At 46.1% G+C, this 115,343-nt stretch carries 89 protein-coding genes (1 of these 89 cut by a window edge); 51 read left to right on the forward strand and 38 right to left on the reverse strand.

Annotated features, from left to right (window positions below):
• Positions 1-132: 132 nt before the first annotated feature.
• From K339_RS0123870 to K339_RS0123880, 3 genes are all read right to left on the reverse strand, one after another.
• Positions 133-1,485, reverse strand: coding sequence for a neutral/alkaline non-lysosomal ceramidase N-terminal domain-containing protein (locus K339_RS0123870; RefSeq protein ID WP_028525857.1), 1,353 nt, complete (start codon positions 1,483-1,485; stop codon positions 133-135).
• The gene (locus K339_RS0123875; protein WP_028525858.1) at positions 1,482-2,876 is read right to left on the reverse strand and encodes a DegT/DnrJ/EryC1/StrS family aminotransferase; all 1,395 of its coding nucleotides are present in this window, start codon (positions 2,874-2,876) and stop codon (positions 1,482-1,484) included. Before K339_RS0123875 ends, K339_RS0123870 begins: the two co-directional genes overlap by 4 nt.
• Positions 2,877-3,047: 171 nt before the next feature.
• Positions 3,048-4,067: a Gfo/Idh/MocA family protein gene (locus K339_RS0123880; RefSeq protein ID WP_028525859.1), complete on the reverse strand. Its 1,020-nt coding sequence runs from the start codon at positions 4,065-4,067 to the stop codon at positions 3,048-3,050.
• A 155-nt stretch (positions 4,068-4,222) separates the two neighbouring features.
• Here K339_RS0123880 and K339_RS0123885 point away from each other — a divergent pair, with 155 nt between their 5' ends.
• The 23 genes from K339_RS0123885 (at position 4,223) to K339_RS36200 (ending at position 35,014) form a co-directional block, all read left to right on the forward strand.
• On the forward strand, positions 4,223-4,861 hold the full coding sequence (locus K339_RS0123885) for a GntR family transcriptional regulator (protein WP_028525860.1): 639 nt from the start codon (positions 4,223-4,225) through the stop codon (positions 4,859-4,861).
• A gap of 316 nt (positions 4,862-5,177) precedes the next feature.
• Positions 5,178-8,342, forward strand: a complete 3,165-nt coding sequence (locus K339_RS0123895) for a SusC/RagA family TonB-linked outer membrane protein (protein ID WP_028525861.1) — start codon at positions 5,178-5,180, stop codon at positions 8,340-8,342.
• 31 nt (positions 8,343-8,373) lie between these two features.
• Positions 8,374-10,161: a RagB/SusD family nutrient uptake outer membrane protein gene (locus K339_RS0123900; protein ID WP_028525862.1), complete on the forward strand. Its 1,788-nt coding sequence runs from the start codon at positions 8,374-8,376 to the stop codon at positions 10,159-10,161.
• A gap of 6 nt (positions 10,162-10,167) precedes the next feature.
• On the forward strand, positions 10,168-10,971 hold the full coding sequence (locus K339_RS0123905) for a creatininase family protein (protein WP_028525863.1): 804 nt from the start codon (positions 10,168-10,170) through the stop codon (positions 10,969-10,971).
• Between the two features lie 318 nt (positions 10,972-11,289).
• Positions 11,290-11,673: a RidA family protein gene (locus tag K339_RS0123910; RefSeq protein ID WP_028525864.1), complete on the forward strand. Its 384-nt coding sequence runs from the start codon at positions 11,290-11,292 to the stop codon at positions 11,671-11,673.
• 16 nt (positions 11,674-11,689) lie between these two features.
• Complete coding sequence (locus tag K339_RS0123915; protein WP_229598805.1) at positions 11,690-12,646, forward strand: 3-hydroxyacyl-CoA dehydrogenase family protein; 957 nt, start codon at positions 11,690-11,692, stop codon at positions 12,644-12,646.
• Positions 12,646-13,773: a mandelate racemase/muconate lactonizing enzyme family protein gene (locus K339_RS0123920; RefSeq protein ID WP_028525866.1), complete on the forward strand. Its 1,128-nt coding sequence runs from the start codon at positions 12,646-12,648 to the stop codon at positions 13,771-13,773. The genes K339_RS0123915 and K339_RS0123920 overlap by 1 nt, the downstream gene beginning before the upstream one ends.
• A gap of 55 nt (positions 13,774-13,828) precedes the next feature.
• Complete coding sequence (locus K339_RS0123925) at positions 13,829-14,740, forward strand: DMT family transporter (protein ID WP_229598806.1); 912 nt, start codon at positions 13,829-13,831, stop codon at positions 14,738-14,740.
• 11 nt (positions 14,741-14,751) lie between these two features.
• A complete protein-coding gene (locus tag K339_RS0123930) occupies positions 14,752-15,702 on the forward strand; it encodes a dihydrodipicolinate synthase family protein (RefSeq protein ID WP_028525868.1) in 951 nt (316 codons plus the stop codon).
• Positions 15,703-15,925: 223 nt separating this feature from the next.
• The gene (locus K339_RS0123935; protein ID WP_028525869.1) at positions 15,926-16,669 is read left to right on the forward strand and encodes an SDR family NAD(P)-dependent oxidoreductase; all 744 of its coding nucleotides are present in this window, start codon (positions 15,926-15,928) and stop codon (positions 16,667-16,669) included.
• Between the two features lie 581 nt (positions 16,670-17,250).
• The gene (locus K339_RS0123940; protein WP_028525870.1) at positions 17,251-19,308 is read left to right on the forward strand and encodes a beta-N-acetylhexosaminidase; all 2,058 of its coding nucleotides are present in this window, start codon (positions 17,251-17,253) and stop codon (positions 19,306-19,308) included.
• A 48-nt stretch (positions 19,309-19,356) separates the two neighbouring features.
• Positions 19,357-20,430, forward strand: a complete 1,074-nt coding sequence (locus K339_RS0123945; protein WP_028525871.1) for a hypothetical protein — start codon at positions 19,357-19,359, stop codon at positions 20,428-20,430.
• Between the two features lie 71 nt (positions 20,431-20,501).
• Positions 20,502-21,923, forward strand: coding sequence for a Gfo/Idh/MocA family protein (locus K339_RS0123950; protein WP_028525872.1), 1,422 nt, complete (start codon positions 20,502-20,504; stop codon positions 21,921-21,923).
• Positions 21,924-22,209: 286 nt separating this feature from the next.
• Positions 22,210-22,704: a molybdopterin-dependent oxidoreductase gene (locus tag K339_RS0123955; RefSeq protein WP_028525873.1), complete on the forward strand. Its 495-nt coding sequence runs from the start codon at positions 22,210-22,212 to the stop codon at positions 22,702-22,704.
• A 45-nt stretch (positions 22,705-22,749) separates the two neighbouring features.
• The gene (locus tag K339_RS0123960) at positions 22,750-23,841 is read left to right on the forward strand and encodes a cytochrome-c peroxidase (RefSeq protein WP_028525874.1); all 1,092 of its coding nucleotides are present in this window, start codon (positions 22,750-22,752) and stop codon (positions 23,839-23,841) included.
• Between the two features lie 31 nt (positions 23,842-23,872).
• Entirely contained in the window at positions 23,873-24,634 is a 762-nt protein-coding gene (gene modA / locus K339_RS0123965) for a molybdate ABC transporter substrate-binding protein (protein ID WP_028525875.1), read from the forward strand.
• On the forward strand, positions 24,634-25,299 hold the full coding sequence (gene modB, locus K339_RS0123970) for a molybdate ABC transporter permease subunit (protein WP_028525876.1): 666 nt from the start codon (positions 24,634-24,636) through the stop codon (positions 25,297-25,299). The genes modA and modB overlap by 1 nt, the downstream gene beginning before the upstream one ends.
• On the forward strand, positions 25,296-26,111 hold the full coding sequence (locus K339_RS0123975; RefSeq protein WP_028525877.1) for a sulfate/molybdate ABC transporter ATP-binding protein: 816 nt from the start codon (positions 25,296-25,298) through the stop codon (positions 26,109-26,111). The genes modB and K339_RS0123975 overlap by 4 nt, the downstream gene beginning before the upstream one ends.
• A gap of 83 nt (positions 26,112-26,194) precedes the next feature.
• Complete coding sequence (locus K339_RS0123980) at positions 26,195-26,929, forward strand: Bax inhibitor-1/YccA family protein (RefSeq protein ID WP_028525878.1); 735 nt, start codon at positions 26,195-26,197, stop codon at positions 26,927-26,929.
• A gap of 656 nt (positions 26,930-27,585) precedes the next feature.
• Positions 27,586-30,690, forward strand: a complete 3,105-nt coding sequence (locus tag K339_RS0123985; RefSeq protein WP_028525879.1) for a SusC/RagA family TonB-linked outer membrane protein — start codon at positions 27,586-27,588, stop codon at positions 30,688-30,690.
• Positions 30,691-30,738: 48 nt separating this feature from the next.
• Positions 30,739-32,199 carry a SusD/RagB family nutrient-binding outer membrane lipoprotein gene (locus K339_RS0123990; protein WP_028525880.1) on the forward strand — a complete coding sequence of 487 codons (1,461 nt, stop codon included), beginning with the start codon at positions 30,739-30,741 and terminating at the stop codon, positions 32,197-32,199.
• A gap of 191 nt (positions 32,200-32,390) precedes the next feature.
• Positions 32,391-33,650 (forward strand): dipeptidase, encoded by a 1,260-nt coding sequence (locus K339_RS0123995; RefSeq protein WP_028525881.1) that lies wholly within the window; start codon positions 32,391-32,393, stop codon positions 33,648-33,650.
• Between the two features lie 302 nt (positions 33,651-33,952).
• Positions 33,953-35,014, forward strand: a complete 1,062-nt coding sequence (locus K339_RS36200; protein WP_051398212.1) for a mechanosensitive ion channel domain-containing protein — start codon at positions 33,953-33,955, stop codon at positions 35,012-35,014.
• A 163-nt stretch (positions 35,015-35,177) separates the two neighbouring features.
• Here K339_RS36200 and K339_RS37275 read toward each other — a convergent pair whose 3' ends face one another.
• Together K339_RS37275 and K339_RS34635 are read right to left on the reverse strand one after the other, a co-directional pair.
• Positions 35,178-35,327: a hypothetical protein gene (locus K339_RS37275; RefSeq protein ID WP_157607723.1), complete on the reverse strand. Its 150-nt coding sequence runs from the start codon at positions 35,325-35,327 to the stop codon at positions 35,178-35,180.
• 2 nt (positions 35,328-35,329) lie between these two features.
• A complete protein-coding gene (locus tag K339_RS34635; protein ID WP_051398213.1) occupies positions 35,330-35,773 on the reverse strand; it encodes a DUF6934 family protein in 444 nt (147 codons plus the stop codon).
• Positions 35,774-35,943: 170 nt separating this feature from the next.
• Here K339_RS34635 and K339_RS0124015 point away from each other — a divergent pair, with 170 nt between their 5' ends.
• A complete protein-coding gene (locus tag K339_RS0124015; RefSeq protein ID WP_028525882.1) occupies positions 35,944-36,660 on the forward strand; it encodes a head GIN domain-containing protein in 717 nt (238 codons plus the stop codon).
• Between the two features lie 144 nt (positions 36,661-36,804).
• Entirely contained in the window at positions 36,805-40,320 is a 3,516-nt protein-coding gene (ileS, locus tag K339_RS0124020; RefSeq protein ID WP_028525883.1) for an isoleucine--tRNA ligase, read from the forward strand.
• Between the two features lie 40 nt (positions 40,321-40,360).
• On the opposite strand, the gene K339_RS0124025 is transcribed toward ileS, so the two are convergent.
• Positions 40,361-40,885, reverse strand: coding sequence for an NADPH-dependent FMN reductase (locus K339_RS0124025; RefSeq protein ID WP_028525884.1), 525 nt, complete (start codon positions 40,883-40,885; stop codon positions 40,361-40,363).
• A 100-nt stretch (positions 40,886-40,985) separates the two neighbouring features.
• Between K339_RS0124025 and K339_RS0124030 the strand changes: the two genes are divergently transcribed.
• The 3 genes from K339_RS0124030 (at position 40,986) to K339_RS0124040 (ending at position 44,074) form a co-directional block, all read left to right on the forward strand.
• The gene (locus tag K339_RS0124030) at positions 40,986-41,642 is read left to right on the forward strand and encodes a bifunctional 4-hydroxy-2-oxoglutarate aldolase/2-dehydro-3-deoxy-phosphogluconate aldolase (protein WP_028525885.1); all 657 of its coding nucleotides are present in this window, start codon (positions 40,986-40,988) and stop codon (positions 41,640-41,642) included.
• A 197-nt stretch (positions 41,643-41,839) separates the two neighbouring features.
• Positions 41,840-42,385, forward strand: coding sequence for an RNA polymerase sigma factor (locus K339_RS0124035; RefSeq protein ID WP_028525886.1), 546 nt, complete (start codon positions 41,840-41,842; stop codon positions 42,383-42,385).
• A 45-nt stretch (positions 42,386-42,430) separates the two neighbouring features.
• Entirely contained in the window at positions 42,431-44,074 is a 1,644-nt protein-coding gene (locus tag K339_RS0124040; protein ID WP_169731896.1) for an anti-sigma factor, read from the forward strand.
• A 66-nt stretch (positions 44,075-44,140) separates the two neighbouring features.
• Here K339_RS0124040 and K339_RS0124045 read toward each other — a convergent pair whose 3' ends face one another.
• The 3 genes from K339_RS0124045 to atpD form a co-directional block, all read right to left on the reverse strand.
• Positions 44,141-45,670: a 4Fe-4S binding protein gene (locus tag K339_RS0124045; RefSeq protein WP_028525888.1), complete on the reverse strand. Its 1,530-nt coding sequence runs from the start codon at positions 45,668-45,670 to the stop codon at positions 44,141-44,143.
• Between the two features lie 157 nt (positions 45,671-45,827).
• Positions 45,828-46,067: an ATP synthase F1 subunit epsilon gene (atpC, locus tag K339_RS0124050; protein WP_028525889.1), complete on the reverse strand. Its 240-nt coding sequence runs from the start codon at positions 46,065-46,067 to the stop codon at positions 45,828-45,830.
• A gap of 78 nt (positions 46,068-46,145) precedes the next feature.
• Positions 46,146-47,666 (reverse strand): F0F1 ATP synthase subunit beta, encoded by a 1,521-nt coding sequence (gene atpD / locus K339_RS0124055; protein WP_028525890.1) that lies wholly within the window; start codon positions 47,664-47,666, stop codon positions 46,146-46,148.
• A 360-nt stretch (positions 47,667-48,026) separates the two neighbouring features.
• On the opposite strand from atpD, the gene K339_RS0124060 reads away from it, so the two are divergent.
• On the forward strand, positions 48,027-49,100 hold the full coding sequence (locus K339_RS0124060) for an endonuclease/exonuclease/phosphatase family protein (RefSeq protein WP_028525891.1): 1,074 nt from the start codon (positions 48,027-48,029) through the stop codon (positions 49,098-49,100).
• A 4-nt stretch (positions 49,101-49,104) separates the two neighbouring features.
• Here K339_RS0124060 and K339_RS0124065 read toward each other — a convergent pair whose 3' ends face one another.
• Positions 49,105-50,298 carry an ATP-binding protein gene (locus K339_RS0124065; RefSeq protein ID WP_028525892.1) on the reverse strand — a complete coding sequence of 398 codons (1,194 nt, stop codon included), beginning with the start codon at positions 50,296-50,298 and terminating at the stop codon, positions 49,105-49,107.
• 337 nt (positions 50,299-50,635) lie between these two features.
• On the opposite strand from K339_RS0124065, the gene hemA reads away from it, so the two are divergent.
• Positions 50,636-51,907 (forward strand): glutamyl-tRNA reductase, encoded by a 1,272-nt coding sequence (hemA, locus tag K339_RS0124070; protein WP_028525893.1) that lies wholly within the window; start codon positions 50,636-50,638, stop codon positions 51,905-51,907.
• Between the two features lie 172 nt (positions 51,908-52,079).
• Here the strand turns inward: hemA and K339_RS0124075 are convergent, their stop codons facing one another.
• Entirely contained in the window at positions 52,080-53,204 is a 1,125-nt protein-coding gene (locus K339_RS0124075; RefSeq protein WP_037301789.1) for a DmpA family aminopeptidase, read from the reverse strand.
• A gap of 239 nt (positions 53,205-53,443) precedes the next feature.
• On the opposite strand from K339_RS0124075, the gene K339_RS0124080 reads away from it, so the two are divergent.
• Positions 53,444-55,030, forward strand: coding sequence for a hypothetical protein (locus K339_RS0124080; protein WP_028525895.1), 1,587 nt, complete (start codon positions 53,444-53,446; stop codon positions 55,028-55,030).
• 75 nt (positions 55,031-55,105) lie between these two features.
• Here K339_RS0124080 and K339_RS0124085 read toward each other — a convergent pair whose 3' ends face one another.
• Both K339_RS0124085 and mdh read right to left on the reverse strand, forming a co-directional pair.
• Positions 55,106-57,124: a plastocyanin/azurin family copper-binding protein gene (locus K339_RS0124085; RefSeq protein ID WP_028525896.1), complete on the reverse strand. Its 2,019-nt coding sequence runs from the start codon at positions 57,122-57,124 to the stop codon at positions 55,106-55,108.
• Positions 57,125-57,237: 113 nt separating this feature from the next.
• Entirely contained in the window at positions 57,238-58,167 is a 930-nt protein-coding gene (gene mdh, locus K339_RS0124090) for a malate dehydrogenase (protein ID WP_028525897.1), read from the reverse strand.
• Between the two features lie 280 nt (positions 58,168-58,447).
• Between mdh and K339_RS0124095 the strand changes: the two genes are divergently transcribed.
• From K339_RS0124095 to K339_RS0124105, 3 genes are all read left to right on the forward strand, one after another.
• Positions 58,448-59,077 carry a Cj0371 family chemotaxis-regulating polar lipoprotein gene (locus K339_RS0124095; RefSeq protein WP_028525898.1) on the forward strand — a complete coding sequence of 210 codons (630 nt, stop codon included), beginning with the start codon at positions 58,448-58,450 and terminating at the stop codon, positions 59,075-59,077.
• 18 nt (positions 59,078-59,095) lie between these two features.
• Positions 59,096-60,268, forward strand: coding sequence for a glutathionylspermidine synthase family protein (locus K339_RS0124100; protein WP_028525899.1), 1,173 nt, complete (start codon positions 59,096-59,098; stop codon positions 60,266-60,268).
• Positions 60,269-60,356: 88 nt separating this feature from the next.
• A complete protein-coding gene (locus K339_RS0124105; protein ID WP_028525900.1) occupies positions 60,357-60,788 on the forward strand; it encodes a hypothetical protein in 432 nt (143 codons plus the stop codon).
• Between the two features lie 103 nt (positions 60,789-60,891).
• On the opposite strand, the gene K339_RS0124110 is transcribed toward K339_RS0124105, so the two are convergent.
• On the reverse strand, positions 60,892-61,434 hold the full coding sequence (locus tag K339_RS0124110) for a hypothetical protein (RefSeq protein WP_028525901.1): 543 nt from the start codon (positions 61,432-61,434) through the stop codon (positions 60,892-60,894).
• Positions 61,431-62,414 carry a YheT family hydrolase gene (locus tag K339_RS0124115; RefSeq protein ID WP_028525902.1) on the reverse strand — a complete coding sequence of 328 codons (984 nt, stop codon included), beginning with the start codon at positions 62,412-62,414 and terminating at the stop codon, positions 61,431-61,433. The genes K339_RS0124110 and K339_RS0124115 overlap by 4 nt, the downstream gene beginning before the upstream one ends.
• Positions 62,415-62,751: 337 nt before the next feature.
• Between K339_RS0124115 and K339_RS0124120 the strand changes: the two genes are divergently transcribed.
• Positions 62,752-63,909, forward strand: a complete 1,158-nt coding sequence (locus K339_RS0124120) for a cysteine desulfurase family protein (protein WP_028525903.1) — start codon at positions 62,752-62,754, stop codon at positions 63,907-63,909.
• Between the two features lie 2 nt (positions 63,910-63,911).
• Here K339_RS0124120 and K339_RS0124125 read toward each other — a convergent pair whose 3' ends face one another.
• From K339_RS0124125 to lysS, 5 genes are all read right to left on the reverse strand, one after another.
• Positions 63,912-64,943 carry a ferredoxin--NADP reductase gene (locus K339_RS0124125; RefSeq protein WP_028525904.1) on the reverse strand — a complete coding sequence of 344 codons (1,032 nt, stop codon included), beginning with the start codon at positions 64,941-64,943 and terminating at the stop codon, positions 63,912-63,914.
• A 41-nt stretch (positions 64,944-64,984) separates the two neighbouring features.
• Entirely contained in the window at positions 64,985-66,067 is a 1,083-nt protein-coding gene (locus K339_RS0124130; protein WP_028525905.1) for a TlpA disulfide reductase family protein, read from the reverse strand.
• An 89-nt stretch (positions 66,068-66,156) separates the two neighbouring features.
• Positions 66,157-66,726 carry an HNH endonuclease family protein gene (locus tag K339_RS0124135; protein ID WP_028525906.1) on the reverse strand — a complete coding sequence of 190 codons (570 nt, stop codon included), beginning with the start codon at positions 66,724-66,726 and terminating at the stop codon, positions 66,157-66,159.
• Positions 66,723-68,399, reverse strand: coding sequence for an AAA family ATPase (locus K339_RS36205; protein WP_028525907.1), 1,677 nt, complete (start codon positions 68,397-68,399; stop codon positions 66,723-66,725). The genes K339_RS0124135 and K339_RS36205 overlap by 4 nt, the downstream gene beginning before the upstream one ends.
• An 82-nt stretch (positions 68,400-68,481) precedes the next feature.
• Positions 68,482-70,191 carry a lysine--tRNA ligase gene (gene lysS, locus K339_RS0124145; RefSeq protein WP_028525908.1) on the reverse strand — a complete coding sequence of 570 codons (1,710 nt, stop codon included), beginning with the start codon at positions 70,189-70,191 and terminating at the stop codon, positions 68,482-68,484.
• A 121-nt stretch (positions 70,192-70,312) separates the two neighbouring features.
• Here lysS and K339_RS0124150 point away from each other — a divergent pair, with 121 nt between their 5' ends.
• Together K339_RS0124150 and K339_RS0124155 are read left to right on the forward strand one after the other, a co-directional pair.
• Entirely contained in the window at positions 70,313-71,647 is a 1,335-nt protein-coding gene (locus K339_RS0124150; RefSeq protein WP_028525909.1) for an AAA family ATPase, read from the forward strand.
• Positions 71,634-72,224, forward strand: coding sequence for a hypothetical protein (locus K339_RS0124155; RefSeq protein WP_028525910.1), 591 nt, complete (start codon positions 71,634-71,636; stop codon positions 72,222-72,224). The genes K339_RS0124150 and K339_RS0124155 overlap by 14 nt, the downstream gene beginning before the upstream one ends.
• On the opposite strand, the gene K339_RS0124160 is transcribed toward K339_RS0124155, so the two are convergent.
• Together K339_RS0124160 and K339_RS34645 are read right to left on the reverse strand one after the other, a co-directional pair.
• Positions 72,208-73,305 carry a glycosyltransferase family protein gene (locus K339_RS0124160; RefSeq protein ID WP_037301791.1) on the reverse strand — a complete coding sequence of 366 codons (1,098 nt, stop codon included), beginning with the start codon at positions 73,303-73,305 and terminating at the stop codon, positions 72,208-72,210. The genes K339_RS0124155 and K339_RS0124160 overlap by 17 nt on opposite strands.
• The gene (locus K339_RS34645) at positions 73,302-74,114 is read right to left on the reverse strand and encodes a UDP-2,3-diacylglucosamine diphosphatase (protein ID WP_037301792.1); all 813 of its coding nucleotides are present in this window, start codon (positions 74,112-74,114) and stop codon (positions 73,302-73,304) included. The genes K339_RS0124160 and K339_RS34645 overlap by 4 nt, the downstream gene beginning before the upstream one ends.
• A 250-nt stretch (positions 74,115-74,364) precedes the next feature.
• Here K339_RS34645 and K339_RS0124170 point away from each other — a divergent pair, with 250 nt between their 5' ends.
• The 9 genes from K339_RS0124170 to K339_RS0124210 all read left to right on the forward strand — a co-directional run bounded on the left by K339_RS0124170 (position 74,365) and on the right by K339_RS0124210 (position 85,260).
• Positions 74,365-74,703 (forward strand): PadR family transcriptional regulator, encoded by a 339-nt coding sequence (locus K339_RS0124170; RefSeq protein WP_028525912.1) that lies wholly within the window; start codon positions 74,365-74,367, stop codon positions 74,701-74,703.
• On the forward strand, positions 74,703-75,404 hold the full coding sequence (locus K339_RS0124175) for a hypothetical protein (protein ID WP_028525913.1): 702 nt from the start codon (positions 74,703-74,705) through the stop codon (positions 75,402-75,404). The genes K339_RS0124170 and K339_RS0124175 overlap by 1 nt, the downstream gene beginning before the upstream one ends.
• Entirely contained in the window at positions 75,401-76,063 is a 663-nt protein-coding gene (locus K339_RS0124180; protein ID WP_028525914.1) for a hypothetical protein, read from the forward strand. Before K339_RS0124175 ends, K339_RS0124180 begins: the two co-directional genes overlap by 4 nt.
• Before the next feature lie 280 nt (positions 76,064-76,343).
• Positions 76,344-77,195, forward strand: coding sequence for an SPFH domain-containing protein (locus K339_RS0124185; protein ID WP_028525915.1), 852 nt, complete (start codon positions 76,344-76,346; stop codon positions 77,193-77,195).
• Between the two features lie 87 nt (positions 77,196-77,282).
• Positions 77,283-77,465, forward strand: a complete 183-nt coding sequence (locus K339_RS0124190; protein ID WP_028525916.1) for a type II toxin-antitoxin system antitoxin — start codon at positions 77,283-77,285, stop codon at positions 77,463-77,465.
• Positions 77,466-77,471: 6 nt separating this feature from the next.
• The gene (gene hemW / locus K339_RS0124195; RefSeq protein WP_028525917.1) at positions 77,472-78,620 is read left to right on the forward strand and encodes a radical SAM family heme chaperone HemW; all 1,149 of its coding nucleotides are present in this window, start codon (positions 77,472-77,474) and stop codon (positions 78,618-78,620) included.
• A 74-nt stretch (positions 78,621-78,694) separates the two neighbouring features.
• Positions 78,695-79,447, forward strand: a complete 753-nt coding sequence (gene mtgA, locus K339_RS0124200) for a monofunctional biosynthetic peptidoglycan transglycosylase (RefSeq protein ID WP_084332302.1) — start codon at positions 78,695-78,697, stop codon at positions 79,445-79,447.
• Positions 79,448-79,696: 249 nt separating this feature from the next.
• Positions 79,697-84,289, forward strand: coding sequence for an Ig-like domain-containing protein (locus tag K339_RS36210; protein WP_051398215.1), 4,593 nt, complete (start codon positions 79,697-79,699; stop codon positions 84,287-84,289).
• 77 nt (positions 84,290-84,366) lie between these two features.
• A complete protein-coding gene (locus K339_RS0124210) occupies positions 84,367-85,260 on the forward strand; it encodes a hypothetical protein (RefSeq protein WP_157607725.1) in 894 nt (297 codons plus the stop codon).
• Here K339_RS0124210 and meaB read toward each other — a convergent pair.
• The 9 genes from meaB to K339_RS0124255 form a co-directional block, all read right to left on the reverse strand.
• Entirely contained in the window at positions 85,257-86,246 is a 990-nt protein-coding gene (gene meaB / locus K339_RS0124215) for a methylmalonyl Co-A mutase-associated GTPase MeaB (protein ID WP_028525920.1), read from the reverse strand. The genes K339_RS0124210 and meaB overlap by 4 nt on opposite strands.
• A 15-nt stretch (positions 86,247-86,261) precedes the next feature.
• A complete protein-coding gene (locus tag K339_RS0124220) occupies positions 86,262-86,939 on the reverse strand; it encodes a 2-C-methyl-D-erythritol 4-phosphate cytidylyltransferase (protein WP_028525921.1) in 678 nt (225 codons plus the stop codon).
• Between the two features lie 4 nt (positions 86,940-86,943).
• The gene (queA, locus tag K339_RS0124225; protein ID WP_028525922.1) at positions 86,944-87,987 is read right to left on the reverse strand and encodes a tRNA preQ1(34) S-adenosylmethionine ribosyltransferase-isomerase QueA; all 1,044 of its coding nucleotides are present in this window, start codon (positions 87,985-87,987) and stop codon (positions 86,944-86,946) included.
• A gap of 136 nt (positions 87,988-88,123) precedes the next feature.
• Entirely contained in the window at positions 88,124-88,684 is a 561-nt protein-coding gene (locus tag K339_RS0124230) for a hypothetical protein (RefSeq protein WP_028525923.1), read from the reverse strand.
• Positions 88,685-88,711: 27 nt separating this feature from the next.
• On the reverse strand, positions 88,712-89,926 hold the full coding sequence (locus K339_RS0124235) for a GTP-binding protein (RefSeq protein WP_037301793.1): 1,215 nt from the start codon (positions 89,924-89,926) through the stop codon (positions 88,712-88,714).
• A gap of 96 nt (positions 89,927-90,022) precedes the next feature.
• Positions 90,023-92,398, reverse strand: coding sequence for a TonB-dependent receptor (locus K339_RS0124240; protein ID WP_229598807.1), 2,376 nt, complete (start codon positions 92,396-92,398; stop codon positions 90,023-90,025).
• 106 nt (positions 92,399-92,504) lie between these two features.
• On the reverse strand, positions 92,505-93,509 hold the full coding sequence (locus K339_RS0124245) for a toxin-antitoxin system YwqK family antitoxin (RefSeq protein ID WP_229598808.1): 1,005 nt from the start codon (positions 93,507-93,509) through the stop codon (positions 92,505-92,507).
• Between the two features lie 117 nt (positions 93,510-93,626).
• Positions 93,627-95,177 (reverse strand): DUF1501 domain-containing protein, encoded by a 1,551-nt coding sequence (locus K339_RS0124250; RefSeq protein WP_028525927.1) that lies wholly within the window; start codon positions 95,175-95,177, stop codon positions 93,627-93,629.
• A gap of 24 nt (positions 95,178-95,201) precedes the next feature.
• The gene (locus K339_RS0124255) at positions 95,202-96,578 is read right to left on the reverse strand and encodes a DUF1800 domain-containing protein (RefSeq protein ID WP_028525928.1); all 1,377 of its coding nucleotides are present in this window, start codon (positions 96,576-96,578) and stop codon (positions 95,202-95,204) included.
• A 138-nt stretch (positions 96,579-96,716) separates the two neighbouring features.
• Between K339_RS0124255 and K339_RS0124260 the strand changes: the two genes are divergently transcribed.
• The 4 genes from K339_RS0124260 to K339_RS0124275 all read left to right on the forward strand — a co-directional run bounded on the left by K339_RS0124260 (position 96,717) and on the right by K339_RS0124275 (position 101,780).
• The gene (locus tag K339_RS0124260; protein ID WP_028525929.1) at positions 96,717-97,466 is read left to right on the forward strand and encodes a copper homeostasis protein CutC; all 750 of its coding nucleotides are present in this window, start codon (positions 96,717-96,719) and stop codon (positions 97,464-97,466) included.
• Between the two features lie 99 nt (positions 97,467-97,565).
• On the forward strand, positions 97,566-99,506 hold the full coding sequence (nagB, locus tag K339_RS0124265) for a glucosamine-6-phosphate deaminase (RefSeq protein WP_374754678.1): 1,941 nt from the start codon (positions 97,566-97,568) through the stop codon (positions 99,504-99,506).
• Between the two features lie 108 nt (positions 99,507-99,614).
• Entirely contained in the window at positions 99,615-99,944 is a 330-nt protein-coding gene (locus K339_RS0124270; RefSeq protein ID WP_028525931.1) for a DMT family protein, read from the forward strand.
• A gap of 69 nt (positions 99,945-100,013) precedes the next feature.
• Positions 100,014-101,780, forward strand: a complete 1,767-nt coding sequence (locus tag K339_RS0124275) for a T9SS type B sorting domain-containing protein (RefSeq protein WP_028525932.1) — start codon at positions 100,014-100,016, stop codon at positions 101,778-101,780.
• Positions 101,781-102,033: 253 nt separating this feature from the next.
• Here K339_RS0124275 and K339_RS0124280 read toward each other — a convergent pair whose 3' ends face one another.
• The 7 genes from K339_RS0124280 to K339_RS34660 form a co-directional block, all read right to left on the reverse strand.
• Positions 102,034-102,369, reverse strand: coding sequence for a type II toxin-antitoxin system RelE/ParE family toxin (locus K339_RS0124280; protein WP_028525933.1), 336 nt, complete (start codon positions 102,367-102,369; stop codon positions 102,034-102,036).
• Positions 102,359-102,574, reverse strand: coding sequence for a hypothetical protein (locus K339_RS0124285; protein ID WP_028525934.1), 216 nt, complete (start codon positions 102,572-102,574; stop codon positions 102,359-102,361). The genes K339_RS0124280 and K339_RS0124285 overlap by 11 nt, the downstream gene beginning before the upstream one ends.
• Positions 102,575-103,052: 478 nt before the next feature.
• Entirely contained in the window at positions 103,053-103,874 is an 822-nt protein-coding gene (locus K339_RS0124300) for an alpha/beta hydrolase (RefSeq protein WP_028525935.1), read from the reverse strand.
• Positions 103,875-103,952: 78 nt separating this feature from the next.
• On the reverse strand, positions 103,953-104,414 hold the full coding sequence (locus K339_RS0124305) for a thioredoxin family protein (protein ID WP_028525936.1): 462 nt from the start codon (positions 104,412-104,414) through the stop codon (positions 103,953-103,955).
• 81 nt (positions 104,415-104,495) lie between these two features.
• Positions 104,496-106,235, reverse strand: coding sequence for a 3-keto-alpha-glucoside-1,2-lyase-like domain-containing protein (locus tag K339_RS34655; protein ID WP_051398216.1), 1,740 nt, complete (start codon positions 106,233-106,235; stop codon positions 104,496-104,498).
• A gap of 82 nt (positions 106,236-106,317) precedes the next feature.
• Positions 106,318-111,183, reverse strand: coding sequence for a beta strand repeat-containing protein (locus tag K339_RS0124315; protein ID WP_028525937.1), 4,866 nt, complete (start codon positions 111,181-111,183; stop codon positions 106,318-106,320).
• Between the two features lie 82 nt (positions 111,184-111,265).
• The gene (locus K339_RS34660; RefSeq protein ID WP_229598809.1) at positions 111,266-114,271 is read right to left on the reverse strand and encodes a serine hydrolase domain-containing protein; all 3,006 of its coding nucleotides are present in this window, start codon (positions 114,269-114,271) and stop codon (positions 111,266-111,268) included.
• Between the two features lie 311 nt (positions 114,272-114,582).
• On the opposite strand from K339_RS34660, the gene K339_RS34665 reads away from it, so the two are divergent.
• On the forward strand, positions 114,583-115,343 hold the start of the coding sequence (locus K339_RS34665) for a TonB-dependent receptor (RefSeq protein ID WP_037301847.1). 2,038 nt of this gene lie beyond the right edge of the window; only the first 761 of its 2,799 coding nucleotides appear in the window; it begins with the start codon at positions 114,583-114,585; its stop codon lies off the right edge, out of view.

Here is a 115,343-nt window from a genome sequence, read left to right on the forward strand (position 1 = left end):
TTTCGCCCCGAAATAATTTCGGGGCGAGCGTGTGAGCGTGTGCGAGGGTACTCATACCCTCGCTTGGCGGTTGCTTACAACCGTGTTTCATTGTTTAAAGTCGGAGACTTTAAGCCCTATTTCGCCCCGAAATCATTTCGGGGCGAGCGTGACGAGCTTAATTTGCTTCGCTAGTTTGTCAATTTCAGCATAAATCAGGCTAGGAACTGACGCGTCCCAAATACTCGGTAATCCATAGACCATTTGCGATGATTGGCCTTCGTAGCCGCCTTCTTTTAGAATCGTGGCGGAAGGAATATACCCCATCACGTCGTTGGAATAAGCCGCCACAAAAATGTCTGTTCCGTAGCGCTTTTTGCACTCGATGGCGTATTCAATGACCAATTCCCCGCCAAAACTGAACAAAGCCTGTTCGCCTAGCTTCCATAGTTGAATGGGGTAGGGGTAAGACGACACAAACGGCTTGCCTTGTTTCATTTCACTGAGTAGGCGAGTGGCCCAGCGCTGCATGTAGGGTGCTTCGGTTTGTTGGATTTTCAACAATTGTGCTTCCGTTGGTGGTGCTGAAAGTGGTAACGTAACCTCCGAATAGGCCGATTGAAACTGCGCCGAAAGCGGTTTCATGGGTTCTTCCAACACCCGTTCCACGGCGGCGGCCAATTCTTTTCCGTATTGCTTGGCCAACGAAACCGTGCGGCGGGGCAAAGGGTTTTGGTCGCCTGCAGCACCTTGAAAAAACAAAGCAGTGGCTTCGGGGTGCGCTTTTTCTAACTCAATTTGGGCAAAACCAGGGTAATCACCCGAAAGAGCGTAAAGGTCAAGCACGGTAGGGTGGCAAGCGTAGCCGAAAACGATGGCTTTGAGCTTTCCCTTGGGCGTCACGGCTTTGATGACAGGAACGGCGTAGTCGTTGGGGCCTTTTAATTCAGTTTGTTCGAGCAAAGCCCCTTCTTTGTTGTTGCGTCGGTTGACCTGAAAGCGGGTTACGCCGTTTTGAGAAAACAGCTCAACGGGTTCCAAGTTTTTTAACGCATTGCCGATTAGCTCCACCACTTGCCCCTCCAACCAACGCGAATACTGGTCGATTTTTGCTTCTTCGGCGGTATTGAGGGGATAAATGTCGTGCAGGGCGTCGTACAATACAGGGCCAGAATGCGTGTGCGAACTGTTCAAGAGAACATTCGCTTTACTCAACCCAAAACGTGCTTGTAGCTGGCTTCGGATACGGTCAGACATAGCCTTGGGAAATCCCAACATATCGGTAGTGACCAGCACTGAGCGTTGGCCATTTTCGTCCTCCAGTGCCACGGCTTTGGCCCACAAATCGTGCAGTTTTCCTTCCGAAGCGTGGGTGCGAGAGGCATAGCCTGCTTGCCAAATCGCTTCTTTGGGCGTAATGACAACTTTCGAAACGCCTGCTTTCCAGCCTTTTGCAAAGGTGGTTGAAATGATGAATAAACCCACCAGCCAAAGATGCTTTCTCATTTCATTGTCAGGAGTTTATCGGCGTGGGTAAAGATTTTTTCGATGGCATTAGCAATGTCGTCCATGTCAGCGCGTGTACCGAGGAGCATATTTTGGGTAAACCAAACGGCTTCTTCGTTACAGAGGCGGTCGTTGTTGGGACAATGGTTCCGCTCCACGTAGCTTTTAAAATCCAGCATAGCTTTGGGGTACATTTTCTGGAAATTCTTTGATTGGAAAGCATCATCGAGGTAAGGCATGTTGTTGAGGGTCGCGTAACCTTTCGAACATGGGATTCCCTCGGCCGTCAGCGCTTTTAAGAACGTGTCGCGTGAAAGTCCTTTGAACGCTGATTTTTGGTAACGGAATGGAAATAAATGGAAGGCTGCTTTGGTGACATTGTCGTACAGTTTGTACGGAATAACACCTGGAATTTGTTCGATTTTGGCTTTTAGGTAAGCTGCATTTTCGTTGCGGAGGTTGGTTTCACCTTCCAAGCGTTTCAACTGAGCCAATCCAATGGCGGCTTGGTATTCAGTAATACGTTGTTTGTTGCCCTGCATAATGGTACCCGCGCCAATCACTCCCGAGGCCATGCCGTAAGGGTTGCCGTAGTTGTGGTACGAAAAGCAACGATCCATAAACAAGTCGTTGTTGCTCACAATCGTTCCTGCTTCGCCGATGGCTAAGTTTTTGGAATTTTGGAAGCTAAAACAGCCCGCATCACCAAACGTTCCTACTTTTTGATGGTTGATTTCGGCCAAATGCGCCTGACAAGCATCTTCAATCACGGCCAATTTGTGTTTTTTGGCAATGGCCAGAATCTGCGGCATATTGGCAGGCAAACCTAAAATATGAACAGGGATAATGGCTTTGGTTCGGGGGGTGATTTTAGCCTCAATTTTGGCAGGGTCAATCTGAAACGTCTCGGGGTCAACATCGACAAACACGGGCATGGCACCGTTGGCAATGACGGGCGCGACTGTTCCGATAAATGTATAAGGCGGAACAAGTACTTCATCGCCCCCCCGAATGTTGAGCTGCGCCAACGCCGTGATGAGGGCATTGGTGCCGTTGACCACCGCCAACGAACGCTTCGCTCCGACGGCTTGTGCCCATTTTGCCTCAAAGTCGGTGACGACATTGGCCCGTGACCAAACGCCGCTGCGCAATACTTCGAGGAGTTGTTTTTCATCCGTTTCGGGTTTCCAAATCGGCCACGTGGGCCATTGTTGCGTCCGTACGGGTTTGCCTCCCAACAACGCTGGAGGCTCTGCCAACGAAAACGTGGCCGATTTTGCGTTAGCTTCTGCGGGTGAGGTCGTTAGCAGTGTGGGAGCCAAGGCAGCGCCGAGTCCCGTTAGTGAGTTCCGTTTGAGAAACTCGCGTCTTGAAAAAGGTTGGGAAGGCATATAAATTTTTTAGTCAATATGAGTGGATTGATGCCAAATAAACTGGGTTTTGAGAAACCCGATAGGCTGGTTTTGAGAAACCACCTACACGATGGGGGTTTGTCATGCCGACGCTAGGAGGCATCTGTCATTGTGGAAGTAGATCCCTCCTTCGTCGGTATGACAAACTAATTAGCTTTTTTTCGCCTTTTTTAACACACTTTCGAGCGTTACGGGGACGCCGCCTTGGCGTTTGCTTTCGTCGGCGGCTTCCATAAAGGCAAAAATTTCAATGGTTTCTTCGGGGGTAACGGGCACTTGACCCGTTTCAAAATACGAGACAATGTCCTTTAATAGAGGCTCGTAGCCGCCATAAGGACCGAGTACAATGTTCCCGTTTTGGGTGTAAACCGTGCCGCCGTAGTCGTGTTTACCCGTGCGTGTTCCGCGGAAGGTGCCCACGCGGCCGTCGGCCCAGGTGCCTACCACAATGTCGGTTCCTTCGTTGTTGATTCTAATCACTTGTTTGCAGCCCGTACCCATGACGGTATAGAGCGTTTCGACGCCGTGAATACCGTACCAAAACAAGTCGGGGTGCGTTTTTTCCAACACCGCAGGGCTGAAGGTATCAGCGCCTACGACTTTGGTTTTATCCACTTTTTCTACGCCTTTTATGTGTCGCAACGACGAGGCGGAGAAAAGCGGCATTTGGTATTTTTTGGCAGTTTCAAAGATGGTGAGGACGTCGGAAAGCGAGGCGGCAATGGGTTTGTCGATAAAAACCCGCTTGCCTGCTTTAAGAACGGGAATCAGTTGTTCGAGGTGGCGGCGGCCGTCGTTGGTTTCGAGCAATACTACATCGACTTTTGCTAACAATGCTTCAATCGAATCGACGATTTCGACATTCAATTTTTTTACTTCTTCGGTATAACTAGGAATGCGTTTGGTGCTACTTTCAATGTCTTTGCTGCCGTGTGGATAGGCCGCGACTATTTTGTAGCCTTGGTAGTCGGCACTGGCATCGGGCGCATTCAGAACTTTGGTAAAGGCGGTACTGTGTGAGGTATCAAGGCCAATGATGCCCACTCGCTTGCCCGCGGCTACCGTTGAGGGCGCAGAGGCAAAAGAAGAAGGGGCAAGGGCCGACAACGATAAACTTCCGACAGTAGCGCTTTTAACAAAATTTCTTCTAGTAAATGTGGTTTTTTCCATGATGAAAACAGATGATTGGGTATAGACAATATATTATCTATATTTAGGAAGACATATTTGTACTACTATTACGGTGTCATTGGATAAATATTTTTTAACTTTACAAAGATACTTAAAATTTGTTTACATTTTTGCATAAAATTTGACTACAAAAAATGAAAGTAGATTCCCTCGCAAATAAAGTATATAATGAGCTTCGCAAAAAGATTCTGTCGAACCAACTGGTGTCGGGTACTAGGCTAAAGGAAGATATCTGGGCCAAGCGTTTGGATGTGAACCGCATGGCGGTGCGTGAGGCATTGACGCGGCTATTGGGGGAACAGTTGATTGAAACGGGCGAAAAAGGGGGGTACTTTGTGAAGTCGATGAGTGTGGAAGATGTACGTCAGATTCGTGAATTGCGCGAAATATTGGAATTGGGGGCGATTCGGTTGGCTATTCAAAAGATTGATGAAGAGGGGATTCGCAAGTTGGAAGAAATTTGTAACGATTTTTCCTCAATGGTGGAGCGTGGATATTTTGGCGGAGCTTGCGAGGCGGATGTTAAATTTCACGAAACACTCATTGATTTTGCCCAAAATGATAAGTTGAAAGACATTTACGAAATCAGTAACATTCCGCTTTTTCACCAAAAGTTGGGAAAATCTCAAACCCACATGGACGACTACGAGCTTACTGACCAAGAGCATCGGCAGTTGTTGAAAGCATTGAAAGAGAAAGATGTAAAGTTGGCGGAAGAAACTTTGTCGAAGCACTTGTTGCGCGGGGAAGTAGAGGCGTTGGAGCTGGATTGAGCCTTCATATATAGTATATAACAGTATTCTAACCACCCCAAGGGTAAGCTACGCTCGTAGTCAACCCTTGGGGTTTTGATTTTGAGGGGGATAGGGGAGAAAGGGTTTCGTAAAAAAAAATTAACATAACTTTTTTTTGTTTACAAAAATAAGTTTTCTTTGTAAACAAATTCAACAAAGATATGTAGGCAAAAGTCGCGTAATGCCTAACTAGATTTGGAGAATTGAGAATGTTACCAATAACCCTTATTAAAACACCATTAAATGCAAAGCCCTATTTACTATTAACTCTTTTCTTTAAAAAAACATCACACACATGAATGACTTCTTCCTACTCCGAAAAAAAGGGGTAAGTATGCTATTGCTTTGCCTACTTATGTCCGTTGCGGTGTACGCCCAAACCCAAATCTCGGGTAAAGTGGTGGGGGCTGATGATTCTCAGCCCATTGCAGGCGCTTCGGTGCTTATTAAAGGAAATACGACAAATGGTGCCATCACGGGCGCCGACGGTACATTTAGATTGACGGTTGGCTCGAATGCGGTGTTGGTAATTTCGTACATTGGATACCAAGCGCAAGAGGTGAATGTGGGTTCACAAACGACTTTTAACATTTCCCTAGTTCCTTCCACCACTACCCTCGGCGAGGTTGTGGTAACGGGTTACTCGGCTGAGCGCAAAAAAGACATTACAGGCTCGGTGTCGGTGGTGGATGTAAAGGCGTTGAAATCGATTCCGTCGGGTTCGGCGGTGCAAGCCCTTCAAGGTCAGGCGGCTGGGGTCAATGTTATTAGCTCAGGCGCGCCAGGAAGTCCTAGCAATATCTTCGTGCGGGGGATTACTTCCTTTGGAAATACGCAGCCGTTGGTACTCGTTGACGGAGTTCAGGCAGAACTCAACGACGTAAGTTCGGACGACGTAGAGTCGATTCAAGTCTTGAAAGATGCGGGTGCGGCGGCCATTTATGGTGTACGTGGTTCAAACGGGGTAATTGTAGTAACAACGAAAAAAGGAAAATCTGGACAACCTGTTATTTCGTACGATGCCTACTACGGAAGCCAACAACCGTTGAAAGGCAATGTGTTTAACTTACTCAATTCAACTGATTTTGCGCGTTTGACGAAAGTAGCTTATCCGACTACGGGTTTATTTCAAAACGGTCTTCCTGACTTTACGTATAGAGGCCCAGGTGCAACGGGCGTCGGTAAGGCAGGCGATGCGGCAGTGGATCCTTCCAAGTATAATTTTGATGCCAACAACCCAGGTCGCAACTACTTGATTCAGTCCGTAAACAAAGAAGGTACCGACTGGTTCCATGAGTTGTTTAAGCCCGCCGCGATGACCAGCCACAACCTAACGGCCAGCGGCGGTACTGATAAGTCGAATTATATGGTATCCCTAGGGTATTTCAACCAACAAGGAACGATGCTGAAGAGCTATTTGGAGCGTTATTCGGCCCGTATCAATACCCAATTTAAGATTAAAAATAACATTCGGGTGGGTGAAAACGTCTATATGTTCTACAAACGTAACCCAGGATTTGACAACTTGAGTACGGGTAACCCCATCGCTTGGACGTACCGTGCCATGCCAACTATCCCCGTGTATGACATCAGAGGCAACTACGGGGGAACGTTCGCAGGCCCTGAATTGGGAAGTTCGTCGAACCCTGTGGCGGTACAAATGAACACTGTCAACAACAAAACCAACGCTTGGAATGTGATCGGGAACGTGTATGCTGAAGTTGATTTCTTGAAGCACTTTACGGCGCGCACCAGCTTCGGGGGAAGTATTGATAATCAGTATGCTACGAACTTTAACTTTACCCCTTACAACAACTCCGAAGGAAACACGAACCCTAACTCGTTTTCGGAAATTGCGCTCTACAACAGCAACACCATGTGGACGAATACGTTGACCTACACGAATTCATTTGGCAAAAATAATTTGAAAGTAATTGTGGGTTCGGAAGCGATTCGTAACTATGGGCGTTACCTCATTGGTTCGGCAAGTCGCTTATTTTCTACCAATTTTGATTATTTGAGCTTGTCAAACGGAACCATCAACATCACCAACGGTAGCAGTGCTTATAACAATACCTTGTTCTCGATTTTTAGCCGTGTTGATTATTCGTTTGATGACAAATATTTGGTAGGCGTAACGGTTCGCCGCGACGGTTCATCGCGTTTTGGTGCCAATCGCCGTTACGGTATTTTCCCTTCGGTATCGCTCGGCTGGCGCTTGACGGGTGAGGAGTTCTTGAAAGATGTTGCTTGGCTAAACGAATTGAAATTGAGAGCAAGCTACGGGGTGCTTGGTTCGCAAAACAACGTAAGTCCGCAGAATGCTTACACGCTTTTCGGGGGGACGTTTGCTAATGCTTACTATGATATTGGCGGAAACGGTGCGTTGGCACAAGGTTTTGCCCAAACAAGTATCGGAAACCCGAACACAGGATGGGAGGAAAACATCGTGACCAACATCGGTTTGGACGGTACTATCTTGAACAACAAATTGGACGTTTCGGTCGAATACTATAAAAAGTCAATCAATGGCTTATTGTTTAGCCAGCCGCTTCCTGCTACGGCTGGGGGAGCTACGGCGCCAACGGTGAACATTGGCGACATCCAAAACAAAGGGGTGGATTTGGCCTTGACCTACCGCAAAACGATTAGCCCAAGTTTGAAATTCAGCATTGGTGCCAACATTACTACCTACCAAAACAAAGTAGTAAACACCCCAAGCCCAGGGTATTTTGATGGTGCCAACACCCAAAACCTCGGAAACGTTGTTCGTAACCAAATCGGTCAGCCTGTAAGCTCATTTTTTGGATACAAAGTGATTGGATTGTTTAAAAACGACGCCGAAGTGACCTCGTCACCGACCCAAACAGGGGCAGCGCCAGGTCGCTTTAAGTACGAAGACGTTAACGCTGATGGCAAAATCGACGCCAGCGACCGCACCTTCCTTGGAAGCCCTAACCCTGATTTTACGTACGGCCTTAACTTAGGCGTGACTTACCGCAATTTTGATTTCTCAACCGTTTTGTACGGCTCGCAAGGCAACGAAATCTACAACACTGTGCGGTCATTTACGCACTTCTTTAGTACGTACGTTGGGGCAAAAAGCAACGATTTATTGAACGCTTGGACGCCAGAAAACCCCAACAGTAGCATTCCAAAAATCGAGTCAACGGGTTCATTCAGTTCATCGGGGGTTTCAAACTCGTTTTACGTAGAAAATGGGTCGTTCCTCAAAATGCGTTCGTTGATGGTAGGTTATACTGTGCAACCGTCGTTCCTCAAAAAATATGGTATGAGCAAACTTCGCTTGTACGCCCAGGCTGCGAACTTGTTTACGTTCACCAAATACACGGGTCTTGACCCAGAGTTGAGCGGAAACAGTTCGTCGTTTGGAATTGACTATGCCAACTATCCCAATAACCAGAAGAATTTTATTTTTGGTCTAAACCTTTCATTCTAAGTGCGTAGCACTGTTCAAAACATCGACTTACATGAAACGATTTAAAACACTACTATATGCGACTGGGTTGGGGTTGATTTTGACCACCAACTCCTGCAAGGAAGAATACCTCGAAATCGGGGCGTTGGGTTCTACCAGCGAAGCTACCCTTGCCAACAAGGCAGGTTTGAATGGTCTCTTGACGGGGGCGTATTCCTTGCTCGACGGCTGGGGTGTACCTAACACCACCTATTATTTTGTGGGGGTGAGCAACTGGATTTTTGGCGGGGTAACCTCTGATGATGCCCACACAGGAACGCAGGCGTCGGCGTTGCCACCGATGGAAGCGGTTGAAAGCTACAACTATGACCCGACGCTGGCACCGTTCAACAACAAATGGATGGTGTTGTATGCAGGAGTGCAGCGCGCAAATGACGTGTTGCGGGTGTTAGCCAAAACCAACGACCCTGCCCTTTCGGCAGAAGAAGCCAAGCAAATCAAAGCCGAAGCAACGTTTTTGCGGGCGGTGTATCACTTGGAAGCAGCCAAAATGTGGGAAAATATTCCGTATTTGGACGAAAGCATTAGCTACGCCAACGACAATTATAAAGTCGCTAATACGACTTCAGCTTGGCCTAAAATTGAGGCAGATTTTAAGTTCGCAGCCGACAACCTTTCTGGTACAAAAACCGAAGTAGGCCGTGTCAACAGCTGGGCAGCGAAGGCATTTTTGGCAAAAACGTATATGTTCCAAGACAAATACGCAGAAGCTAAAACGGTATTGGAAGACGTAATTGCTAACGGGGTAACTTCATCAGGAGCAAAGTATGCGTTGGTCAACTACGCTGATAACTTTAACCCTTCTAAGAAAAACGGCCCTGAATCGGTGTTTGCCGTGCAAATGTCGATTGCAGAATCGTTCCAAAACGGGAACTACGGCGATGCTCTTAACTTCCCAATGGGTGGCCCTGCTACTTGCTGCGGAGCGTATCAGCCTTCGTTTACTTTGGTCAATTCGTTTAAAACGGATGCTACCACGGGCTTGCCTTTGATTGATACCTTCAATAATTCAGATGTTACAAACGACCAAGGAATCGAAAGTAGCACACCGTTTACGCCTTATGCAGGAACGCTCGATGCGCGTTTGGACTGGACAGTAGGCCGTCGCGGTATTCCATACTTGGATTGGGGACTACACCCAGGTAAAGCGTGGATTCGCGTTCAGTCGGTTGCGGGTCCTTACAGTCCGATTAAGAGCATCTATTACCAAGCAGCGGCGGCAACTACCTCATCATCATCGCGTTGGACTTCTAACAATTACACCATGATTCGTTTTGCGGATGTATTGTTGTGGGCAGCAGAAGCGGAAGTAGAAGTGGGAAGTTTGGCAAAAGCGCAAGAGTATGTCAACCGTGTGCGTTCACGGGCGGCCAATCCTGCTGGATGGGTGAAAAAGTATGTGGACAACACCGCACCACTAAAAGGAGTTACCAACGAACCAGCAGCCAATTATAAAGTAGGTTTATATACGACGGAATTTACGGCCAAAGGCAAAGAGTTTGCGCGGGAAGCAGTACGTTTTGAGCGTAAAATTGAGTTTGGAATGGAAGGTCATCGTTACTTCGACCTTCGCCGTTGGGACAATGGAACGGGCTACATGGCCAATGTTCTCAATGCCTACGTGCAGCACGAAACAACCATTCCAGGTTATGACTTTACCTACATGAAAGGGGCGACTTTTAAGAAAGGGAAAACCGAGTTGTACCCTATCCCGCAGGCACAAATCGACCTAAGTGTGGTCAATGGTCAACCAGTGTTGAAGCAAAATCCTAATTATTAATTCGTTATGCTTTTTTACGCTTCTACTTACCCCGACCTCAACGAGGCAGCCAAAGACAAGGTGGTGGTGTTACCTTTGGGCGCCATCGAACAACACGGCCCACATTTGTCGGTTTCGACCGATACCGACATTGTCACGTACGTTGCTCAGCAGATAGAAAAAGCATTACCTGAGTCGGTGTTGCTTTGCCCCACGCTGCCTTTTGGGTCGAGCCACCATCACTTATCCTTGGGGGGAACGATGAGTATTTCGCCCGAGCTTTATACCCAAGTGGTGATGGATTTGGTGGGGTCGTTGGTAGAAAGTGGTTTTAAAAAGATTATTTTGCTCAATGGCCACGGGGGAAACATCACCCCCGTGCGCCAAGCATTGGCGGTGTTGAGCAAGCGTTTTGACATAAGCCACCAGCCTACTATCGCGTTGGCAACGTATTGGGAGGTGGGTGGAAAAGCCTTTGCGGGCGAACCACCGATGGAAAGCCCCGCCCTGAGCCACGCGTGTGAGTACGAAACAAGCATGATGCTGCACCTATTTGCCGACAAAGTATGGATGGAGCGCGTCGAACGGGCACAACGCCCCGAAAGCAATGGCTACATTCCGTGGGAAGATGATGAGCCATATCGCGGGGTGACGGTCTTCAAACAAACAGCTTTTATTTCGAGCAATGGCAGCAGCGGCGAGCCTCAATTGGGGACGGCAGAAAAAGGAAAGTATTTAGTAGAACAGGCTATCAAAGGATTAATTACATTTATAGAATCATTCAAAAACTGGCCGTTGTCGGAGCGTCTTTTTAACCACAAAGAACCCTAAGAATTGTACAAAGAAACACAAAGTGAATGCCCTTTGACAGGTTAAACGCATTTAAAAAAAGTAGCCTCAGCGAGGCTAAATCTTAGTAGAAAAAGGTAAGCAAACACGTCCCACACCTCCCAAGGCTCCGTCGGGGCGACTGACTCTTGGTGAAAGATGTCACCCCGATGGGGCTTGGGGGAATACCTGGGTCATTCTTTCTACTAAGATGTAGCTCCTCTGGAGCAATAAAAAGCTATTTAATGCGGTCAACCTGGTTCTTTGCGAACATTTTGGTAAAATAAAAAAGATTTGAAAGTTTTGAAAATCAACATAGTTATGTCAAAAAAAATAGAAATAAAACATCCCGATAAAGCTGCCAATACGGGCGCTTATTCGGCAGGAGTAATGGTAGGCGAATGGTTGTTTATCAGCGGACAAGGCCCACTCGACTTGACCACGGGAGAAGTGATTCACGGAACCATCGAAGAAGAAACGTTGCTGACGCTTTCGCACATTCAAAAGGTGGTAGAAGCCGCAGGAGGAACCGTCGATGACATCGTCAAATGTACGACGCACTTAGAAGATATCAACGACTTCGACCGCTACGATGCGGCGTATGCGTCGTTTTTTCAGGGAATCAAACCCGCCAGAACCACGGTGCAGTCGGTGTTGTCGGACGGAATTAAAATTGAGATTGACGCGATAGCAATTATCAAGTGATAAGATGAGTGAAGAAATGATTAAAAAACGCATTGGTACGGTTGGGCTAGGACTTATGGGAAGCAGCATTGCCACCTGCATTTTGGCGGCGGGGCATGAGGTGACATCGTTGGTCAAAGACCTAAGCATAGTGGATGAAGCACGGCAGCGTATCCTCTCTTTTTTGGAACAACTCCACCAAGAAGGCATTCTGAATGAGCGCCCCGAAGAAGTAGTAAAACGCCATACCATCACCGACGATGTGACTAAAATGGCGGGACACGAAGTGGTGATTGAATCCATCATCGAAAATGTTGACGAAAAGAAAAGCGTCTATAAAAAGCTAGAAACGGTGCTTTCGCCTACGGCCATCATTGGTAGCAACACATCGGCGATTCCCGTCACGGTACTTCAAAGTGGACTCCAATACCCCGAACGAGTGTTGGGAATTCACTGGGCCGAGCCTGCCCACATCACGCGTTTCATGGAGGTGATTTGTGGTAAAGATTCGCAACTGGAATATGCCTACAAAATGGTCGAGTTGGCCGAAAGCTGGGGCAAAGAGCCTTCGTTGTTGAAAAAAGACATTCGTGGGTTTATCACCAACCGCATCATGTACGCCATGCTGCGCGAGGCTTTTTATTTGGTCGAAAACGGCTACGCTACCATGGAAGACGTGGACCGTTCGTTACGAAACGATTTGGGGTACTGGATTACGTTTGCAGGCCCATTCAGATTTATGGACCTGACGGGCATTCCAGCGTACCTGACCGTTATGAAAGACTTGTTTCCAGAACTCAGCAACGCTACCGAAGCACCTGCTTTTATGGAAGACCTCGTGTCGGCAGGTGCCAAGGGCGTTAGCAATGCCCAAGGATTTTACCCCTACACGCCCGAAAGTGCCGAGCGGTGGGAAGAAAAATTTATTGAATTTAGCTATGACGTCCGAAAATTAGCCAAAAAGTATTCATCCAGTTCGATTGAAAATCCCTAATGACGACTATCCACACCATTAAAGCCACGGAGGTGATTGTGCCTGCCAAGCCCGGAAGCCTAAATTCGGAGGAGGTAATAGACAAAGATGCCGCCTTTGCCCAGAAATTTTTAACGGGTGAGCGCTGGACGGAGTTTGCCAATCAACCCAAGTGGGTCATTGAAATTACGCTTCAAAATGGCCTGACAGGCATCGGTGAAACCTATCGAAGTGCCTCCAAAGAGCTGTTGTCTGAGGCTATGAAAACACTGGTTGGGCAAGATGTACTCCAATTAAACTGGCGTCGATTGCCCATAACTGACCAACGAATTTACGAAGCTTTTGAGACGGCGGTGCTGGATGTGGTGGGCAAAATTCTGAACGTATCCGTCGCTCAATTGCTTGGTGGAGCCTACCGCGACCGCGTCGATTGTTTTGGCTGGACGGGCCGCCGCACGCCCGAAGATGCCGCGCAAAAAGCCTACGAAGCCATGCAAAAAGGACACAAAGCATTCAAATTTAAGTGTTCCGACGAAGACCCTGTTCGCCTGTGGACGGCCGAAATCAAGAAAAAATGCGGTGATGGTATTAAAATATTGCTCGATCCCAACCAGCGTTGGACGGATGTAGCGACCACGCTTAGGCTCATGGAAGGCGTCGAAAAAGACATCATGCTGGGGTTGGAAGATCCCATTCTTCATGCCGATGTCGCAGGGTTTAAGTACCTCCGCGAAACGTTGGGTATTCCAATGTACCGCCATATTTCGTTGCCTTACACCCAAGACATCCGTGACATGGTTGCGTTTGTACGTGCCGATGCCGTGGATGGGTATAATTTTAACGGTTCGGCTTATAACTGCGTACTGTTGGCCGAAGTCGCTCATTTAGAGGGGAAAGCCTGTTGGAGAGGTTCGGAAGTGGACTTAGGAATTTCGGAAACCATGGGGCTGCACATTGCCGCCGCGAGCATCAACTGCACCATTCCGTCGGATATTTTTGGGGAGTTAGTGCGCGAAGACGACTTGATTGTTACTCCTATTCAATTTGAAAACGGAGCCGCCCTCGTCCCGCAAGGCGCAGGACTGGGCATTGAGCTAGACAGAGTGGCATTGGAAAAATATAGAGTGAGTGAATTCAACTGTAACTAACAGATAATAGAAAATTCCCCATTGGGGGCAGGGGGCTACTATGAAAAAATCGGCAATGTCTTGGACCATACTGTTTGCTTGTAACTTTATGTGGGCCTTTCATTTTACGAGCATCAAGCTGACGCAAGACCAAGTCGGGCCGTATTTTACGGTATGGGCACCGATGCTACTGGCTACGATTTTGCTGGGGCCGTTTGTGGTACGCGATTTTAAGAAAGGAGGTAAAAAACTCTCCGATATCTTGATTTTCGTGCAGTTGGCGGCGTTGGGAGCATTTCCCTCACAAGTACTAATGACGTGGGGAACGCAGTATTCGTTGGCCAGTAATGCGGCCATTTTGGTGCTTACCTTGCCCGTCATTACGGCCGTATTTGCCTTTCTCATGCTCAAAGAACGCATGAACGCAGCACGCTGGGTCAGCTTTGCGATTGCAATTATTGGCGTAGCCCTTTGCTCAACCGACGACATCAAGCGTATTGATTTAAGCTCTAAATACGCGTTAGGAAATGTGCTTATTTTCTTGGCTATTTTGGGCAATGCGTACTATAACGTAGGCTGCAAGAAAATCGCGGAGAAATACACCGAAATCGAAATGGTGTTTTATACCTACCTCGTGATGTGTATTTTACTAACGCCGCTGGTACTTTATTACGAACCCGAAATGTTTGGCAAAATCCCTGAGTTTACCACCAATACGTGGATTGGTATGATTTCGCTGACGGTGTTTCATAACTTTCTTTCGATGGTATTGTTTTTTAAGGCCCTCAAGCATTTGGACGCGACCCAAGTGGCTTTATCCAACTACCTCATTACGTTTATGGGACTTCCGATTGCTGCTTTTTGGCTGGGGGAAAAGCTTAATTCACAGGCCATTATTGGCGGCCTTTTAGTGCTAGTTTCTACCCTTATCCTTTCTATTGTAGATAGCAGAGTGCAACAAAAAAAAATGATTAATAATAATCCATAATCAGTACAGATATGTCAGAGCTAACAAACGAGCTATTCGGCGTTGTCCCGATTGTTCCCACACCTTTTACCGAAAACGAAGAAATCGACGAAAACGCTCTTCGCAATTTGATTGATTTCGCCATTGCAGGAGGCATTAAAGCGGTTTGTTTACCCGCTTATGCTAGTGAATTTTATAAACTGACAGACGAAGAAAAACTTCAGGTCGTGCGTGTGGCCGTTGAGCACGCGGCGGGGCGCATCAAGATTGTGGCGCAGTCAAACCATCCTTCACTCAAAGTAGCGATTCGTTTGGCCCAAGCCAACGTAGCAGCGGGTGCGGATGTGGTATCGTTGGCCGTCCCTCGTATTTTCAGCTTGCCCGAGAGTTCGTTGAAACAATATTTGTCGGAGTTCCTTCAGTCAATCCCCACTACTCCTGTTCTCATCCAAGATTTCAATCCAGGCGGTTCATCCATCAGCGTAGAGTTTATCAAAGAATTGATGGATGAAAATCCGAATTTCAAATACCTCAAATTGGAAGAACCGCTTTGCGCGCCTAAGTTTGAGAGTATCATCAAAGCGACCAAAGGCAAGGTTGGTTTGTTTGAAGGATGGGGTGGTTTGTACATGCTCGAATTGGTGCCGATTGGTATTCAGGGCGTCATGCCAGGGTTGGCGGTAGCCGATATTCTCCAGCGTGTGTTTGATTTGCGCCGTAACGGTGAAGATGGCAAAGCGTTTGACTTGTTTGAAAAAGTAATGCCGCAGATTTTCTTCTCGTTGCAAAACATGGAATTGTTCCATTACGCCGAGAAAGAATTGCTCATTGCGCGGGGTGTATTGAGCAACAGCATTGCCCGTAAAGCCGCTTACATTCCAGACGCGTCGAGTGTAAGTTATATCAAAGAACTAAATCAGCGTGTCATTGACGTTCTCAACGACGAAACCTACGCCATTCGCCCAGTAGCGGAAGTAGTGTAGAGGGGAATGTCGAATTTCGAGTGCAGAATTTCGAATGGGTGTCATTGCCCACCGCCTCGGAGAGGCGCAACCTTTGTAGGCGCAACGTTTGTAGGATAAAATAATGTATCAAAACCGCCTCGGAGAGGCGCAACCTTTGTAGGCGCAACGTTTGTAGGATAAAATAATGTACCAAAACCGCCTCGGAGAGGCGCAATCTTTGTAGGCGTAACATTTGTAGAAAATGAGTGAATTTAAGGAACAAATAGCTATCATAACGGGAGCCGCATCAGGCATAGGCTTGGCAATCGCCAAGAAACTCCTTGCCGAAGGAGCCCACGTGGCATTGCTTGATTTTAACGAAAAAGGGCTTCAACAAGAATTTGAAGTCTATGGTGAGCAGGTCATGCGCATCGGACTTGATATTACCAACGAAACGCAAGTACAAGAGGCCGTGGCAGAAGTAGTGGCACGCTTCTCGAAAGTAGATATTTTGGTCAACTGCGTGGGTATCACAGGGGTAACCAACTTAAAAAGTCACGAAGTAAGCACCGAAAACTTGCAAAAGGTGTTTGACGTCAACTTTATGAGTTGCTTTTATACTTCGAAGGCAGTGATTCCGTCGATGTTGGCCCAAAAATACGGTCGCATCTTGCACATCGCGTCCATTGCTGGGAAAGAGGGAAATGCGGGAATGCTCGCCTATTCGGCCTCAAAAGCTGCGGTGATTGGTTTGACCAAAGTGCAGGGAAAAGAATACGCCGAGGACGGAATTACGGTCAACGCCCTAGCACCTGCCGTGATTCGTACGCCTTTGGTGGATGCCATGCCCGAAGTTCAGGTCAAGTACATGACGGACAAGATTCCGATGAAACGTTGTGGTACGTTGGAAGAAGCGGCGGACTTGGCCACCTATATTATTTCATCAAAAAACAGTTTCACTACGGGCTTTACCTTCGACTTATCGGGAGGCAGAGCGACGTATTAGAGCTTTGCCTGTGAAGGAGGTTCCTCAAAACCTAGTTTGCGAGCGGCTTACATTAACGGGGTTTTGAGAAACCCTCGTTTCGGATAGGAGTATCCGAAAGCACGCAAGTGTGGAGGAGGTTTCTCAAAACCTCCGACTAAGGTTCCTTAGAACCTAGTTTGCGAGCGACTTTTATTGACGGGGTTTTGAGAAACCCTGTTTTCGGATAGGAGTATCCGAAAGCACGCAAGTGTAGTGTGAAGGAGGTTTCTCAAAACCTCCGACCAAGGTTCCTCAGAACCTAGTTTGCGCGCGGTCTTTATTGACGGGGTTTTGAGAAACCCTTGTTTCGGATAGGAGTATCCGAAAGCACGCGAGAGTGAAGGAGGTTTCTCAAAACCTCCGACCAAGGTTCCTCAGAACCTAGTTTGCGAGCGGTTTTTATTGACGGGGTTTTGAGAAACCCTTGTTTCGGATAAAAGTATCCGAAAGCACGCAAGTGTAGTGTGAAGGAGGTTTCTCAAAACCTCCGACCAAGGTTCCTCAGAACCTAGTTTACGGGTACTTTGCCAAAGTTGAATTAAAGATTAAAACAAAGGAAAATGAAATCCCTTATTCTGATAATAAGCAGTTGCTTTTGGGCGTTTGCGGGGATTTTTGCCCAATCGCGTCCCACACTATATCCCGAACCTGCCTCGATTCAGTACGGACAGGGGGAGATTGCGTTGAGTAATATATCGCTTTACGTACCTGCGACGGCCCCAAAAGACATTGTTTTTGCCTTAAATGAATTAAAACAAACCCTGAGTGAGCGGAGTGGGAAGCCGTTGAAAATGGCTTCCTCACTCGCTTCGTCAAAGATTCGTTATACCGTAAAAACAGCAGGTCGTACTTTGCCCGAAACCGATGAGGCAACCAAAGGCAGTACTCGTGAACAATACACGTTGGCCGTCACTGCCAGTGGCATTACGATTGACGCCGAAACCTCAACGGGGCTGTATTATGCGGTGCAAACCCTCCGTCAGTTGGTTCGAGGAGACAAACTACCGTTTGTTACTATCTCCGACCGACCCACCATGGCCTTTCGGGGCGTTATGATGGATTTTGCCCACGGAGGCTTGCTCACGGTGGAAGAAATCAAACGTCAAATCGATTTTTTGGCACGTTGGAAAACCAACCAGTATTACTTTTACAACGAAGTAAGCATTGAATTAGAAGGCTATTCCACCCTCAATTACAAAGCCAATTACACCCAAGAGGAGGTGAAAAGCATCATCGCCTATGCCCAAGAGCGGCACATGGACGTGATTCCATTCGTCAATTTTTACGGGCATTTGCACGAACTCATTCGAAATGAAAAGTATGCGTCGCTGGCGATTGGGCGTTACGGACACGAGATGGATCCCCGCAACGCAGGCGTGAAAGAGTTGCTCAAAAACTGGATCAAACAGTACACCGCGTTGTTCAAAAGTCCGTTTATTCACGTTGGTTTTGATGAAACGTGGGAAACCAAACGCCTCAACAGTACGGAGGAGAAAAGCCTTAATCCCGAAGCGTTGTACATCCAACAACTGACCTTCGTGAGTGAAGAACTCAAAAAATACGGAAAAACGCTCTTGGCTTGGACCGACATGAGCTCGTTTTATCCCGACATTATCAAGAAATTCCCTGCCGATGTCATCCCCGTTATTTGGCAATATTCGCCCGATTCGGCTGCTACCTACCATTACCTAAACCCCGTTTTGGACGAAAAAAGGCCTTTTTTCATTCAGCCTGCGGTATCGGGTTGGGGGCACATTTATCCCGAAGCGGGCTATACATACGACAACATCGACTTGTGTTTGCGGGCAGGATTACGTCACCAAACGTTAGGTTTTATCACCTCTGTCTGGACCGACTCGGTGGAGCCGTTTGTGCGGTCGTCGTGGATGTTTATGGCTTATGGGTGCATTTCGGCTTGGCAAGGTAAATCGCCCAATCAAAAGGAGTTTTCCCGAAAATATGCGTCGCTTGTCTATCCCAACATTGCCCAAGAAATGGGAGACGCGTTTGAGAATATTGCCACGTCGGTTGAATACCTGAAAAAATGTTTGGGAAAAAACACCCAAAGTATGCCACGGGGAACGCTGGTTGAAGCGTGGTCGAATCCCTTTTCGGCCTATTATTTGGCGAACACCGAGGCGCACATGGCCGATTTTAGGGAAGTTCGTAAGTACAGCGAAGAAGCGCAAGCCAATTTGATAGCAGCTCTCAAAAAAGCGTCAAAAACCGAACGCGAATTTGCCAATTCATTGCTCGTATCGGCTCGATTAATCAATTACTCAGCCATGCGGTTTATGTGGGCGCGTACGGTGGTCGATCGCTGGGATTATGCCATGGTGATGAAGAAAAAGGAAGATTACGTTATTTATGATTTGACGTACCCTTGCCATAGTTTGCTGGTGGATGCCATGGACGAAACGGGCGAACTCAAACGAGAATACGAAACGGCGTGGCTGTCGGAATGTATGCCGTATCGTCTTAATAGCATTTTAGGGCGTTTTGACGTGGAGTATAGCTTGTGGCGAAAATTGCACTTGAAAGTAGTTGATTTCCAGATTCAACGCCAAAAAGATGCACCTGTAAAGTCGTTTATAGAGGTCTTTAATCCTGATTTCTAAGTAATTGAATAGGTGCCGTTTGGCATTATCCATTTATAGGTTAGAACCATGAAAAACATAGAATTTATCAGTCCCATAGAAGGCGATATGCTTCACGGCTGGGACGGACAGGTAGTAGAAGGAGCGCTCCAAACGACGGTAAAAGTAAAAGCGCCGTTGCAGCATTTTATTGTTATCAATGGCGTGGAAGCCCAAGAACGTGAAGGTGTTTTTGAAGCGTTGGTGACGTTTCGCGACTACCAAAATACGGTAGAAGTAAAAAATATGACCACGGGAGAAAGTGCCCAAATCAAGGTCTTTTGGCTGCCCAATTTTGCAGGGAATTACCGTTTGTCGATTGACGATAATGTCTGGTTTTTGCGCGATATTCATCAAAACGATGCGAACTATACGTCGATTTTTGATAATCCGTATTTGGGCTTTCTAAAACAAGTACACGACGAATACGGCACAAAAATCCACCTCAATCTTTTTTACGAAACCGACGGTTTTAACTTGTCGCAGCTAACCGACCGCTTCAAACCTGAGTGGACAGCCAACGCCGATTGGTTGCGGTTGAGTTTTCACGCGCGAGGGGAGTTTCCCGACATGCCGTACCGCACCGCAGGCTACCAACAAGTAGCCGACGATTGCGAAACGGTCAAAAATGAAATTCGACGCTTTGCGGGTGAGGCTGTGATGGGGCCTGTTACCACGCTACACTGGGGCGAAGCCACGGTCGAAGGCTCGCGCGCGCTCCGTGATGCGGGGTATATAGGTCAGTTGGGGTATTTCAACGTGGACGACGATTTGCCTCCCGTTTCGTATTATCTTGCGGTAGAGCAACGTCGTCAACTGAAAAAACGCTTTGTGTGGCACGACACGCAAGAAGGCATCACGTTTATTCGGAGTAGCATTGTGATTGATAAAAAAGAGTTGCCCGATATTGTTCCGCACTTGGATAATTACGCAAACCTTCCGTCAGGACAGCCACCGTACGTCGATTTTTTGGTACACGAACAATACTTCTATCCCTTTTACGAAGCTTATCAACCCGATTTTCGTGACCGCGTTGTGGCCTGTGTGCGCTGGGCAACCGAAAAAGGCTACCAACCCGCTTTCCTCGGGGATTGTATATTTTAAATAAGCGAGCGGCGAAAGATGAGTAGAAATGAATGGTAAAAAAAGCCTCGGAGAGGCTAAACATTTGTAGCATGGAAAACAATCGTAGAAATTTCTTAAAAACGGCAAGTGCGACTGGACTTGGACTTTTTGCTTCCAACCCCTTTGCCGCCTACGCCAATAGCCCCGAAGAATGGGCGCAAGTACGCGAGCAAGCTGACCGCAAGCGCGTGCAGAAATTCAACATGAGTGGCTACGCCGCCCCTAAGTTGGACGTAGTTCGGGTTGGGTTTATCGGCTTAGGAAATCGCGGGATGGGGGCTGTAGAGCGATTAAACAAAATCGAAGGTGTCGAAATCAAAGCTTTGTGCGATTTACGTTCTGAGAAAACTGCCGCCGCCAAAAAACTGGTCGAAGCTTCGGGACACCGCCCCCAAACCTACGATAGCAACCCCGAAATCTGGAAAAAATTGGCCGAACGTACCGATTTAGACCTCATCTACATTCTCACACCCTGGGCATTTCATACGCCCATGGCGGTATTCTCGATGGAGCATGGCAAACACGTATGCGTAGAAGTGCCCGCCGCCAAAACCATTGAAGAAGCTTGGCAGCTGGTCGATACCTCGGAGCGCACGCGCAAGCATTGCATGATGGTCGAAAACTGCTGTTATGACTTTTCTGAGCTATTAACGCTTAATTTGGCCCGCAATGGTTTTTTTGGGGAGATTATCCACGGCGAAGCAGCCTATATCCACAATTTGCAAACGCACGTTTTTTCCAAAACCCATTTTTACCAATTGTGGGAGCTTCAAGAAATGTTTCAGCGGAAAGGTAATTTGTACCCTACGCACGGACTGGGGCCTATTTGCCAAGTAATGGACATCAATCGGGGGGATAAAATGGACTACCTGACTTCGATGTCGAGCAACGATTTTGTGTTGGGGAATTTGGCCAAAGAACTCGCCGCTAAAGATGATTTTTACAAGCCTTACGTGGGGAAATCCTACAATGGCAACATGAGTACCACCACGATTAAGACCCAAAAAGGGCGAACCATTATGGTACAGTATGATGTGTCATCGCCAAGACCGTATTCACGGATTCAACTGGTGAGTGGTACCAAAGCGGTGGGCTTAAAATACCCCGAACCTGCGCGTTATTCGACGGGTCACGAGTGGATGTCGGCGGAAGAATACAAGGTATTGGAAGAAAAATACCTGCCGCCGATTGTGAAGAAAATGGGCGAAGTTGCCAAAAACGTTGGCGGGCACGGTGGGATGGACTTTTTGATGGATTGGCGGACAATTGATTGCCTCCGCAACGGTCTCCCGCTCGACCAAGATGTCTATGATGCGGCTCTTTGGAGTAGCATCGCGCCACTCAGTGGCTGGTCGGTAGCCAACCGTTCCAATTCGATTGATGTTCCTGATTTTACGGGTGGGTCGTGGAAAGCGAATGCCCCCGTTGATATATCTATGACAAAAGGCGGCACAACAAAAGCTAAAGTGTAAACTTCGATAGCTTTGTTTTAAGGAATTCAAAGTAGCCTCGGTAGAGGCATAACCTTTGTAGTCGGTAGAGGCGTAACCTTTGTCGTATTGTAGGAATTTTTGCACGAGGTTTTGAGAAACCTCTTGTGTCGGTTTTGAGAAACCGACATCACATCACTAACATGACTGTGGCATCACTTTCGGCATTACATTTAGCCTTGGAGAGTTTCTACAACTTTCCAAGGCTTTTCTATTAGGTAATTTGCCGAAAGCGTTATATTTTTGAAAAAATAGCGCTTTCGGCAAAATGATACACGCTTTCCTAAAATTGCTTTTGAGCGGAATACTGGTTTCGGTCATCGGCATCCAAGGGCTCTTTGCCCAAACCCTTTCCGTCACGGGCGAAGTAAAAACGCCTTTGTCGCTCACATCATCTGATTTTCAGTCGCTTGAACGCATCGAAGTGACGGCCAAAGACCGCGATGGCAAAGAGCACCGCTATGCTGGTGTACCGCTTACGGCGATTCTTCGCAAAGCGGGAGTGACGCTTGGGGGAGAGTTACGCGGTGAAAATCTCTCAAAATATATTATTGCCAAAGCAGGTGATGGCTACGAAGTACTGTTTTCGTTGGCCGAGGTGGATGCCGAGTTTAGTGGCCGCACTATTTTGGTGGCCGACTCGGTGGATGGTGCTCCGCTGCCCCAGGGAGTAGGTCCTTTTCGGCTAGTGATACCCGACGAAAAACGCCCCGCTCGTTGGATTCGCGAGTTAAAATCTATTGAAATTCGATTTGCAAAATAAGGCTGCTGGTTTGCGCTACAATCGCAAACTAACAAAGAAAACAAAATGCGAAACATCCCTCTTTTAGTGGCGTTGGCAGTTTTTCTTTCTTCTTTTTGGGTAGAAACCAAAGAGAAGAAAGCAGAATTACATCCCTATAAGCTGGAGTATCCTTCGTCTTTTGGTAGCCGTTTTGTTATTCCTGCCGATAACCCGACGACCGAAGAAGGAGTAGCGCTGGGTCGAATGTTGTTTTATGAGCCGTTGCTTTCGAGTACCAACACGGTTTCGTGTGCCAGTTGCCATGAACAAACAAAGGCATTTTCGGACGGGCGACCACTGAGCATAGGGGTTTCAGGAAAACCTACCCGACGAAATTCGATGTCGTTAGCTAACTTGTTGTGGGTCAAAAATTTGTTTTGGGATGGGCGAGTCAGCGGGTTGGAAAATCAAGCGATTTTTCCCATGACGCACCCCGACGAAATGGGGCAGTCGCTGGAGGTGTCGGCAAAAGAGTTGGCCAAAACAACTCGGTATCCTTCGCTCTTCCGACAGGTATTTGGAACATCATCTATCACGGGAGAACAGATAACCAAAGCGTTGGCTCAATTTGAACGTACGTTGATTTCGGCCGATTCACCCTACGACCGTTCGTTGAAGGGAAACTACACGCTCACGGCTTCCGAACGGCGAGGAATGGAACTGTTTATGCGAGGAGCTGCGCCCGAACGCGGAGTGCGGGGAGGAAACTGTGCCCATTGCCACGGCGGAGCTAAGTTGATGCAAGAAGTATTTCACAACAACGGCCTGGACAGTATTGCGGTAGCTGACCGAGGCAAGCAAGAAATTTCGGGCGATGAACTGGACAATGGCCGTTTTCGAGTGGCAACTTTGCGGAATATCGCACTGACAGCACCCTACATGCACGACGGGCGTTTCAATACGTTGGAGCAAGTGCTTGACCATTACAATGAGCACTTTCATTTTAGCCCCAACCTTAGTCACGAACTGCGCACGTCGCACAACGAACCGACAAAACAACGATTGGGGCTAACTTCTTCCGAAAAAAAGGATATTATTGCTTTTTTGCATACCCTCACCGATTCGATATTTATTACCAATCCCGCGTTTTCAAACCCGTTTGAGACGAAAAAATGATTATTCGATAGCGTTTATACTTAGCCAGTTAATGAAGAAACTACTTTTGTTTTTGTGGCTGATTAGCCCGCAGTTATACGCCCAAACTGTGCGCGTAGCCGTGGCAGCCAATGCGCAGTTTGTGATGGAAGAACTAGAAGCGGTGTTTGAGAAACAAACAGGCATTCAGCTAGAAACCATCATCAATTCGTCGGGAAAAATTACCACTCAAATCCAGCAAGGAGCGCCGTTTGACCTGTTTTTGTCGGCCGATATGCACTACCCCGATGTGCTTTTTAAAGAAGGGCTAACCACCGCCGCTCCCAAGGTTTATGCCTACGGAGCTTTGGTCGTTTGGGCAATTGGAGCAACAAAGCCTACGAAAGACTTGTCGTTTTTGACCCAACCTTCCATCAAAAAAATAGCCCTTGCCAACCCCAAGCTTGCGCCTTACGGAGTTGCGGCCCAGGAGGCACTCAAACATTATCGCCTTTTTGACAAAACCCAAGAAAAGTGGGTAATGGGGGAAAGCATCTCTCAAGTAAATCAATACATTCTTTCGCAGGCAGTGGAAGTGGGTTTTACGGCCAAGTCGGTGGTGTTAGACCCGTCGCTCAAAAATCAAGGTACTTGGGTGGAGGTTGATCCCAAAACCTACAGTCCCATTGCGCAGGGAGTGGTGTTGCTTAAAAAGAAAACCGCAGAACCTAGTGTGGCTGCCCGTCGTTTTTATGATTTTTTGTTTAGTAAGCGCGCACACGCTATTTTTCGGAAGTTTGGGTACCGAGTAGCGGACGCAACACCACAAAAATGATGAACATGGATTGGGAGCCGATTTGGCTTACGTTTCGTTTGGCAGGTACTACCACTATCTTGTTGTTGGTGGTGGGTGTGCCGTTAGCGGCGTGGTTGGCCGCCACTAAAATCAAAATAAAACCACTGATAGAAGCGATTATTAGTATGCCGTTGGTGCTCCCGCCTTCGGTGTTGGGTTTTTATTTTTTACTTACTTTTAGTCCAGCTAGTGCGTTGGGGCAATTTTTAGAAAAAAACCTTGGTCTCCGTCTTATCTTTTCGTTCGAAGGCTTGGTAGTGGCTTCGATGGTATATAGTTTGCCTTTTATGGTACATCCGATTCAAGCGGGATTAGAAAACTTGCCCGCATCGTGGAAAGAAGCCTCTTATACCTTGGGAAAATCGCGGTCTATTACTTTAATGAAGGTACTATTGCCCAACATCAAACCTGCGCTGTTGACGGGAATTGTGTTGTCGTTTGCGCATACGATTGGTGAATTTGGGCTCGTATTGATGATTGGAGGGAATTTGCCTGGGCAAACCAAAGTAGCATCAATCGCGATTTATGACGAAGTAGAAACCCTCAATTACGCCGCCGCCCACGGCTACGCCGCATTATTATTGGTGTTATCATTGGTGATTTTAGTACTTGTCTATCGGTTCAATAAACGCTTAACCGTATGATTGAACTCGACCTTACCCTACCCCGTATTTTTGCCGATGGCTCTGGGGAATTGCAGCTCAGACTTTCGTTAGAAAGCAATAGCCTAACGGCCTTTTATGGGGCGTCTGGCGCTGGCAAAACGACCTTATTACGCTTGCTGGCAGGACTAGAAACTCCCGTCTCGGGGCGTATTGTTGTGGATGGCGAAACGTGGCTTGATACGTCGCAGCGCATTAACTTACCAGTTCAGAAGCGTTCGATTGGTTTTGTTTTTCAAGACGCCGCGTTGTTTCCGAACATGACAGTGCGCGAAAATTTGGCGTACGCAGCCTCCTCTCCGAAAGATGCTTTTATTGATGAGCTTTTAGAATTGATTAAATTAGAGTCGCTTGGTGCGCGCAAGCCCGATGGATTGTCGGGAGGGCAGCGGCAGCGAGTAGCGTTGGCGCGGGCTTTGGTACGACGACCCAAGGTGTTGTTGCTGGACGAACCGTTTGCTTCCTTGGATGCGACTACTGCCCAAAGCCTGCGGGAAGTGTTAGGTCATCTGCATCAACAATTCCAAACGACGACGTTGCTAGTCACTCACAATCAAGAAGATATTCGTCAGTTGGCTGACCGAAAGGTTGAAATCGAGCGGGGGCGAGTCAAAGCGGACGAGGCGAAAGGGCCAGAATCAGCACCGATATCGGGCATCATTACAAAATTAGACCGCGAGAAGGGCTACCTCGAAACCGATACGATGCAGATTCGTCTGGGAGCAGCTGCCGCTTGGCCTAACGACTTAAAAGTGGGTGATGAAGTGTCCCTTCTTTGGGAAAAGCGAATCTAAATCCAAGAGAAAAATCTTTGATTTTACCCAAAAACCGCATAAATTGTCTTCAATAAACGTTTTTTACAAAAAATCATTCAGCTATGGCGAATCCAACCTTATCCGAAAAATCATTTATCAAAGCCGCCCAAGAAGGTATTGGGCAAGGTGTTATGACTGTGCAAGGAACAGTCAACAAAATCATTTTATTAGGCGCATTGGTCATTGGTTCTGCCGCAGGCAGTTGGTTTTTGTTTGCCTCTAATCCTGCACTTATCATGCCTTTGGCGATCGGCGGAGCAATCGCGGGTTTTGTGATTGCCCTCATTTTGGCTTTTAAACAACACCTCGCCCCCACGCTTGCACCCATTTATGCCGTGGTTGAAGGAGTTTTTGTGGGAGCTATCACGTTGGTATTTGAAAGTATGTACCCAGGCATCGGGCTGTCGGCGGTGTTGCTCACTTTTGGTATTTTGGCAGGGATGGTCGGTTTGTACAAGGCGGGCGTCATTCGGGCAACTCCCACGTTCAAACGGACGGTGATGGCCGCTACGGCGGGTGTGGCTATTTTTTATTTGGTGGCCATGGTATTACGCATGTTTAGCATCGAAATGCCACTCATTTATGACACAGGCTGGTTTGGAATCGGCTTCTCGTTGTTTGTAGTGGGGTTAGCCGCTTTCAATTTAGTACTCGACCTCGACAGAATCGAACAAGGTGCTGCTTATGGCGCGCCCAAATACATGGAATGGTACTGCGCATTTGGGATGATTGTTACTATCGTGTGGTTGTACATAGAAGTGCTTCGCTTGTTATCCAAGCTCTCAAGTCGCGACTAGGCGTTCAATTTTTACAAACATAAAAAAGACACAGGAGGCAACTTCTGTGTCTTTTTTTGTTCATGTTGAACGCATTAAAATATAGAGTGTCTATTGATTGCTCCAGAGGAGCTACATCTTAGTAGAAAAATGAATCAAATCCCCCCAAATCCCCATCGGAGCAGCCGCCGCTCGGTAAAAGATGTCACCGAGCGACGGCCGCCCCGATGGGGATTTGGGATGGCCTTTACCCCCTTTTTCTACTAAGATTTAGCCTCGCTGAGGCTACTTTTTTTATGCGTTTAACCTGTTTTTTGTTTGAAACTTAGTAAGTGGAGAATAGTGAAATAGTTATATTTCTTGAGTAGTTTTCTTGCTTTCTTTTTTTCGCTAATTGACTCCTGTTTTGTTTATTACTAATAGATATAATTTAACCAATAATTAGTTTGAAAATTTTACTTTATTTAAAATAATCATTGGAAAATATTCTTATTTGCCATAAACTTGTGCATGCTTATTGCCAAGCAACAAAAGATTTTTCGCTCTTTGTAATTACGTATTTTAATTCTGAATGGCCGCAACTATGTAAGAATTAAGCCTCTCTTGTTCGTTATAAGAATGTGAGAGAATTATTGGAAAATTACCATTATTACCCAATAACTTAATATAGTTTGCCCATGAGAAAGTTTTTATCTACGCTCTGCTTAGTAGGTGCGATGCTAACATGCTTGGTCAGTCACGCACAAGACCGCGCTTTAAAAGGAAAGGTCCTTGACAAAGACGGTGCTCCACTCCCTGGAACCAGTATTGTCATCAAAGGTACTGACCGAGGTACTTCGGCCAGTTCTACGGGGGAGTTTAGTCTCTCCGCTCCTCCTAGTGCCACTACGCTAGTGGTTTCGTTCATCGGTTATAAGCCCCAAGAGCTGGCCATTGGCTCGCAAACTTCGTTCAACATTACGATGGTTGAAGATGCCTCCATTTTGAACGAAGTCGTTGTCACTGCCTTGGGTATTGCCCGCGAAAAGAAAGCCTTGGGCTATTCGGTGCAAGAGGTAAGCGGAAAACAAATGACACAAGCCCGTACCACCAACTTCGTCAATGCCTTGGCTGGAAAAGTAGCTGGGGTACAAATTACGGGTTCAAACGGTGCGCCAGGGGCTTCGTCACGGATTTTGATTCGTGGTACTAGCTCCATTGGTAGCAACAACCAGCCGCTTTTTGTGGTGGATGGTGTGCCCATCGACAACGGTAACTACGGTTCAGGAACGGGCGTTGACTACGGAAACGGCGCGGCGTCGATTAACCCCGATGATATTGAAAACGTAAGCGTACTGAAAGGGCCAAGCGCGGCGGCTTTGTACGGTTCTCGCGGAGCCAACGGCGTGATTTTGATTACTACTAAAAGTGGAAAAGGTGCCAAAGGTATTGGCGTTTCGGTCAACTCAAATACGGCATTTGATACCCCTTTCCGCCTTCCTGAGTGGCAAAATGAGTACGGTCAAGGTGCGAAAGGTTTGTTTTCGTTCGTGGACGGTACAGGAAAAGGCGTCAACGATGGCGTGGATGAAAGCTGGGGGCCTAAATTGGATGGACGTTTGCTTCCACAGTTTGATTCGCCGCTCGATGCCAATGGGGTTCGTACGGCTACTCCGTTTGTTGCACATCCTGACAACGTGACCAACTTTTTTGAAACAGGTAAAACCTACACCAATAACATTGCCATCACGGGAGCCAACGATAAAGGAGATTTCCGCCTTTCGTTTACCAACTTGAGCCAAACAGGGATTTTGCCAAACACCGATTACAAACGCCGTACGGTATCTTTGAACGCGGGTTGGAATTTGACCAAAAAATTGAGCATTCGTGCGACGGGTAACTACGTAGTGGACGGTAGCGACAACCGCACCAACTGGGGACTTTACTTCATCTGGTTTGGTCGCCAAGTAGATATGGAGAAGCTGAAAAATTACCAATCACCCAACAGCATTTACCAGTACAACTGGAACTACAACTACTGGACTAACCCGTACTACGTGTTGAATTTGAGTACGAAATTTAACCAACGTGACCGTGTGTATGGAAACTTGGCAGCTACCTACAAGTTTAACGATTGGTTGACCTTGACGGGCCGTTCAGGAACGGATGTGTACATTGATCGTCGCAAAACCAAAAATGCAGCTCGTATCGACAACCTCAACGGCGCCAAACAGTACGATAGCTACAACGAAGAACAAATTTTTATTCGGGAATCGAACTCGGATGTATTGTTGAGCGCAACGCATAAGTTTGGTGATTTTGACGTATCAGCCAACGTGGGAGCCAACCACCGTAGCAATTATTACCAACGTAATTACATGGGAGCGACCGAATTAGCCATTCCACGCGTGTGGAACTTGGGTAACTCACGCCAAGCCAAAGTGGCCGAAAACTCTTTCTCTGAAAAAGCAGTAAATAGTGTTTATGCCGCGGCTAACTTCGGATTCCGCAATTATCTTTTCTTGGATTTGACAGCACGAAACGACTGGTCGAGTACATTGCCTGCCAACAACCGCTCATATTTCTACCCATCGGCGGCATTGAGTGCCATTGTAACCGACATTTTGGGCTTAAACTCACCCGTATTGTCATTTGCTAAAGTACGCGCAGGGATTGCTCGCGTAGGTAACGATACCGATGCTTACCGATTGATTCAAGCTTACAAGTACGAAAACCCGTGGGGGAGCACGCCTACGTTGTCAGAAAACAACGCGATGTTGAACGCTTCGCTCAAACCAGAATTGACAAACTCGTACGAAATTGGGGCAGAATTTAAGTTTTGGCGCAACCGCGTAGGTTTGGATGTAACGTACTATAACAAGCAGTCGTCGAACCAAATCTTAGATGTTAATATCTCTCAAACAACGGGCTTTAACTCTAAATTGTTGAACGCTGGAAAAATCGAAAATAAAGGAATTGAAGTACAACTCAGTGCTACGCCTGTGAAAGTGGGTGATTTTCAGTGGGATGTGGCAGTTAACTGGGCGCGTAACCAAAACAAAGTAATCGAATTGGCAGATGGCTTAACAACCTATACTTTAGGTACTGTTCGCGGGATGACGATTGAAGCGCGTGTAGGACAGCCTTACGGTACGTTCTTTGGACAAGGTTTTGCCCGTGACCCAAGTGGAAACATCATTTACGACAAAAGTGGTTATCCAACGCTCAACCCTACCCGCCGTATCTTAGGAAGTTTCACGCCAAAATGGTTGGGAGGTTTGCAGAATACGTTCACGTACAAGAGCGTGTCATTGAGTACGTTGATTGACGTAAAATACGGCGGTGATATCTTCTCGCAAAGTGTCAACATCGGACGTTATACAGGGGTGTTAGCAGAAACCGTTTTAGGACGTGAAACGGGTATCGTCGGAGAAGGTGTAGTAAATACAGGAACGGCTACAGAGCCTGTGTATGTACCAAACACAACCAAGATTTCGTCGGAAGAATGGCACCACAAATACTACGCGTTGACCAACAACGAAGGAACTATTTTTGATGGCAGCTACGTAAAACTTCGCGAAGTGAGATTGAGCTACGTACTTAGCAATCAGTTGATTAAAAAATTGCCTGTTCGTGATATTACAGTATCGGTTGTAGGCCGTAACCTCTGGTTGATTCACAGTAACGTGCCACACATTGATCCTGAAACGAGTTTCTACAACGATGGCAACTTACAAGGAATTGAAAATGGTCAAATCCCAACGACGCGTTCGGTAGGTTTCAACATCAGTTTTAGCTTGTAAAGGTCTGACTATCGTCTGACCTATCACATAATTTTTTCTATTACGACAATGAAAAGACTTTTTTCTTCTTTCCGATACAAAGCCGCGTTGGCGGCGGTGATGCTGAGTGTTTCGGCTTGCACCGACAAATTTGACGAAATGAATACCAATCCCAATGCCCCAGCCACAGCAACGGCTGACCTGTTTTTGCCGCACGGCATCCAGAGTGCTGTTGATACCTATTGGGGTGGTTCGTTGGGAATGGATATTGGCAATTTAATTCCGCAGTATTGGGCGCGAATCCAATACACCGACATCGACCAGTATTCTATCTCAAGCAGTGTGTATAGCGATACTTGGCAGACTTTCCACATCGAAGCCTTGGCCGATTATCAACGTATTTATAAGATGGGGGCGGAGATTAAAAACCCCAATTACCAAGCCGTGGCCATCATTATGCGCTCGTGGGTGTTTTCATTATTGACGGATATTTACGGAGACATCCCCTATTCTAAGTCGCTTCAAGGGCTGGAAGGCGAGTTACAGCCTGCGTATGACACCCAAAAAGACGTGTATGCAGGCTTAATCAAAGACCTCAAAACGGCCAATGACATGATTGATGCCACAGACAAAACCAAGGCGATTGCGGGTGATATTTTGTTTGCCAATGATGTCACAAAATGGAAAAAATTTGCCAATTCGTTGAGCCTTCGTTTGTTGAATCGGATGTTGAGTAAAACCGACGCGGGGGTTGATGTAAAAGCCGAAATCAACCGAATTTTGGGAGACCCTGCTAAGTACCCAGTGATTGGGTCGGTGTCAGAAAATATTCAATTGAACTACATTGACGCCACCAATAACAATAATCCCATCAACCAAAACCGCAAAACGCGCGACGACCACCGTGTAAGTGCTACGCTTGTGAATAAGCTGGCGGCGTTGAAAGATGCGCGCTTGGCGGTGTATGCCGATAAACCTGCCGATGGCGGTGATTATAAAGGCGTTCCGAACGGACTTTCAAACGCGGATGCCAACACACTGGGCTTATCGAAAACCTCGAAAGTAGGCGCGTACTTCGTGAGCGCGACGGCACCAGGCGTGATTATGTCTTATTCAGAATTGTTGTTTATCAAAGCTGAAATGGCCTATAAAGGCATCACGGCAGCGGGCGACGTGGCTACTAACTACACGAATGCCATCACGGCGTCGCATAGCCAATATAAACTAACCGTCAGTGCGGATTATTTGGCAGCCAATGTGCTTAAAACAGGAGCTGATGGTTATAAACAAATCATGGAACAAAAGTGGATTGCGATGTACGGGCAAGGTGTTGAAGCGTGGACAGAATTTCGCCGTACGGGTATTCCTGAATTGAAACCAGCGGTTATCAACGTAAATGGCGGCGTCATTCCAACGCGTTTGCCGTACCCAGGCTCGGAAGAATCACTGAACTATACCAATTTTAGTACTGCCTTGAAAGCCCAGGGAGGCGTCAACGACATGAAGCTAAAACTTTGGTTTGCCAAGTAATTCGAGGTATTTGTCCCTGGCATAGTTGCGTCAGAGACGCAGCGCCTTTTTTGACCCAAATGACAGTTTGGGTCAAGCTATTGCGCCTCGACGCTGTGTTGGGGCGCAAATAGTTTTTTCGTAGTAGAACAAAAGCTTTTGAGTATTTTTGATTGTTCACTTGTTTCTCAATAAACTATTTAACCATTCCTATGAAATACCTTTTCCGTTCCACCCTTTCTGCCTGTTTGGCGGCGGCGACTTTTACCGTTTCGGCACAAGATGACGCGGCTTTGCTGAAAAAAGCAAAAAAAATCCACGACAAAGCCTTCACGCTAGATACGCACGCCGATACGCCGATGCTGCTGGCCCGCGGAGGATTTGACATTACCAAAGACAATGACGCACGCACCACCAACAGCAAGGTTGACTACCCGCGCATGGTACGCGGAGGGCTAGATGCCATCTTTTTTGCGGTCTATTTGGGTCAAGGCCCTCGCACGCCCGAAGGCCACGAAACGGCTAAAAAACGGGCATTGGAGATTTTTGATGCGGTTCATACTTCGCTAAAAAATACGAGCTCGATGGCCGCCTTGACTACAACGCCTGAAGAGGCCATTAAGATTGGTAAAACGGGCAAACGTGCGATTTTTATTGGGGTAGAAAATGGCTACACCATCGGCCATGATTTGGGAATGTTGCAGAAGTTTTACGACTTGGGTACGCGTTATATGACGCTTTGCCATTCGAGCAACAACGACATCTGTGATTCGTCAACCGACCCAAAAGGAGCGGAATACCAAGGTTTAAGCCCGTTGGGGGAGCAAGTAGTGAAAGAAATGAACCGTTTGGGGATGATTATTGACGTGTCGCACGTGTCAGACTCTACTTTTTACGACGTCGTTCGTCTCTCGAAAGTGCCCGTAGTGGCGACGCACTCAGGAGCACGGGTTGTTTGTAATCACCCACGTAACCTCACCGACGATATGTTGAAGGCATTGGCCAAAAACGGCGGTGTTGTTCAACTCAATTTGTTGAGTGATTACGTGAAAACTATTCCACCAAGTGCCGAAAGAGAAGCGGCAATGAAGGCATTATATACCAAATACAATATTAAAGACCGTCGTGGCATGATGACCTTGCCCGAAGCTGAACAACAAAAAGCACGGGCTGATTTTATGGAATTGAACAAAAAATTCCCTGTTCAGTTGGCCACGGTCAAAGATGCCATTGATCACATCGACCACATGGTGAAGCTCATCGGTATCGACCACGTAGGAATGGGGGCTGATTTTGACGGAGGAGGTGCCTTGGCCGACTGTTTCGACGTAAGCCAATACGAAAACATGACGATTGAACTGGTACGTCGTGGTTATTCAAAAAAAGACATTGAAAAAATTTGGAGCGGCAACTTTTTCCGTGTGATGAAAGCCGTAGAAAAAGGAAAAACGGGCGAAGTAAGCCTGAAATAAAAGTAAGTGAGACAACAACGAAAATGAAAAGAGTCGGGCACTTGCTCGACTCTTTTTTGGTAAAAAGAAGAGCTTATCTCGAAAGTTTTAAAACTTTTGGGATGGGTAGTGGCATAATTTTTTCTATTATTGATACTTACCAACGACGATTAATTATGCTGCCTATGTTGTTTCTACGTTCAAAATTACCCCAATTTGTTTTCCTTTTTTTCTTGATAATCGGCTCCTTTGTTGTTCATAGTCAGTCACTTTCTGGGATTAAACTGCCTTCTTTTTCTGAGGATACCCTGAACCGTGTTTCGATGCGAGGAATGTTCTCTCAACTCAATAACACGGCTACCATCAGTGATTGTAAGACGGGGAAAATTGTGCACGTTTTGCCCCAAAAAGCCTACAAAGACCTCATGGAGGCGTACCAAGAAGTGAAACAAACGGGTGAAAATAGAATGTACGTCGAAATACAAGGGTATTTTAATGACAATCGTTCTGAAAAACTCATTGTTGAGGAAGTGCGTTTTTACGAAAACACCTCGGTCTGCCCTTCGGTCGCCAAATCTTACATTGCCCGTATGAAGGCCGATTTTGTCGAATATGGCGAAATGACCGTCGGTTGGGGGATTAAACTGGGCATTGCGACGCTGATACTTATTTTGGGGTTTGGGCTAATTAATTTTTTGGATAAACCGCTCAAGTCGTTTATTGACAAACGCAGTACCATCGATCCCTCCGTCAAGAGTTTTTTAAAGAGTTTGCTATTTATCAGCCTCCGAATTACCCTCATTATGATTGCGGGTGGTTTTTTGGGAATTCGAGTTACGGGCATTGTAGCCCTGTTTAGTGCGGCTACGTTGGCCATTGGTTTTGCCCTTCAGGGGAGTTTATCCAATTTTGCGGGAGGCTTTATCATCTTGTTGATGAAGCAATTTAAAGTGGGGGAAAAAATCACCGCCCAAGGCTACACGGGGCAAGTGCGTGATATTTTGATGTTCAATACCGTTTTGGATACGGGCGATGGCCGCCGCGTGATGATTCCCAACGGGCCGCTGCTCAACAGTACCATCATCAATCATACCCGAGCGGGATACGAAAAACGGGTGCTGAAGATTTTTACCACCTCTGACGTGGACACTGAGCACCTAAAAGCCATTATTTTGGATCAAATGGGGACGCTAAACGATGAAACATTGAAGCTTGCCCCCGACGTAAAAGTAACCGACTGGAACGGCGACCGCCTCGAAATCACCTTGTCGTACCAAACGCCTGCGGCACTGAGCGGAGGGGTATATGAAAAGGTCATTCAGCAAATGAATAACCGCCTGCGAACGGAGGGAATCAAACTGTATCCTTCTATGACTACTACCTAATCATATTTGAAGGTTATTTCTTAGCCAAATGTCTGCTTTTAAATGCGTTTGACCTGTTTGAGAGCATTGGGCGCAATAGAATATCAAAATGAGCAGTTGTGGCAGGTACTACAAGAAGCCTAAACAGAAAAAGAAGTAACCCTCAGGCATTGTAAAAAGGGTATTACACCTCTATTTTCCCAAAACCTTCGGGCCATTTTACGTTTTTGAGGTAAGTCCGAGCTTCATCATTTTTAGTTTTGAGGGCTTCGTCGAGTGTAGCATAACGCTTTACCTTCTTGGCAGTTTTCTTTTTTGTAGGAGTCTTTTCCATGATTAAGCTAATTTTCCAATCAAAAATGCTTCGTAAACTGTGCCTTTTTCAAAAGGCTGAGGTGTATTGTTGATAAAACCCCAAATGACAAAATTTCGTTTAAAATCTTCAAAAAATTTGGAGATAGCAATTTGATAGAGTCTTGTTCGTGCAGGAGTGCTGCCTTTAAAGAATACTTTTGCATCCACAAATTCATCAAAAAATAAAGGTAGTGTCTTAACAACAGTAGCCAGTACTTTCTCCATGTCTTGATTATTACTAACAGTCAAATCACTGATTTGTCCCTCCTCATCTTTATCTACTAACGACAAGTTGAAAATATGAGTTTGTTCATCAATAAGTTCATAAGCAATTACCTTGTGGATAGTTTTTGTGTCGCTGATACTGTCAAATTCAAAAATCAGTTCTCGTTTAACTTTTCGGAAAGAGTAGCTTGGCTTGTCCATACGGGCATCATTTTCAGCCCAAAGCTATGAAAACTTTTGATTGAGCCTACTTTAAACAACGTAGCACATCAGTACACCAATCCTAAAAAAACTCCCTACACGCATAGGGGAAGCGCTTTGTTAAGTTGTCATAGCATCAAAACAGTCAATTAAAAACGTTTCGATTAGCTATGAAAAAGTCATTAGTCCTCTTCTTGTTTGCGCTTCTTGCCGTATTTGCTCAGTCTTGTGTTTTCATTTCGGAAGGCACCCTCACCCCTCGCGACCCTAGTTCTCAGACATACAACCTGCGCGACTTTGACCAGCTCGAAATGGGCAATGCCTTTGATGTGAGCGTTCGTCAGTCGGGGCAGTTTAGTATTTCGGTGCAGGGCGACCGCCGCGATATTCAAGATTTGGAGGTGTACGTTGAGCGCTCAGGTAAGTTAGTGATGAAATACCGCAATTGGCGCGTGCGCCGCTACGAAATGGAAGTGGACATTACCATGCCTACCCTCACCGAGGTTGATTTCTCAGGAGCTACCACTTCCACCATCGAAGGTTTTACCAACGGCCGCACGCTCGACGTAGAGTTGTCGGGGGCGTCTAAGTCGGTTATTGACAGCGATTGGGACCGTGTTAATGTAGATCTTTCGGGCGCCTCTAACCTCACCTTGCTTGGCCAAGGACTTACGATTGCGGGCGAGCTTTCGGGAGCGTCACGCATTGATGCCTTCGATTATCCCGTTGATAACGTCGATTTAGACCTCTCAGGAGGAAGCAATGCCCGTGTATTGGTGGGCAAAACCTTGAGAGTCAACGCCAGCGGCGGAAGTACGTTGCGCTACCGTGGCACGCCCGAATTGCGCTCCAATATTTCGGGCGGAAGCACCGTAAAGCCAGATTAAGCCAAAAAATTCCTACCTTTGTAGCTCTTTTTGAAAAAGTCGTTAATGGTTATCTGTTAACTGTTAATTGTGGATACTTTAACTACGATTAACGATTAATTAATAACGATTAACGGCATTTTTTTACTCGAAAAAAATTGCCCAATGAACTACAAAGAGTATAAAGGTCTGGACTACGCGCAGGTAGGGAAAGAAATCCTGCAGTTCTGGAAAGAAAATCAAATATTTGAAAAATCAGTCGAAGTACGGGAAGGATCACCGTCGTTTACGTTTTACGAAGGACCTCCGTCGGCCAACGGGACGCCAGGTATTCACCACGTGATGGCCCGTACCATCAAAGATATTTTCTGCCGTTACAAAACCCTTCAAGGCTACCAAGTGAAGCGTAAAGGGGGCTGGGATACGCACGGCCTACCGATTGAGCTTCAAGTAGAGAAAGAATTGGGCATTCGCAAAGACGACATCGGGGTAAAAATCAGCATCGAAGATTACAATAAAAAATGCCGCGAGGCCGTCATGCGATTTACCGATTTGTGGCTCACCATGACCGAAAAAATGGGGTATTGGGTGGACATGGATGACCCGTACGTGACCTATAAAAACGACTATATCGAAACCCTCTGGTGGTTGCTCAAGCAGTTGTACGACCAAGGTCTTTTGTACAAAGGCTATACCATTCAGCCGTATTCTCCAGCGGCGGGGACGGGGCTTAGTTCGCACGAGTTGAACCAGCCTGGCACTTATAAAGATGTTAAAGATACCACCATCGTTGCCCAATTTAAAGTAAAATTGACGGGCAAATCGGCCTATTTGTTTGATACCGCCGACAGCGATGAGGTATATATTTTAGCATGGACGACCACGCCTTGGACGCTTCCTGCCAACTCTGCGTTGACCGTAGGAAAAGACATTACGTACGTCCTCATCAAAACCTTTAACCCCTACACTTACCTCCCAATCAATGTCGTATTGGCCAAAGATTTGGTAGGAAAGTATTTCTCGGAAAAAGGCAAAGACGGCGATTTTGCGGCCTACAAAGACGGCGACAAAGTCATTCCGTGGTCGGTATTGATGGAGTTTAAAGGCGAACACCTTGAAGGCATTCAGTACGAGCAATTGTTGCCTTACGTGCAACCGCTCCAAGATGCCGACAAAGCGTTCCGCGTTATTTTGGGCGATTTCGTCACGACCGAAGATGGTACAGGGGTAGTTCATACCTCACCTACTTTTGGAGCAGATGACTTCCGCGTGGCGAAAGCCAACGGCGTGCCTGCCATCATGGTGCGCGACGAAAGCGGCAAAGAAGTACCCATCGTGGACCGTCAAGGACGTTTTGTCAAAGAAATCGGTGAATTTGGTGGACGTTTTGTCAAAGAAGAATACTACTCGACCGAAGAACGCAATGAGCCTGATTTCCGCCCAACGGATGTGCTTATCGCCATCAAATTGAAGGAAGAAAATCGGGCGTTTAAAGTGGAAAAATATGAGCACCCGTACCCACACTGCTGGCGTACCGACAAGCCCGTGTTGTACTACCCGCTCGATAGCTGGTTTATTGCGACGACCAAGAAAAAAGACCGCTTGGTAGAGCTCAACAAAACCATCAATTGGAATCCAGAAAGCACAGGAACGGGGCGTTTTGGAAACTGGCTCGAAAACCTCGTGGATTGGAACCTTAGCCGTAGCCGCTACTGGGGAACGCCGCTTCCTATCTGGCGCAGCGACAGTGGCGAAGAAGCTTGCATTGGTTCCGTAGAAGAGCTGACCAATGAGCTTCAAAAAGCCATCGACAGCGGTGTGCTTAGTCCTGAGCAACAAGCGAAAAACGAGTCTTTCTTACAATCAAAAGGAACGGAAGCCTTTGATTTACATCGTCCTTATGTGGACGAAATCTATTTGGTGTCGGACTCAGGCAAAGTGATGTTCCGTGAGCCAGACCTCATCGACGTGTGGTTTGACTCGGGGGCAATGCCGTATGCGCAGTTCCATTTTCCGTTTGAAAACCTCGACAAGTACCCTCAAAGCATGGGCGGTACGGCAAGCGATAGCAAAACGTCGTTCCCTGCCGACTTTATTTCGGAAGGTGTTGACCAAACGCGCGGTTGGTTTTTTACCCTCCACGCCATCGCAGGTTTATTGTTTGATTCAGTATCGTTTGAAAACGTAGTTTCGACGGGCTTGGTGTTGGATAAAAACGGCAACAAAATGTCGAAACGTTTGGGTAACGCCATCGACCCTTTTGAAACGATTGACAAATACGGCCCAGATGCGACCCGCTGGTACATGATTACCAATGCCGAGCCGTGGGATAACCTCAAGTTTAACCTCGACGGCATCGCCGAAGTGCAACGGAAGTTTTTCGGAACGTTGTTTAATACATATAACTTCTTTGCTTTGTATGCCAACCTCGATGGCTACAAAGTAGAGCAATTTAACCGCGTTCCTCGCGAACAACTGAGCGAACTTGACCGCTGGATTATTTCAAAAGTTTACACCCTTGTGAAAAACGTGGGTGAGCAATTTGACGGTTATAATCCGACCAAAGCAGGTCGCTTGATTCAAGATTTTGTGTGCGACGACCTTTCCAACTGGTACGTTCGTCTCAATCGTCGCCGTTTTTGGAACCCCACCCCTGACCCCTCCCCTGTTAAGGAGGGGAATGAAGCTCCCTTCCCTACAAGGGAAGGGCTGGGGATAGGGTTAGACAAACGTGCTGCGTACGAAACGCTCCAACATTGCTTGGCAGCTGTAGCACAATTGATGTCGCCGATTGCGCCTTTCTTTGCTGATTGGCTGTACCGTAACCTTACCGACCACGTACGTACAGAGTCGATTGAGAAAAGTACGCCGTTCAAACACGAATCGGTGCATTTTACTGAATGGCATACATATGACGAGTTCTGGGTAGATGCTGAGTTGGAGCAATCAATGCAGTTGGCGCAAGACATCTGCTCGTTGGTACACTCGCTCCGCAAAGGTCACAAAATCAAGGTACGTCAGCCGTTGACCAAAGTCTTGATTCCTGTATTGAGCGATAAAGTTCGTGAGCAAATTGAGCACGTAGCGCCTATCATCATGAGCGAAGTCAACGTAAAAGGCGTTGAGTTTGTGAGCGATGATTCGGGCATTTTAAAGAAGAAAATCAAGCCAAACTTCAAAGCATTGGGTCCTAAATACGGCAAAAATATGAAAGCCGTAGGCGAAGTAATCAACGCGATGAACGAAGAGCAAATCCGTGAAGTTGAAAGAAACGGACAAGTGACTTTGACAAGCGGCGATACGACGTTTGAGATTCTTTTGGCCGAAATCGAAATCTTGACCGAAGACGTACCAGGGTGGTTGGTAGCGAGCCAAGGTAGCCTCACCGTAGCGCTTGATGTTACTATCACCGACGAGTTACGCCGCGAAGGAATTGCGCGTGACATTGTCAATCGCATCCAAAACTTGCGCAAAGACAGTGGCTTAGAAGTTACGGATAAAATTTCTATTCAGTTGGAAAACAACAACGCAGAGCTTGCCGATGCCGTTGCGACCAACAAAAACTACATCTGCCAAGAAGTACAAGCCGTTCAGCTCGACCTCGTTACTGACCTCAACGGTAGCGCTTCCGAAATCGAAATGGATGAGTTTTTACTCAAAGTGAAGATTGAAGTAGTGTAATCTGCCAATTGCGTTCGGGTGATAGCCCGAACGCAATTATTTAAAATTTAACCAATAATTCGGCTTGTTCGCGGAGGAGTTTATTGATGAGCGGGTCAATGACTTCACCATCAACAAAATTCTTTTTCATAAACGGAATTTTGACCCGTTGGGCAAGTACGTGCATTCCTAAATAGTTAAAGACGTCGATTAAGTGGCTCAGTGCCAAAGCCGACCCTTGTACGCCATCCGAAATTCCGACCAACGCTGCCTTTTTGTGGAGCAGCTCGCTAGGGTAGCCAAGCCCGTCGATAAATACTTTTAGCGCCCCAGGAAAAGAACCGTTGTACTCGGGGACAATGAAAACATATTTATCAGATTCCTTCATTAGTTGGCGATATACATTAAAAGACTCATTTTTGCCGTTGTTTTCGTACAAAGCCGATCGAATGAAATCATCGGGAAGGTCTGCAATATCTAAAATCTGACTTTCGGTATGGAGTTCAGAAAGCAGGGTTTGGTAAAAAGTAGCCACCTGCTTCGATTTAGAACGGCGGCGATTTGTACCTACAACAATGGTAATCATAGAGTTTTGGAGAAAATATTTTTAAATGTAACTCAAAACTTACCGTAAATTGTTCTGAAAAAGTTAACCAAATTGCGATTTCTCAAAAAACTATCTACACATGGCTCGTTTTTCTCGTCTTCACGTATATCAAACCTTACTCGATGTTCCTATTGTTCCACTTTTCAGCAGCCAAGACTTGGATGTTTGCAAAAATGTCCTGAGCGCTTGTTACAAAGCAGGAATTCGGGTTTTTGAACTGACCAACCGTGGAGATTTTGCCCATGAATTATTTGCGGAGTTGGTAAAAACAGCCCGTGCCGATTATCCCGATTTGATTTTAGGCGTGGGAACCATCATCGACCCTGCCACGGCGGCGTTGTACTTACAGCTAGGCGCCAATTTTATCGTCAGCCCAAGTTTCGATGCCGACGTTGCCAAAGTGTGCAACCTCCGAAAAATAGGCTATTTGCCAGGCTGCGCTACGTTGACCGAAATCTCAACGGCAGAGTCGTGGGGTGTAGAAATCATCAAATTGTTTCCAGGCGATACGCTTGGGCCTTCGTTTGTGAAAGCCCTAAAAGCACCTATGCCGTGGACGACCGTACTCGTGACTGGCGGAGTAGAACCAACTGAAGAAAGCCTGAGTACGTGGTTTGGCGCGGGCGCAGATGCAGTAGGGATTGGCTCACGCCTACTTACCCCCGAAATTCTCCAAAAGAAAGATTGGGATGCCCTCGAACTTCGCGTAAAAAACGCGCTGGACTTAGTAAAGTAAAGTGCCCGTGCTGAGGGTTGCTTGTGTGCCAAGGGTTTCTCAAAACCCGCCTCTCGCGTGCTAAGGGTTTCTCAAAACCCGCCTCTCGTGTGCTGAGGGTTTCTCAAAACCCGACCCTTTGTGTCCCAAAACAAAAACTTTGAAGTAGATTCCAACCATTTTAGCTTCTATAGCGTCATAAAGTCAGAACGGATTGCATGAAAGATGAACGTACGCTAGTTGAGGGGTGTCGAAATAAAGACCGCATTGCCCAACGAACGCTCTATGAGCGCTTCGCTGGACGGATGTTTGCGGTCTGTCAGCGCTATACCCGTAGCCGTTTCGAGGCCGAAGACGTACTTCAAGAAGCATTTGTGAAAGTTTTTACGCAAATACACACCTTTCGTTACGATTGTCCGTTGGAGGCATGGATAAAGCGAATCATGATAAATACGTCGATTTCGTATTTACGGAAAGAAAAAGCCTATTTAGACCAAGCCGATGTGGACGACTATGCCGATGCGGTTTCGGAGGGCGAAACGACCGTTTCGGGCATGGAATACCAGCAACTCCTGGGCATGGTGCGTGAGCTGCCTGCGGGATGTCAGTCAGTCTTTAATCTGTATGCCATTGAAGGTTACCAACACAACGAAATTGCTCAGATGTTGGGAATTTCGGAAGGTACCTCCAAATCGCAATACGCTCGGGCAAAGCAGCTTTTACAAGCCAAGATTTTAGAAACAAACAATACGAACTCTTCGTAGAGCGAAAAAGAAGTGTGGGAAAAAAACAAAGAGTTTGTACATCAATTGAATACTACAACCAACATGGCTTCTTCGGAAGAACATACATTTGAAAACGAATGGCGGCGACGTTTCGACGACGCTTCTGAGACGCCCCCTCCCGCTTTGTGGGAGCGCATAGAGGCGCGCTTAGATGAGGAGGAAGAAGAGCGCGTCATGGTGATTCCTTTCTGGCAACGGACACAGCAGCTCCGCTGGGTGGCCGCGGCGAGTGTTACCGCATTGCTTTTGGCCGTGGGTGGATGGTGGCTAAAAAACAACCTTCCCGAAAAATCAGTGGCTGCTTCGACGGAATTGGCTCAACAACCACGTGCTGTAGAGGCCACTAAATCAGAACGCCTAAGTGTGCCGCCAGCCAACGAAAATGAGCCAAAAACAAGTTTGGCTACCAAGAGCGAATCTACTGGGCCTGAGGTCGCGGCAGAGACGTCAACGAAAGTGACACGGGAAAAAGAACAAGTCGCTGCTGCACCTTTGTTGGGAGAAGCCTCTCGGCTTGTGGCTACTTCATCTAAAAGAAATGGAAGCCAAAAAGTAAGAGCTGCGAGACAAGAATCGAAGCGGCCTGCTACACCAGCTTTGATTCCGCCTTTTTCTGAACAAACAATAGCTTCGGCAACGACCCAAACCGCAACGCCTAGCAGCGGAGAAAAAATGGGTGCGAAAGGAGGAACTTCACCCGAAATACCAGTGGCAGCTTTGTCAGAAGGAGGGCAGATTGCTGCTCCATCAGCAACAAAAGTAAGTCCAGAAATGACATTGGCGTTTTTAGAAAATAAACAAATGCGGCAGTTATTAGGGCATCCAAAGCGTCAACCTTGGGTGGCTGTCCCTTCTGTCCCTATTGATTTTGTAAAGCCCAAACAGTTGCCTAAAGAATACTGGGCGTCGGTGGGGGTGATGCCAGCAAGCTACAATGCAGGCGTTGAAATAGGAGGACGAGGACTACTGGCGGCGAGCAATACGCCCCTGTATAACAATACATCGGCGTCTTTCAACAACTCCGCACGAGCTTCTTCAGGTACTAACCGCTCGGCCCTTTCTTACGCGTTCCAGTGGCAAGGGGGAGTGCAGTTATCCTCACGTTGGTCGTTGGAGAGTGGCATCAATTACCTTCAAGGTAACTCTGTTTATCAGGGGATAAATGCCTTCAGTACATTGAGCAATAGCTATATTAATAGCCTTGAAAGTGCCGTTAATGTGAGTGATAATAATATCCCTCGCTATGATTTTGCGACCATTGGTTCGGATAAATCACTGGTACAAACCTTAACCACAACCCAAGATATTAGCAACTCGTATCAGTTTTTACAAGTGCCAGTTCAAACGGGATTTGCACTTATCAAACCCAAACGTAAGTTTTCCTTGTGGCTTTTGGGCGGATTTATCAATAATATTTTCTTGAAAAACTCTTTCCAAACGGGGCAGGATAACACCGTGACGGTCAGTGGCAACGACAGCCCTTACCGCCGCTTATCGTTTGCGGCTACTACAGGTATGCGCCTTCAATATAAAGTCAATAAGCGCTGGACGACTTTGCTTTCAGGGAATTATCAGCGGTCGGTGGGTTCAGCAACCCGAGCCAATGCCGCTTTCCAAGCTCGTCCTCAGCTCATGGGTGTAGGCGCGGGAGTTCGTTATGGATTTTAGTGGACATTTTTGGCAAACTGAGCCATAGTTGTGGTCGGTTTGCCAAGTTCTTCCCATGTACTTTTACTACTTATTGCCAAGTAAAACCTCAGGAGCGACCATAACCCGAGAGTTTTCAGAAGCATTTTCTAGGTTGAGAACACCACGCGGGCAAACGGCTGAACAAATGCCACATCCTACACACGACGAACGCACGATGTCTTGACCGCGTTGGGCGTAAGCGCGCACGTCGATACCCATTTCGCAGTAGGTCGAACAATTGCCACAAGAGATACACTGACCGCCATTGGTAGTAATGCGAAAACGCGATTTCTTTCGCTGCCACATGCCAAGGTACGCCGCCAACGGACACCCAAAACGGCACCAAACGCGGTTGCCCATCATTGGGTATAAACCCGTTCCGACAACACCCGCAAAAATCCCCCCTATCCAAAAACCATACAATGAACGTACGCTGTAGCTATCAATAAAAAGTACGGAGGAAGAACCGCTAAAGTAGGTGTATAAAACCATGACCGTCATCACAACGGCCGCACCCAAGACTGCATGAACCAGGTAACGCTCGATTTTCCAGGCCGCCAAAGATTTATCCGAAAGTTGTCGATAAGGATCACCGAGGGTTTCGGCCAAGCCACCACAGCCACATACCCATGAACAATACCAGCGTTTCCCAAAAAAGTAAGTCAAAATAGGCACCCCTACAACGAACAACGCAATGCCCCAAACCAACATAAAAATGCCTAAATTCCCGCTTTGGAGAAGGCTATTGAGGTTATAATCGAAAAAAAAGTCGTAATCAAGCGGCCAAATATTTTTGAAATCGAAGTAAGGTTTGTTGAGACTCACCAAGATTTCGGGTAGGAGAAAGGCAACGGCTGTTTGAAAAAATACTACCGATGCCGTCCGCACTTGCTGGTAGCGATTGTGGCGGTATTTGATGGCCATTCTTACCCCCATGACCAAGACACAAACCGTATAAATAAACCCATACAAAAACCACCGACTCGCTTCTGCTCCGTTGAGTGCCTTGCTGATGGGGTCAACGAGCATTGTCCAGTTGGCTAAGTATTGAGGATAATAATACAGCGTAATGTAAAAAAGAATAAGAAAGGCGCCGATAATTTTGGCAATCCACCCACGGTTGGTTGAAGCATCATGAAAAATACCGTTGTTTTTATTGCCTGCCAATTGGGTAAGCGCGGGAAGAATAAACAAGAGAGCGCCAACGACAATCAGCCCAAACGTGAGCCCAAACCATAACCAAGGCTGCTGTTTGAGCGAACCTGAGGCGGCGGCTTTGGTTATGGCGAAGCTGTACTCATCGTAGATGACTTTGTCCCATTGTTGGGCAGTGCGGTATTCGTTGTTAAGGTTATTGAGAATGGTATCAAAGGCATACGTAAACTCCCAACCCGATTGGAAGGTTTTTTGAACCAAAGGCTGCAAACGTACCCCCAGTGTAGCTTGGTGTTCGGGTTTGAGTTGGGAAGAAATCAGGGTAGGAGTGAGGGTAAATTCATTGAGGGTAAGGGTGTATAGCCACAGCCCAAAACCTGCTAAAAGTAGATATAAACCCAACCGAGATAGAAATGCCATGTTCTTCAAGTATTTATGGCGAAGATACGGGAAAACCTCTTCACCTTCCCGAAAGTTTTAGAACTTTCGGGAAGGTAACCAAACTTTCGGGAAGGTGGAAAAACAAAAAGCGCGAGACAGGTTGCCTCGCGCTTTAGCGTATGTTACAAAGTGATGTTTACAAAATTGCTTCCGCCAACACCAATACTTTATTATTTAATACTTCTACCACACCACCATCTACGGTAAAGGTTTCTTTGCCGTTACCTTCAATGATGATACTGCCTTTTCCAAGTGTACTTACAAGCGCGGCGTGGTTGTTCAAAATTTGAAACTGACCTTCCGTACCAGGAAATGTTACCGCAGTAGCCTCACCTGAAAAGACTTTTTTGTCGGGAGTGATGATTTCTAGTGTCATAGTGTATCAATTTGAAAATTTGAAAATTTGAAAGATAAACGCTCTATTTCCAAATTTTCAAATCAACTCATTTTCAAATTATTTTCCCGCAGCTTCTTTCAACAAACGCTCACCTTTTTCGATAGCATCTTCGATGGTACCAACCAAGTTGAAGGCCGATTCAGGAAGGTGATCGTAAGCTCCGTCGATGATTTGATTAAAGCCTTTGATGGTATCGTTGATATCAACCAATACACCTTTCAAACCTGTAAACTGCTCTGCTACGAAGAACGGTTGTGACAAGAAACGTTGTACACGACGAGCGCGGTTTACCGTTTGCTTATCTTCTTCCGACAATTCTTCCATACCCAAGATGGCGATGATGTCTTGCAATTCTTTGTAACGTTGCAAGATTTGTTTTACGCGCTGCGCACAGTTGTAGTGGGCATCACCGAGGGTTTCGGCCGAAAGAATACGGCTTGTAGAATCTAGTGGATCTACCGCAGGATAGATACCCAACTCAGCAATTTTACGGCTCAATACCGTTGTTGCATCCAAGTGGGCAAATGTCGTTGCTGGAGCAGGGTCAGTCAAGTCATCGGCAGGTACGTAAACGGCCTGTACTGATGTAATTGAACCACGTTTTGTTGACGTGATACGCTCTTGCATGGCACCCATTTCCGTAGCAAGTGTAGGTTGGTAACCTACCGCTGATGGCATACGTCCCAAAAGGGCTGATACCTCAGAACCTGCTTGTGTAAAGCGGAAGATGTTATCAATAAAGAAAAGAATATCGCGACCTTGGCCTGTACCATCTCCGTCACGGAAGTACTCAGCGATTGTCAAACCTGACAATGCCACACGAGCACGCGCTCCTGGAGGTTCGTTCATCTGACCAAACACGAACGTCGCTTGAGAATCTTTGAGTACGTCGTAATCAACTTTGCTCAAATCCCAGCCACCTTCTTCCATGCTGTGTTTGAAGCCTTCTCCGTATTTCATGATACCAGCTTCAATCATTTCACGCATAAGGTCGTTTCCTTCACGTGTACGCTCACCCACCCCTGCAAATACCGACAAACCTGCGTATGCCTTTGCAATGTTGTTGATAAGCTCTTGAATCAATACGGTTTTACCTACACCCGCACCACCAAAGAGACCGATTTTACCCCCTTTTACGTAAGGAGCCAACAAGTCGATTACTTTGATACCTGTATAAAGTACTTCGGTAGCAGTTGCCAAATCCTCAAACTTAGGAGCAGCGCGGTGAATCGAAAGTCCGTTTGACTTATCAACAGGCTTTAGTCCGTCGATAGGATCACCTACTACGTTAAATAGACGGCCTTTGATATCGTCGCCGATGGGCATCAAGATGGGGCCACCCATGTTTGTTACTTCCATGCCACGTTGGATACCTTCTGTACTATCCATCGCGATGGTGCGCACGCGGTCTTCGCCAAGGTGCTGCTGACATTCCAAAACTACCGTTTGTCCGTTGGGCTTGATTACTGCCAAAGCGTCAAGGATAGCTGGTAAGCGATTGCCTTCCCCTTCAAAACTCACGTCCACAACGGGGCCAATCACCTGCGTTACTTTGCCTATGCTTGTTGTGTTTGCCATTATTTGTTAAATAAGCGTTATTAGTTGTTTGCGTTCCGCCGCTGCGGTTGTCCGTTAATGTTATCGTTACCCGCTAATTTTGAAGGAATTCCACTCAACGGATACGCGGATAACTATTAACTCATCCTTTCAGGCCGCAAAATTAGGCGTTTGTTTTCTGAAAGCCAAAATTCAGTTATCTCTATTTTGGATATTTTTTATAGAAATGCGCTATTTTATTCAAAATTGTTGTGCGAAAACGAGTTTGCCCTATAAATCGGAGTATTATAAATCCAAATCATAACAAACAAATTAAAGAGGGCGACTGTTGACTTAACTGTAATTTGTTAGTAACCTTGTAAAAGTTACCACTCCTACCGCTTGAAACTCTATTTGCAACTATCGGCGAGCCTTCTGCTCTTGGCAACCTTACTTCCGTTTGTCCGAAGTGATTATTGGACTTTTCGGGTAGCTGAATTTCCGCGTTTACAGAAATTTTTCCTTGGGCTGGTGGTACTTGTATGGTACGTGGCCGTTATGTCGGTGGCGTCGTGGTTGGATTGGGGAGTGGTTGTGTCACTCGTCGCAATGCTGGGGTATTTGGTTTGGCAAGTGTATCCTTTTACTCCGTTTGCTCCAAAACAATTGATAAAAACGCGCATCATCAATGCCGACCGTACCCTGAGCATGATGATGTGGAATGTGTATCAGTATAACCGCAATGCCAGTCGTTTTCTTAAACTTGCCCAAAAAGTAGATTCCGACATTATTTTATTGGCGGAGACAGACTTGTGGTGGCAAGAAAATGTGCGCTCGTTGGAAGAAAAATACCCGCATCTAGTACATGTTCCGTTGGAAAATACCTACGGAATGCTTCTTTACTCCAAACTGCCGCTGCTTAACGCAAAGGTGCATTATTTGGTCGAAGAAGGTATTCCTTCAATTCATGCCAACATACAACTTCGGTCGGGAGAACAAATACAGTTGTTTTGTATTCACCCTACCCCGCCCGTTCCGCAAGAGAACCCCCGCTCGACGGAGCGAGACAAGGAGTTGTTGCTCATCGCCGAACTTGCGAAAACAAGCAAAAAACCTGTTGTTGTTTGTGGGGATTTGAACGACGTAGCGTGGAGTTACACCACCGATTTGTTTCAGAAAATGAGCGGTTTACTCGACCCGCGCCGTGGCAGAGGTTTCTTCAATACCTTCCATGCCAAAATTCCCTTTTTGCGTTTTCCGCTCGACCATGTTTTTTGTTCTACCGATTTTACGCTTATCAAAGTAGCCCGCCTTCAGAACAGTGGTTCGGATCATTTTCCGATGTATATAAAATTACAGTATGAACCCAAGGCGGTGCTGGTACACGACGAGCCGCAACCGACAGCGGAAGAAGAGCAAATAGCCCAAGAAAAGATAGAGAAAGAAACGCGAGATGAAGGCCCAGCGACGGAATAAGGCGTCACCTTCGTAATATGATTCGGAAGGTGGTGCCTTTACCTACTTCGGAAGATTTGACGTATAATTTCCCGCCATGATATTCCTCCACAATCCGTTTGGCCAGCGTCAAACCTAGCCCCCAGCCCCGTTTTTTGGTACTTACGCCAGGTTTAAAAACTTTTTGCCAACTGCCGCGCGGAATTCCTTTCCCTGTGTCGCTGATGTCGATAGCGACTTCCTGTTTATTGAGGGCAAACATTCGCACGTTGAGCTCGCCTGCGCCCGTCATGGCATCGACGGCGTTTTTACAAATATTTTCTACTACCCATTCAAACAAATTACGGTTGAGGTACATCGAGCGTTCGTTATCTAACTCGTTGATAAACTGTAGTTTGACTTTTGTGGAAATACGCCGCTTGAGGTAGTCTAAGAATGGGCCAACGACTTCTACCATCTTTTCGTACTTCATGGTAGGTGCCGAACCGATGCTGGAGAAACGGGCCGTAATCATTTCGAGTCGGTTGATGTCTTTCTCAATTTCGCGGGTGTATTCTTCTGGATAGCGGTCGGGGTCGGTTCGGAAAAATGATACCCAACCCATCAGCGACGCAATGGGCGTGCCTAGCTGGTGAGCAGTTTCCTTAGCGAGCCCTACCCATACGCGGTTTTGTTCGGCAGCCCTTGATGAACTGAAAATGAGGTATGCCAAAAATGCCAACACGAGTAAGCTTAGAAGCTGGGCGTAGGGGTAATAGCGCATTTGTACCAACAAGGGGGAGTCGCTGTAATAGATGTATTGTTTTGTCCCCATGACATCAACCACAATAGGAGGATTTTCCTCTTTCATTTCTTCAAAGGCTTCCTTCAAAAGTCGGGTGTGCTCGGCTTCCGAAGCGTTGCTGGGAATGTCGAGATTGATGTCGCCTTGGGGTTGCATGTCTTCACTGACCAATACCGTCGGGATTCGGCTTTGTTTGATATTTTCCCTAACGATTTCGAAAAGTTTGGTATAATCTTCAGTTAAGTCGGGGTGATTGGCTTGGTATTCAATAAGTTGGGCAAAGATAGCGAGCTGTCGGTGTTCGCGGGTATCGAGGTTGTCAACGATGTTGTAGGTATAAAAAATCGAAGCGATACCGATAAGCGCCAAGTTGACACCAATAAATAATTGGTACACGTTTTTTTGGCTGTAAATGTCTATCGTTGGAAATTTCATGGAGGATACCGAAATTTTTTTTGTAAAATAAGTACAACACAAGCATCTAATTGCTTTTGTAAGTCGTATGTAATATTGAACGAAAAATCAAAAAGTAAACATATACCTTGTGAATTGGGCTGTCAAAGGAAAAAGTTTTTGATGACTATCCAAAATATGACAAAAATCAGTTTTACAACCCGTATAAAGTCATCTTTTGAATTTTGAAAATGGTTCTAATTGCGGTGTAACTTCTTTTAGTAGTTTATACTCATTCTAAATTATTTTTTACTCGGATTTTAATTCTTCAAAACGCGTTGTTTGAGGTAACTTTGTGAACTTTTTTCTGGCAAGTGACATGGAATATTTACAGTTTAGAAGCGTTGGCATTTCGTATAAAACAGCCCCACTAGAGATTCGTGAGCAAATTGCATTAAATGAAGATGAAGCCAAAGGCTTGATGCTCAAAGTGCAAGAGTTCTTCGGTGGGACAGATATTTTGGTGGTTTCGACTTGTAACCGTACCGAAATCTATTACAATGCGGCGGCCAACTGTAACGTTGATATTGCCAAATTACTGCTTATTCAAAAAGGGCTGACCAATACCGAAGCCTATCTTCCTTATTTCATAGACTATACCGAGCAAAACCAAGCCGCTCGTCACTTGTTTGAAGTAGCCACGGGCCTGCACTCGCAAGTAGTAGGCGATATGCAAATTCCGAACCAAGTAAAACACGCGTATCAGTGGTCGGTTGATTTGGGTATGGCAGGGCCGTTTTTACACCGTTTGCTTCACACTATTTTCTTTGCCAACAAGCGCGTTGCCCAAGAAACTTCTTTCCGCGATGGTGCCGCTTCTACGTCGTACGTGGCAGTAGAGCTAATCGAACACGCAACGGCGTTGAAAGCGAATCCGTCGATTTTGGTGTTGGGAGTTGGAGAAATTGGAACCGACGTTTGTCGCAATTTGAAAGAAAAAGAATACACAAATATCACCGTCATCAACCGTACTCGGGCTAAAGCGGAGCAGCTGGCCAACGAGTTGGGTTTTGGCGTGGCTGATTTTGAGAATGTGGAAGAGGAAATCCTCAAAGCAGACGTAGTGATTTCGTCGATTCTGCGTGATGAGCCTTTTATCAACAAAGCGCTTCTTCAAAAGAAACCACTTCACTCGTTCAAATACGTGGTTGATTTGTCGGTGCCTCGCAGCGTGTCTGCTGATGCCGAGCAAGTACCTGGGGTAATTGTTTATAACATCGACAATATTCAGGCCAAAGCCAACGAAGCGCTCGACCGCCGTTTGGCATCAGTGCCGCAAGTACATACGATTATTGACCAAGCATTGGAAGAGTTTAGCGATTGGTCAAAAGAAATGGTGGTATCGCCAACGATTCAAAAGCTAAAAAATGCCCTTGAGCAGATTCGTCAAGAGGAAATGGCGCGCTTTATGAAAAACTTGAGCGAGGACGAAGCCACGAAAATTGACAAAATCACGTCGAGCATGATGCAAAAAATCATTAAGCTGCCCGTTCTTCAATTAAAAGCCGCTTGTAAACGCGGCGAAGCCGAGACGTTGATTGATGTGTTGAATGACTTATTTAACCTCGAACAACAACCTGAGCGCCGTTAGTGGGTGTTTGTTTCGGGTTGGCAGTTTCGGGTTTCCAGTTTTGCTATCAGTCGGGTTGTGAGCAACCCTCAGCACATGTGAGCAACCCTCAGCACGGCTAAAAATTCGACATTCTGCCCTCTGCACTCGACATTCTATCAGTCGGGTTGTGAGCAACCCTCAGCACTCGACATTATTTTGCTTTTCCATATTTCTTCAACACTTCCAACGTTTTAGACACAGGAAGCCGCTCAATGGTATGCCCTTGGTGGCCTTTGGTCGTTTGGGCCATGAACAACGAATTGATAATGGCCTCTTCCGTCGCTTCCATCGCGGCTAGAAACAACGGCGAGGTGTCGTCGTTGCGCAGGAGAGGGTAAGTTTCGAGCGGAGAGCTGGATTCGTGTGGAATCCGATACGCTGTGGAAAATGCAATGACGTAGTCGCCGCTGCCGTTGGCCATAATTCCCCCCGTTTTGCCTAAGCCCAATAAGGCACGTTTTGCCAAGCGTTTCAGGTTTCGAGCGTCCAAGGGCGCATCAGTAGCTACCACAATCATGCAAGAGCCATCACCCGATTTGTCGAGGGTTTCTTTGAACGAATACTTGCCCAGCTCCACGCCAACGGGTGCACCTGCCACTTCCAAAACCCCGCCAAAATTGGTTTGTACCAAAACGCCCACCGTATAGCCTCCCAGTTTTTGGGGAAGCTTGCGTGATGACGTCCCAATTCCCCCTTTCCAGCCAAAGCACACCGTACCCGTTCCTGCTCCCACGCAGCCTTCTTCTTGGTTGGTAGTAGTAGCGCGTTGGATGGCTTGAAGGACATCGGAGGTTTTTACGTGGCGACCTCGTATGTCATTTAAGTAACTATCGTTGGTCTCACCGACGACAGGGTTGACCGAGCGGACATTTTCGTTGCCTTTTTGTTGCAACGTCCAATCCACCAAGGCGGCACTGCCAGCGGGAACGCTCAAAGTGTTGGTCAGAACGATGGGCGTTTCGAGGTTGCCCAACTCCGCGACTTGGCTGTAGCCTGCCAATTTACCAAAGCCATTTCCCAACTCAATCGCAGCGGGTACTTTTTGTTGAAAAAGGTTGCCGTCGTGGGGTAAAATAGCCGTAACTCCCGTTCGGACGCTGTCACCTACGACCAGCGTTGTATGTCCTACTTTGACGCCATTTACGTCGGTAATGGCATTTAATTTGCCCGTAGGAAGCACTCCGATACGAACTCCCAGGTCACGCGCGCGTTGGGCGGCGAGTGAAAAAGGCAGTGAAAAAATGACGATATGTAGCAGTAGGTAGAGGCGGTGCATGATTTTTTTGAAGTATTTAAAGAACAAAAGGGCCTGATTTCGTAACAAAGAAGTAATTAAATAAATAAGTAGAATAAATTGGCGAGTGAAAACAAGGTTCTTGAAAATATGCAATTAAACGTTGGTATGATTTAAGTTTTTCTTGGATAAGTATAGAAATAAAACAATTATTTGAAGAGACGTAAAATCATTGGTGTAATTTTGCGTTTAATTCAATCAGATGAGATTTTGAAGCTACCATGAGATATTCCATTCATTTCTTTTTCCTGTTATTTATTCATTTTCAGACAATCGTATGCGCCCAAGACAACCGCTCTAATTTCCACATTGAGCTGCCTAATGAGCCAAACTGGAACGTGGTGCATGAAGGAAGTCGTATTGAGTTTCGTCTAAAAGCCCTAGGGGGGAAGTCGGATTCGCTGATTCACTTCACGGTAAAACAGGGCTTACTCGAAGACATGAAGTTTGATTCGACGGGGTATTTTGAGTGGGTGCCTTCGTATGATTTGGCTGATCGTACCAACACGCAGAAGTCGATACAGCTGATTGTAGAAGCAAAAAATGGCCAAAATGAAACGGCAACGCGTTCGTTTGATTTGAGGGTCATTCACGTCAATCGGCCACCACAAATCGACATTTTGAAGCCGTTTTACGTCCAGAATCGCACGCAGAACATTTACCAAATTGATGCCAATGCGTTGAAGGATGAAGACAACGACCCGCTCGCGATTATTCCCGTCACTGAAACCCTGCCCGAAGGTGCCAAGCTATCGGCAGCGGGCGAATTGACGTGGCATCCTTCGATGACGCAATTCAACAGCTTGAAAAATAAGCCCATCTACATCGACTTTTACGTAGAAGATCAGCCAAGCAAAGCGCGGGCCAAGGGACGCCTCAAATTAGAGGCGACTCAAATGGACTTGCCGCCCGATATTATTCAAATTCCGAAGGGAGATGCCTTCAAGGCCAAGGAAAATACGACCATTAATTTGAAGTTCTTTTTGTCAGATCCTAACGGTGACGATGACATTGAAGCCTTTGATTTTGTGACAGATAACCCCGACGTACCTTCCAAAGCGTTGGTAAAAAATACCAATAACCAATACGAATTCATCTGGACGCCTACCTATGATTTTGTAAAAGATCCGCACGATTCGTTGACGTTCTATATCAACTTTTTTGTGTTGGATAAAGAGCAAAATCGAAAAGAGCAGAAGATTCGGTTTACAATCCAGAATGCGGTCAACGAAATTGAGCGAGATCGTCAGTTGTATGCCTTGTACCGAAATTCATTGGTGGAGGCGTGGAACTTAGTGACGCAACTTTCTGAAAAAGAGCAAGAACTCAAAAGAGCGTACTTAAAAGCCAAAAAAGGAAAGAAGAATCGCTCGATGGTCAATGCGTCGTTGGGGGCTACTACGGGTTTGTCGCCTGCGTTAATAAAAACGGCACAGACCAAAACCATTGTAACGGCGATTGGCGGAACGACCATTGCCACGATTGGGGCGTTGGAAGCGGCGGAGGTAATTGGAAAACCACTGCGCGATTTGCTCGACCGTTATAATTATGTATTGGAAAAGAAAATAGAGATTCAGAACAAAGGTGATGTTTTTGCGCGGGAGTTTGCGCTGAAAGCAGCCCGTCGTCAAAACGATTATGCTAAAAAACGTGACGAATTTAGGGCGGCTTTGGCCATTAAAGGCTTGGTAACGCTTGATTTGGATGCGGGTTGGGAGAATAAAAAGGAAGCGACTGATAAGGCAATTGGCAATACCTTTAAGGATTTTACGCCGCTGGAAGTAGGAAACCGTTACCGTCCACAGTAAGTATTTTCCGTTCTGATTTTGATGAGAGGTTCCAAGGTTAATCAAACAAACTTGGAACCTCTCTTTTTTTATTCTTTACTTCACCACTTTCATTTTACCTTGCATCAAGGTATGGTGTCCTGGAAAAGTACAAAGGAAAGTGTAATCGCCAGGCTCAGAAGGAGCTACGAAATAAATGGTTTCGCTGGTTTCTGGCTGGAGAATGTTGGTATGAAACAATACATTCGCTGATTTAGGAACGTACTGCATGTCAGAGCCTTTAAGTCCGAGTTTAATCGCCGCTTCGCCCGTTGGATTGGCGGTGCCAGGTTTTACAAGGACGCAGTTGTGAAGCATGTCGTCGTTGTTGTTGAAAACCCATTTGATTTTGCTTCCTGCTTTCACCTGAACATCCGTAATATCGAACTTCAACCCAGGTTTTGTGCCCAAAATAATTACTTGGTCGGGGCCATTGCTCCAATTCACAGGCTGTTCAATCACCCGTTTGGGGCTATTGCTGGCCTTGGCAGGAGTAGTTGTAGTAGCCGCAGGCATGGTATGCCCTGCGTGGGCGTTGGCATCGGCCATTTTGGCGGGAGCAACCACGTTCCATTGCGACGTTGGGATTTTTTCGCCGTCAGGAATTTCGTTTAAGGTATAATAACCCACATTGTGTAAAAGTGGCAAACCTGCCGCCGAACGAATGCCTTCGGCCTTGATTTCGTGGATGTAACCAAGTTTTAAGCTATCCAATACAATCCGCGCTTTGAGGCCGTTATCCGCAACTTGAATGTGCTTAATCACGCGTTCAGAAGCACGAATAATAGGGCTCCCGTAAGTGCGATGGTATTTATAAGTAAAGGTATTGAACTGATACGAAGCCGCATCTTGGGCGGTTTTTTTGTCAACGGGCAAAGTAAACTCTACTTCAAAACCATCAGGAGTCGCTTTCACGGTTTTCATTTCAAACGGCGTTTTACCCGTCCAAACCAAGCGTTGAATCCCAAAATTGTCTTTTCCCGTCGCTGACCAGCCACGGCTCGTTTGTCCGACAAACATAGAGCCATCAAGCCCCCAAACCATTCTCAAAATTCCCGATTGGAATCCTTCGCGGAAGGGGAAACAGATTCCTTGCCAGCGTCCTTTTACTTTTTCGAGCATAACACGCATGATTTTGCTGTGCCCTTGGTCGCCGACAAACAATTGTCCTTCAAAAGGCCCAAATGCCCCTTTGGTCATGTCTTCACGAATATCGGAGGTAGAAATCCCCATTAATGTGTGCGGAAACCATACGGCAGGAGCCTTCAATCCAGGAACGCGCTTGGCTACTTCGTAAAGCGGCTCGCCCGTATCAGGAATGTCTTCTGTCTTGAGCTTAACAGGTGATTCGGGCTCTTGGCTCCAGCGCAAACCTGCGGGGTTTCCCGCAAAATCACCCGATTCGAGGTGAGTCATGCGCCCCGAACCTACCCAGTCACCTTGGTTTTCGGTATAAAACATATCTCCGCTTTGGAGTGCAACATAGCCCGCAGGAGAGCGAAGCCCCGTGGCGATGGGGGTCATGTTTGCTTTATCGTCGAACTTCAACAACCAGCCGCGCCATTTGGCTAAACTCGCGCCACGGCCAATCCAGTCGAGGTTAAGCGTGACGAGCAAATCACCGTTGGGTGCTTGTACTGGGCCGTACGAATATTCGTGATAATTTCCAGACAATGGCCATTTATAAAACGACTCGTAAATGTCAGCAACGCCATCGTTATCTGAGTCAACAAGGTGCGTGATTTCGCCGCGTTGAGATAACAAAAATGAACCATCGGGGCGGTACAACAATCCAAGTGGCTCGTGGAGACCGTGAGCAAAACGTTTATAAGAAGCTTGGCCCGAACCTTTAAGGTAGGGATTTGTAATCATCCACACTTCACCACGGCGCGTAGAAGCAGCAAGACGCCCATCGGGTAAGACGGCCAATCCACCCACTTCCAATTGGACTGTTTCGGGGATAGGCAGGGTAACAATACGGTAATAGTCTTCTTCGGTCATGGGGCGGTTTTGGGCCTGCCCTGCGAGTACCGACGTCAACAAAACAATGAGAGAATAAGCAATTCCTTTTTTCATGAACAACTATCTTAATTTTTCAATACAAAGGTCTAAAAAGTCCTTCTTTACCCAAAATAAAAGCGGAGTACTTCGAGTACTCCGCCCAATTTTTCTCCTCCAAAGAGGAAATATTACATTGTTGTAAGCACATTGTTCATCGCACGAACAGCATCTGCTGATTTTGCAAAGGCAGCTTTTTCTGATTCGCTCAAACGAAGGCTGATGATTTTTTCCCAACCACCTGCACCGATTACCACTGGTACACCCATGCAAATGTCTTTTTGGCCATACTCGCCATTGAGATACACCGAGCAAGGGAAAATACGCTTTTGGTCACGAACGATGCTTTCTACCAACGTCGCTACTGCCGCACCTGGCGCGTACCAAGCCGACGTACCAATCAATTTTGTCAAAGTAGCACCACCTACCATGGTGTCAGCGGCTACTTGTTGCAATTTTTCTTCTGACAAGAAACGGCTCACAGGAATACCGTTGTAAGTCGCCAAACGAGTCAAAGGAATCATGGTAGTATCACCGTGACCACCGATTACCATGCCGTGGAGGTCGTTAGGTGAAGCATTCATGGCAAAAGACAAGTACGTCTTGAAACGTGCGCTGTCCAAAATACCACCCATACCGATGATACGCTTCTTAGGCAAGCCCAACTCTTTGAACGCCAAGTACGTCATGGTGTCCATTGGGTTAGAAACGATGATGATGATGGCTTTAGGAGAGTATTTCAAAATGTTTTCTGCTACGCCTTTTACGATACCAGCGTTGATACCGATAAGTTCTTCGCGCGTCATACCTGGCTTGCGAGGAATCCCTGAAGTAATCACAACTACGTCCGAACCTTTTGTTTTTTCATAGTCACCTGTCGAACCGGTAATTTTTGTATCAAACCCGTTCAAGGTAGCTGTTTGAAACATATCAAGGGCTTTTCCTTCCGACAAACCTTCTTTGATGTCGAGCAATACTACTTCTTGGGCCAATTGACGGCGGGCGATGTTGTCAGCACAGGTAGCACCTACTGCACCTGCCCCTACTACGGTAATTTTCATTAGGAATATGAATTTTTGGTGAATTAACTGGTCACTTTCACTTAGCGCCGTAAATATAGGGTGAAAACCAATCGAAGCTACTCTTAGCGGTATTTTTAATGCTAAAAATAGATAGTTTGACGCCGTTCATCCATTTTTCACAAGGAGACTGTTCTTGGAAATTGCTGCTCATCCCAAAATGATTGTGAACCGTATAATCACTACCTTACCTTTGCATTACTGTTTTCGGCCATGAAATGTTAATTTTAACCAATTGATTATTACTACAACCTTTACTAATATGACACTTAAACGAAACGGGGCGGTGATTAAAACCGTCCGAGAAATTACGATAGGAGCTGCTTTGTCGGTGGCTTTATTGAATGGGGGAATGATGCTGCAAAGCTGTGGTGGTTCGTCGGACAATGACCGTGAACAAACAGAAGCGCCCTACAAAGGCCGCCCCGTTAAAACTTACATTACCGAAATGAAACCGGGTGAATTTAAAATCACGGATGAAGTAGAGGTGAAAAATGCGTCGGAAGCGGGGGCGATTGTGCGTTACTTCGACGGCCGCCGCGATACCCTGAGTGTAGCAGAAGCACAAAGGCTGGTGAAAACCGACTCTACAACGCGGGATTATTACAACAACCCTAATCATTATCATAGCCATCACCACCGTAGCTCGCTGTCGAACGCACTACTTTGGGGAGGAATGGGGTATATGTTGGGACGTAACAATTCATCTCAATTTTATAATGAACAACGTGAACGCCAATACAGCTCGGGGGCGTATGCCAATTCGTCGGTGTATTCGCGCTCATCGGGTATTCACGACAACTACCACAGTCACCGCAAAAGCGTGGCGTCGCGGCCAAGTAGTAGCCGTAGCGGATTTTTCAGTCGCTCAGGGCGCAGTTTTGGTGGATAATTTTTTTTGACAACAACCATGATACGAACACATTATTTGAATAATAGCCCCGAAACTCAACTCCGTAACGTAGGTTGGGATTGGATGCTTGGGGCCGATACGCTGCCTTACCTGACCAACGAGGCGGTAGCCATTAAATCGTACGAGGCCGAGGCGTATTACAACGCCGCCAACGAACTCTACGAAATTTATGCCGAAGCTGCCCAGCACGCCATCGACCGCCAGCTTTGGAAAGAAATGGGTATTCCCGAAAATTTGATTGAATTGGTCAAACTGACGTGGGAAGATGAGCGCCATTGGCACATTTATGGCCGATTCGATTTGGCAGGTGGAGTAGGGCGGGAGCCGATTAAGCTCATTGAGTTTAACGCCGATACTGCTACTTGTATTCCCGAAACTGCCGTGGTACAATGGGCGCACCTCAAGGCCAACCAAATGGATGAGAGTAAGCAGTTTAACAACGTTTATGAAGCATTAAAGTCGCAGTTTTCGGAACTTCGTCAGCGCAATCGTCACTTAAACCCGACCTTGTTGTTTTCGACCATGCGCGATGCCCCCGAAGATGATACCAACGTGGCCGTATTGGGCGAAGCCGCGCGGGAAGCAGGCTTTGACGTAGAGTTTAGCTACATCGACGAGATTGAGTTTTCGCCTTCGGAAGGGATTTTTAGGCAAAATCCTCAAAATGGGCAATTTGAGTCCTTCGATTTTTGGTTCAAACTCGTGCCTTGGGAGTACATTGGTTACGAAGAACCTGAATTGGCGGGCTTATTGACAAGTATTGTTAAAAACGGGAAAGCGGTCATTATCAACCCCGCCTATACCTTGCTTTTTCAGTCGAAATACATTTTAAAATTACTCTGGGATTTGTACCCCAATCACCCGCTGCTGTTGCCTACCTCATTGCAGCCTTTTACCGACAAAACCAGCGTCGAAAAGGTGCTTTTTGGACGAGAAGGAGCCAATGTCCGCATCATTGAAAGCAATGGCTCGGTGGTTTCGTCGGCAGACGGTGACTATGGTGATTACGAAAAAGTCTATCAAGAATACGTCGAATTTTCGCGCGATTCGCTCGGAAAGCGCTACCAAGCAGGCGTTTTTTGGGCTGGAGAAGGCTGCGGCTTGGGCTACCGTCGCGGCGGCAAAATCATTGACAATACCGCTCAGTTTGTAGGGCACATTGTAGAATAACGACTTCGTATAAGTGCGTCTGGTTGCTCACAACCAGACGCACAGCGATGGCGCGAGCATCCTGTTATTTACTCCAATATTCAGATCCATGAAAACCTATTTTTATCTAATCGTTTTAATTCTAGCTGGCTTTTCTTGCAAGCCCGACTATGTTACTGTTGGCAAGAAACTTGAAGGCTCTTGGCGTTTGGAGCGTTTTGAATACACAGATGAAAATAACCGATTAATGGTTGTCGATACACCTCCAGCTATTGTGTTGAATTTTACCGATTCAAAAAGAAAGGGAATTTTATCTTTGGAAACAGATTCGCGTTCTTTTGAATATAACTTTGGCCCTGACCAGTGCAACATTGATGTAGCGGATGAAACAACACTCCCCATAGAAGCTATTGGAAAAGTTCAGGTTTACTCTTACGCCTTTAGAGATAAGAAAAATATTCAGTTTTTTATTGACAAAGAGTACAATTATTCGACAAAAAAGATAATAAAGAATGTGGAATATACTTTTGTAAAGCAATAAAGAGTTGGCTTTTTAGCTCAAGTAAAACTCGCTTAGAACGGGAATTTTGGTTGTGAGCAACCAGACGAACAGCAATGAATAGGTAGTTGTTTTCTGCTGATTGCTAGCTATTTTCGGGATACATTTCAAATGTAAATCTGTATTTTAATGATAAAAATTGTTCAAATTTGAAACTCTTAAAAGAACTTGGGGGATAAAAATGCCAGCTGCTCATTGGGTTCATCGTTTCTTGTACTCTAAACTTGATAGGGGTTGGAATTAGCAAGTCTTTCATTGGATTAGTATTTCTAAATTTTTCTATTGCTTCTAGCTCCATTCTCTTAGAAAGAGATTCAATATCTTCTTCAGAAAAAGTTATTTTGAATGGAATTAATAAGATAGGAATCTCTTCGTTTAACTTCTCTTTTAATGTTAAATAGAGCGATTGGTCGGCTTCAAATTGGTAAGACTTACTTTTGTGTTCATTCACAGTTAGCTCGTCTAGTTCTTTATAGTCCACCCCTAGTTCTCTAAATACCTCTATTAAATGCGTATCATACCCGAACCTAGAAACATCAAAAGGATTAACAGAAAAAGCAGTTCTGAAGGTGATATTGGTGGGGGTAAATAGTTCTTTGTGTTGGATAATTATGTCTATGGTTTTCATAAAATAGTATAAAGTGTAGAGTAAGTCAAAAACTCCAAGGCTCTACGCTCGGCCCACGAAAATTCGTCGTTGGCGACCATAAAACCAACGTGGCCTCCTTCGGTGGGGGTTTCTACAAAAATAGACGGGTTTTTCTCCGCCAATGCCTTGGGCGCGCAGTCGGCGTTGAGAATCGGGTCGTTTTGGGCGTTACAAATGAGGACTGGAATACTGACGTTTTCAATAAAATTGGCGGCAGATGCTTGTTCGTAAAAATCGTCGGCATCGCGGTAACCGTTGACGGGGGCCGAAAAATAATCGTCAAAGTCCTTCCACACTTTCACCTCTTTCAGTTTGGTTAGGTCGATTCGGTTGGGATACAGTCGGTCTTTTTCCGTGATTTTTTTGAGGAGCTTGTTCTTGAATCGCTCGCGGTAGAGTCGATTTTGGGGTAAATCTAACAACTGAGCGCTTGTTTTTAAGTTGGTAGGTGCCGAAAAGGCCGCAACTCCTCGCACAACGTCAGGCAAATCGTTTTTTCTGATACCGACGTACTTCAGCGAAATATTCCCGCCCATGCTATACCCCACGAGCGAAACGTTTTCGTAGTGTTTGGTGCGCAGCGCATGGTTGATGACCTCGGCAATGTCGCCTGTTTCTCCGTGGTTGTAAAGCCTAAAAGCGCGATTCATCTCGCCACTGCACGAGCGGCAATTCCACGCCAACACATCCCAGCCATGTTGGGCAAACAACTTCGCCGTTCCTTTTACGTAATGCCGATGTGAGTCGCCCTCAAGGCCGTGGGTGAGCACCACCAACTTTTTGCTACCCCTATCGAGCCAGTCGAGGTCAACAAAGTCACCGTCGGACAGCGTCAGCCGCTCACGTTCATACGCTACTCCTTTGATTTTACGAAAAACGCTTGGAATGACTGTTTGCAAATGCCCATTGAACAAATAACGCGGTGGGCCAGGATAAGTCGAACGGTGAATAACGGGCATACGGAGATTTTTTGCACAAAATTGCGGCTATTTTGGCGAAAAGCGTGTGCCCCTGGGATTAAAAATGTGCTTCATTCCTAGAAACTTATCTTTCATTAGAAGATGTTATGGATTTGGGAATTGGCTCATTGGGCAATGATTTATTTTGCACATTTCTACGAAAAGCAGATGTACGGTTTCTCAATGACTTCATTTTCAAAAAAATATAAAGACAAAGAGAAGTTAAAAACCAATAGTCAATCGACTCGGTAGGTTGTTGGGTTTAAAGATTCCCTTTATTTTTGCGTATAGTTGTTGAAACAACTATGCTTTTCCACCTTTACTAATCTCTTTTTGTATGATTCGTTCAGTTGCAGACCGTATTTATTTAGACAACGCCGCTACCACTCCTATCGACGCGGAAGTTATTGAAGCGATGCTCCCTTGGATTACGGAGCAATACGGCAACCCGTCGTCGATTCATGGCCACGGGCGCGTTGTAAAATCGGCGATTGAACAAGCACGCAAGACCGTCGCAGCCCTGCTCAATACCTCTCCTTCACAGCTGTTTTTTACTTCTGGAGGAACCGAAGCCGACAACACCGCCATCATTTGCAGTGTCGAAGCCTATCACCTTACCCATGCCATTACGTCTCCGTTGGAGCACCACGCGGTTTTGCATACGTTGGAGCACTTGGCAAAAGCGGGAAAAATCAAATTGAGCATGGTCAACATCGACGAAAAAGGGCATGTTGACTTAAACCACTTAGAAGAGTTATTGAAGACAAACCCTCGTTCGTTGGTTTCGTTGATGCACGGCAACAATGAAATCGGCAACTTGTTGGATTTGAACGCTGTGGGTGATTTGTGTGAGCAATACAACGCCATTTTTCACAGTGATACGGTACAAACCATGGGGCATTTGCGCCATGATTTGAAAAATTTAAAGACTCATTTTGTCGTGGGGGCGGCCCATAAATTTAACGGGCCCAAAGGCGTTGGATTCTTGTACGTCAACGATGTACGGATTCAACCTTATGTTCACGGGGGAGCGCAAGAGCGTAATATGCGCGGAGGTACCGAAAATGTCTATGGCATTGTTGGATTAGCCAAAGCTTTGGAAATCGCCTACCGCGACATGGACGCTCACCGTGCCCATTTAGAAAACCTCAAAAAACGAATGATTGCGGGCTTCCGCGAAAAAATAGAAGATGTTCGTTTCAACGGCGACTCGGCCAACCTTGAGCGGAGCAACTACACCGTTTTGAACGTAAGCTTACCACCGTCTGACATCAACGACATGTTGTTGTTCAACTTGGACATTGCCAAAATTTCGGCTTCGGGCGGAAGTGCCTGTTCGAGTGGTTCGGAGGTAGGTTCGCACGTATTGTCGGCGTTGGGTGTCGCTCCTGAGCGCGGCAACGTTCGTTTTTCGTTTGGTAAATACAACACCGAAGCCGAAATCGACTACGCAGTAGCGACGGTGGCAGATATGTATAAAACAGTTGGGGTATAATTTTACCAAGAAATAGTAACGCCTTCGGTGAGGGGGTGCGCCATGCAGGTTAGCACTTGGCCATTGACAATCTCCTCATCGGTCAGCACTTCGTTATATTCCATTTCCACTTCTCCTGAGTTACAAAGCGCAATACACGCGCCACATCGCCCTGCGCGACACGTATAAGGCAATGGCCAGCCCGCTAGAAGACCAGCATCCAGTAGCGTTTGGTTTTCGCGAACTGAAATTGTTTGTTGTGCTCCTCTAAAATTGGCCAAAATCGTTTGAGCAGGATAATGTTTAGGCGTAGGAGGTTTGGATTCAATCACAAAGTGTTCGCGCTGAAGTTGGTCTTTGTGAAAACCCATCGTCAACAAACTGATTTCCACCATTAACATATAATGGAACGGCCCACAGGCATAAAAGCGAGCCTCAGAAAAAGGCGCTCCGTTGAGGGTTTGTTGAATAATTTCTTCCAATAATGTACCATTGAGGCGCGCCCAACGCAGATTTTTGGCATTGCCCCACAAAAAGATAACTTTTAATTGGGTCGGGTGCGCTGCTTGGAGGGCGGTAAGTTGATGGTAAAAAATGGTCGATTCTACTGATTTATTGCTGTAAACCAACGTAATCTGGGTAGATGGATGTTTGGCCAACAGCTCTTTGGTAAGGGCAAAAAGTGGCGTAATTCCACTTCCTGCGGCCAATAAAAAAACGTGTTTCGGTGGCTGGGTCGGAAGGACAAACCGCCCCGCAGGAGGAAGGCATTCCCACTGTTCTCCCACACGACTATAATCCAGTAATGGACGAGAAATAAGCCCATTGGCTACGCGCTTAATCGTAATCGACGGAAGGGCGTCCACCGCTGGTGCCGACGAAAGTGAAAAAGAACGACGAACTTCATGCCCGTGTTCCTGAAACAAAAATGTCAAAAATTGCCCCGCTTGGTACGCCAACGGACGTCCATCCATTGGTTGCAATACAAAGGTTTTGGCATCGGGGGTTTCTTCAATGATTTCCTTAATTTCTAACAGTTGCGTAATGGGCTCCATAGGGTATAAAAAAGGCGAGGTCTTAGCCTCGCCCTGTGTTGTTATTTAACGTCCTTATCAGGCATCAACTCAGCCAATTTCTTGGTCAGGGCTTCTCCCCGAAGGTTTTTGCCGACGATTTTACCGTTCGGGTCTAGCAAAAAGCTAGCAGGAATCGAATTGATGCCGTATTGCACCGCCACTTCATTTTGCCAGTATTTTAAATCCGAAACGTGCGTCCACGTCAATTGATCTTTTTCGATGGCTTTGAGCCACGGGTCTTTTTTCTGATCAAGTGATACGCCCAAAACCGTAAATCCTTTGTCTTTGTAAGCGTTGAATGCCTTTACCACATTCGGGTTTTCTTGGCGGCACGGGCCACACCATGACGCCCAAAAATCAACCAATACGTATTTCCCCTTTAATGATGACAACGAAACAGGCTTTTCGTTTACATCGTTTTGAGTAAACTCCATGGCCATTTGTCCAACCGCTGTTTTGGCATTAACGTCAATTTTTTTCTTCAAATCTTTGGCAAAGTTTGACGTTAGCGCGTCGCCTTTTAAATAACCGTACATACTTGACAAATCGCTGTCTTCGCCGTAGAAGAAACGACTACGCACCAACCACGCACTTACCAACGACTCAGGGTTAGTTTTGATAAACTCCTTCGCTTTTTCCGTAATCTGCTCGTCAATTTTATCGACTTGCTCGTTAAATTCTTTGTAAGGCTGCTTCTTTTGGTACGCATCCATCAAGGCCGCCATCACGGGGCGTCGTTCGTTGTTAAGTGCTGCAATGGAAGCAGTATAACGTGACAAATCATCGTTGATACGGTTTCCTGAAACACTGGCATTTTCAAGTTCTTCGAGGTTGCCTGCAAACGTAAGCGTAGCGTTTTTTTCAAGAAAAAACGAAGTTTGCGTTTTGCCCACACGTAGGTAGGCCGTCGTAAGGTCTTCCACCTGGCCTTTAAAAGTAAACTCACCATTCGCTGATTTCAACGAATCAATGGATTTGCCGTAACGGAGGTAAATAGTTTGATCTTTTATGCCTTTGATGGCACCCGTGACCGAGAAAGGAGCTGGGTCGGCTACGGCTAAAAACGGAAGTAGTGCAAGGCACGACAATAACAGTTTTTTCATCGCGAAATGGTTTTGAGTTTCAGTGAAATGTAAATGTTATGGCAAGATAATGGGTATTCGGTAGAGTGCCAAATTGGGTAGGGGTAAAACTAAAATGAAAGAGTAATTTTAAATTCAGCTTCAATAGCTCGAATAAATATCACCCGATTGGGTTCTTTCGCCATCAAGGAAGCAAAATATTCTTCGGGGCTTACGTTTTTGTTTTGTATGGACTCTCGGCGTCTTTCAATGTAGTTTTTTCGTTCTGAGGCCAGTTCTAGGTCATCTAATTTTAAGTATTTGATGAGCTTTTCGGCTTCTACATCATCGGGGTGGCAAATGTATTCGCCGTCAAGGTAAATAATTCGTTCTTCAAAATCTGGAGCAGTAGGGTGAAGAAGGGGTTGATGTTTTGCCCAACGGACAGAACCGCCTTTTTCATTGTTCCACTGGGCTTTCACCAAAAACCAGTTTTGATACCCGTCGTGCTCGGTATTTTTGAGGGTAGGATTGAAGTGCTCAATCTCCTTTTTATCCGTTCTCCCCAAATAAGTTTCGGTGTACGCGCAGAGGTTATGTTGTTCGGCAAGTAACTGCTGTCGAATTCTTGTCCTGTGTTTGGAGTATTTCCAACCATTGCTCACAATCGCTGAATCTTCTTTCTTTTGCTGCTTTCTCATAGTCCAAATTTATACTTGTCCCCCAATTGTTCTCTTTCTTCGATGTATTCCAGTTTTTTAGTTTCGTCTTTTTCAAAATGAATAAGACTTTTTAGCCTTGTATAGCGTTCCCATGCTTGTTGTTTGGCATCGCTCATGTATTTTTCTAAATCAAAAATGTCACGAAGCATTTTGTCGGAAGAAAGAGCTTGAAAATCTATATCTATTTTCTCTACTGTGATACCTTCTTCTTTGGTTCTGTTTACTTTTAATAAAACAGAGTTTTCGGGTGCTCCCAGAAGCGGTACTAAGCTATGGGTTGAAACAATAAACTGTATTTTGGGAAAAATTTGGGATAATAATTGAGGGATTTCCCGCTGCATTTTCGGGTGCCAATGTAAATCCAATTCATCTATAATGACAATACCTGCAAGTTCGGATGGGTTGGTAATTTCGGGCTGGGATTTGAACAGTCGAATAATTATATCGCCCACCATAGCAATGATACTACGAAAACCAGAAGCTAGTTGCTCAAACAAAACGGGTGTGTAAATATCGCCTTCTTCAGTAGGTTCTTTTTCGATGTAATAAACTTTTCGAGAAGGTACATTTACTTCAATATCAGACAAATAAGGTATTAACCTTAAAAAGGTTTGTTTGACGTTTTCAAACTTGTGGCTTTTTTCTAAAAACCATATTAGAAGTTCAAATTCGATATTGAGTAAAATTCCGTCAGAATTGAACAGGCTGTACGTTGTGGTACTTTTCTTGGCTACATCATTTTGAGTTTGATCAGTTTGGATTTGAAGGCGGGAGGGACCGTAGCAAGCAAGGTGGGGGAATCTTTCTATGTTAAAACCTATATTATGGATAATGCTTTTATTGAGATTAAAGTACTCTATTCCGATGCCATTTTCTACGCTTTGAGTGAAAAGGGGAGCTTCTTCGTCCCGTTCACCAATAAGTCCAATGGTAATGGAACGTAAAATACTTGTTTTTCCAAATCCATTTTCACCAATTAAAAATATCCAGTTTGTGTCAATAGGGAATGGTTCTTGTATCTCGATATAGTTAATTCCCTCATAGTTTTTTACTATAAACCTTTTTAAGCCGTAAGGGAGAATATTTTGAGTATTTGTAAATATATCTGTTGAAACATTTTGTATTAGACGAGAATTATTGACTACTGATTCGATAGCGTAAACTTGTCCATAAAATCTTACAGCTTCATCCGCATTTTTTTTAACCTCCTCGTCATCTGAGTTCAAATTATATTTGAAAGATATTTGCTGAGTCTCCTGATTAAATGACATATTTATATCCGAAAAGTAATTTTCGAAGACTGGTAAGTATTTTTTTGCTTTTATCTGAAACTCGTTCTCGGGTTGGTTATTTTCAATGCCCCAAATAATTCTTTGTAAGGTAAATTTCGCACCTTCTAGTTGAGAGAGATTAAATGATATAGAATGTGAATATTGATAATTTCCAGAATCATCTATTCCTGTTATATCAGATTGTGCTATCGGGGGTTTGTTTGAGTTTATCTTACTTGTTTCTTCTTCAAAACTCCTATCCCATTTGCTTAATGTTTCTATATCAATAGCCAACAATTCCCCTATCTCATCAAGGCTTTTGCCTTCATTTTTAAACTTGATGAAAAGATTGTGTAGCTGAGTTTCTTCTGCTTTTGTCATTTTTTGAACGATGTAATTCCCTCAAAAATACAAAATCCACAAGAACGAGTCCTGTGGATTTTGAAATAAAGGGCAAAATATTTTAGCCAATCCAAGCCTCTACGTCTTCTTTTTTCGGCATAGGAGCGTCGATTTTCAATTTCTTGCGGAGAGCACCCAAGTCGTTGAACACCTTGTTGGGGTTGGCGGCCTTGAGGGCGTCGATGGTCAAGAAACCCATTTTTTGGAGGGCAGGTACCCAAATCGCAGGTACGCCTTGTGCCACGTAATCGGCTTCGGTGGCCATTTCTACTTTCTTTTCTGGACGCATTTGTGGGAAGAACAACACTTCCTGAATGCTCGTTTGGTCGGTCATCATCATCGTCAAACGGTCGATACCAATCCCAATTCCCGAAGTAGTCGGCATTCCGTATTCGAGCGAACGGATGAAGTCCTCGTCCATCGCCATCGCTTCTTCGTCGCCGCGCTCGGCCAAACGAAGCTGCTCCTCAAAACGCTCGCGCTGGTCGATAGGGTCATTGAGCTCAGAATACGCATTGGCTACTTCTTTTCCGTTGATAAACAACTCAAAACGCTCCACCAAACCAGGTTTGCTGCGGTGCTTCTTGGTCAATGGCGACATCTCGACGGGGTAGTCGATGATAAACGTTGGTTGAATCAAGTTGCCTTCTACTTTGGCCCCAAAAATCTCGTCGATAAGTTTGGCTACGCCCATGGTGGCGTCGGTTTCGATGCCCCACTCTTTGCACTGAGCGATGAGTTCTGCTTCAGTTTTGCCTTCTACGTTTACGCCCGTGTATTTTTCGATGGCTTCAAAGATGCTCAAACGCGTGTAAGGCCCTGCAAATTCGATTTCATTGCCCCACGATTGTACTTTGGTAGTACCGTTTACGGCGATGGCTACTTTTTCGAGAATTTCTTCAGTGATTCCCATCATCCAATTGTAATCTTTGTAAGCCACATAAAACTCCAACGACGTAAATTCAGGGTTGTGGGTACGGTCCATGCCTTCGTTGCGGAACATTTTTCCGAACTCATACACCCCGTCAAAACCACCGACAATGAGACGCTTGAGGTAAAGCTCGTTGGCGATACGCATGTACAACGGCATATCGAGCGTGTTGTGGTGCGTTTTAAACGGACGAGCCGTTGCTCCCCCGTGGATTGGTTGAAGGATAGGCGTTTCTACTTCTAACCAGCCCTTATCGTCGAAAATCCGACGCATGGTGCTAATGATGCGAGCGCGTTTGATAAAAATATCTTTGACGTGAGGATTCACAATCAAATCCACGTAGCGTTGACGGAAACGTTGTTCAAGATCCGAAAATGCGTCATACACTTTGCCATCTACTTCTTTCACCACAGGAAGTGGGCGAAGCGATTTGTTCAGGATTTTAAACTCCTCAACGTGAATCGAAATTTCGCCCGTTTGAGTGGTGAAGACGTAGCCTTTTACACCGATGATATCACCGATGTCGAGCAATTTCTTGAAAACAGTATTATAAAGCGTTTTGTCTTCGCCTGGGCAAAGGTCATCACGACGGAAATACAGCTGAACGCGGCCTGTGCTGTCTTGTAACTCAACAAATGACACGCTTCCCATGATACGGAAGCCCATCAAACGGCCTGCAATAGAGATGTTTTTATAACTCAGCTTATCGTTTTCGTAATTTTTATGAATATCGGCTGCCGTAGCGTTTACCTCAAATAATTCGGCAGGATAGGGGTCAATCCCCATTTTCATCAAATCTTCGCGCTTTTGGCGGCGGAGGAGTTCTTGTTCGCTCAACATTTACTTGTTTGTTTTAAGCCCTCTACCCCTCGTTGGGGGACTGTACAAATACAGGACTATTCGTTGTTTTTTTTAATATTGCTGCAAAATTAGATAAAAGCCTCCAAAACCCACTCACTCAATGAAAATCTGCAAAATCATCATCAAAGATTTTCACCAATTCAAGGACTTTGAGCTTGACTTGACCCACCCCGAAACGGGCGAGCCATTGGAGAAGGTGTGTTTTATTGGTAGTAATGGAACGGGGAAGACGAAATTGTTAAATACCATAGACCATTTTTTTTCGGCTCAAACTGTAAATGATGTGCCGTTAACCTATCTGAAACTCCAAGACGAAACGCTTTCTAGGAGTATTTGGGCTGTGTTTACACAAGAGAATAAAGCGTTTTTTGATGAAAACATAGAGGATTATAAGGGCTGGGAAGAGGAAATATATACGATAATCAGGAAAACATATCTAGAGTTTCAATATGTACTTACAAGTAACAGTAGTTTAGACGATTATGTTATTGAAGATGCTATAAATCAGCTCAATCCCACTTTAGCTATTTTTTGTCCAGCAGAATTAGAAAAAACGGTAGAGTTTTTAGACGTACCTCAAACAAACTTAAACGATTCATTAAAATTATTTGAGCAATTTCCCTCCAATCATATAGTCTCCAACGAAACCATTACGGATTTCTGGAAAACCCTCATTTATCATCTTAAAAAACGAGATAACGATTTTCTGGAATTTCAAAACTTAGAAGAAAACCAAAATCGGACGGTTCGTGAAGTGAAAGAAATGTTTGACCAGCAGCATCCCAAAATACTGGATTCGCTGGCAAAGCTTTGGGACGAAATACTAGGAAAGGCAGGTTTGGAGTTTGACGCAGCGGGGGCGAGCAACCCCATCCAATTGACGGATAATCTGAAAGCATATATCAAACTGAAATCAACGGGTGAGCGAATCAATTACAATGATTTAAGTACGGGTATTCGTAACTTCATCTTTAAAGTAGGTCATATTTATTCGCTCTACTTTAACCGACCTATTGAACGCGGTTTTTTGTTGGTGGATGAACCAGAAAATAGTCTCTTTCCTGATTTTTTGTATGATTTAGTAGATATTTATCGACGGATTACGCACAATACTCAGATTTTTATGGCTACTCATAACCCCATCATTGCAGCGCAATTTGAACCCTATGAACGCTTTGTGTTAGAGTTTGATGAGCAGGGCTATGTTCGAGCACGGCGTGGAACAGTGCCTGTGGGCGACGACCCAAATGACATTCTCTCGAAAGACTTTGGGGTCAGAAGTTTGTTGGGAAAAGAAGGAGTAAAAAAGTGGGAACGCTATATTGAACTCCGAACGCTGATTAAACTGACAGAGAATAAAGAAGAAAAAAGTCGCATGTTGGATGAGTTTATGAGGATTGGGAACGAATACAATTTTGCCAATGCGGTATCTTAAAAAAGACCCTCAATCGTCGTTGCTGCAAGAAGCATATCGCTACGAAAAAGTAAGCGACCGACCTAAAATTCGGCACCAAATTTTGAAAGAGCAACGGGGCTTTTGTGCTTATTCAGAACGTTTTATTAAGGTAACGGATGAAACGGACATCGAGCATTTTGACCCCCGCTTGAAAGACACACCCGATGATGGGTATAAAAATTGGTACGTTGTACTACCGTGGTTCAATTCCCGAAAACCCAAAAAAATTGAGCCTTTTTTGCCCATTTTATCACCTTCTTCCCCTCATATAGCCAAGCGTATTTATTATCAAAAAGAAACGGGGGTATTTCAAGCAACAGACAAAGATGACGTAGAAGCTAAAAACCTGATTCGATTTCTTAAATGGGACTGTAATGAATTTGCGGAAGATTGCCTGAAACATGTAAGCCGTATTCGTGAATTACGAGATTTATGTGGCGACGAGGCTTTTTTCCTTACAAAACTCCAATCGTATAAGGATAACCTTAGCTTTGCCACCGCGCTTGAAGCTGAGTTAGGAATTGATGTTGACGCGCTACTTATTCAGATGCAATAACCTCCAAAACCTGCTTCCCTAGCGCGACTTCTTCTAAATGGGTTAGAAAAAGAGTCGGTGTTTGATGACACCACCGCTGAAAATGTTCTTGCGGAGAAATGTGTTTAGGAAGGTAGTCGAGGAGCAGCGACAAGTCAAATTTTTCGGCGGCAATCCCTGCGCCTGCCCCTTGCGCATCGAGCGCGTTGCAGGCTTGTTCGTAGTGCGCAGGCACCATTAGGGCGGGCTTTCCCAAGTACATAGCCTCACAGACCGATTCAAATCCAGCAGTAGTTACCAAAGCTGTGCAACGGGACATCATATCCAAAAACTTAGCTCCGTCCACTTTATGAAAAGTCAGTGTTTCGTCAAATTGGCGGTCGGGTTGGTCCCAAAAACAGTGTAAGCAAACTTCTGGGTGTTGTAAATGCCAGTCAATCACCGTCTTGCTCATGGAGGCGTAGGTAACATACACCAGAAAAAAGGGCTCTTGGGTAGGCGTTAGCGCTTTGACCGCCCCACGAAGAAGGGGCGGGACGGTCACGATGCGGTGGTGGGTAGGAATAGCAGTGGGATAAAACGAAAGAGCTAGCAGTTTTTGCGCTCGCATCGCCGTAAGGCGCGTATTGATTTTTAACAACCAATGATCTAAGCTGCGTTTGGCAGGAAATGTAAAATCGTTGCGTAAGAACAAATAATGGTGCCCAACGCCCACAATCGGAACTACAGGTCGATAGGTGAGTGCGTACAAACCACCAAGTACATCATAAAAATTGACGATGACGTCGGGTTGGTAACGTTGGACGTGGGCATGAATGGCTTTGAGGCTTTTGACGTAGAGAGAAATCCGAAAAAGATGATGCGTAATTGTTTTGGAAAAACTAATCCCCCGTTTTTCCATAATCAAGTGTGGGCTGTCAAAAGGGTGAATGTCAGCGGGAAACGAATCGTAAAAGAAAGCAGGCAATTGCCGTCCTTTGCCGATTCCAACCAGCCCAACCACCACTTCGTGACCGTTGGCCTGCAATAACTGAGCCAACGAAATGGCTTGGGTCAAGTGGCCTCGACCTTCGCCTTGAATAATAAACAGAAACTTACTCACGATGCAGCTCGCTCTTTTACGCCAAAAAATTCGGATACCGTTGGCTCGTCTGCTTTGCCCATTTGGGCTTCGTTGTAATAGACGAGGGTCCAGTTCCCATCGTGGTCTTCGACCAAAGCCGTGAGCGATTCGACCCAGTCGCCTGAGTTCATGTAAAGTATGCCGTCAATGTCGCGCATGGCGGGCTGGTGAATGTGCCCACAGATGATTCCGTCGCAGTTACGAGAGCGCGCTAGTTCGGTTAGTTTTTCTTCAAAATCAGAGACGTAGTTGACCGCTGCTTTGACTTTTTGTTTGATTAATTGCGAAAGTGAATAGTAAGGAAGTCCGCACCAGTCGCGGTAGTTGTTGTATAACTTGTTGATCCACAGCAAGAATGTGTAACCCGCGTCGCCCAAATACGCCAGCCATTTCATGTGCGTCGTGATGCTGTCGAAGACATCGCCGTGGGTGACGTAAAACCGTTTTTGCCCAGATTTTAGAATATAATCTTTGCGAATCTGAAACTGCTTTCCGAGGCGAAGGGGCATGATTTGGTCCAAAAAATCATCATGATTCCCACGAATGTAGATGACCTTAGTGTGGTAGTCATCCATCATTTTTAGCACCGTTTTGAAAAAAGCGGTATGCCGACGCTTCCACGTACCGTATTTTTTTAGCTGCCATCCGTCGATGATGTCACCGTTTAAGATAAGCCGTTTGCATTTGTATTGCTTCAAGAAATGCGTGACTTCTTTGGCCTTGGAGCCATTGGTGCCGAGGTGAACATCCGAAATCACAATGGTACGATAGTGCGTCTTCTGCTTCATGTTCGCAAGTTACGTTTCGTACATGATGCTATTATTGCTTGATTTTTAAGGTTTTACTAAGTTTTCTGGCGGAGGCTAACAAATCGGTAATGTGGAATAAAACAACTGTTATACCAAGCACTTCCCTTCGCTTATCACGAGGTTTTGAGAAACCTCGCGTGGCAGATTTGAGAATCTGCCAGCACCAATCTGTATAAAAAAAATAATACCTCAGGTTTTGATGTATCAATTACTGAGGTATATTTGTGGCATGAACAATTCACAACTATACAAAGGGAGCCTTTCGCTGATAATTCTGAAACTGTTGGAAGAAAATAAGCGCATGTATGGCTACGAGATTACGCAAAAGGTCAAAGAGCAGACCAACGGAGAGCTTGTGATTAATGAAGGGGCACTGTACCCAGCGCTGCACAAACTTGAAGCCGAAGGGTTATTGACGGTAACGATTGAGCAAGTGGGAAATCGTCCACGTAAGTACTATGCTTTAACGGAGAAAGGCGAGGCCGAAACCACCAACCGCTTAGAAGAACTCACTGATTTTGTCAAACACATGCAATTATTACTTAATCCTAAACTATCGCTTGGCTGATGAATTCCCAACTTACAAAAGAACAAATTAATTTACTGCACACGCATGTAGCTGATCGAGGTGTCGAGTATTTTGATGTGCAGGTGGAATTAGTGGATCACCTAGCATCCAGAATAGAGGAAGAACTCGACCAATACTCAGAGAAATCTACGGACGAAGTATTTAAGCGGACGTTAAAAACGTTCAAAAAACGAGACCTCAAACAGGTTGTTAAGGAGAAAGAAAAGCAAGTGGGTCGCCTGTATCGTCGCTATTGGAAGGAGAGTTGCAAAGACTTTTTTATGGGGTCAAAAATTTTCTTTACGATGGTTTTGATAGGGGTTTTGTATATTTTTTTAAGAAAAGCTCCTATTGAATTGGTCAAGACGGTAAACGAGAATAGCTTATTACCATGTTTTTCCTTAGCTATTGGTTATAGCATATTCGTCTATTTTCGTAATGTGGCGATGTCTCGAAAGTTATCATTTACAGACTACAGAGGCATCGGAACGGGAATTATTATTATTAACTTTTATTATATGGCCAAGTTAACGCTGAAATTCACAATGCTAGGAGAATCAACATATCCTTTGGTAACTGCTTTGTTAATATCTGCTATTTTTCTGTTAGGAGTTGCCGAAATTCAAGCATACGAAAAAATGCGTGCTTACGGCCGTCAACTTTATCCCCAGGCATTCAAATCTGTCCCTAAACTTGTATGACATCAGAATTAACAGATAACCAGATAAATGCCTTGTATGCTTTTGTAGAGCGTAAAAATGTTAAGTTTTACGATTTACAAATTGAATTGGTGGATCATTTGGCCTCAAAAATTGAGCAAAAATGGATAGAGTATCCTACGCTTTCTTTTGAGGAGGCATTGACGAAGGTATATGCAGAATTTGGAAAGCAAGGCTTTTATGACTTGATTCAACGTGCCCACGTTGCTGCGAGCTCCAAACACCAGAAAATTTGGTGGAGGTACTTCAAACAATACTGGCAACTACCTCAACTTGTTATTACATTTTTACTTTGGGGTGGGGTATGGATATTTTTTGAACGCATTGGTTATAAGGAAGGTATGTGGATGAACTTAGCCGCAATTCTTACGCACGCGCTTGTGTCTATGTATCGTTTTTTTAGGATGATTCGTAAACAAACCCTACGCCTAACCGTCATGCCTTACTTGCGTACTTATCCTTTTGAAGGATGGATTTTGACCCTTTTGTTCATATTGACCTTTAAAAGTTCAACCCCTGTTCCAGTTGAATTGATGAGTGGTATCATTGCCATTAATTGGTTAATGATAAAGGCTGCTTATGAGGCTGATGCAGCTTTATTAAATGAGCAGCGTAGTTTGTATCCCCAGGCTTTTGCGTAACTCTAAACCCCCGTGCAGACGGTTACTGATAGAAAACCGTCATACGAAACGTTCTTTCTTCGCGTATCACGAGGTTTTGAGAAACCTCGTTTGGCAGATTTGAGAATCTGCCAGCACAGTCTATCAGCCAGCACTGTCCATCACCATTTATTCCGTCAACCTAATTTCACGAAAAGCCCCGTGTGCCGTTTATAAATACTATTGGCCGTTAGTCCGATAGCAGGAGAAAATTTGCGCTTTTTAAGATAGTATTGTAATATCATTTTAATATCAAAATACTATGAAAGAAAAAGAACTTACCTCAGCCTCTGGTTACGCATTTATTGGAATGGGATTCGCCTTATGGATTTTTGGTGGAATGATGGCGAGCGCCCAAACGGGCCTGTTAGCAGGAATATTGTTTTTGCTAGGGTGCATTATGTTTGTGGGTTTGACGGTCATCAACCCCAACGAAGCGGCAGTCACTACTTTCTTTGGCGAGTACGAAGGGACGATGAAACAGAATGGGTTACGTTGGGTGAACCCCTTGTTCCGTCGTCGGAAAATAAGCCTGCGGGCGCGTAACCTCAACGGTCAAAAGCTAAAAGTAAACGACAAAATGGGAAACCCGATTGAAATAGCCGCGGTGGTGGTGTGGAACGTACAAGATACCGCCCAAGCAGTTTTTGAAGTGGATGATTACCAGAAATTTGTAGAGATTCAATCGGAAGCAGCGGTGCGTAAACTCGCAGGTTCTTATTCCTACGATACCATCGAAGACGAAGAAGCGGATATGACCCTGCGTGACGGATCGGGAAAAATCAACGATATGCTCGAACACGAACTAAACGAGCGCTTGGTGCGGGCAGGTGTGAAAGTCATCGAAGCACGCATTAGCCACTTGGCCTATTCGCCCGAAATTGCGGGGGCAATGTTGCAACGTCAGCAAGCGTCGGCGGTGGTAGCGGCTCGTAAACAAATTGTGGACGGTGCGGTAGGAATGGTAGAAATGGCGTTGGCCAAACTCTCTGAAAAGGAAATCGTTCACCTCGACGAAGAACGCAAAGCGGCCATGGTGAGCAATTTGTTGGTGGTGCTTTGCGGCGAAAAATCGGTGAGCCCCGTGGTTAATGCGGGAACGTTGTACAACTAAGCTTTTGTAATATTTGCACTCACGGAATGTTTAGAGATTTGTCTGAACATTCCTTTTTTGCGTTATTTACCATTATCTTTTTATTCAATGGCAACCGAAAAAAAGGCGTTTGTACTCAGAATCAGCCCCGAAATGCTCAAAGAATTGGAACAATGGGCTCAGGAAGAGTTCAGAAGTACCAATGGCCAAATCGAATACGTGCTGAGTGATGCGCTCAAGAAGCGAAAAAGAGCGTCGAAACAACCTAAGAGCCCAGCCTCGCTGGAGTAAGTACCCATGCACTTATACCTTCATATTCCTTTTTGCAAACAAGCCTGCCACTACTGTGATTTTCATTTTAGTACCCATCTGAAGTCAAAAACGGAGATGGTGGCGGCTATTTGCCGAGAAATAGAATTACAACAAGACTATTTGCCAACGCGAACGCTCGAAACCATCTATTTTGGGGGAGGGACACCCTCTATTTTGGCTCCAAACGAATTGGAACAAATCATTGAAACGATTCACCGCTTTTTTAAGGTGGAATCAGGGGCTGAAATTACGCTTGAAGCGAATCCTGATGATATAACTTCTGAAAAACTTCGCGCCTTGAAACCGTTTGTGAACCGTTTAAGCATTGGTTTACAGTCGTTTTATGAACCATATTTGCGTTTTATGAATCGGGCACACAACGCGCAGGAGTCGGAGCAATGTGTAAAATTGGCCCAAGATCATGGGTTTGATAACCTGACGATTGACCTGATTTATGGCATGAGCCAAGCGCATTTGGGGATGGTTCCAACGGTCAGTGACGAACAGCTCTGGCAACAAGACCTCGACAAAGCCATGGCGCTCGGAACGCCGCATATTTCGGCCTACAACCTGACGATTGAGCCCCAAACAGCTTTGGGAAATTGGCTCAAAAAAGGAAAAATAAAACCCGTTGACGAAGAGCTGTCGGCGCGACATTTTGAACAGATGGTGCGCTCCTTGAGGCAAGCTGGGTACGAGCAGTACGAAATTTCCAACTTTGCTAAAAATGGCCAATACGCCCGCCACAACAGCAGCTACTGGAAGCGGCGGCCGTACCTGGGGGTTGGGCCGAGTGCGCATTCCTTCAATGGTATTTCGCGCCAGTACAATGTGTCTAATAATGCCCTGTATATTCGTGGTATTCAGGCGAAAACGCCTGTTTTTGAATTAGAAGAGTTGTCAGTTTTTGACCAAGTAAATGACTATATTTTGACGAGCCTTAGAACGATTTGGGGCTGTGATTTGGCGGTCATTTGGGACATATGGAAAGTTGACTTGCTGGAAGAACAAAAAGCGTACGTAGAAAAATTTCTTGAAAAAAATTGGGTAGAAGTAAGGAACAATGTGCTGTATCTCACAGAGAAGGGCAAATTATTTGCCGACCGAATTGCCTCGGATTTGTTTTTAGTTTGAACAATTGGATTCATTTTTCGATTTTTGTTACACCAATAAGTCACACTATTTTGATAACCACTTTTTAGTCCTCTATGGCTGTTAACCGAATTCGTCCCAACACTCCTGCCTCTGCACCCTTGCCCAAAACAAAAAGTTGGAAGTCTATTCTAATGCGTTTTGTGCTAAAGAGCATATTGTATTTTCTGGTTGGGTCGGTGATTTGGGTGACAGTGCTCAAGTTTGTGCCCGTTTGGTTTACGCCATTCATGCTTGTACGAAAAGTGGAGGCCATTGCGGATGGTCGCAGCAGTAAAATTTATTCGGATTGGACGCCCATTGACGACATGTCGAAAGAAGCGCCATTGTCGGTAGTAGCTTCCGAAGACCAGCTTTTTCCCGAACATTGGGGCTTTGATTTTAAAGCCATGGGCAACGCATTTCAATATAATTTGAAGGGGAAAAAAATCAGAGGAGCAAGCACTATTTCGCAACAAGTAGCCAAAAATGTCTTTTTATGGCAAGGCCGCAGTTATATTCGCAAAGCACTAGAAGTTTATTTTACGCTCCTGATTGAGGTAATCTGGGGAAAAGAACGTATCTTAGAGGTATATCTTAACGTAGCTGAGACAGGCAATATGACTTTTGGGTATGAAGCCGCCGCTCAACGTTTTTTCCAAAAATCGTCGGCAAATCTAACCCGTATAGAGGCAGCACGTATTGCAGCAGTTTTGCCAAGTCCTTTACGTTTTTCAATTAAAAACCCGTCGAGTTATACGCTGAGACGTACACAGCAAATAGCTCGCCAAATGCGAATGTTGGGCCGAGATTATACCGCAAAACTGTAAGAATATACTTGTATTTTGAGTTGAATGCGTTTGTAAGTGTCTCATTATTTGTGTATTAACTTGTTTTTGTGTCGGTAGAAAAGGATATTCTACTAGATATATCAACTTTTGGCATAATTATTGCCTATAAAATTATACTGTACCAATTACCCTACGTAAATTTAATTGATTGATTTTCACAGAGTTGCCCTCTTGTGGGTGGCAAAACTGTAACATCATTTTAACGAGTATTAACGATGTAGTAGGGGCATGATTCGAAATGTTTTACGCATTATTGGGTGTGCGGTGTTTTGGGCCGCGTGGCTGCTTCATTTTGAAGCACGCGCTCAGGCTATACCCTGCGGAACTCCCCACGAAGATGCGGCAGAGATTCAAAGCCGAGAAAATCGAGTCATTCAGCTGAAACAAAAGTTTGCCGAACAATATGCTACGGCGGCAATTCAAACGGTTCAGTATATCCCAATTAAAGCGCATGTACTAAGAAGAACAGATGGCACAGGCGGACTCAGTATCGCAGATCTCAACATCGCACTTGCCCAAGTCAATTCATATTACATCAACGTAGGCAGCGGCCTCCAGTTTTACTTCTGTGGTTCTCCCAATTACATCAACAACACTACCCTCTACGATTACGATAATACGGAGGAGTCCACCCTCTGTAATGCCAATGATGTGACGAATGCCATCAACGTTTATTTCCCCAATACCATACAGTTTGGCAGTTTGGCCGTATCAGGATACGCGTACTTCCCGAGTACGTTGGCAAGCACCAATCGGCTTTTTGTACAAGCCAGTAATGCCACGGATTTGCGAACGTTTACGCACGAATTAGGGCATTATTTTAATTTATTACACACTTTTCAAGGAAGTACAGACCCCAATTTAGCCAACCGTGAATTGGTTCAGGGAGGCAACTGCGCAACAAAAGGAGATTTGGTTTGTGATACGCCTGCCGATCCTTACGGACGAGATTCGGTAAGTTTGCTCGGCTGTAGTTACACAGGAACGGCACGAGATCCCCAAAATCAGTTGTACAATCCCTCGCTTTCCAACATCATGTCGTACTATCCGATTGCGTGCGGAAATACTTTTACGGGAGGGCAAATGAACCGAATCAGCGGAGGGGTTTTGTTGCGAACCGACGGCGCAAATCAGTATTCGCTCACTTGCGGCTCGACCGTCACGGGAGCTAACGTACCAAGCAACTTGGCAGGAACACTGGGGCCTTCGGGAGTGACGCTGACATTTACTGATAATTCATCCAATGAGTCAGGGTTTATTATTGAGCGCTCAACGACCTCTGCCACGGCGGGTTTTGTGCCTATTGGCGGCATTGCCCCCAACGTTACGACCTACTTAGACCAAACAACCACTGCGTTTACGACTTATTATTACCGCGTAAAGGCATCCAACTCTTCGACCGACTACAGTGCTATTTATAGCATTACTACTGGGCTCAACTATTGTACCCCGACCTACAGTACATCATGTTCGACGCTCCAAGTATTGATTGATGATTTTATCTTGAAACAGGGAGCCACAACCATCATTAACAACGTCAATTCTAATTGTTCGGCAGGTAATTTTGGGGATTATACATCCACGCCTTACAACGTAACCGCAGGTAGCACATACACGTTTACGGCAAGGGCTACTTCAGGTGGCGTTGGTACTTATTTTGACCAACACATTACAATATGGCTTGACTATGACCAAGATGGGGTTTTTGAGGCGTCCGAAAAGGTGTATCAAAGTACGGATATTTCTTCGACAAGGATGAATCCTACGGCAACCAGCTCTTTTACAATCCCAGTGACGGCAAGCGGAACGGTACGTATGCGGGTACGGTCAAGTTATAATTCGGGGTCGGGTAGTGCAGTCACCGATCCTTGCGTTAACCTAAATTATGGAGAAGCAGAAGATTATAGCTTAATTGTCTCAGGAGCGTCGCCGCCTTCTATTACAACGGGTAGCGTCACGCCCAGTACCGTATGTGCTGGTCAAAGCATTAGTGTTAGTTTCACAACGGCCAATTTAACTTCTACTTCGTACGTCGTTCAGTTGTCGGATGCGGCTGGAAATAATTTTGTTGATATTCCAACCACAGGAACAAGTAGTCCATTGACTGCGACAATTCCTGCGGGAACCTTAAGTGGAACAGGCTATAGAGTTCGTGTCAATTCTGTTTCGCCGAGTGTAACGGGTTCAAACAGCGCAACTTTTACCATCAATAGCATTCCAAGCGCTCCTGGAGCGACGACGTCGATTAATTATTGCCAAAACCAAACGGCCGTAGCCCTGACGGCGACGGGGAGTAATTTGTTGTGGTACACGGTAGCGACGGGTGGATCAGGAAATTCGACAGCGCCTACGCCTTCTACCACCTCAGTGGGTACCAGCAGTTATTGGGTATCCCAAACTGTGAGTAGCTGCGAAAGCAGTCGCACAAAAATAGATGTCATTGTCACGGCTACGCCAAGCGCTCCTGGAGCGACGACGACGATTAACTATTGCCAAAACCAAACGGCAGTAGCCCTGACGGCAACGGGTAGTAATTTGTTGTGGTACACGGTAGCGACGGGTGGGTCGGGAAATTCGACAGCGCCTACGCCTTCGACCACATCAGTGGGTACCAGCAGTTATTGGGTATCTCAAACAGTGAGTAGCTGCGAAAGCAGTCGCACAAAAATTGATGTGAATGTGACGGCTACGCCAAGCGCTCCTGGAGCGACGACGACGATTAACTATTGCCAAAACCAAACGGCCGTAGCCCTGACGGCAACGGGTAGTAATTTGTTGTGGTACACCGTGGCGACGGGTGGGTCGGGAAATTCGACAGCGCCTACGCCTTCGACCACATCAGTGGGTACCACCAGTTATTGGGTATCTCAAACAGTGAGTAGCTGCGAAAGCAGTCGCACAAAAATTGATGTGAATGTGACGGCTACGCCAAGCGCCCCCGCCGCGACGACGACGATTAATTATTGCCAAAACCAAACGGCAGTAGCACTGACGGCGACGGGGAGTAATTTGTTGTGGTACACCGTGGCGACGGGTGGGTCGGGAAATTCGACTGCGCCAACTCCATCAACGACGACCGTGGGTACCACCAGTTATTGGGTATCCCAAACAGTGAGTAGTTGTGAAAGCAGTCGCACAAAAATAGATGTGAATGTGACGGCTACGCCAAGCGCTCCTGGAGCGACGACGACGATTAATTATTGTCAAAGCCAAACAGCCGTAGCACTGACGGCGACGGGTAGTAATTTGTTGTGGTACACCTTGGCGACGGGTGGGTCGGGAAATTCGACAGCGCCTACGCCTTCGACCACGTCAGTGGGTACCAGCAGTTATTGGGTATCTCAAACAGTGAGTAGCTGCGAAAGCAGTCGCACAAAAATTGACGTTGTCGTGAGTTCTACTCCACCACCGCCTTCTGTAACAACTCCTGTAAATTATTGTCAAAGCCAAACGGCGGTAGCCCTGACGGCGACGGGCAGTAATTTGTTGTGGTACACGGTAGCGACGGGTGGTACAGGCAATGCTACGGCACCGACGCCTTCAACGACAACGGCAAGCATAACCAGTTATTGGGTATCTCAGACATTAGGCAGTTGTGGTAGTAGTACCCGCGCAAAAATAGATGTGAATGTTACAGCTACGCCAAATGCCCCCACTGCAACGACATCAATTAATTATTGTCAAAGCCAAACGGCGGTAGCACTGACGGCAACGGGTAGTAATTTGTTATGGTACACCGTAGCGACGGGTGGTACAGGCAACGCCACGGCACCGACGCCTTCAACGACGACCGCAGGCATAACCAGTTATTGGGTATCTCAAACGGTAAGCGGCTGCGAAAGTAGCCGTACTAAAATTGATGTGAATGTGACGGCTACGCCTGCTGTCCCTACAGCTACGTCGCCAATTAACTATACGCAAGGACAAACAGCAAGCCCATTAACCGCTACGGGTACGTCTTTAAAATGGTACACCGTCCCAACGGGAGGAACATCTAATACGACAGCCCCCACACCATCGACGGCAGTAGTGGGAACAACCAACTATTATGTATCTCAAACGGTAAGTACTTGTGAAAGCCCACGGGCAACCATCGTTGTAAACGTTACTTCTACGTCAACCTCTGTGGCGTGCCCAACCATAAAAATATATTTGGAAGGTGTTTGGGGAAGTACCGAAATGTCAACGACGCTTAACCAACAAGGACTATTACCTGGACAAACGCCCGTAAGCCCCTTTGGCGTAGCGACTCCTGCTGGTCAGCCTTATAAAACCGCTCCTTGGAATTATTTGGGCACAGAGACGGTAAGTTCTTACGACAGCGATGTGGTAGATTGGGTGTTGATTTCACTACGAACCGATGTAACCAATGCCTCCTCAATGGTCTATCGCACTGCGGGTTTACTTCGTAAAAATGGTAATGTGACCTTGGTAGCGGCTTGTCCTACTTTGTCCACATCGCAGTCTTATTATGTTTTGGTAGAACACCGAACGCACGTTGGAGCGGCGTCTCATACACCTGTAGCCATTGCAAGTAATAAAATTACGTACGATTTTACCCAACAACAGTCCTATATTCCTTCCAATGCACCTGCTTCGGGGCAGATTCAGGTTGGAGCTATTCACTGTTTGTTTGCGGGAGATTCCAATAAATCCTCTTTTTCTGAAATCAATGCCAATGACTCAAGTACCTGGCGCTTGGACAATGGAAAATTTGCGCGCTATTTACTGACGGATTATAATTTGGATGGCGAAGTAAATGCCAATGACGACATTCTTTGGCGGAAAAACAACGGAAAATTTTCAGGGGTAAGTTTCTAAACCGGCATATTAATTGCCCAATATAAGTGGCAGGCTGTTAAGGGCTTTACAAAAATCGAACCAATTATTCGGAAAATATGAAAAAGTTTAATCTTCTATCTTTTTTATTTGTCGGGGCGCTATTGATGAGTGCAACTTTTGCGAAAGCCCAAGGACGTTATGAAGTAAGGCTTGTTCCAGGGAGTTATAACTGCGCCAAAGATTCGGTGACGATGTGCGTAGAAATCCGTGCTACTTCTGCCGACAGTGCCTTTGTGATGGGAAATGCCAATATTTTGTTGACATATCCCACAAACCAGTTGAGTAACCCCGTTTACAGAAGCCGTGGGGTATTTAGTGGAGGAACCTATTCGTTGCTTGGAATGACGCGAACTGCAGGAAATCCCACGAGTGCGTTAAGTATTAACGTTGTCAATAATGGTGTGAATGGAGAAGGAACAACGGTGGATACTAACTGGAAAACGGTGGCGTGTTTGGCATTTAGTACCGCAGGAAATACCAGCAGATGTTATAGTATTTCGGTGAGTTCAAGCAATCCTTCAACGGTCGTGACAATGGCTTATCCTGACCCTGCGGATCCACAAAACAATACGTCTTTGACAAGACAAGTGTCGCAAGGAGCGTTAACGCCTATCAATAACCAATGCCCAGCTACACCTACTGTGTTGTTGTCGGGAGGGGGAACAATTGCGGCGGGAGGAAGTTCTACGTTGACCGTTGCGTCTCAAAATGGCGTGTTACCAGCGACGGTAGCGTTAAACGGTGGAATTTCGGTAACGTTGACGCAACAAGAGCCTAGCAAGACAATCACTGTCACCCCAACAAACTCAACCACTTACACGGTACAGAGCGTCACGGGCGATTGTGGAACTGGGACTGGACAAGGAACAGCGACTGTCACTATTCAAAGTTCTGGCACAGACTGCTCAAATGTGAAGTGTGTACCCGTAACTTTCCGAATTATTAACTAGGGAAGTTTTTTAAAAATATCTAAAAGATAGGTGGCTGCTTTAATAGGCAGCCATTTTTCGTTTTCTACCTGTGCCTCCATCTCGCGAAGTTGCTGGAGAACTTTGGGGTGCTGATAAAACTGTTCTTCTAAGGCATACCGAATCAGGCTGTGCATCCATTCAAGGCTTTGCTGCTGACGATTTCGGTGGAAAAAACCATTCTGTTGTACTTGCTGCGTAAACCGTTCAATCATTGTCCAAATATCATCCAAGCCTCTATTTTCGAGGGCTGAACAGGTTTTTACCTGCGGATACCATCCATTTTCAGTGGGGGGAAACAAGTGAAGTGCATTTTGGTACTCAACTACTGCTCTTTGGGTAGCAGGCTGATTGGTGCCGTCGGCTTTGGTGATGACAACGGCATCGGCCATTTCCATGATTCCTTTTTTAATGCCTTGAAGTTCATCACCTGCGCCTGCCAGCATCAATAAGAGAAAGAAATCAACCATGCCTTTGACCAACGTTTCAGATTGACCCACGCCCACGGTTTCGATAAAAATTACTTCAAAGCCAGCGGCTTCGCATAAGAGCATCGTTTCGCGGGTCTTGTTGGCAACTCCCCCGAGCGAACCACTGGAAGGAGAAGGTCGAATGTAGGCCAAGGGGTCGTGGGAAAGTTCTTCCATGCGGGTTTTATCGCCCATGATACTTCCCTTGGAGCGTTGGCTGGTGGGGTCAATGGCCAAAACCGCTAGTCGTTTGCCAAGCCTCGTTATTTTTTTGCCAAAAGCTTCAATAAACGTGCTTTTTCCAACACCTGGGACACCCGTAATCCCAATCCGAACAGAACGCCCAGTATGCGGTAAAATGAGCTCTAAAACTTGCTGCGCTAGTTCTTTGTCGGAAGGAAGCTGACTTTCGATGAGGGTGATGGCACGACTTAAAACCATTCGGTTGCCCGAAAGAACGCCTTCAACATAAGCCTGAACTGAAAGACGATGTCGCAAGGGAGTGACTTTTAGTTAGTGATGAGAACCTAAAAAAGCCTCTGCCCAAAGGATGTCTTCGGGCGTTGTGATTTTAATGTTTTCGTAGGCGCCGTCGATGAGGGTTACTTCACGACCCGCAAAGTTAAGAACGCTGGCACAGTCGGTGAAGAAAGGCTGTTCGGGAGCGTCAAATGCTGGTCGCATCCAATCGAGTCGGAAAGTTTGGGGCGTTTGAACGAGTTGGTAAGAAGCGCGTTCAGCTGATTGGTTGCTACCGTCTTCGGCCACAAATCGGAGAGAATCTTTGAGCGGAACGCTGGTTACGGCAGCGCCTTTTTCGGCGGCAACCTCAAACCCTTTGGCAATGATTTGGGGGGTAACAAACGGACGAACTCCGTCATGAACAGCGACGAGTCCTTCTTTTGTGCTGATGCGTTGAAGTCCGTTTTTAACCGATTGGAAGCGGGTGCCACCGCCAGTAACGGTGACAATCGGAGGGTAAAATTCGTGCTTGTCGCAGAGCGCGTACCAAGCTTTCATTTCGCTAGCTGGGAGAACCAGAATGAGCTGCAAAGAGAAATCATACGAAAGAAATTTCTCAATGGTGTGCATTAAAATGGGTTTTCCGCCAATTTCAATAAATTGCTTTGGCATCTTTTTCCCCATGCGTGTTCCGCTTCCCCCAGCGACGATAATGGCAAATTTTGTCATTTGCTTAGATGATCAGCATGGCATCACCGTAGCTGAAAAATTTGTATTTTTCTTTGATGGCGATATCGTAAGCTTCCATGATTAGCTCATGCCCACCAAATGCGCAAGTCATCATCAATAGAATGGACTCAGGCAAGTGGAAGTTGGTCAATAGCGCGTTTGAAATCTTGAAGTCATAAGGAGGGAAAATAAACTTATCCGTCCATCCTACAAATGGCTTAACGCGGTTGTTGGCTGATACCGAAGATTCAAGCGCTTTGAGAGAGGTGGTACCAATGGCACATACCATCTTCTTGTTGTCCAATGCGTTGTTGATAATCACCGTGCTAGGCTCAGGAATGGCATAGTTTTCTGAGTCAGTTTTGTGCTTGGTCAAATCTTCTACATCCACTTGGCGGAAAGTGCCCACGCCCACGTGTAAAGTGATAGGAGCAAAATTAATCCCCTTGATTTCCATGCGGCGCTGAATCACCTTTGTAAAGTGCATTCCAGCGGTAGGGGCAGCTACGGCACCTACGTGTTGGGCAAAGATGGTTTGATAACGCTCGCGGTCGGCATCTTCTACCTTGCGCTTGATGTCGCGCGGTAGGGGAGTTTCACCTAGTTCGTCGATGGCGCGCATGAGCTCGTCGTGATTTCCATCATACAAGAAACGAATTGTACGGCCGCGCGAAGTAGTGTTGTCAATGACTTCTGCTACCAAATCGCTATCGCCAAAATACAATTTGTTTCCTACCCGAATCTTACGCGCAGGATCCACCAATACGTCCCAAAGGCGCATTTCTCGGTTAAGCTCACGCAACAGAAATACCTCGATTTTAGCACCTGTTTTTTCCTTCTGTCCGTACAAACGAGCAGGGAAAACTTTGGTATCGTTGACAACCATCACGTCGCCTTCGCTGAAGTAATCTATAATTTCGGAAAATTTCTTATGTTCAATTTTCTTAGTTTGACGATTTACCACCATTAAGCGGGAGTCGCCACGATCGGCTGGATAGAGAGCAACAAGGCTCTGAGGAAGGTCAAACTTGAACTCGGACAGTTTCATATATCTTTCTTATCTAAAAGACACCTCAAAAAATTAAGACCGCAAAAGTACTAATAAATAAGCGATTTTCAGTTACTTTGGTGCTTTTTTTTAGATACACCCCTTCCCCAGATGTTTTATGGATTGACTTGGCACTTTAAGGAACGAGTGTCAACGGAAAAGTAACGTTGGCGTCGTCGCTACCAGGGGTAGCTGTTCCATCTTTTACGGGTTGGCCATTGACTGGTGGTTGGTGGCGGAGTTGTACTTTGATTGTGCCCGTACTGGCTGCGCCCGTTACTAGCGTACCTGCCAATCCAATTGGGAAGTTACGGCTGTCTTTGTCGGTAGCAGTATAGGTAAATAAGCTAGATGCACTTGGAGTAACGACTACCAAATGCTCGTCGGCTTCACGCAGAATTTCACTGGTTTTATTTTCAGCAGGAGTTTTACTTTCGTCCAAGAACTCCACTTCAAGTTTGTAAGTGCGGCTTGGGCGCAGAGAAATGGAGCTAATCGTAGGGGCAGCTCCGCCGTCGCCGTCCAAATCTTTCCACTCAAAAGTTTGGGTTGTGGTTGTGCCATTTTCGGTAAATTTCAACCGTACTGTGGTAATTAACTCGTTTTCGTCCTCGGGGGCGGGGTCTTCTTTTTTGCAACTTCCAAGGGTTAAAACTAATCCTAACAGAATGATGAGTCGGGTGTGAAAAAGTGACATAGTTTGATGGGTATGTTTAATGAAAAATTATAAGACTGGAAATGGATCAAAAAAACGTTCGCTGGCTTCCATTTTCTTGATTTCGGCTTCCGTACAAAGACATGCAATGAGTTCTCGCTCAATGGCTTTTGGGTTTAAATCTTGTCCAATAATAACCAGTTCGTTTTGTCGGTCGCCAAAGCGTTTGTCCCATTTGCTTTCGATGAGCTTTTGATTTGAAACGTAAGCTGAATACCGAATCCGCTGGTTAAAAGGCATGCTACACCACCAAACTCCCGCGCTTTCGGCGCGGAGAGAGCCGCCTGCTTGGCTCCAGTTGATGGCTTCGTCGGGGCGAGAGGCTAGCCAAAAAAGCCCTTTGCTGCGGATGATGCCTGCGTGCCAATGGTTGGAAAGGTAATTCCAAAAACGCTCAGGATGGAAAGGACGTTTGTCTCGAAATACAAATGAACTGATACCATACTCTTCGGTTTCGGGGGTGTGGCCTTTGCCCGATGCAGTGTTTTGTAACTCTTGAATCCAGCCTGCCGATTGCTCGGCTTTGTCGTAGTCAAAAAGGCCCGTGTTCAGAATCGTGGAAGGAGGTACTTTGCCAAAAGTCGTTGGAACGATTTTCGCAACGGGGTTCAAGGACTTGATGATGGCGGTCAACTCTTCTAGTTGTAGTTTGGTGACCAAATCCGTTTTGTTCAATAAAATGATGTCGGCAAACTCGATTTGGTCGGTCAACAAGTTGACAATCGTCCGATAATCTTGTGGGTCTTCACTGAGTTGGCGTGTTTGAAGTGTATCCACCGAACCAAAGTCTTTGGCAAAATTGAAGGCATCCACCACCGTGACCATGCTGTCGATTTGTGCCCATTGCGACAAATCAATGCCGTTTTCTTCGTCCACAAACGTGAAAGTTTGCGCCACGGGAACAGGCTCAGAAATCCCTGTACTTTCAATAAGCAGGTAGTCAAAACGGTTTTCTTTGGCCAGTCGCTCTACTTCTATCATCAAATCTTCCCTGAGCGTGCAACAAATACAGCCATTCGACATTTCAACGAGTTTTTCTTCGGTGCGCGAAAGGGTATTTTCTCGCGCTACAAGCTGTGCGTCAATGTTGACCTCACTCATGTCGTTCACAATGACCGCTACTTTAAGTCCTTCTTTGTTGTGAAGTACGTGGTTGAGTAGGGTGGTTTTACCTGCCCCCAAAAAACCTGACAGCACGGTTACGGGCAACTTTTTCTGTATCATTAATGAGAGTTTTTGCAATAATGTTGCAAATGTAGTCAAAGTTTTATTTGCATCAATGTTGCAATTAACTTTTGGGCAGAATTTTTTGCGAAGGAATCAAAACGTATAGCGAAGTTTCAAGGAGACATTGCGTCCTTGTTCGGTTGCAAAGTAGCGAAAGCGGTTGAGGTAATCGCGGTAGGAAGTATTGAGGGCGTTTTGAACCGAAAAAGTCCAATGTAACTGCGACGATTCTTTGCGCGAAAGCACGCCACCGACGTTGATATTCCATAAATGATAAGCCGACGGTGTGTCCATAAAATCACTGTTAGGCGGTACACGGCGCTGTTTGTCCACCCAAAGGTGACTGAGCATCACATAGGTATCTTTGGAAGAAAACACTTTACCAATGCTCCAACGCAGTTCGTTTTCGATGCGATTGGCGGGAATAAATACCAAATATCCCTGCTCGCGGCGGTCGTAAGCGCGCAAATAAGAGAGTTTTAAGTTATGGGAAAAATGTTGTGGGATGACATCCCACTGCGTATCAAGATCAAAACCCGTAAAAGTAGCGTCGGTCTGGGTGTATTTAAAATAAGGAAATGCGCCACGGATGGTCAGAATGGGTTCGGGTTGGGGTTTAAGGTAAATAAAATCCGAAATTTGGTTGTGATACATTCCCAATTCTCCCTTAAAACGTTGGCTGGTGTATTCCACACTTCCGATGAGGTTGTAAGCCACTTCGGGGCGCAGGGTTTCGTCGCCTTCTTCGTACGAAGCTGCTCCGTGATGAACGCCTTTGCTGTACAATTCATTGGGTGTAGGTGGGCGCCAAGCTGTTCCAAAATTGGCCCGAAACGACAACTTTTCGTTAGGGGTATGAACTACGCCAACTGTACCCGAACCATTATTAAATGAGTGATGGCGTGGGTCAGGAGTAGTGCCAATAAAACGAAAAACATCCAATTGACGCCAATCAAAACGAGCGCCAGCTTCCAACTCCCAATGTTGAAATACCCAACGTTCTAGCCCAAAAATGCCGATATTGGTTTGCTCAAAATCAGGAATCAGTGGTCGTCCGTCCGTAAAATTGTACTGATACAGTCCACTTAGCCCAAGTTGTCCACTCATTTTACCGTTGCCAAGTGGCTTATGGTCAAGCACAAGGTCGCTGGTAAGGGTAGTGATACGGAATAGTAGCGCGGGGGTAGTGGCCGCTTGCGGGCCGTGCAAGTCATACTCGGCCCGACGGTTAAATTGCCGCCCGACGGTCCAGCTAAGTCGGTTGCCGTTAAAATTATAAAATGCTTTTCCTTTGAGAAGGTTATGGAGAATGAGCTGGTTGGGGCGTTCGATGTTGCGGGTAAAGCCCGTTTTGATAAATGGTTCGCCGTTTTTGATGACGTTTAATAAATCGGAAGTGCTCCCAATGTGCGAGCCCGAAAAAATACCAATGTTATTCTGAAATTGGCTAAAAAATGCTTCAACACCCACGCGGCTGGTTCGGTAGCCTGTTGTGACCGAAAAATTGTTTTCTCGCACGCCCGTGTTGGCCATAAAATAGTCGGGAGTGCGGATATTGCCACCGTTTTTGAGCGTGCCTTGAATGCGCCACGCCCAGCCTTTCCACTGAGGGTAGCCTCCTTGCAATGTGCCTGATACAACCCCAATGCGGCCGTTAGAAAACGCAGCAGCATTCACTTCGCCACTCAGTCGTGGGCTTTTTGGAAGCTCGTCGGGCTCAACCAAAATAACACCCGCAATGGCGTCAGAGCCGTAGCGAACGCCCGCTGCGCCTTTGACGACGGTTAGGCGTTTGGCAATAAATGGGTCGATTTCGGGGGCGTGTTCTGAGCCCCATTGTTGGCCTTCTTGGCGAATGCCGTTGTTCATAATGACGACCCGATTGCTGTGCAGGCCGTGAATAACGGGCTTGCTAATCGACGCCCCTGTTTGCAGGGTTGTGACGCCCGATATTTTTTTGAGTGCATCGCCCAAGGTTTCACCACGGGTGAGGTCGAGGGCTTGACCTTCCAAGAGGCTGCTTTTTTGGGAAAGAGGTGTTTGGATGCGTCGTGCCACAATCTCGACGTCTTGAAGATGAACTTCATCTTCGCTCAAGTTCAGGTCTTCTTCGGCGCTGTGCTCAAGGACAATGGAAGTTTTAATGACTTTGTACCCAACGATTCGGCATTCGAGGGTATATTTCCCTTGGCAAATTTGGTCGATTTTGTAACGACCCGAGGTGTCTGTTGTGGCAAAAAAGGAAGTTCCTTCGATGCGTAAAATAGCCCCAACGATGGGTTGACGGGTTTCACGGTCTTTGACCACTCCTTTGATGAGACAGTGGCAATCTTTCGTGGTTTGAGTGTAAGCGGAGTGAAACAACAAAAAAAGAACCCATCCAGCGAAGAATTGAGGCTGCCAACGGCGTTTTGTGCGCGTCGGACGCAGTGGGAACATCGGAAAAGGAGGAAGTTCTTTTTTATTCATTTTGGACAAAAGTACTTCATCTGCAACGAAGTTGCAACTATAAAAAGTTCACTAAAAAACCTGTTGGCGAAATTCTTTCTAAAAAGAAGTTCCAACAGGTTTTAGCTTATTTTTCAGACTCTTCGGTGGTGTCAGCGTCTTTGGGGCGTTCGTAAATGAGTTTGCCCTTGTCGTCCCATTCGTTGAGAACCACTGCCTCGCCGTCTTCGTACCAGTAGCGAGGGTAGCGGGTCACTTTTTTGCGTTGACGACGGTATTGGTAGTACTCATTCCACGTTCCGACGGGGAAGTCGTTGTCGTATTGGCCTTTGACCATGAGCTGACCTCCGTCATAAAACATGAGATAATCGCCTTTGCGTTTACCAAACTGAACTGGAATTACTTCCCGCACTTTGGTGTGGGCCGAATCATAATAGGTCACCCTCGACTCGGCAGGAAAGCCATGTTTCCATTTACTTTTGTCCAACAATTTATAATCGCCGTCGTAACTTTCCCAACGCCCATCTTTGGTGCCAATGTAATAATTGCCTTCTTCGACCAAATTGCCCGACACGTAGCGTTTGTATGGGCCGTGCAAAATCAGCGCCGCTTCCTTGTCTTTCATCACAGATTTAGTAATGATACGGTTGCGGTTATCGTACCAATACACATCTAGCCCATCGTAGGTGCGGGGTTGGCGGTACTCTTTCAAAACGTGAAATTCGATCTGGGTAATGCGGTCGCCACTCCCCGTGCTAGAAGTCATGCGGTTGATGGCGAGCCCTTCGTAATCGGTATGGTATTTTTTCTTTTTCTGTCTGCGTGCCTTTTCTTTTTTCTTAATATCCTTGATTTTGAGGCCAAGGTCGGGCAGCGTTTCACTGAAAAACTCTTTAGCATCTGACGGTTTGACGGATTTTCCTCCGACAGTGGCACCAACCCCAAGGTTAGGCGTGGCAATGCCTGCTTTTTGGAGCATGCTATCGGCCTGCGCCTTTCGTTCTTTAAGTTGTTGCGATTTGGTTTTACTCGACGAAGGGTTTTGCTCTTGTGCAGCAGCCGTAAATGCCAAACAAAGTGTAACAAATGCAGGAACAAAGCGGAAAGAGGACATACTCGAATGCAAAAACATGGTAATTCTACGTGTTTGATACGAAACTAACGAATCATTTGCCAAAATTATACCAAATTTTAAAACGTTGCGCCGTTGATTTTGTTGTGTGTCCAATTATTCCTCTTGTTTCTGACGTTATGCTTTTAAAATGCGAATCACTTTTTGTCCTGCGTCGCATTTCATTGCACACAAATAAGGGCCTGGCATCCAGTAACTTCCTTCAACAATTTCTGAATATACCCCCGCGGCCATGTTGCCTTCTTTGAGGGTGCCTACTTCACGCCCCATCATGTCGTACAGGCTGATTTTGACGTACATGTCTTTTTTGAGTGAGTACAAAAGGGTGGTGTAGGTCGTGAATGGGTTGGCTCCGCTTTGGTCAAACGTAAACTCTTGGTTGGTAGCCACGTATCCACTCGTCGATTGGCGGAAAATAGGAAGCGTTGAAAAAGTCTTTCCTCCCATGATGCCTTGTACCGTGCTTGTTTCGACGCCGAGGTGGTCTTGCAAAATACTGGCGTAAAGTTGCCGAAAATCGTACTCAAACTTGATGTCACCGTTGCCGTCGAGGTCGCCTAATGCGGGGTTTTTACCCAATACACCCCCGCGAACGCCTGACCCAATCACAAATAGCGGAGCCGCCGAGCCGTGGTCGGTACCCATGGTGCCATTTTGCGACACCCGTCGGCCAAACTCCGAAAATGTCATGACGACTACCTTGTCGGCCAAGCCGCGTTTTTCCAAATCTTTTTGGAAAGCTGCGACGGCGTCTGATACAGTTCGGAGCAGATTGGCGTGCGTCCCTGTGTTGGTGGCATTGGCCACTACTTGGTTGGCGTGGGTATCAAATCCCCCAATCGTCGTGAGATAGATAGGAGTTTGAAGCCCACCGCCAATAAGCTCGCCCACAATTTTGAGCTGACTCGCCAAGTTTGTCGTAGGGTAGGTGTAAAGATTTTTGAGGGACTTGTCCCACTTTTGTTTGATAATGCCCGAATAAGCCACCGATTGGGTTGCTACTTGCCGCATAAAACGGAGTTCATCGCCCGCAAGTGTCTCAGGAACAGGTTCATTGTCGATGGTAGTTCCTGTGACTAAGTTATAAAAATTGGTCGGGTTGCTAAACACCACACCCGTTGAACCTAAATCTGTTTGAATCAACAACGATTCCACCGAACCAAGCTGAATGGCCATGGGTTCTTCGGGAATTTGTAGGGGAAATCCTGGGTAAAGTTTGGTGAGGTAGCGCCCAATCCAGCCTTCGTCCCAAAACTCGGCTGCATCAGAACCAGTCAACCAAATATCGGTAGAGCGAAAGTGTGAACGGTTGGGATTGGCATAGCCTACATTCTGAACGAGGGTCAGTTTGCCTTTGTCGTATAAATCTTTGAAAGCCGCCATTGCAGGATTTAGCCCCATCTGACTTGTGAGGGGCAACACGTTTTCCTTTTTGATGGCAATGTTGGCGCGTTTGTTATAGTACAACGAGTTTTCGTAAGGAACGACGGTATTCAAGCCGTCGTTTCCACCTGCCAGCTGAACCAGTACCAAGATTTTTCCGTTGGTTGCTTCCATGTCGATGGAAAACGGATTATGGGCAAAAGCTTTGACAGACATTCCGCCCATTCCAAAAGCGACCCCACCCGACAAAAAGCTTAATTGCTGTAAGAATTCTTTCCGATTCATAAGTTATTTTCAGGATTGAAGGGGTTACGCAAATTGAAATTCGGGTAAGCGCATAATCGCTTTGAGTAATGCTTTGATTTGGTTTTCGGCGCCAGGGGTGCTGGTGGACCAGTTGGCGAGAATCGTACTGCCGAGTAAGATCGAAAGCAGCGACTGTTTTTTTGCCGCACTTACGGGAAACTGCAAAAAGAGCCCTACCATATCGTCCACCAACTTGGTGGCATCTTCCGACGTTTTGAACGTGCGGGCGTAGGAAACAGGCGTATTAATTTGTTTAAATTGGGTAGCTTTGGCATTACCCATGGTGTTGACGATATAATCGGAAAGGCTACCTCGGGTGACAAAAGTGGTTGAGCTGATCCAGTCGCGTTGCCCTACCCATCCTTGCACGTCTGGTGGGTAAAAAAGTTGCTGTTGAAGTGCTTGCGTTTGCGTGTAAATATAAGGCCAGTCATTGGTGGTATTTACTTGTCCACTGGTCAAATCAAAGGCTTTGAGCATTCCAATGGTGACTTCCATGGGGTTCTTGATTTTGGCACCTCGGTATTGAGGATTAAAAAACTCGTCGGAAGTGAGCATGAACTTTAGTACAGGACGTATTTCATAGTTACTTTTGCGAAACACCTCGGCCATTTGTTTGACAAAGGATTCGTTGGGTTTATAAAACACAAACTCTTTGAACAGCTTACGGCAGGCAAATTCGGCCGCTTCGGGTTTTTCGAGAATCAAGTCCACCACGTCGCCGTGTTTGTAGTTGCCCGTTTTTCCAAAAATTGTTTTATTGGTATTGGCAAAACGGTTTTGGGTAAATACGGCATTGAGCCCGTTTACTTGCCAACCCGTAAAAGCAAGCGCGGCTTGTTTGATGTCGTTTTCGGTATAATTTCCAACGCCAAGAGTAAACAGCTCCATGATTTCGCGGGCGTAGTTTTCGTTGGGGGTATTACCATTGCTCAAGCGACCATCCAGATAAATCAACATGGCAGGGTCGATGGAAACGTCTTTGGTAAGTTGCCGAAAATTGCCCCATGCCGAACGCCGAAATAAGTTGTTTTGGATGTACAAATGCTGCGGGTAGTTGACCTTATCTCGTGCCGAAACGAAGTGATTATGCCAGAAAAGTGTCATTTTTTCTCGCATATTTGTACCTTCCGATAGCATAAGGTCGTACCACCAGTACGTCATGGCGCGGTAGCGGTCGCTTTCGAGGGAGTTATTAACAGGCACTTCAGTAACCCATTCCCCAGGAGAGGCGGGAAGCGGTCGGTCGGCCAATAACTCCTTCTCAACAAAGTCGTTGAGCGTTGTATATGATAGTGCCTTGTCAAGGTCTTTGCGAGAATAACCAAACAGGCAGCGAGACAGCAGGTGTTTGGCGTTAGAAACATCCCACACTGGCATAGTAGATAGTGATTAAAGGGTACTTTGCTGGTAGCATTTTAGGTTAGACAAAGGTATATAAAAAAGGTTTAATCAGGGAGGTAACCCTTTTTTAGTAGCCCAATGAATCAATAAAAAACAAACCAAAAATAAGTAAGAATGCAAGTAGAAGTTTGTGCGTTTTCGGTAGAGTCGTGTTTGAATGCCCAGCAGGCGGGGGCGACCCGTATTGAACTGTGTGGCGGTTTGTACGAAGGAGGAACTACGCCCAGTTACGGGTTGATAAAAAGAGCCAGAGAAGTAACAACGCTTCAACTATACGTCATGATTCGCCCCAGAGGAGGGGATTTCTGTTACGATGACGAAGAGTTTTTAGTGATGAAACAAGACATCGAATTGGCCAAAGAATTAGGGGCAGATGGTGTCGTATTTGGGTTGCTTTTACCAACAGGCGAAGTGGATGAAATACGTACGGCCGAATTGGTCGCATTGGCGAAACCCTTGCAAGTAACTTTTCACCGTGCTTTTGACGTGGCCAAAGAACCATTTGAGGCATTAGAGGCAGTTATTCGGACGGGAGCAGTGCGTATTTTGACGTCGGGACAAGAAAATTCGGCTTTGGATGGCGCGGAGTTATTGACACAATTAGCCAAAAAAGCCGCAGGACGAATAGACTTAATGGCAGGAAGTGGAGTAAATGTTATAAATGCCGTGCGATTGGCGCAAACAGGCGTGCAAGCACTCCACCTAACGGGCAAAGCTGCTCGAAAAGGCCAAATGATTTATCAGAAGGAAGGGGTGAGCATGGCTTCCGTATTACCCACCGACGAGTACGAGATTATTTACAGTGATGCCCTCAAAATCAGGTCAGTAGTAGAAGCTGTGAATGATAAAAAAGACAATTATTAAATTTTTTTATTAATTTAAGTCGCTTATTATCTTACAAATAGATACCTTTGTCGCCGTAAACTACTCCTTCTTTTGACAAACATGATTACCGAACCTTTAATGATTCAAGCACAAGCCGCTGACAGCAATTTGTCAAACGGTATGGTAGGTCAGGCTATCACCTACGAAAAAATTCCGACTCAGATTTACGCCGATGCCAAAGATGCTTCGCGCGCCGTGGCGCAAGAAATCGCTGATTTGATTCGGGCCAAGCAGAAGGAAGGCAAAAATTGTGTGTTAGGCTTGGCGACGGGGTCGTCACCTAAAACGGTGTATGCCCAACTCATCAAAATGCACCGTGAAGAAGGATTGAGTTTCAAAAACGTAGTGTCGTTCAACTTGGATGAGTACTACCCCATGCAGCCCGATTCGATTCATAGCTACGTGCGTTTTATGCGCGAGCAATTGTTTGACCACGTGGACATTCCAAAGGAAAATTATTTTATCCCTGACGGAACGGTACCTTCGGCGCTTATCGCTGATTTTGCCCAGCGTTATGACAACAAAATGAACGCAATGGGTGGTATCGACTTCCAACTTCTTGGAATTGGAGGAAACGGCCACATTGGTTTTAACGAACCAGGGTCGTTGATCAACTCACGTACCCGTTTGATGACCCTCGATCATTCTACCCGCGCTGCGGCGGCCATGGAGTTTGGAGGGCTGCACCATGTACCGAAAAAAGCGATTACGATGGGGGTTTCGTCCATCATGAACGCCAAGCGAGTAGTGTTGTTGGCTTGGGGTGAGCGCAAAGCACCGATGATTAAGTCGTCGGTAGAAGGCCCTGTGAGTGAACTTGTACCTGCGTCGTACTTGCAAGCACACCCTAACGTGGCGTTTTTTGTAGATACGCGAGCGGCTTCAGAACTGACCCGAGTGAAATCACCGTGGTTGGTAGATACCGTTGAGTGGGACAATTCAATGATTAAGAAGGCGGTAACGCATCTTTCGTTGACCCTTCAAAAACCAATTTTGAAACTCACTACCAAAGATTACAATGACAATGGTATGAGCGATATGTTGGCTGCCCACGGTTCGGCATACGATATTAATATCAACGTTTTCAATCAGTTACAACATACCATCACAGGATGGCCAGGTGGTAAACCAAACGCCGATGATACGCACCGCCCTGAGCGCGCGCATCCTGCGAAAAAACGGGTGATTCTCTTCAGCCCGCACCCCGACGATGATATTATCTCGATGGGAGGGACTTTCCAGCGTTTGGTAGATCAGGGACACGAAGTTCACGTTGCGTACCAAACGTCAGGGAACATTGCCGTTGCTGACGATGAGGCGTTCCGCTTTATCGACTTTGTGGTGGATTACAACCAGAAATTCGGCATTGAAAGCCCCGCGGCGATGAAGATTTTTGAAGATGCAAAAGCGTTTTTGAAAACAAAAAAAGACAGCGAAATAGATACGCCAGAAGTACGTTATGTGAAAGGCATAATTCGTCGTGGAGAAGCAAAAGCAACTTGCCGTTTTGTCGGAACGGAGCATTTCCATTTCCTTGACATGCCGTTCTACGAAACAGGCACAGTACAGAAAAAGCCAATTGGCCCAGAGGATGTTAAAATCATTGCCGATTTGATTGAGGAAATTAAACCACATCAAATCTACGCAGCAGGCGACTTTGCCGACCCTCACGGAACCCACAAAGTATGTTGGGACGCTATTGAGGCGGCTTTGGGGCAATTGAAACACAAAAACTTCATGAAAGATTGCTGGGTATGGTTGTACCGTGGCGCTTGGGCGGAGTGGGATATTCACGAAATCGAAATGGCCGTACCAATGAGCCCCGACCAAGTGGTGAAAAAGCGGATGGGTATCTTCAAACACCAATCACAAAAAGACGGAGTGGTGTTCCAAGGCGAAGATTCGCGCGAGTTTTGGCAACGTGCGGAAGAACGCAACAGCGGAACCGCCAAACTCTACGACCAACTTGGCTTGGCCGAGTACGAGGCGATGGAAGCCTTTGTTCGTTGGCATTTCTAAACTAGCATATAGGTTTCCAAATCAATAATTTTTAAGCATCGGTCGGAGCATACTGGCCGATGCTTTTTTGTGTAAAATTCTATCTTTGTGTTATTAAACATCACGTATATGCGCACTGTTATTTTGCTACTTCTTTCCAATGTTTTTATGACAACGGCTTGGTATTGGCACCTCAAATACAAAGATACCGACTTGTGGAAGGTGATTGTTATCAGTTGGTTAATTGCATTTTTTGAGTATTGTATTGCCGTTCCTGCCAACCGAATAGGCTCGTACGAATTCAATGCTTTTGAGCTTAAAACCATACAGGAAGTCGTCAGTTTGGCAGTCTTTGTAGGGTTCGCCGTTTTTTACCTCAAAGAAGAACTTCGTTGGAACTATCTTGTGGGCTTTGCCTTGATTATACTTGCCGTATTCTTTATCTTTAAGAAGTGGTAATGCCTTCACGTGCAACAGTCGTTTTGAGATGTGCGTATAGGTTATTAAGACACGCAAAAAACGACGGCAATGAGGAAAATTCTATGGGTATTAGGGTTTTGGTGGGGGAGTTGGCTGTGGAGCTATGGTCAGGTAGATTGTGGAAATATCGGTTTTGAGACGGGAACAACCCAAGGCTGGACATTGACCAATGGAAACATTGGCCTTGCAGGCATTCAGCTTATTTATCTAAATGAAGTTGTAGGTACGTACGACAATGGCCACCTGATTACCAAACGAAGCGATGGCAATGACCCCAACGTTACACGTGAAGTTTTGCCAATGGTAGCTCCTGGAAGCCAATATTCTATTCGGATTGGTAACGGCACAGCTAACCGTGGGTCGAAATTTGACCGAATTAAAACCACCTTCATTGTTTCACCCGATAATACCCTCTTCCAGTATCAATTTGCGGTGGTTCTTAACAAAGACAGGGACGATACCCACCTGTCCCACCAAAAACCTGGCTTTAGTTTGCTGATTTATGATGAAAATAAAACGCCGATTGCGTGTAGCTATTACGATGTGCAACTAACTAGAGCAGGGGTAGTTGCGGGATTTAAAGTAGAGAGCACCACGGTAGAATACCGCCCTTGGACAACGGGAGCGATTGACCTTCGTAACTATATTGGGCGGAAACTGACGGTTGAGGTAACCGCTCACGGGTGTACACAACGAGGCCACTACGGCTATGCTTATTTTGATGCGCAGTGTTTGAAGGCTGAAATTAAGCCTAGCTCAATTTGTCCCGATGCCAGCGGTTATCTGACCTTGGTGGCGCCCGATGGCTTTGCCTCCTACAAATGGAACACGGGGGAAACAGGCACGAGTATTAAAATTAAGCCCAAGATAGGCGATAAGTACTTCGTGAAAGTGGTAGCGCCGTCGAGCTTGGACGAATCCTGTGAGTTGCAGTTGGATTATACTGTCAAGCACCAAAAATCTGATACAACCATTACCAAGACCATTTGCGAAGGAGAAAGCTTCACCGTAGGAGCCACGGCTTATCGAACCTCAGGAAAGTACGTTACAAAAATAGACCGTGGGGAAAGTTGCGATAGCACAGTCACGCTCAATCTTACGGTCAAACCGTTGGTACGCCACTCCCAAAAAATAACGATTTGCGAGGGTCAAACCCTGACTGTAGGAACCGCTAAATATACCACTCCTGGGATTTACACCACCACCATCTCGCGTCCTTCGCTTTGTGACAGTATTGTTACGACGACGTTGGTGGTGGATAAAATAGAACTTTCTGTACAACCCACCGAAGTAGTAGTGGCGGAAGGAGATAGCGCACAGCTACGCGCAACGCTCGTTTCGACCTTTGCCAATGCCAACTATACTTACCGCTGGGAGCCCGAACGAGGGCTTTCGTGTCCTACTTGCGCCGTAACTTGGGCTTATCCAGAAATGACCACAAAATATAAATTGACGGTCACGAATGCGGACAAAACTTGTCAAAAAGTGGCTGAGGCACACGTCAAAATTATTCAGTGTGGGGTTTATACGCCCGATATTTTTTCGCCCAACGATGACCAACAAAACGACGTGTTTTTTGTGCAGGGGGGCGATTGCGTCAAACAAATCAAAGAAATGACGATTTATAGTCGTTGGGGAGAAGTCATCTTTCACCAAGCCAATGTTCCCATTTCCCAGCCTGCCTATGGTTGGGATGGTAAGTACCTAGGGCAATTGCTAGGAGTAGGTACGTTTCCTTACCGAATCACGATTGAGTTTACCGACCCCGAACTGAACCCCTACACTTTTACGGGTGTTGTGATGTTGATGAAGTAAAGATAGGCTACTACTCGAATCGACCCACGCGTCTTGCAAACAATCGGTTCGGCCTGTACTTCGGCTTCCGTTGAACCTTCGCACGTACTGATTTAAAAAACGAGTGGTTTGAGTTTGTTGCTAAGTTTACCGATGGGAAGTTGGTTGAGATTTTCCGAAACAAGAACAAAAGATACCACGGCAATCGAAGTGCGTTAACTTGATTTGCCACTCAGTAAGCGCTTGAGTTCTTCTGAATTGACAATTAGGTTTGTCATTTAAGTTCCTGCACTATTGTAATGAGTTCTTTCAATTCTTTATCATTTAGGCTTGAACGTTCTGATTTATCATAAATAGAAAGTAAATACAGCTCATTCTCATTAATATATACGCAAGTAATAACCCTTGCCCCACCTGATTTTCCTTTGTTTTTGCTGCTTATTGAGAGCCGTATTTTATAGCAACCATCACCCAGTGAGGTTCCCTGCAAGGGCTGGTCTTTAAGACGTTCAATGAGGTTCAAAAGCTCGCCTTTAAGTGAAGGAAATTTTTTAATGAGCCTTTTGGCTTGCCTTTGAAAAGGCGAAATAGGTATTATCTCAAAGCTCATTTAAAAAATCGGTTAGACTTGGCTTGGGCAGTTTTCCCTCACGTATCAGTTTTATTTCTTCAAATGCTTCAAGCAGTTCTTCGCGGTGTAATTGCTTTGATGTATCGGGCAAATCCAACTTTTTTCGGATGCTTTCCCACTCTTCAATCGGGATAAATACCCCTGTAATATGCCCCGTATGGTCTGATAGGTACTGCAAGTTCATGGCTCAGGCGTTTTAAGAATAATTAGTTTATATTACGAAGATACAAAAAGCCGATTTTTTCACCAAACCTCTCCCTTTGGTCTCCCTGTAAGCGTCTGAATTCATTGCGGGAAAGGAGTCATACGTTAAAAACGCATTTTTCAGAGGTTCGCCCCGAATGCTTATGGGACGCAAACCAATCATCCAACAGCCCCAGCGGGGCGAAAAAAAGAGCCATTCTCCCCGTCCAAGAAGCCCCGTAGGGGTGGCATGAGGCTCGCTAATTTATCACACTGCAAGCAAGTGCCTGAAATCGTTGTGGGAAAGGTGTCAGGCGTTAAAAACGCATCTTTCATGTGTTGGCGACAAAGGCTTTTAGGCTAACCACAAACCAGCTTGGCCAGCCCCAGGCGGGGCGAAATCTTAGTAGAAGAGCAGTAATTACCCCTACCCATAAAGCCCCGTAGGAGTGAGATAGAACCTTTCTAAGCGTTTGAAGCTAAGGCCTAGCTAGTAATTTTTTCAGCAGTTGCATGGTTTGAGGGTGGTTTAAAATGCTAGCATGGGTCGAATTAGGAATGACTAAATGCTGGTCATGGTCGCTGAGGACGGAATTTAACTGATAAGCTGTACTGTGAGGATTGTCAGTACTAACGACGATAACTTGACTTGGTGCTTTCTGAACATCTTGGTCAGTGAGAAAAGTAAAGCCATTCACCGAGGGAAAGGGGTAATACAATATATCTGTAAAGCGGTCACTAAAATCACCACCTGCTGACGAAGGGTCAATTAGAAAGGTAAATTTGGGGCGATTGGTTGAGGCTAAATGGGCTGCTATCCTACCTCCTAAAGAATAGCCGCAGACTACAATACGGTCTTCACGATACCTGAGTTTCAAGGAATCGTAAACAGTTTGAGCATCGCTGTAAAAATTAGCTATGCTAATTGCACCTTTACTTTTTCCATGTTGGCGATAATCCGTAATCAGTACGTCATATCCGTATTGAAGAAAACGAGGAGCAATTAGCCCCCAGTTTGCTAAGGTTCCCCCTCCCCCTTTCCAAAAACAAATCACGCCTTTAGCCCTGGGGGCTTTAAACAACAAGGCATTCAGCAAGCCTCCTTGTGGGGTTTTTATCATAAGCTCTTCCATTGGCTCGTTGAAGCTGAATTTAAAGTCACTCGGTAGCGATGTGGAACGATACTGCTTGGTTTGCTGATCTTTGATGCTATAGAGAAATAAGTAAATACCGATATAAGCGAACAAAATGATTGGTAGGCTAATAATGAGCCACTTAGTCCAACTTTTTCTAATGATCATAAGGAATAAAGTGAGAGGCGTTATTCCCCACAAAAAAAGCCGTGAAACTCACGGCTTTTTTTGTGGGATAAGACCAAATTATTTTTTGCCAGTTACCGCTTTGGCAAATTTAATGAGCTCTGGGCCGTCCATGATGGCGCCTAGGTGCGTGGTAACTAATTTGCCGTTGCCATCCACAAAGAAAAGTGTAGGATAGCCTTCGATGGGGTAGCGGTTGGCCAATTGTGGCCCTTCGCCTATTTCCATATCTTTTTTCACGTTGATGAACGTCGCGTTGAAATAATCGCCGACGTCTTTGCGCGTAAACACATTTTTTTGCATCATTTTACAAGGGCCACACCAGCTTGCGTAGGCATCAAAAAAGATGATTTTTTTCTCTTTTTTAGCCTTTTCGAGCACTTTAGCCCAAGGCAAATCCACAAATTGAATGCCATCTGCTTTAGGGGCAGTGGTAGAAGGTGCAGGCGCAGATGGAGTGGTCGCTGCCATGCCTGTAAATAAAACAGCCGCTATGGCGAGAACAAAAATGAAACGTTGCATCGGTTTAGATAATTAGATTGTCAATTCGTTTGAGCATAAAACGCAAATTTCGTGCAAAATGGTTTGGTCAACCCATAAAACTTACCAAATCAATGAATAACGCACGGTACCGTTGAGCGGCAAAAGCAATTCTTGTTGTCCACCAACGTTGCGAACTACGGGTTTACTCTTAGGGTCTATTCGTACAAAATAACTTTGTCCATTTACTTCATAAAGCCCTTTTTCGAGCTGCGAAATACTATTGCCACTCACCAATCGTACGTAGCCGTTCGGGAGATTTCCATTGATAGTACGCGTTAAACCGCCATTATCGGGCGTAATTTCGTCTGTAATATCGGCATTATTGAGGCGATAAGTGGTGGTTGGTACACCGTCGGGCGATAAGCGATATCCTTTGTAGGTGAGCTGCGAGAGAGAATCGGGCCAAGCCGCATTCATATCGGTCAGCACGGCCCAATCTACCTGACCTTTTGTGGTCGTTGTTGTGCCCATTGGGTGTAAAATTTGCGGTTCGCCGCGTTCGTACCACATTTCGGTAACGTTGGCAAAAGGCCCTTTCCAAAACTGCAACAAAGAACCCCAATTGAGGTCTAACGTATAATGTACACCTTCGGGCGTGCCTACCGAAAGGCAGTGGGTGCGTTTGTTTTTTTCGCCTTGGCGTTGGATAAACGAACGTACCAGCTCGGCTTTACCTCCCGTCGCGGTTACTTCGATGGTCGGTATAGGCTGTGGTTCGGGTACCGACGACAATACGTGAAGTGGGTACGGACGAACGCCTTGGGTCGAAACCATCATGCCAAGCGCAGGGCGGCGCCAAGTAAATTTGTGGAAATCTAAGCGGAACGGATGCGAACCTTTGGTCAAATGTACGGTTGCGGGGACGTAGTTTTGTTGAAAATCATTCCATTGGTAAGGAAGTATTTGCTTGCCATCTATCTCCAACGAAGCATTCGACATATAGATAAGCTGAATCAGGTAGTCGCCTTCTTGGGCTACGTCCATGTTTCCTTCATAAACCAAATAAAAGCTGTTGTTGCCAACACCCCATTCTCTGGTCAGGATAGAGGTTGTATCTTTTTTGAGAATATTTTCACTTAACAATGCCTTTGGGCGGTCGTTTCCTGCTTTGTAAAGGGTGTAAGTGAGGTTTTTGAGGGTCAATGGGTGCGTATCGTTCAGCAATTGATAATACACATTTTTAAATGCCACATTGCCAGAGGTCACCTCTAACGAAATGCTTGATTGGGAAGAAGGAGCCGCACTTAAAAAAGTATTTTCTTGAATCACTGACCCGTTGAGGGTTAGTTTTTCTATTTGGGCTGCCGACGTTTTGGTAGGTCGTTTAAATTGAACCAATAATTGTTGCCAAAGTCCTGGTGCTTTACTAGCATTTTGAAGAGGCATTAGCCCTGCTATCGACCCACTTGCGCTACCATCGAGCTTGGGATTTTTCCAACTATCGCTCAGTTGGATGTCATAGCCACCTGGAAGTTTCACTACGGCACTTCCTGTGGGCGACAACATAAAATCAAGTTGTAGAACCACATCGCCTGCGCCTAATTCGGTGGTGGCTTTGGCCGCAGAACTGCCAACCAAAATCCCCGCCGCTTTGTCAGAAAGAGCGGTTGTTTTTACAACATCTTTTTTGTCGGGGTGCATTGTCACCGCCTGGGCTGACTTCCAGCTTCCTGTGAGTTGAAACGCTCCTCCTTCGTGGGTGGGGAGTTGGGTCATGCCATTTTTTTGGGCATGTACTGAAAAAGCAAAACCGACTGCCAAAAGAAGACAGCCGGCTTGATATGCAATGCGTATTTTCATAGTCAAAAGTGCTTCGGCTTACTTGTTTACCTTTTGCAAAGGTACGTTTGTTTCGACAAACAAACTCCGAAGTACTTAAATTCTACTGCACTTTTACGATTTTTCGTCGCGCTACGCGTCCATTTTGTTCTGCATTTAGGAAATAAACCCCTGGGGTAAGCGTCGTAAAGTCAACCTCGTCTCTGCTGGTGGCCGTTTGTTGCCGTAACAAAACGCGCCCATAGCCATCGGTGACGGTAATCGACGCAGGTGCACCTCCTTGGATTTCGATGGTACAACGCGTCTGAACTGGCACAGGATAGACGCTCAACCAATCACTTGATTGGTTTGGATTGACCGACAATAACGGGCTGACCGTCAAGGTAAGGCGTGAGGTCGCTGGCCCGTTTCCGCAACCGTTGCTAATCGAAACGATACGATAGAGGTTTGTTTTTTCAGGACGTACGGTAAACTCAAAAGGCGAGACAGTGGTTGAAAACGTGGTGTCTTTTTGGGCCAAGCTATCGCGGTAGGTTACGCGCCAAGGATTTTCACCCGTAAAGGCAATCGAAAGTTTTGCGCTTTCATTTTCGTAAATGTTCGCTGGCCCCGAAATGGTCGCCGTTGGCAATTCCCGCACCACAATTTGTACAGGGCTTACTTTCCCTTTTACCGTAAAGTTAGAAGCAACCCCAATCACCCGTACAAAGTATGTTCCTGCCGTGGCCGTGGCGGGTACTGTGGCCTTTAGTGGCGTACTTGAACCTTCCGTCGAAATGGTTTGGAAGCTGGCATCGTCGTTTGTCTTTGAGATTTGGACGCGGAACTGGGTATTTGACGGAAAGAAATCCGATGAAAAATAGGGGATATCGAACGTTTGAGCTGCACAAACGGTGGTAGCACTTGGATTACCAACGTCGATGGTGGCCACCCGTACATTGATGGTAGCACTTCCCGCTGGACTACCTTCACCGCAATTGTTGGTAATTTTTGTTACCGTAAAAATGGTAGATTCCAACGGACTCACGGTGATGTTGGTCGGGTTTTGAGACGACGTAAATGTTAATCCGTTGGACAAAGTATAAGTCCAAGGGCCTTGGCCCGTAAAGGCAATTGACAACGGTGCCGACTGGCCTTGGGTGATGGTGCCTTCGCCGCTAATGGTTGCACTTGGGAGTGGCTGAATGACAACTACTATTTCGGCACGTGGACTTTCACAGCCATTGGTGCCTGTTTGGGTCACATAAAAATTGTAAGTACCTGGCGTTTGTGTTGGTGGAATATTCGGTGTGCTCTGAGGAGTGCCACCTGTTTTGTTGGTATTGTACCATTTTAAGGCTGTTCCTGTGGCCGACAATGCCTGTGGCGTTGCGTTTTGACAAGTGACAATCGGTACTTGACTCACCGCAGGCAATGGCGTCGTGCGTACGTTTACCCGAATGTCGGTACGAGGGCCTCGACAGCCATCGCGTAGTTGTAACACCGAATAAGTTCCTTCAAAGCCTGTGTCGGTGGTGATGGTAGGAATAACCCCCGTTTCGCTGCTGTTAGGATAAATCCAAAGCAACGACTCGCCCGTTCCTTGCACTTTGGCATCCAACTGAATGGCAGGGTCAAACTGACAAAGAAGGTATTCTTGCTTTGTCACTTGTGCCGAAGGAGGCAGAGGTTTTACCACTACCTGTACTTGGCTACGCTGGCTTTCGCAGGTATATTGATTGGTCTGCGTAACGTAATAGCTGGTTGTGACGGAGTTATCGGTTGAGTTGTTGGTCGAAGGGGTAGGGGCTACGCCGCTTCCGCTGCCACCTGTGGCTTCGGTGTACCATTTGATGTTGCTTCCATTAGCGACCAAAGCAGTGGCGTTGGCGGTTGCACAATATACAACTGGTGACGCAGCGGTAGGATTGGCAGGAGTTGGGTTGACTACGAAAGCAAAAGTCGCTGTTTTTCCAGTACAAAGTGATGTTGCTGGCACCACACTAATGGTGGTTGAAACCACATTCTGCGAGTTATTTAAAGCGCTAAATCCAGCGGCGATATTGCCCGTTCCTGCTACGCCAAAACCAACGTTGGTAGGAGTTGACCAATTAAACGTCGTGCTAGGGGTAGCACTTGTAAATGCGATAGCGTTCCCTTTTTCTCCCGCACACAGCGCAATATCAGCAATGTTACTAGCAACTGGGCTTGGGTTTACTGTAATGATAAACGTTTTGGCCGTTCCTTCGCAGGTATTGGCCGTTGGAATCACGCTCACCGTAGCGGTTGTGGCAGAAACGATAGGGTTTGTTACTGTATAACTGGTGATATTGCCCGTGCCTGTTGTTCCAAATCCTACGTTAGCCGTGCTTGTCCAGGCGTAGGTGGTGCCTGAGGTAAGGCTTGAGAAAGCAATAGCAGGGGCGGTCACTGTTCCGCAATACGTCAAATTGCTGAGTGTCGTAACAACCGGCGTTGGGTTAGCAGTGACGGTGAAAGTTTTTGTTGGGCCAGTACAGGTAGCGGTTTTGGCCGTAACACTCACGGTGGAAATAATGGGTGCTACGCCCGCATTGGCCACCGTAAAAGCAGCGATATTGCCCGAACCTGATGTCCCAAATCCAACATTGGCCGAAGATGTCCACGTATAGGTACTTCCCGAAGTAGGACTCGTAAAAGCAATGGCGGCGCCTGGGGCAGTATTACAGTAGGCCACATTGTTTACGGTCGTAACCTTAGGCGAAGGGTTTACGGTGATGGTAAATGTTTTAGAGGCTCCTACGCAGGTATTGGCAGTAGGCGTAACGGTGATGTTGCCCAAAACGACACCGGCGCTATCAACAGTTGTAAAAGCCGCAATATTTCCTGTACCCGCTGTTCCGAAACCTACGTTGGAACTACTTGACCAAGCGTAAGTAGTTCCCGATGTGGAACTGGTAAACGGAATCGCACTCGCACCAGCATTGCCACAATAAATGGCATTCGCGACTGTGCCAACAACGGGCGTAGGATTGACAGTGATGGTGAAAGTCGAAGCTGGGCCTGTACATGTTCCTGTACTCGGTGTGACAGTGATGGTACTGATAACGGGGTTTGAGGTGGCGTTGGTAGCGGTATAAGCAGGAATATTACCCGTTCCCGAAACCCCAAAACCAATATTTACTGAACTTGACCAAGTGTAGGTCGTTCCTGTAACAGGGCTTGAAAACGTGATGGCCGAACCTGAAGCCGCATTACAATAGACGGCGTTGGTAATGGTGTTGACCGTTGGGGCAGGATTTACAGTAACAGTGAATGTTTTTGACGCTCCTGGACAAGCCCCAACACTAGGGGTAACCGTCACCGTTGCAACGACAGGAGTGGTGCTAGAACTGATGGTGGTGTAAGCTGGGATATTGCCTGTTCCTGACGTGCCAAAGCCCACGTTTGCCGTGCTTGTCCAACTGTATGTAGTACCTGCCACAGGGCTGGAGAAATTTATCCCTGCTACTGGGATTCCACCGCAGAAGGCGGCGTTGGCAACGGTATTGACGCTGGTCGTGGGATTGACAGTTACGCTAAAAGAAGTGCTGTTTCCTGTGCATCCTCCCACCGAAGGTGTTACCGTAACGGTAGCAACTTGAATACCTGCTCCCGCATTGATTGCCGTAAAAGCAGGAATATTTCCAGTACCTGAGGTGCCAAAACCGACGTTTACTGAGCTAGTCCATGCGAATGTTGCTCCCGCCGAGAAGCTTGCCAAGGCGATGGCGGCGTTGCTGTTTCCATTACAAGTAATCACATTTGAAATGGTGTTGACAGTGGGTTTGTGTTTAACCGTGACCGTAAAAGTCGTTGGATTGCCCGCACAACCGCCCACTCGTGGTGTAACAGTAATGGTGGCAGTGACGTCAGCGTTGCTATTGTTGTTGGCAATGAATGCAGGAATAGGCCCTGAGCCAGAAGTGCCAAAGCCAATATTGGCAGACGATGTCCAATCAAACGAGGCACCTGCCGAAGAACTGGTAAAGTTGATGGAAGGTGCTGATGTATCGTCGCAGTATGAAAGGTTTGAAATAGGATTGACGGTGGCATTGGTCGGGTTGACTGTCACGTTAAATGACTGCGCGGGCCCTGGGCATCCGTTGAGATTGGGAGTGACAGTGACGGTCGAAGTCACCGAAGACGTGCCTGGGTTGGTAGCGGTGAAAGCAGGGATAGAACCCGAACCCGAGTTTCCAAATCCTACGTTTGCCGAACTGGTCCAAGTGAAGGTAGTGCCAGCCGTTGGGCTGCTAAAATTGATACTTGCCCCCGCTGCTCCGTTACACAAATTGACCGACGAAATGCTGTTGACTGTCGCTACCGGGCGCACAGTTACATCAAACGAAGAGGCTAATCCTACACATCCATTAACAGAAGGGACAACGCTGACATTGGCAGTGACGTTTGAAGTTCCATTGTTGACGGCGGTAAAGTTAGGGATATTTCCTGAACCCGATGTGCCAAAGCCAATGTTGGTGGAACTCGTCCAAAAGAACGTTGCACCAGCACTAGAGCTGTTAAAAGAAATGCCACTTACACCTGCTCCACTACAAGCGGTTACATTACTGACGGGGTTCACAGTGGCAACGGGGTTGACCGTAAATGACGCACTGCCTGCCGAAGTAGTCAGCCCTGAAGTGACGCGTATTTTGTAGCCTGAACCTGCACTTGTACCCACGGGGATGTTGGCCGAAATGGGACTAGTGTTGCCCGAGCCAATGACGTTGGGAGTAGCAGGGAAGACCCCCGCAGCGTCCGATAACTGTACCGAAAAAGTAGGAGTTCCTGCAAAGCCTGTTGCACTAAACGATACCCGTACTCCTTGGCCAGCGCAATAGCCACCCGCAGGGATGACACCCGACGTACTGGTGACTATAACGGAGCTAATACTTTGAGCTGCACTCTCAAAAATTACCCCACAAACCAGCAAAGCGGCACAGCTTAGAAAAAGTAGTTTTTTGAACATAATCCGTTAATGTATTGATTTTGATAAAAACGCTTAAAATTACCTCTTTATTGATACATCATCACTTTTCAAAGAATGAGATTTATTTTCCGTCTTTGAGAATGGCCTGATAAACGATTTCGTGGACCCTCCGACGGATTCGTTTTCGGTTGATTTCATTGTTTTCTGCATTGGGATGCACGCGGTTTGACAACATCACAAACACCAGTTCTTCTTTGGGGTCAGCCCACACCAGAGTGCCCGTAAAACCCGAATGCCCAAACGAATTGGATGAAGCAGTCGCCGCCACAAAATTGCTCTCCCCGTTGGAGGGAGCTTTGTCCCAACCTAACCCACGGTGATGGGCCGAGTCATACATTTTAGAAAAGAAGGGTAGGGTTTCTTCTTGAAAATACCGACGGTCGCCGTAGTATCCTTTTTGTAGGTTCATTTGCATCAAAATGGCCAAGTCGTAGGCTGTGCTGAACAAACCCGCATGACCCGCCACACCCCCATAAACCGCCGCCATTTGGTCATGAACTGTGCCCCTGAGCAACTGGTTTCGGTACGAAAAGTCGTTTTCAGTAGGTGCAATCTGACTTTCTGGAAAACGCCCCAAAGGCGAATAGGTCGTCGTCATCATTCCGAGTGGTTCGTAGAAATTTTGACTCAAAAACTCATCTAACGGCTGATTGGTGATTCGTTCTACCACTTTTTGTAGCACCAAAATCCCCAAATCACTATACACAAACGAATGCTTCCCATTGACTTCTTTACGCATCGGCGACTGGATAATGCCTTTCCAAACCGAATCGCGCAGGGCGGGTTGGGCAAAAAGCTTGGGCGCAATTTGCATCGAATAGACACTGTCGCGAATCGAGCTGTAATACTCGGTCATCAGCCCACCGCCGCCTGTTTTGGTACGTTCCCAAAGTTTGGGATAAAATGACACCAAGCCCGACCGATGCAGTAGTAAGTCCTCGATGGTAATTGCTGCTTTGTTTGTACCTACGAGTTCAGGCAAATAGTGTGCCGCTTTTTGTTTTAAGTCCAAAACACCTTCTTCGTGTAGGTACATCACGGCTTGGAGGGTGGCCGCTACTTTGGTCACCGACGCTACGTCATAGAGGGTTTCGTTGGTTACTTTTTCGGTGAGGTTATCGTAAGTCAAGGTGCCATAGCTCCGCTGAAACACCACGCGCCCTTTGCGTGCCACTACTACTTCACAGCCAGGGAAAATGCGCGCCTGAATCGAGCGTTCGACGAGGGTGTCGATTTTGTTTAAAACCTCAGCACTCATACCGACTTGTTCGGGATAGCCGATTTGTAGGCGGTTGAGTGGCTTGGTGACGATACCCGTTCCTAACTCATAGGTGTTTTCAATGGAAACGGGTAGCTTACCTTTGAATGGCAACGCTCCAAAAATCTGCTCCGCAGCTACTACTTCAAGGTCGGGGAGGTTCTCGTAAGCACATACCACTGCGGAAGTTGCGGGTAGTTGCTTCAAGGCGTAAGGGGTGGCAAAAATGCTCACAATCACCTTGGCTTTTTGTTGCAAGCGGTTGAGAAGTTCAACCGTGGCAGGCGTAATGGTAAAAGGACGATTAAAATTGCGCCGGGTATCGTGCAAACTAACCATCACCACGTTGGCGTTGGCTGCTTGTGCCACCAGACCTTCTATTTCTTGGTTGGTGGTAGGTTTGTCGGCATACACAATATGCTTGAACGGGGCATATTTGCTCAAAGTTTGTTGGAACAGATTGATACCCCCGCCCCCGATGGCAATCGAGGCAAAACTACAAGTGTCGAGCGATGAAAGTGGCAAGAGTTGGTTATCGTTGCGTACCAAAGTGACGGCTTGTTCGCACAAATCACGCGTGAGGGCTTTTACTTCGGGGGCTTGCAGTGATGCGTTGAGGGCGACAACAGGAATTGGCTTGGTAAGGTGCAAGCCTGTCCAATATTTGGCCCGTAATATTTTTCGTACTTTTTCGTCGATGACATCCATAGGAATCGTCCCTCTCGATACCCCTTCTTTGATACGCCGCACCGACTCAATCACGCTTTCGGGGTATAGCAGTACATCATTTCCTGCTACCAATGCTTTAATGTTAGCTTCAACGGGTGTTCGGCCACGCGTGACACCCTTCATGTTCATGGCATCAGTAAAGACCAATCCCTGAAAGCCCATTTGTTTTTTGAGTAAATCGGTTACTATTTTTTCAGAAAGCGAAGAGGCAAGGTGAGGACGATTGTCAAGAACGGGGACGTATAAATGCCCCGTGATGATTCCCGTAAGGCTGTCGGCAATCAGTTTTTGAAAAGGATATAAGTCAGTTTGGGTTAAATGGTCGGTCGAGTGTGAAAGTACAGGTAAGGTAAAGTGGGAGTCGGTGCCAGTATCGCCATGTCCAGGGAAGTGTTTGGCAGTGGCAATCACCCGTTGGTGCTGAAGTCCTTTCATATACGCAGCCGCTTTTGCGGTTACATTCTCACGGTCTTCTCCAAACGAGCGTAGTCCAATCACGGGGTTACGAGGGTTTGAGTTGATGTCGGCCACGGGTGCAAAATTGACTTGGATACCCGCCAACTGGCACTGACGGCCAATCATCCGCCCCATTTTATAAATATATTGATTATCCTGAATGGCGCCGAGGGTCATTTGTTTGGGGAAATCGTCGATACTGTCGAGGCGCATTCCCAGCCCCCATTCGCCGTCGATGCCCACCATCAAGGGTACTTTTGAGAGTGCTTGATAACGGTTTACGAGTTTTGCTTGGCGGGAAGGCCCGCCTTTGAAAAAAATGAGCCCGCCGATATGATGATTTTTGATGAGATTGTCCACGTGCCGATAATAGGTCTCATTACGGTCTGAGTAGGTGGCAATCATAAAAACCTGCCCGATTTTTTCTTCAAGGGTCATCTTGCTAAAGACACTATCTGCCCAGCGATTTGCTTCAAAAACTGCTTTAGAGGGAGCATTGTCTTCTTTTAGCGCCCATTGCGTAGGCTTTCCGTCTGCCTCTTTGTGATAAGAGCCCATTAGCCCCATCGCAACGCCAACACTTATGATAACTCCTGCAATAGAATTCGTCCAAAAAATCTTCATTTCACTGATTTAAAAATAGCGACAAAGTTACTAAAACCTCTCCACAAAAATTGTACAAAACCGATATTCTGGTACAATTTAACCTGAACTGTTTATTATTTATAAACTAAATTTAACCAATGGGTCATTTCTTAAAACAAGGTGAATTATAGGTACTTATCCGCTGATTTTTCAAATATAACCTAGCCGTAATACTGGGTTAACATTGACTTAATATTGCACTTCTACCTTTGCAGCGCAATCCTGATAAAGGATTTACGACACCAAATAGAATCAAATATTACAACTCCCAAATGTTGACCATTCAAAAAATGTTACGACAATTTACTGCCTTATTGGCGATGCTTCTGCTGAGTTTTGCCACTTTTGCCCAAACAGGAACACTTCGCGGAACAATCACCGATGCCAAAACAAAAGAAACGCTTATTGGCGCAACCGTAAGAATCGTAGGCACTCAATTAGGATCAACGACCGACGTTAATGGGTTTTTCTCAATGGCTAAAGTTCCTGCGGGCGCTTACACGGTAGAAGTTACGTATGTTTCATACCGCACCGAAAATATTCCAAACGTAAAAATAGAAGCCGAAAAAATCACTGAAATCAATACGGCGCTTTTGGAAGCAGCTGCTACCCTTGCCGAAGTAAAAGTAGTAGCGACCCGCCAAACCAACACCGAAGTGTCGGTCATTAGCGAGATTAAAGCTTCTCAAAACATCGTCAGCGGTATTTCATCACAGCAAATCACTCGCTCCCTCGACCGCGACGCGGCGCAAGTAGTAAAACGCGTGCCAGGGATTACGATTGTAGGTGATCGTTTTATTAATATTCGTGGTCTTAATTCACGTTATAACAACGTAATGCTTCACAACGCTTTTACGCCTTCGATGGAAACGGACGTGAAGTCCTTCTCATTTGACATTATTCCTAGCTCACAAATCGACCGTCTCCTTATTTTTAAGAGCCCAGCCGCAGAACTTCCAGGTGAATTTGCAGGAGGTGTTGTTAAAATTTTCACCAAAAATATACCTGATCAAACCAGTATTGTATTTGATTACGGAGTTAGCATTCGTCA

The organism is Runella limosa DSM 17973, assembly GCF_000482465.1.
Lineage (GTDB): Bacteria > Bacteroidota > Bacteroidia > Cytophagales > Spirosomataceae > Runella > Runella limosa.

Coding starts and splice junctions, on each gene's coding strand:
- K339_RS0123870 (WP_028525857.1), bottom strand. CDS start 1,485: ATGAGAAAGCATCTTTGGCTGGTGGGTTTATTCATCATTTCAACCACC.
- K339_RS0123875 (WP_028525858.1), bottom strand. CDS start 2,876: ATGCCTTCCCAACCTTTTTCAAGACGCGAGTTTCTCAAACGGAACTCA.
- K339_RS0123880 (WP_028525859.1), bottom strand. CDS start 4,067: ATGGAAAAAACCACATTTACTAGAAGAAATTTTGTTAAAAGCGCTACT.
- K339_RS0123885 (WP_028525860.1), top strand. CDS start 4,223: ATGAAAGTAGATTCCCTCGCAAATAAAGTATATAATGAGCTTCGCAAA.
- K339_RS0123895 (WP_028525861.1), top strand. CDS start 5,178: ATGAATGACTTCTTCCTACTCCGAAAAAAAGGGGTAAGTATGCTATTG.
- K339_RS0123900 (WP_028525862.1), top strand. CDS start 8,374: ATGAAACGATTTAAAACACTACTATATGCGACTGGGTTGGGGTTGATT.
- K339_RS0123905 (WP_028525863.1), top strand. CDS start 10,168: ATGCTTTTTTACGCTTCTACTTACCCCGACCTCAACGAGGCAGCCAAA.
- K339_RS0123910 (WP_028525864.1), top strand. CDS start 11,290: ATGTCAAAAAAAATAGAAATAAAACATCCCGATAAAGCTGCCAATACG.
- K339_RS0123915 (WP_229598805.1), top strand. CDS start 11,690: ATGATTAAAAAACGCATTGGTACGGTTGGGCTAGGACTTATGGGAAGC.
- K339_RS0123920 (WP_028525866.1), top strand. CDS start 12,646: ATGACGACTATCCACACCATTAAAGCCACGGAGGTGATTGTGCCTGCC.
- K339_RS0123925 (WP_229598806.1), top strand. CDS start 13,829: ATGTCTTGGACCATACTGTTTGCTTGTAACTTTATGTGGGCCTTTCAT.
- K339_RS0123930 (WP_028525868.1), top strand. CDS start 14,752: ATGTCAGAGCTAACAAACGAGCTATTCGGCGTTGTCCCGATTGTTCCC.
- K339_RS0123935 (WP_028525869.1), top strand. CDS start 15,926: ATGAGTGAATTTAAGGAACAAATAGCTATCATAACGGGAGCCGCATCA.
- K339_RS0123940 (WP_028525870.1), top strand. CDS start 17,251: ATGAAATCCCTTATTCTGATAATAAGCAGTTGCTTTTGGGCGTTTGCG.
- K339_RS0123945 (WP_028525871.1), top strand. CDS start 19,357: ATGAAAAACATAGAATTTATCAGTCCCATAGAAGGCGATATGCTTCAC.
- K339_RS0123950 (WP_028525872.1), top strand. CDS start 20,502: ATGGAAAACAATCGTAGAAATTTCTTAAAAACGGCAAGTGCGACTGGA.
- K339_RS0123955 (WP_028525873.1), top strand. CDS start 22,210: ATGATACACGCTTTCCTAAAATTGCTTTTGAGCGGAATACTGGTTTCG.
- K339_RS0123960 (WP_028525874.1), top strand. CDS start 22,750: ATGCGAAACATCCCTCTTTTAGTGGCGTTGGCAGTTTTTCTTTCTTCT.
- modA (WP_028525875.1), top strand. CDS start 23,873: ATGAAGAAACTACTTTTGTTTTTGTGGCTGATTAGCCCGCAGTTATAC.
- modB (WP_028525876.1), top strand. CDS start 24,634: ATGAACATGGATTGGGAGCCGATTTGGCTTACGTTTCGTTTGGCAGGT.
- K339_RS0123975 (WP_028525877.1), top strand. CDS start 25,296: ATGATTGAACTCGACCTTACCCTACCCCGTATTTTTGCCGATGGCTCT.
- K339_RS0123980 (WP_028525878.1), top strand. CDS start 26,195: ATGGCGAATCCAACCTTATCCGAAAAATCATTTATCAAAGCCGCCCAA.
- K339_RS0123985 (WP_028525879.1), top strand. CDS start 27,586: ATGAGAAAGTTTTTATCTACGCTCTGCTTAGTAGGTGCGATGCTAACA.
- K339_RS0123990 (WP_028525880.1), top strand. CDS start 30,739: ATGAAAAGACTTTTTTCTTCTTTCCGATACAAAGCCGCGTTGGCGGCG.
- K339_RS0123995 (WP_028525881.1), top strand. CDS start 32,391: ATGAAATACCTTTTCCGTTCCACCCTTTCTGCCTGTTTGGCGGCGGCG.
- K339_RS36200 (WP_051398212.1), top strand. CDS start 33,953: ATGCGAGGAATGTTCTCTCAACTCAATAACACGGCTACCATCAGTGAT.
- K339_RS37275 (WP_157607723.1), bottom strand. CDS start 35,327: ATGGAAAAGACTCCTACAAAAAAGAAAACTGCCAAGAAGGTAAAGCGT.
- K339_RS34635 (WP_051398213.1), bottom strand. CDS start 35,773: ATGGACAAGCCAAGCTACTCTTTCCGAAAAGTTAAACGAGAACTGATT.
- K339_RS0124015 (WP_028525882.1), top strand. CDS start 35,944: ATGAAAAAGTCATTAGTCCTCTTCTTGTTTGCGCTTCTTGCCGTATTT.
- ileS (WP_028525883.1), top strand. CDS start 36,805: ATGAACTACAAAGAGTATAAAGGTCTGGACTACGCGCAGGTAGGGAAA.
- K339_RS0124025 (WP_028525884.1), bottom strand. CDS start 40,885: ATGATTACCATTGTTGTAGGTACAAATCGCCGCCGTTCTAAATCGAAG.
- K339_RS0124030 (WP_028525885.1), top strand. CDS start 40,986: ATGGCTCGTTTTTCTCGTCTTCACGTATATCAAACCTTACTCGATGTT.
- K339_RS0124035 (WP_028525886.1), top strand. CDS start 41,840: ATGAAAGATGAACGTACGCTAGTTGAGGGGTGTCGAAATAAAGACCGC.
- K339_RS0124045 (WP_028525888.1), bottom strand. CDS start 45,670: ATGGCATTTCTATCTCGGTTGGGTTTATATCTACTTTTAGCAGGTTTT.
- atpC (WP_028525889.1), bottom strand. CDS start 46,067: ATGACACTAGAAATCATCACTCCCGACAAAAAAGTCTTTTCAGGTGAG.
- atpD (WP_028525890.1), bottom strand. CDS start 47,666: ATGGCAAACACAACAAGCATAGGCAAAGTAACGCAGGTGATTGGCCCC.
- K339_RS0124065 (WP_028525892.1), bottom strand. CDS start 50,298: ATGAAATTTCCAACGATAGACATTTACAGCCAAAAAAACGTGTACCAA.
- hemA (WP_028525893.1), top strand. CDS start 50,636: ATGGAATATTTACAGTTTAGAAGCGTTGGCATTTCGTATAAAACAGCC.
- K339_RS0124075 (WP_037301789.1), bottom strand. CDS start 53,204: ATGCACCGCCTCTACCTACTGCTACATATCGTCATTTTTTCACTGCCT.
- K339_RS0124080 (WP_028525895.1), top strand. CDS start 53,444: ATGAGATATTCCATTCATTTCTTTTTCCTGTTATTTATTCATTTTCAG.
- K339_RS0124085 (WP_028525896.1), bottom strand. CDS start 57,124: ATGAAAAAAGGAATTGCTTATTCTCTCATTGTTTTGTTGACGTCGGTA.
- mdh (WP_028525897.1), bottom strand. CDS start 58,167: ATGAAAATTACCGTAGTAGGGGCAGGTGCAGTAGGTGCTACCTGTGCT.
- K339_RS0124095 (WP_028525898.1), top strand. CDS start 58,448: ATGACACTTAAACGAAACGGGGCGGTGATTAAAACCGTCCGAGAAATT.
- K339_RS0124100 (WP_028525899.1), top strand. CDS start 59,096: ATGATACGAACACATTATTTGAATAATAGCCCCGAAACTCAACTCCGT.
- K339_RS0124105 (WP_028525900.1), top strand. CDS start 60,357: ATGAAAACCTATTTTTATCTAATCGTTTTAATTCTAGCTGGCTTTTCT.
- K339_RS0124110 (WP_028525901.1), bottom strand. CDS start 61,434: ATGAAAACCATAGACATAATTATCCAACACAAAGAACTATTTACCCCC.
- K339_RS0124115 (WP_028525902.1), bottom strand. CDS start 62,414: ATGCCCGTTATTCACCGTTCGACTTATCCTGGCCCACCGCGTTATTTG.
- K339_RS0124120 (WP_028525903.1), top strand. CDS start 62,752: ATGATTCGTTCAGTTGCAGACCGTATTTATTTAGACAACGCCGCTACC.
- K339_RS0124125 (WP_028525904.1), bottom strand. CDS start 64,943: ATGGAGCCCATTACGCAACTGTTAGAAATTAAGGAAATCATTGAAGAA.
- K339_RS0124130 (WP_028525905.1), bottom strand. CDS start 66,067: ATGAAAAAACTGTTATTGTCGTGCCTTGCACTACTTCCGTTTTTAGCC.
- K339_RS0124135 (WP_028525906.1), bottom strand. CDS start 66,726: ATGAGAAAGCAGCAAAAGAAAGAAGATTCAGCGATTGTGAGCAATGGT.
- K339_RS36205 (WP_028525907.1), bottom strand. CDS start 68,399: ATGACAAAAGCAGAAGAAACTCAGCTACACAATCTTTTCATCAAGTTT.
- lysS (WP_028525908.1), bottom strand. CDS start 70,191: ATGTTGAGCGAACAAGAACTCCTCCGCCGCCAAAAGCGCGAAGATTTG.
- K339_RS0124150 (WP_028525909.1), top strand. CDS start 70,313: ATGAAAATCTGCAAAATCATCATCAAAGATTTTCACCAATTCAAGGAC.
- K339_RS0124155 (WP_028525910.1), top strand. CDS start 71,634: ATGCGGTATCTTAAAAAAGACCCTCAATCGTCGTTGCTGCAAGAAGCA.
- K339_RS34645 (WP_037301792.1), bottom strand. CDS start 74,114: ATGAAGCAGAAGACGCACTATCGTACCATTGTGATTTCGGATGTTCAC.
- K339_RS0124170 (WP_028525912.1), top strand. CDS start 74,365: ATGAACAATTCACAACTATACAAAGGGAGCCTTTCGCTGATAATTCTG.
- K339_RS0124175 (WP_028525913.1), top strand. CDS start 74,703: ATGAATTCCCAACTTACAAAAGAACAAATTAATTTACTGCACACGCAT.
- K339_RS0124180 (WP_028525914.1), top strand. CDS start 75,401: ATGACATCAGAATTAACAGATAACCAGATAAATGCCTTGTATGCTTTT.
- K339_RS0124185 (WP_028525915.1), top strand. CDS start 76,344: ATGAAAGAAAAAGAACTTACCTCAGCCTCTGGTTACGCATTTATTGGA.
- K339_RS0124190 (WP_028525916.1), top strand. CDS start 77,283: ATGGCAACCGAAAAAAAGGCGTTTGTACTCAGAATCAGCCCCGAAATG.
- hemW (WP_028525917.1), top strand. CDS start 77,472: ATGCACTTATACCTTCATATTCCTTTTTGCAAACAAGCCTGCCACTAC.
- mtgA (WP_084332302.1), top strand. CDS start 78,695: ATGGCTGTTAACCGAATTCGTCCCAACACTCCTGCCTCTGCACCCTTG.
- K339_RS36210 (WP_051398215.1), top strand. CDS start 79,697: ATGATTCGAAATGTTTTACGCATTATTGGGTGTGCGGTGTTTTGGGCC.
- K339_RS0124210 (WP_157607725.1), top strand. CDS start 84,367: ATGAAAAAGTTTAATCTTCTATCTTTTTTATTTGTCGGGGCGCTATTG.
- K339_RS0124220 (WP_028525921.1), bottom strand. CDS start 86,939: ATGACAAAATTTGCCATTATCGTCGCTGGGGGAAGCGGAACACGCATG.
- queA (WP_028525922.1), bottom strand. CDS start 87,987: ATGAAACTGTCCGAGTTCAAGTTTGACCTTCCTCAGAGCCTTGTTGCT.
- K339_RS0124230 (WP_028525923.1), bottom strand. CDS start 88,684: ATGTCACTTTTTCACACCCGACTCATCATTCTGTTAGGATTAGTTTTA.
- K339_RS0124235 (WP_037301793.1), bottom strand. CDS start 89,926: ATGATACAGAAAAAGTTGCCCGTAACCGTGCTGTCAGGTTTTTTGGGG.
- K339_RS0124240 (WP_229598807.1), bottom strand. CDS start 92,398: ATGAATAAAAAAGAACTTCCTCCTTTTCCGATGTTCCCACTGCGTCCG.
- K339_RS0124245 (WP_229598808.1), bottom strand. CDS start 93,509: ATGTTTTTGCATTCGAGTATGTCCTCTTTCCGCTTTGTTCCTGCATTT.
- K339_RS0124250 (WP_028525927.1), bottom strand. CDS start 95,177: ATGAATCGGAAAGAATTCTTACAGCAATTAAGCTTTTTGTCGGGTGGG.
- K339_RS0124255 (WP_028525928.1), bottom strand. CDS start 96,578: ATGCCAGTGTGGGATGTTTCTAACGCCAAACACCTGCTGTCTCGCTGC.
- K339_RS0124260 (WP_028525929.1), top strand. CDS start 96,717: ATGCAAGTAGAAGTTTGTGCGTTTTCGGTAGAGTCGTGTTTGAATGCC.
- nagB (WP_374754678.1), top strand. CDS start 97,566: ATGATTCAAGCACAAGCCGCTGACAGCAATTTGTCAAACGGTATGGTA.
- K339_RS0124270 (WP_028525931.1), top strand. CDS start 99,615: ATGCGCACTGTTATTTTGCTACTTCTTTCCAATGTTTTTATGACAACG.
- K339_RS0124275 (WP_028525932.1), top strand. CDS start 100,014: ATGAGGAAAATTCTATGGGTATTAGGGTTTTGGTGGGGGAGTTGGCTG.
- K339_RS0124280 (WP_028525933.1), bottom strand. CDS start 102,369: ATGAGCTTTGAGATAATACCTATTTCGCCTTTTCAAAGGCAAGCCAAA.
- K339_RS0124285 (WP_028525934.1), bottom strand. CDS start 102,574: ATGAACTTGCAGTACCTATCAGACCATACGGGGCATATTACAGGGGTA.
- K339_RS0124300 (WP_028525935.1), bottom strand. CDS start 103,874: ATGATCATTAGAAAAAGTTGGACTAAGTGGCTCATTATTAGCCTACCA.
- K339_RS0124305 (WP_028525936.1), bottom strand. CDS start 104,414: ATGCAACGTTTCATTTTTGTTCTCGCCATAGCGGCTGTTTTATTTACA.
- K339_RS34655 (WP_051398216.1), bottom strand. CDS start 106,235: ATGAAAATACGCATTGCATATCAAGCCGGCTGTCTTCTTTTGGCAGTC.
- K339_RS0124315 (WP_028525937.1), bottom strand. CDS start 111,183: ATGTTCAAAAAACTACTTTTTCTAAGCTGTGCCGCTTTGCTGGTTTGT.
- K339_RS34660 (WP_229598809.1), bottom strand. CDS start 114,271: ATGAAGATTTTTTGGACGAATTCTATTGCAGGAGTTATCATAAGTGTT.